Consider the following 106,168-nt stretch of genomic DNA (forward strand, 5'->3'; position numbering starts at 1 on the left):
TCTTCACACACAGTGTGCAGGCCTTCCTTCTTCACCAGGTTCTTGAGCTGGACGAACTCAGGACCCATCTGGACCTTGGCCTTGATCCACTCAGGCTTACGTTCAACCGGGACCGCCGAGTTACGCTGCTCAACGCGCAGCAACTTACGGCCTTCAGGTGCCAGGGTCACTGGAGTGCTCCTTCGTGGGTGGAAATGAGTGCTTCTTCATGCTTGCGGAATTCTTCCACGAAGCGGTCAACGATGTCGGCCGGGTTGATGGTCCGGCCGGCTTCCAGCGACATGGTGGTGACACTGGCGTCGGTAATTCCACAGGCAATGATCTGTGCGTAAGGCGCCAAGTCATTGCTGCAGTTGATGGCGACACCATGCATGGTGACGCCGTCCAGGACGCGGATACCGATAGCGGCAATTTTGCGGTCCGGACCTTTGTCATCGGCAAGCAGCCAGACGCCGGCCCGGCCTTTCACAGTCACGGCGTTGATGCCGTAGTCCGACATCACGGCAATCATGATGGCTTCGAGCCGTTCCACATAGTCGCGGATACCGGCGCGGTTCTTGAGTTTGAGGATGGGATAGGCGATCAGCTGTCCTGGACCATGCCAGGTCAACTTTCCACCGCGGTCCACGGGAACGACGGGCGTCCCGTCAAAGGGTCGTTCGTGATCTTCCGTGAGTTTGCCAGCCGTATAGACGGCAGCGTGCTCCAGGAGCAAAACGGTGCTGTTCTTCTCGCCCGCAACAACTTTGTTGTGGATCTCGCGCTGCAGGTCCCAGCCCTGCATGTAGTCAACGAAATCAGGGGCAAGACCCAGTTGTGAAAACTCAAGAGTCATGGGTTCAAGCTTAGACCCAGCGGCAGACTGTCCATGATTTTGTGGCGAACCTCTCAGTCGCATCACGTGCTGTTGGTGCCAGGGAGTGATCTGTTTGCGACCTGTGGATAACTTCTGCGGAAAATTCCGTATTCCGGTAGATCTTGTCTATGGAAACTCTGGATCCGCCCGCCGCCGTCACGCCGTCCGCTCCGGGCTATGTGACATCCCGCATGTTGGGCCAAGGCAGTACTTCTACTGTATGGCTGGTCACCAGGAGCAGCGATGGGGCGCGGTTCGCTATTAAGTGCGCCAGTCCCGGAGCCCAGATGGCGCAATCCAAGGTTCTTGAGGAAGCCTCGAGGGAGGTCAAGGTCCTGTCCGGCCTGAAACACCAGCACCTGGTTCGGGTTCACGACGTCGTTCCGCTTGAAGGCGACTGCGTGGGGACACTGGGCATCGTCATGGACTACGCGGCGGGCGGCTCGCTGGCCAACCTGATGGCAGGGCGGGGAAGGCTCCATGTAGGCGAAGCTGTCACCATTCTGACCCCTCTTGCCCAGGCCTTGGACTACCTCCATGCCAATGGCACCGTGCATGGTGACGTGGCGCCTGGAAATATCCTCTTCACTGCCGAGGGGAAGCCACTGCTCGCGGACCTGGGCATTGCCTCCGTGGTGGGAGGTGGCCGGCCAAACCTTGAGGCTGGAACACCCGGCTTCACGTCGCCAGGTGGCGCAGTTGCCGGCAGTGGGACCGACGCATTGCAGGAACTCCAGCCGGCGCGTGATGTCTATTCCCTTGCCGCCGTCGGGTGGTACTGCCTGACGGGGGCGGCACCGGAGACCACTCAACACCGGCCGCCGTTGTCTGTGCTGGTTCCGGATGTTCCGAGGTCGTTGGTGGCCGCCTTGGAGGCTGCGCTGGATGTCGATGCGTCGGTGCGGCCTGCTGCCAGGGAACTGGCCATGGCGATCTTCAGGAGCGCGGCGCCGGAGCCGGTGGACTTGTCCGGCGCCGTACATTCCTCCGTCATTCCTGACCTGCTGACCCGCCGCCAGGCCTTGGGGCGTCCCGCACGGCGCATGCCCCGATGGTTTGGATCATGGCGGAGTTTCCTTCCGCTTGGACTACAGCCTGGATTTCGTCCGGAGGGCCGGCGGCCCCAACGTCGTGGCCTCTGGGCCAGGGTCAGGGTCCTTGCGGCCGTACTGACTACCGGGTTGCTGCTCGGCATCGCGGCATGGATACTGTGGCCGCAGAACCCGCAGCATCAAAGCCTGGAGTTATCTGCGCAGCCGCAGCAAGCAGCGGCGGAGACCTTGAATCCGGCCCCAGGGCCAGGAACCACGGTGTCCGCCGCTCTGCCGGAAGAACTGGCCGAAGGACTCCACGCCGAAGATCCGGCAGTGGCCGTTGCCACGCTGGCATCCGTGCGCGACATTGCACTGGGGCAGGGAAGACCTGAGTTATTGGCTTTGGTCAATGCCGCTGGATCACCCGCGGAAGCCTCTGACCAGCTGCTGGCGGACCACCTGCGGAAAACCGGAACGATGTACGCCGGATTCTCGACGACGTTATCCGCGGATGGCGTGTCCGAACCCGGGGAGGCCGGCGACGCCGTGGTCACGGTGACTGTCGCGACATCCGGCTATCAAGAACGTGATGCCTCAGGAGCCAAAGCCCGGCCACAGCCTGCCGGCCCGCCGCAGAAGCTTCGCGTTCACGTCGTTCGCGCTGACGGGCGATGGTGGATTTCAGAAATCCTCGCTCCAAGCACCGGCAAGGAAAGCGACACGCTGGACCACACTGGTCCAGCGACCAATGGCTGACGGCCAACCGCCCGGTCAGCGTGCCCTGTCCTTGGTCAACCAGGCCATGGCGTCAGATAAGGATGGGTGCTCCCACGTGAAACCAGCGTCCGACAGCCGGGCAGGCTCCATTCTCTGGTTGGCTAGAACCAGCTCATCGGCAAGCCGCCCCAGCACCAACCGCAAAGCGGGACGGGGGACACGTAAGAAGGCTGGCCGGTGGAAGGCTTTGGCCAGGGCGGCGACGATCGTGTTGACGTCTGCGCTTTCCGGGGCGCAAACATTCACCGCGCCATCAATGTCAGTTCTCAGAAGATGCGCCAATGCAGCCACTTCATCGGCCAATGTGATCCAAGGCCAGTACTGCCGCCCGTTTCCAAACGGCCCGCCCAGCCCGATCCTCAGCAAAGGGAAGAGGGGTCCAAGCGCGCCCCCTGAGGTGCTGAGTACTACGCCGGTCCGTGGAGTCACTACCCGCACACCAGATGGTGCGGTCCGGGCTGTTCGTTCCCATTCGACGCACAAGTTTCCCAGCACGCCATGGCCGGGCCCCGAATCCTCCCGCAGAAGGCCCTCGCGTGAGGCACCGTAGTATCCGGAGGCGGATTGGCTGATGAAGGTGGCCGGTGGTGTGCCGAGCCTTCCCATGGCGTCGGTCAGGGTCCTGGTAGCTTCGAGCCGGGAATCCCGGAGTTCCTGGATGCGCTTCTTGGTCCACGGGCGGTCCCCGATTCCGGCTCCGGAAAGGTTGATGACGGCCTCGGCCGTGTCCAGGACGGCTTCGTCGAGTTGCCCCGCGGCCGGGTTCCACGTCCATTCACCGGGGTCCTTGGCGGGCCTCCGCACCAACCGGATGACCTCATGGCCGTGGCCGGCCAGGTGCTCCGATAAAGCCGTTCCGATCATTCCTGACGCTCCGGACATCACGATTCTCATGACCCATCTCACCATGGGAAACGTGTATGGCGGAAACGCCTGTCGGTGCCGCTGAGGCTGGGCGCCTCTTGACTATGATCGAACAATGACCTCCTCCAGCTACCTCCGTTTCCCGCATGTGCACGGCGATCTGGTCACTTTCGTGGCCGAAGACGATATCTGGGTGGCCCCCCTTTCCGGCGGGCGTGCCTGGCGGGTTTCGTCCCAGCAACTGCCGGCAAGGAACCCCCGCTTCACTCCGGACGGAAAACGACTCGTGTGGACGGTGATTGTGGGAACGTCTCCGGAGGTTGTCACGGCCAACGTCGACGGCGGTGGCTACAGGCAGCTGACGTACTTCGGCCACAGCACCACTAAAGTCAAGGGCTTCACACCGTCAGGAAACGTGGTGGTGACCAGCGCCTTCCAGCAGTCCGAAAGCCGCCACACGCATGCCTACAGTGTCCCCCTTGACGGGGGTGCCGCCGTCGAACTTCCCTTTGGACCCGTCGAGGCAGTTGCCTTTGGTCCCGAAATCGGTGACGAGAAGCCCGTGGTGTTGGCCAGTGTCCTTTCCCGGGAACCTGCTTGGTGGAAGCGGTACCGGGGCGGCACGGCGGGCAAACTGTGGATCGACGCCGACGGTAACGGTGAGTTCGAGCGCCTGGTTCCGGAGATCGAAGGGAACCTCACTGACCCCCTGTGGGTGAAAGGACGCATCGCCTTCCTTTCGGACCATGAGGGGTACGGCAACCTCTACTCCGTACTTCCGGACGGGTCGGGGCTGCGCCGCCACACCGATCACGAAGACTTCTACGTCCGGCATGCGGGCACCGACGGTGACCGGGTGATCTTTGAATCAGCCGGCGAGCTGTGGATGCTTCCTTCACTCGATGCCGACGCCGAGGCAAGCAAACTGGATATTACGCTGGGTTCGGCCTCGCCGGCCCGCCGTCCAGCGCCCCTAAAAGTCGCTGCGCACCTCGGCGACGTCGCTCCCAACGCGTCGGGTACAGCCAGTGCCGTGGAGTCGCACGGAACGCTCCACTGGCTCCGGCATAAGGACGGACCATCGCGTGTAGTCGAGGCGACACCCGGGGTGCGGGCCCGCCTGCCGCGTCCGCTGACCGGCGGCCGGATTGCCTACGTCGCTGACCATGAGTCCGTTGAAGCCCTGTACATCAAGCGCATCGCCTCGCGATTGTCGGCAGTCGTGGACGTGCCCGACGCGGTTGTTCCGACGCCGGCTCCGGACAATGAATCTGATCCACTGCCCAAACCGGTGTCCGCGTCCAACGTGTTGGGGCAGGCAAGTACTGCGGCGCGGGCAACAGTCCCTGTCACGCCGCCAACCGGCGCGGGATCCGGCACGCCGGCCGAACCGTCCGCTGACACTGTGAGTGCCACGGACGCGCCGCCAGTCCCTGAAACGGCGGAGGACGCGGTGGACGTCCGGATTGAATTCCCGTCGCCGACGCGCACAAGTGCACTCGAGGCGAGCCCGGATGGACGATGGCTCGCAGTGGGGACCTCCTTTGGGGACGTCTACGTTGCAGACACGGCCCAGGGAACGTTGAGCCTTGTTGTCAGCGTGGGTGAGGGGAGCATCGAACAACTGGCGTGGTCCGGGGATTCGCAGTGGCTGGTGTGGTCAGAGCCCGTCACATCTTTCGGTTCGCGGAGTAAGCTCCGCATCACCCGCCCAAGTGACGCTGAGGCGGGCATCATCGATGTCACCGACGGCCGTTTCTGCGACGAATCACCTCGGTTCACCCCTGACGGGAAGTTCCTCGCTTTCCTGTCGAACCGAAGTTTCGACCCCGTCTATGACGGCCACTCCTTCGACCTGTCCTTCCCGAGCCCCATCAAGCCGTATCTTGTGGCCTTGGCTGCGGACACGCCTTCACCTTTTGGCCCGTCCGTTGATGCGCTGGAGGACGGGGCGGCTGCCTCGGTGGAGTCCGACGACGGCGGCGCACCTTCCGTGCGTGTCGACCCGGAGGGACTGGCTCACCGCGTCATCAGTGTGCCCGTGCCGCAAGGGAACTACTCGCAGCTGTCTGTCGCAGACGGTGCCTTGTTGTGGCTTGATACTGAACTCTCCGGCGTGACGGGCGAAGGCAAGGGCACCCTCGCAGATAAGAAGACCGCACCGGCCTTGGTGCGGTACGAGCTCGCAAAGCGCAAAAAAACCACCTTGGTTGCTGCAGTGGACAGCTACAGGTTGTCCGGTGACCTCAAGCGGGTTGTTTACATCCTGGACCAGCAGGTGACCTCGGTACCTTCGGACACCAAGGTGGACGAGGAATCCGGAGACCTGGTGAAGGTGGAGCTGAACAGGATCCGGGTCATTCTTGACCCTGTGGCTGCCTGGGGGCAGGCCTTTGAGGAGGCTTGGCGTCTTCAGCGTGACTTCTTCTGGACCGCAGACATGGCTGGCCAGGATTGGGACTCCGTCTTCAAACGATACCGGCCGATAGTGGACCGTTTGGGCTCGCATGACGACTTGGTGGACCTGCTGTGGGAGATGCACGGTGAGCTGGGAACGTCGCACGCCTACGTCAAGCCTGCCGCTGTGAGCGAGCCAGGGCGTAACGGCCAGGGCCGCCTGGGTGCTGAGCTTCACTTCGGCAGCAAAGGCTGGGAAATCACGCGGATCCTGGCGGGGGAGTCCTCGGACCCGCTGGCGACTTCGCCCTTGACGCGACCGGGTGCCGACGCGAAGGCCGGTGACGTCCTCCTGGCGATTGACGGCGTCGAACTTTCGGCGGCTTTGACGCCAGCAATGCAGTTGGTGGGAGCAGCCGGCCGGACAGTGGAGCTGACCCTGCTGAACGGCGAAGGACACGGTGGGGCCGCCGGGGCTCAACGTCGTGTGGCTGTTGTCCCTGTCCGTGATGAAGAGAGGCTTCGCTACCAGGACTGGGTCAGGGCCAACCGCCGCACCGTGCGGGAGGCCTCGGACGGTAAGTTCGGTTACCTGCACGTCCCGGACATGATGGCCAACGGCTGGGCGCAGCTCCACCGCGATCTGGATACCGAAACCGCCCTGGACGGCCTGATTGTGGACGTACGCCGCAACCGTGGCGGGCACACCTCACAGCTGGTCGCCGAACTCATCGGCCGGAAGGTCACTGGCTGGAGCATGCCGCGCGGGGAGAAGCCGCGGACTTACCCGGACCACGCCCCCCGCGGTCCTGTGATCATCCTCGCCGACGAATTTGCGGGGTCGGATGGCGACATCATCACCCAGGTTTCCAAACTGAGGGGCATTGGCCCTGTGATCGGTACGCGGACATGGGGAGGGGTGGTGGGCATCGACAACCGCTTTGCCCTGGCGGATGGCACCGGCGTGACGCAACCCCGGTACGCCACGTGGTTCAGCGGTGGGATCGGCTGGGATGTTGAAAACCGCGGAGTGGAGCCGGACATCGAAGTACTGTTTCCGCCCCACGCCTATGCCGCCGGTACTGATCCCCAGCTGGAGTACGGCATTGGTGCACTCAAGGAAATGATCCAGGAACTGCCCACGGACAGGCCTCCCCTCCGCGAGGGCTACCGCAAGGTCCGTCCGGAACCGTTGCCCTCACGTCCGCAGAAGGGCTAAGGGCAGAAGGTTCAACAGCGAAGAGCCCCGCCGTTTCCGTGAAGGAACGGCGGGGCTCTTCTTGTGGTTCAGTGGTGCTGTTCAGTACAAGGTGGAGCTAGACGGAGAGCGTGGCATCCAGGGTGATCTCGATGCTGGCCAGTGCACCCGAAACGGGGCAGCCTGTCTTCGCGTCTTCGGAGATCCGGCGGAAGTCCTCTTCGGACAGGCCAGGAACCTTTGCGGTCATGGTCAGGTGGCTCCCGGTGATGCCGGTTCCGGGAACGAAGGTGACATCTGCCTTGGTGTTGACTTCCTCAGCAGTGAAACCTTCACCGGCGAGGGCGTGGCTGAAAGCCATGGAGAAGCATGCGGAGTGGGCCGCGGCGATCAGTTCTTCAGGGCTGGTCTTGCCGCCGGACTGTTCGGTACGTGCCTTCCAGGTGACATCGAACGTGCCCAGGCCTGAGCTGTCCAGCGTCGTGTTGCCGGCGCCCTCGATCAGGTTGCCGTTCCAAACCGTGTGTGCGGTGCGTGTTGCTGCCATTTCCACTCCTTGAAGTCGTTGTGAGTCGGCAACCAGCCTGAGGCAGGTGCCACCGGTTTCCATCCTAGGGATTTGCCCGTGGGACCGCACGGACATTCCGCTGTCAGTGGATTGTGACCCCTTGACTGGCGGGATGAAGACGGGAAAACATACCCCTGCGCGGACAAGCCGGGGCCTTGGAATCGCGTCCATTATGATCAACGCGGTTGACGCTGCCCGGCGTCAGTATGGTGCCGGGTCAGTTCCAGAGCGTGGCGATGGCGATGTTCACCAGGGCAAGGCCGCCCACACCATGAGCCAGCCCGGTGGAGACAGGCTCGCCCTTCTTGACCTTGCGCGAGCCAATGACGGCAAGGACAGCCACAGCGACCCCAATGGCGAACTTAACCCCGAGTTTGAAGTAGTTGGGATCGGCATCAGGCAGCAAGGGGAACAAACCCATCATGGCGATGCCGGTCAGGAGCTGGAGGAAGGCGCCATCGCGCTGGCGCGGGTGGATGGTTGGCTCCTTGATGGTGGCGATCCAGTAGCCCACAATCATGGCCGCGCCGACGATGTGCAAGAACACCAGAATGCTGAAGAGGATACTCATGGACCCAGCTTATCGAGTTGGTTCTACGTCCCGTAGCAAAGCCACGCGGAGCGGATACAGCAAAGGGGCAGGCCACCGGATTTCCGGTGACCTGCCCCTTTTACGTCACAGCAGGACGTTGTGTCGCTAAGCCCTAGAGGCCAAGGTCGGCTTCGAACGCACCTTCCTCAAGGCGGGCCTTGAGGGTCTGCAGGAAGCGGCCGGCGTCTGCGCCGTCCACCAAACGGTGGTCGTACGTCAGGGAAAGGTACATCATGGAGCGGATGGCAATCGAGTCGTCGCCATTTTCGTCAGCAACCACCACGGCACGCTTGACAATCGCACCGGTTCCGAGAATACCCACCTGCGGCTGGTTGATGATCGGCGTGTCGAACAGTGCGCCAACAGAACCGATGTTGGTGATGCTGAACGTACCGCCGGACAGCTCGTCCGGGCCGATCTTGCCGTCGCGGGTGCGGCCTGCGACATCGGCGATCTTGCCAGCGAGGCCCGCAAGGTTCAGGTTGCCGGCGTCGGAGATGACCGGAACCAGAAGGCCCTTGTCGGTGTCGACGGCGATCGCCAGGTGCTCGGCGTTGTGGTAGGTGATTTCCTGCTTGGACTCGTCGTAAGCAGCGTTCAGCTTGGGGTGCTGCTTCAGGGCTTCGGCTACAGCCTTGGCAATGAACGGCAGGAAGGTGAGCTTGACGCCATTCTGGGCCAGGAACTGGTTCTTGGCCTTGAGGCGGAGCTTGGCAATCTTGGTCATGTCGACCTCGTGCACCTGCGTCAGCTGGGTGGAGACCTCAAGGGACTCGCGCATGCGGCGGGCGATGACCTGGCGGATACGTGGTGCCTTTTCCGTGGTGCCGCGCAGGGACGATGCTGCTACCGGAGCAGCGGTCTTGGCAGCGGGGGCTGCGGCTGCGGGAGCCGATGCTGCGGGGGCAGCGGCGGCCTGCTTGGCTTCGGCAGCGGCCAGGACATCCTGCTTGCGGATACGGCCACCGACGCCGGTACCGGAGACGGAAGCAATGTCCACACCGTGCTGGTTGGCAAGTTTGCGGACCAAGGGAGTGACGTAACCGGATTCCGAAGAACCTTCAGCAGCAGGTGCGGCCGGAGCGGCAGCAGGTGCGGCCGGAGCGGCAGCAGGTGCGGCCGGAGCGGCAGCAGGTGCGGCCGGAGCGGCAGCGGGAGCGGCCGGAGCGGCAGGTGCCGCGGGTGCAGCGGCAGGTGCCGCGGGTGCGGGAGCGGCGGCCGGTGCCGCTGCGCCGGAACCGATGACGGCAAGGACGGAGCCAACCTCAGCGGTCTCGTCCTCGTTGACGCGGATTTCCTGCAGGGTGCCCGCAACCGGCGACGGGATTTCGGTGTCGACCTTGTCGGTGGAAACTTCCAGAAGGGGCTCATCCACCTCCACAGTGTCGCCTATAGCCTTGAGCCACCGGGTCACGGTACCTTCGGTAACGCTTTCACCCAACGCGGGGAGGGTTACTTCATGGCCTTCGCCGCCGGAAGCGGCGGGTGCCTCGGCAGCAGGAGCTTCCTCTGCTGCTGGTGCAGCCGGAGCCTCCTGGGCGGCTGCCGGCTGCTCTGCGGGAGCAGCCGGTGCCTCCTCGGCCGGAGCAGCCTCGGCAGCAGGAGCACCTGAGCCGGAGCCGTCGCCGATGCGGACCAAGGGGGCGCCAACTTCAGCGGTCTCGTCTTCAGCGACGAGGATTTCTTCGATGACGCCTGAGATCGGAGAAGGGATTTCGGTGTCTACTTTGTCGGTTGAAACCTCGAGCAGCGGCTCGTCGATCTCTACCCGGTCACCAACCTGCTTGAGCCAGCGGGTGACGGTTCCTTCGGTGACACTCTCACCGAGGGCGGGCAAGTTAACGGATTCAGACATGTCGTCCCCGTTCTCCTTATTGATCTTTGTGCGGATGAATTCTGCTGGTCCGGTTCAGGCGCATGCGGCATTTTCCGCTGCATGCGCCTGAACCGTGGGTCTTGGTAAGACTTAGCCGTGGAGAGCTTTGCCCGCGAGGGCAAGGTGGGCTTCGCCCAGGCTTTCGTTCTGGGTGGGGTGGGCGTGGACCAGCTGGGCCACGTCCTCCGGGTAGGCTTCCCAGTTCACGATCAGCTGGGCCTCACCGATCTGCTCGCCCATACGGGAGCCGATCATGTGGATGCCCACCACGGGGCCGTCCTTCTGGCGTACGAGCTTGACGATGCCACCGGTGCCGAGGATTGAGCTCTTGCCGTTGCCGGCAAGGTTGTACTCCTGGGTCTGCACCTGGTCGTCGCCGAACTTCTCCTTGGCGGCCTTTTCGGTGTAGCCGACCGTGGCGATTTCGGGCTCGCAGTAGGTGACCTTGGGGATGTTGATGTCCTCGACGATTGCCGGGTTCAGGCCGGCGATTTCCTCGGCGACGAAGATGCCCTGCTGGTAGCCGCGGTGTGCGAGCTGGACGCCGGGGACGATGTCGCCCACGGCGTAGATGTTGCCGACGCCGGTGTGGAGACGTTCGTTGGTGATGACGAATCCGCGGTCAATGGTGAGGCCGGCTTCTTCGTAGCCCAGGTTGGCGGTCACAGGACCGCGCCCGACGGCCACGAGCAGGAGGTCGGCTTCGAAGGTCTGGCCGTCCACCAAGGTGACCTTGACGCCGTCGTCGTTCTGTTCGACGCCCTGGAAGAAGATGCCGGTGGTGAACTTGATGCCGCGCTTCTTGAAGGCACGCTCAAGGTTCTTGACGATCGAGGCGTCTTCGTTGGGAACCAGGGAGGGGAGGCCCTCGATGATGGTGACGTCTACGCCGAACGACTTCCATACGGAAGCGAATTCGACGCCGATGACGCCGCCGCCGAGGACGATTGCGCTCTTGGGGATGTAGTCCATGGTCAACGCCTGGTCGGAGGTGATGACCTTGCCGCCGATTTCCAGGCCAGGCAGGGAGCGTGAGTAGGAACCGGTGGCCAGGACAATGTTCTTGCCCGTGTAGGGGGTGCCGTTGACTACTACCGTGTTGTTGCCCTGAAGCTTGCCTTCACCCTCGATGACGGTGATGCCCTTGGACTTGATGAGTCCTTGGAGGCCCTTGTACTTACCGGCGATGATGCCGTCCTTGTAGGCGTTCACGGCCGGCATGTCGATGCTGTCCAGCGTGACATTCACACCATACTTGGCGGAATCGCGTGCATGGTCGGCCAGTTCGGCCGAGTGCAGGAGTGCCTTGGTGGGAATACAACCGTTGTGCAGGCAGGTTCCGCCGAGCTTTGCCTTTTCCACAAGGCCAACGGTGAACCCAAGCTGTACGGCCCGCAGGGCAGTGGCGTAGCCGCCGCTGCCGCCACCGAGTACCAGGATGTCGAATTCTTGCGCAGTTGCCTGATCGGCCACTAAAACGCTCCCTCGCGTGAATGATGACACGGGACTGCGTGCCATCTGGTCTTTGGAACTTGTTCTGCCGTGATTATGCCAGCACCTAAGTTCTCTTGCATTTGTGACTATCGAGTTCACCTTAGCGAACCACCTACCCATGCTCCACCCTCGGCGGGCGTTTTGTGGAGCGCTTGTGTCGAGACTCACGTTCACTTGTGACACAGCGCTACACGCCGCATAATTCCGGGGTTGCGCGGCCCTTGCAGGGTGTCCGGCAAGGGCCGTCGCGGCCCTGATGGGCGGGGGCGTGCCGCTTAGGCAGGAACGGCGAGGAGATCCTCGGCGTAGGCAACCAGGGTGCGGACAGTGCAACCGGTTCCCTGCTTGGGGGTGTAGCCGTAGGGGCTGCCGTTGTTGAACGACGGACCCGCAATATCGACGTGTGCCCAAGGGATCTGCTGGCCGTCGCCGTTCTTGCCGACGAATTCCCGCAGGAAAACGGCTGCGGTCATCATGCCGCCGTTACGCTCACCAATGTTGGCAAGGTCCGCCACCTGGGAATCCAGGCTTGGGCGCAGTTCTTCCGGCAGCGGCATCGGCCAGACCAGTTCGCCTGCCCGGTCTGCCGCCGACTTCAAGGCTGCGGTGACGGAATCGGAGCCCATGACACCAGCCGTGCGCAGTCCCAACGCGATGAGCTGGGCGCCCGTCAGTGTGGCAACGTCAATAATGGCGTCCGGCTTTTCCAGGCTGGCAGCAACGAGCCCGTCGGCCATGACCAGACGCCCTTCGGCGTCGGTGTTGAGGACCTCGACCGTCTTTCCGCCGTAGATGGTGAAGACGTCGGCAGGCCGTGCCGCAGCACCCGAGGGCATATTCTCCGCAATGCAGAGCCACGCGGTCGCCTTGATGTTCAGGCCAAGCGAAGCGATGGCCAAAACGGTATTAAGGACGACGGCGGCGCCCGCCATATCGCTCTTCATGTCGCCCATCCCGAGGGCCGGCTTGATGGAGATACCGCCGGTGTCGAACGTGATGCCCTTGCCCACGAGGGCAATCTTCCTGGTGGCCTTGGCCGGAGCATATTCGACCTTCACCAGGCGTGGCTGTCGGGTTGAACCCTTACCGACGCCAAGGATGCCGCCGAAGCCTTCCTTTTCCAGACGCTTTTCGTCCCAGACAGTGACCTTGACGGGCAGGCCCTTGGCGAGTTCCTTGGCGGACTCGGCGAACGACTCCGGGTAGAGGTGGCTGGGAGGCTGGTTGACCAGGGTCCGGGTGGCGTTGACGGCACGGGCCACAACAACAGCACGGTCCAGTGCCGGTTGGGCATCCTTGGGATCGACATCGGAGAAAATCAGGGCCTTGGCTACAGGGGCTTTCAGTCCGTCCTTGCTGGAACGGTGCTCCGTGTAGGAGTAGGCGCCAAGGGCGGCACCCTCGGCGACGGCCGCGACATCGGTGACGCCGGTGGTCGGGAAGGCCAACGTTACTGACGTGACGCCGGCCAATTGCCGGACGGCAGAGCCCGCGGCGCGGCGCAGGGATTCTTCGGGGAGGCTGCCGGATTCCGACAATTTGCCCACGCCGGCGAGGACCAAAATTCCCGAGCCGGTCTCCGGCAAGCCCGGGAGCCGGTGTGCCTGATCGGCAGCGCCGGTGATCCCCAACAGTTTGAGGGAGCCCGCAACGGACTCGGCTGCCTTTGCGCTCAACGGATTCGGCAGCAGCACTGGCCCATCCGCACCTTGCGCAACTCCAATCACAAGTGCGTCGCTGGGGGACTTTTTCAGGTCCTTGGCGATGATGCCCAGGATGATGTCAGTAGTCTTGACCACGAGGATGTTGCCTCACTTCTCTCTGCATTGCATGGCTGGGCCGCATGTTTGGCGGCCTGCCCCGGTACGCGCCCGACGTCCTCTTCCGACGGCGGCCTTGGTCTTCAGGGGCCAGTGTCGCAAGAGGATACCGGCCCGGTTCGATCGTAGTCTCTTGAACGCTGCGGACAGCAATTAAATGAGAGCTGGGGCACATCCGGTGCAGGAATGCCCGCTGGAGGTGCAGCGTTGTAAGGATTAAAGGAATCCCACCGCTACTACCGACGGCCCCGTTGGCGCCATGTGGCCGGCACCTCCGGGACCTTCCCCTACTTTGTCATTGCGAAAGGAACACGCCGTGTTTGAACGGATATCCGGCTCCCTCCTGGACCCTGAATCGCTGTACGCGCGCAACATCGAGACCTTCCACAGCCCTGAGCTCCGCGGGCTGAACATGGTCATGGGATTCACCGGCTTTGCCGACGCCGGCCAGGTGGTCCGGCAGATCAACGCGGAACTGCTGGACGAGCTCGACGCCGAGGTAGTGGCCATGTTCGATGCCGACCAACTGATCGACTACCGTTCGCGCCGCCCCCACATCAGCTTCGTGGAAGACCACGTACAGGATTACCAGGCCCCCAAGCTTGGTCTGTATAAGTTGACCGACGGCCTCGGTCAACCGTTCCTGTTGCTGGCAGGCTTCGAACCGGACCTCCAGTGGGAGCGTTTCTCAAGGGCCGTCGTCGGGATTGTTGAAGAGCTGGACGTCAACCTGGTCACATGGATCCACTCCATCCCCATGCCTGTCCCGCACACGCGGCCTGTGGGAGTCACCGTTCATGGCAACCGCCCCGATCTCATTGAAGGGATTTCCAGCTGGAAGCCCACTGTGGACGTTCCCGCTGCCATCGGCCACATTCTTGAACTCCGGCTGACGGAAGCGGAACGCAACGTGGTGGGCTATGTCATCCATGTTCCGCATTACTTGTCAGAAGCCGAATATCCTCCGGCGGCTGTAGCCGGCCTGGAGTACCTGGGGGCGGCAACATCGCTGATGCTGCCCACCGACCGGCTCCGTGAGTCAGGCCGGGAAGTTGGTCGCCAGATCGCGGAACAGATTGAGGCCTCGGAAGAGGTCCAAGCGGTGGTCACCAATCTGGAGGCCCGGTACGACGAGAAATCCGAGGGAGTGGTCCGCCGCTCGCTGCTGGCGGACGAGAACGATGAGCTGCCCAATGCCGAGGACATCGGAGCTGCAGTCGAGGCCTATTTGGCCCGTAAGGACTCGCCTCAATAAATCATCTTTCAGGAGGTGACAGGCATAATTGAGGGGTGAATGCACCCCGCGCCTGGCTTATCTGGACGATCGGCGTGTTCGCCTACCTGGTGGCGGTGGCGCAACGAACGTCCTTCGGCGTTGCTGGATTGGAGGCTACTGAGCGGTTCCATGCCAGTGCAGCCGCCATCTCCTTCTTCACCGTGCTTCAACTCCTGGTCTATGCAGGGCTGCAGATTCCGGTCGGCGTCTTGGTGGACAGGTTCGGTTCACGGGCCATGATCGCCGGGGGAGCAGTCCTGATGGGGCTGGGCCAATTGCAGCTCGCGTTCGCGGACAGTGTGCCCGGAGGTGTCCTTGGCAGGGTCCTGGTGGGTGCCGGTGACGCCATGACGTTCATTTCGGTCATCCGTCTGGTGCCGTTGTGGTTCGCTCCCGCCAGGGTTCCCTTGGTTACCCAGCTCACCGGGATGTCCGGCCAGTTGGGGCAGCTCTTCAGTGTGGTTCCGTTTGCGCTTCTCCTTCACACTTCCGGGTGGACCCCCGCGTTCCTCACCCTTGCGGCCATGTCAGTGCTGGCTGTGGTGCTGGTACTCGCGATGCTGCGGGATGCACCTCCCGGGCATCCGCCCAAGGAGTCAGGGCAAGGCCTGAGGGCCACGGGAGTCTCTCTGTCACGCGCTTGGAAACAGCCGGGGACCCGGCTGGGGCTGTGGAGCCACTTCACCGTCCAGTTCAGCGGAAACCTGTTCGCCATGACCTGGGGCTACCCTTTCCTGCTCTCGGCCCAGGGACTTGATGCCGGAACAGTCTCCGCTTTGATGGCGCTCTTTGTGGCAACCGCCATCATTGCGGGTCCGGGCTTTGGCCGTTTCGTCTCCAAACACCCCATGAGACGCTCAGCGATGGTCCTGCTGATCACCTTTGCCACCGCTGTGGCGTGGGCTGCCGTTCTCCTCCTTCCTGACCGCGCTCCGTTGTGGATGCTGGTCGTGCTGGTAGTGGTATTGGCGGTTGGAGGTCCGGGGTCCATGATCGGTTTCGACTTTGCACGGACATTCAACCCCTCGCACCGGATCGGCACGGCAACCGGAATTGTGAACGTGGGTGGCTTCATTGCGGCACTTGTTGCGATTTACCTCATCGGCCTGGTTCTGGACCTCTTGAATGCCAGCGGTTTCTCGGGTGGCGATTTGTACGGACTGGCACCGTTCCGCATCGCACTCAGCGTGCAGTTCCTGCTCCTTGGCCTGGGAACGGTCCTCATCCTGGTGACCCGGCGTAAAGTCCGGCGGCAGATGGCCGCCCAGGGAATCCATGTACAGCCGTTGGTGGCAACCCTGGCCAATCAGCGCCGGGAGCGCGTGGAAAAAAGGCGCGCCTCGCGTGCCACCGCCGCAAAGGATCAGTAGCGCGGCTGCCGCCCTTGCCCCGGCGTGAAACGGACCAGCTTTTCCACATAGGCAAGGTATGGTCTGTTTCTGCCAGCCGGACGTACGCAGGCTGGATGCATGACCACCAAGAGAACACTGAGCATCCACCAACCTGAAGACATTCTTGGCTATATCCCCCACCTGCTGGGCTATTGGCCCGAGGACAGCCTGGTTGCCATCACCATGCAGGGGAAAATGCTGGGAGCCACGCTGCGGGTGGATCTGCCGTCCCGTCGGTCGCCCCGGGCACTTGTCGGTTTCGCTGAACAGATACGCCAATACCTGGTGGCGGACGAAGCCGCCAACGGTGTGGTGCTTGCTGTCTACACCGAATCCGGTTGGGCCGATGGAACCGTCGTCGACCAGGCGATGCCAATGATTGAAGCCTTGCAACTGTCCCTCGACGAGGTTGACTTGTCGGTGCGGGATGCCTGGCTGATCGGAACCAACTATTGGCGCAGCGCCTTCTGTTCGGACAAAAGCTGTTGCCCGGATCCAGGACTTCCGGTGGCCCGCATCAAGGACAGCCGCTTGAACGCTGAGCTCGTTTACCAGGGGAGTGCAGTCGGTCCGTCGCCGAGGAGCGGCACCGGACAACCCTCACTTGCCAGATCAGGACCGTTGGATCCTTCCGTGATGGAAGCGGAGATCCGATGGGGAGAGCGCATCCTCGGCACATGGCGCAGTGGGCGATGCCTGGAATCCGTCCTTGCGGTCTGGCATCACGTCCTCGCCAGAGTCGAGCATGGTGCTCCTTTGCAGCCGGAGACTGACGCGCAACTGATCGGATTCCTCAGGACCACGCTGAAGGTGCCGGCTTGGCGGGATGCCGTGGTGGTGATGGCGGCCGCCGGCATGGACTCTGCAGTATCGGGCGCTGCTGCTTTTGAATTTTTCAGCGACGACGAGTCGTGCGCGCCGCCGTTTGATGTTGGCGAACTCGTCGTAACGGCATCCGCCACCTACCCGCCGGCCACTGCTCCGAGTGGTTCGAATGGGCACGGGGATGTCTTCACTTATGGCGATGTCCTGCTGGGAATGCGCCCCGATACGCCGTGCTGGCCTCGCGTTGATGCGTTGCACCGCGTCCTTGCCGGGCTGTGCGTGGAAGAAGAGTCGGGTGATGTGGCTGCCGCGGCGTTCACGCTTCAGGGGTGGATCACATGGTGCAAGGGCAGCGGTTCAATCGCCCATGCATGCCTTGCTCGGGCCGAAACTGCCCGTCCTGGTTATCGGTTGGCCGAACTGCTGATGGAGGTCCTGGGCCAGGGCGCCGTTTGTCGGTGGGCGAGCCGGCCCGGCTCGGCGTGGAGGGGGCCCAGACAAGCACCTGTGTAGGACGCCTGTACCCACGTGGTGGAACTTCAACAGGCATGGGTTTCGCAAAACCGTGAGACAATGGATGCCGAGACCCGGTTGGGTCCGCGTTTGAATGCCTGCTTGAGCCCGGAAACGGGAACAAATCAGCGTTGTCGGGAGTTCTATCTACAGACTCTGCAGACGGCGATCGCATTTGAAATTGATCGCGGACTTGACAGGGTCATAGTGGTGTTGCCCGTATGGTGATTCCACAGACCGCCGCTAGAAAGGTTTTCTGTGACTCCGTCTTCCGTCGAGAAGGAACCCGCCGCCCAGGCTGAATTGACCGCCGAGGAAAAGAAGGCGGCCACGTCGGCAAAGCGCGCGGCGACACGCGCTGCCAACAAGGCTTCAGAGGGTGACTCTGACAAGCCCGCACCGAAGAAGCGTGGGCCCAAGCCCGGCGCGAAGGCCGCCGCTGAGGCCGCTAACAAGTCCGGCTCCGACTCCGAGGAAGCCACTGCCGAGGACGAAGACTTTGATCCCGCAGCAGCGGAGGAAGTCGAAGTCGGGGAAGATGACACCGAGGATGGCGCAGCCGCCGCCAAGGACAAGCCCGCCCCGTCCGGCTCGGGATTCGTCTACTCCGACGCTGACGACGACGACGCCCCGGTCCAGCAGGTCATGTCCGCGGGCGCAACCGCCGACCCCGTCAAGGACTACCTGAAGCAGATCGGCAAGGTCGCCCTGCTGAACGCAGAGCAGGAAGTGGACCTGGCGCTTCGCATTGAAGCCGGCCTTTTTGCCGAGGAAAAGATCAACGCTGATGACGGATCCATGGATCCCAAACTCAAGCGTGAACTTGAGTTCGTCATTCACGACGGAAAGCGCGCCAAGAACCACCTGCTCGAGGCCAACCTGCGTCTCGTCGTTTCCTTGGCCAAGCGCTACACGGGTCGTGGCATGCTCTTCCTGGACCTGATCCAGGAAGGCAACCTTGGCCTTATTCGTGCAGTGGAGAAGTTCGACTACACCAAGGGCTTCAAGTTCTCCACGTACGCCACCTGGTGGATCCGCCAGGCCATCACGCGCGCCATGGCTGACCAGGCCCGCACCATCCGTATTCCGGTGCACATGGTGGAAGTCATCAACAAGCTGGCACGTGTCCAGCGGCAAATGCTCCAGGACCTTGGCCGCGAACCAACGCCGGAAGAGCTGGCTCTGGAGCTGGATATGACCCCTGAGAAGGTCGTAGAGGTCCAGAAGTACGGACGCGAGCCGATCTCGCTCCACACCCCGCTCGGCGAGGATGGAGACTCCGAATTCGGTGACCTGATTGAGGACTCGGAAGCTGTAGTTCCGGCCGACGCTGTCAGCTTCACGCTCCTGCAGGAGCAGCTTCACTCGGTGCTGGACACCCTGTCTGAGCGCGAAGCCGGCGTGGTGGCCATGCGATTCGGCCTGACGGACGGCCAGCCGAAGACTTTAGACGAAATCGGCAAGGTCTACGGAGTCACGCGTGAGCGCATCCGCCAGATCGAATCGAAGACAATGTCCAAGCTGCGGCACCCGTCCCGCTCGCAGGTCCTCCGGGACTACCTGGACTAAATCTGCCCGCACTGCAAAAGCAGCCCAGTCGGATAACCGACCGGGCCGCTTTTTGTTGATTGCCGTTCAAGGGGCAAATTCCCGGGCACACCCGGGAAGCAACGAGGCCCCTCCCTGATGGGAGGAGCCTCGTTATCTGATCAACACAATACTTGCTGAACAAGGGAGTCCGGCTGTGCGGGCTGCCCTGCCTAGTCGACGGGGACGGGTGCCTTCTCGTTGAGGCGCTCGGTCTCATCGTGCCAGTCCGAAGTCATGGGCCGGAGCGTAGCTTCAACTGCACGTGCGTGGTGGCCGCAGAAAAGCAGCTCACCACCGGAGGACTCGAGTACAACGCGGACATATGCCTGGGCTCCGCAACGATCGCACCGGTCAGCTGCGTTTAGCGTGCGGTCTGCAACTGCTGTTGTCATGTCGGCCTCCTTAGTAGTTCCGTACATCCATATAACCAGCATTCGACGCAGATCCATGGCAAGGATGGGTCACTTTCGCTGTCCGCGTATCACATGTGCGTAACGTAACCACACAGATTGGCCCGTACAGGGAGTGGCAACCAGTGGCACCGGTCGGTCGGGGCTAGCCTAGTATGGGCAGTGTTTGCCCTGAGTTACCAGCGATTACCAGCGCTTACCAGCAGTTACCAGCAATTTCCGGCACTGAGCAGCAACTGGACGGCTGGGAAGCACCCCCAGATTCACCTTGAGATATACCCCGAAGGAGCACACTGCGAGTGGCACCGAGTTCTGAATACAACGCCCGGCACCTGTCTGTCCTTGAAGGCTTGGAAGCCGTCCGCAAACGCCCGGGCATGTACATCGGTTCCACCGACTCCCGTGGCCTTATGCACTGCCTCTGGGAAATCATCGACAACGCCGTTGATGAAGCCCTGGCGGGATTCGGCCACGACATCAAGGTGATCCTGCACGCCGACAACTCGGTGGAAATCCACGACGACGGCCGTGGCATCCCGGTGGACGTTGAACCCAAGACCGGTCTCTCCGGCGTCGAGGTCGTCTTCACCAAGCTGCACGCGGGCGGCAAGTTCGGCGGCGGTTCCTATACGGCATCCGGCGGCCTGCATGGCGTCGGCGCTTCTGTGGTCAATGCTCTGTCCAGCCGCCTGGACGTTCAGGTGGATCGCGGCAGCAAGACCTACCAAATGTCCTTCCGCCGGGGTGAGCCCGGCCGGTTCGTGGATTCGGGTTCGAAGCCTGGCCCCGAGGCTCCCTTTGAGCCGTTCGTTGAGAACTCCGTGCTGGACGTCGTGGGCAAGGCCAAGCGCGGGGTAACGGGAACCCGGGTCCGCTACTGGGCGGACCGGCAGATTTTCACACCTGATGCGAAGTTCTCCTACGATGACCTCGCCGCGAGGGCCCGCCAGACGTCCTTCCTTGTTCCCGGCCTGAAGATCACGGTCCGCGACGAACGCAAGCTCCCCGGGACTCCGGGTGAGAACGGTGCACACGAGGAAGTGTTCCATCATGACGGAGGCATCTCGGAATTCGTTGAGTTCCTGGCCGCAGATGCCGGGGTGACGGATGTTTGGCGACTCCACGGTTCCGGAAAGTTCAAGGAAACGGTCCCGGTGCTGGACGACAAGGGGCACAGCAAGATCGCGGAAGTCGAACGCGATTGTGAGGTCGATATTGCCCTGCGTTGGGGAATCGGCTACGAAACCACCATGCGCAGCTTCGTCAACATCATCGCCACTCCCAAGGGCGGTACCCACCAGTCGGGCTTTGAGGCGGCGTTGCTGAAGACCTTCCGCAAGGCTGTGGAAACGAATGCCCGCAAGCTCAAGGCCGGTAACGACAAAATCGAGAAGGATGACATTCTCGCCGGGCTCACTGCCGTTTTGACTGTCCGGCTTGCGGAGCCGCAGTTCGAGGGCCAGACCAAGGAGATCCTGGGTACGTCGGCGGTACGGGCCATCGTGGCCAAAGTGGTGGAAAAGGAGATCACTGGCCGGTTGAACTCGGCCAACCGTAACGACAAGGCCCAGTCGGCGCTCCTGCTGGAAAAGATGGTCAGCGAAATGAAGTCGCGCATCTCGGCGCGTGTTCATAAGGAAACCCAGCGCCGCAAGAATGCGTTGGAAACCTCCTCGATGCCCACCAAGCTGGCCGATTGCCGCACCGACGATGTTGCCCGTTCAGAGTTGTTCATCGTTGAAGGTGACTCCGCTCTGGGTACAGCCAAGCTCGCCAGGTCTTCCGACTTCCAGGCCCTGCTGCCCATCCGCGGAAAAATCCTGAACGTCCAAAAAGCTTCCGTGGGCGACATGCTCTCCAATGCCGAGTGCGCGGCGCTTATTCAGGTAGTTGGGGCCGGCTCGGGTCGCAGCTTCGATATTGAGGCAGCCCGTTACGGCAAGGTCATTCTCATGACCGACGCCGACGTGGACGGCGCGCATATCCGGACCTTGCTGCTGACCCTGTTCTTCCGCTACATGCGCCCCATGGTGGAAGCAGGCCGAGTGTTTGCGGCAGTTCCGCCCCTTCACCGGGTGGAAGTGATCAACCCCGGCCAGAAGGCCAACGAGATGATCTACACCTACTCCGAGGCGGAGCTTCATGTCCTCCTGGCGAACCTTGCCAAGGAAGGCAAGCGCTACAAAGAGCCCATCCAGCGCTACAAGGGCTTGGGCGAAATGGATGCGCAGCAACTGGCAGAGACCACCATGGATCCACGGCACCGGACTCTGCGGAAGGTTGGCATCGACAGCGCCCAGCGCGCTGAAGAGGTCTTTGACCTTCTCATGGGCTCGGATGTTGCGCCCCGCAAGGAGTTCATCATTGCCGGCGCCGCCACACTGGACCGGGAACGCATCGACGCCTAGCCGGAGGTGGACGGAGCCGCTGGTTCCTTGGTTCCCGGCGCGGCGAATGCCGTCAGCCCCACCAGCAGTGCCAAGGCTCCCAATCCCCAGGGAAGTCCGGCCGCCACGGCGATGCCGCCCACCAGCAACGGACCGCCGGCATCGCCGAGTTCGCGTCCCAGCTCGGCTGAACCCATGGTTCTGCCCAGCCGTTCGGAGGGGGTCGAGTCTGCCAGGTGCGCAAAAGCCAGGGGTGTGGAAATGCCTATCCCTGCGCCGATCAGGACGGCAGCAAGGTAGATCCAAACCGCTCCGGGGAGGAGCCCTGCCATCAGTGTGCCCGCCGCGATGCAGAGCAAGCCTGCCACCATGCCCGGCTTGTCGGCGAGGAAGCCCTGGTCCCGTAGCCTGCCGATGCGAGGTTGTATCAGCGACGACGCAAGGGCCAATACCGTTACAACCGCCACGCTTCCTGCCGTGCCAAGGCCTTCGCGTGCCGCCAAGGCAGGAAGGAAGCCGACGGCTGCGCCCAAGGCCCCGGTGGCTGCAGCCAGGACCAGTGTAGGGCCCAGGAATGACCTCTCGGTGCTCTGGCGCCATACATCCACAATGGTGTACCGGGGGCGGGGTAGTGGCGCCAGACGCGGCACCGCAACCGCTGCCCACATGGCAACAATGAGGCCCAGGGCGGACAGAACGCCGAAGAGGAGAGGGAAGCCGCCGCTGATGATGGCAACAGCTCCCAGCAGCGGTCCTACCGCGTAGCCGAGCCCCTTCCACGAACCGTATCGTCCGAAATACCGTCCGGTGTGCTTTCCCGCGAGGCGTGCCACGCCGGCCGATGATGCCGGTGAGAACGCCGAAGCCGCCATTCCCTGTCCCAGTCGCGCCATAGCGAGCATGGCAGGCTGGTCGGCCCACAACCCGGTAAGTGAGGCCGCGGAGAAGGCCAGGAGCCCACCCACAATGACCGGTTTTGGCCCGATGCGGTCACTCAGGGCGCCAAACACCGGCTTCAGGAACACTTCGGCGATGTCGTACAAGGCCAGCAGTACGCCCAAGGCCAGCAGGCTCAATCCAATGTCCGCGCTTTCGGCCCCCAGGCCGGCAGCGACAGCATGCGCGCCGAAGGCGGTGGTGAATCCCGCAGCGTAGAGCGGCCAGCGCTGATAGGCGTGGACGGGGAAGGCCGCGGCGTCAGTGGGATTCACGCTTCACAATCCCGTTCAGCCCAACAGTCCCGGGACGATCAACAGCGCGGTCGGCACTGCCAGCAGCAAGGCCGATACCACCAGGACAAGGATGCGCAGGCCCTTGGTAAGTGGAGGCTGGGGTGAGAGGAGGCGGCTGACGCGTGACGCCGTCGTGCGTGGTGAGTCCGCCCCTCCGGTGGCACTGACGGCATTGCCTTCGATCACGGCGCCGCCGGCGTTGAGTGCCCCGGTTCCGATGGCGGGCTGGGAGGTTCCGCTGGCGACGATCGCGATGGCCTTGATCAGGGTGCCTTTGCTTTCGGTCCGCAAGGCGACGTCATCGGCAAGCATCTCGATCAGGGAGTTCACCGCGGTCTGGGCCAGCCGCGTGGTGGGGAACCACGGCAGGGCCTGGCGCCAGGCGGCAAAGGCCCACAGCAGGAGGTCGTGGCGCTGGGACAGGTGGGCGTTCTCGTGAATGAGGACGGCCCTGAGTTCAGCCGGCTCCAGGGCTGCCATCAGGCCGTCGGACAAGACCGTGACGGATCGGGCGCCGCCGGGGAGACAGTACGCCACAGGGGAGTCGTGGTTGATGACCACGGTGCCCGGGCCGTCGTCGGACGGTGAGGCGAGCAAGGCCAGCAGTTCGCGGTGCCGCCGCCGTTGGCGCTCGATCTTGTAATAGGTCAGGAGCAGGGTGAAAACCAGGTGCGCGGTCAGGAGCGCTGCCGCGGACAGTGCAAAGAGGTGCCAAAAACCCAGCGCTGTGGTGGGTTCGTTGTTGAAGACCATGCCGGCCAGGCTCTTGAGACCGGCAATGAGGTTGTCGCCGATGGGCTCCAGCCCGTAGACCAGCATGGCGCCGATCATGGACAGTCCACCGGCGAGGGCGATCGCCTGCCACAGGACCATGGCCGTGAAGGGCGAGCGTGCCGGCCACTGGGCGCGGGACAGCAGGACGGGCACCGGCCATGCCAAAATCAATGCCAGGACCGCAAGCAGGTATGAGGTCCAGAACATAGTGGCTAATTGTAGCCGAGCAGTTTGCGCAGGGTAGCGGCTTCACTTTCGGTGACGGAACCAATGAAGCGGGCCAGGACGGCCTCGCGGTCCGGGGCGGAGCCCAGGACTTCATGCATCAGTTCGGCGGTGTGGTCAGCGCGGCTGGAAACAGCTTGGTAGCGGTGCGGACGGGTACCGCGCTCACGCTCCACCAGCCCCTTCTTTTCCAGACGCGACAGCACGGTAAGCACCGTGGTCACGGCCAGATCCTTGCCTTGATGTCCCGCAGTGCCATCTCCGGCCTCGGAATCCTGCGCCAACAGATCGCGCAGGGTATTGGCAGTTGCAGCCTCCTGGCCTGCCCAGAGCAGATCCATGACTGCCCGTTCCAGTTCCCCAAGACTTGCCATCTATACGTCCCTACCTTCCGCTTCCCGGTGCAGGGTAACTGCTGCCGGGAGCGATGATCCAACATTCCACCATAAATCTACCGCTTTTCAGCTCTTCATTCTACGTGAGGTAGAACTATCGGCGCGCCGCGGCCACTGGGGAGCCCTTGCGCGTGGGTTACGCCACTTGAAGAATGGGTTTCGTCGCCCGCCATTTGTTCTACACTGTGTAGAAGACAAGTTTTCTACGCAACGTAGAAGTAACGTCATCGTACTTCGGTCCGCCGTACAAAGGACAGCCATGGACGCCTTGGAAATCGCACGCTGGCAATTCGGTATCACTACCGTCTACCACTTCATGATGGTGCCCCTCACTATCGGCTTGGGACTGGTGGTGGCCATTATGCAGACCATCTGGTACCGCACGGGCAAGCCCGAATACCTGCGGATGACCAAGTTCTGGGGAAAGCTCTTCCTCATCAACTTCATCATGGGCGTGGCCACGGGCATCGTGCAGGAATTCCAGTTCGGCATGGCGTGGAGCGAGTACAGCCGGTTCGTCGGTGATGTGTTCGGCGCGCCGCTTGCCCTCGAGGCCCTGCTGGCCTTCTTTGTTGAATCAACGTTCCTGGGGTTGTGGATCTTCGGGTGGAAGCAACTCAAGCGCGGCGTGCACCTGGCTTGCCTGTGGATTGCCGTCATTGGTTCCGTCTTCTCCGCCTACTTCATCATCGTGGCGAACTCCTGGATGCAGCACCCTGTGGGAGTGGAGATGGTGGACGGACGGCCCGTGATGACCGACGCCTGGGCAGTTTTCACCAACAACACAGCGCTGGTGGCTGTACCGCACACGCTGTTCGGTGCGTTGGCAGTTGCCGGTGCGTTCCTCCTGGGCATCGCCTGGTACCACTTGTGGCGTCGCCGGCATGACGGCATCGACGTCGTGGGCAAGGACGGCAAGCTGGTTCCCGGTGAAGCTGCGATCCCGGGCCGGGACACTTCCGACTACACGGTGTGGATGAAGAGCCTCCGGATCGGTGCCGTGGTTGCCATGATTTCCTTCGCCGGCACCGCCATCACGGGCGACCTTCAGGGCAAGCTGATGTTTGAACAACAGCCCATGAAAATGGCTGCCGCAGAAGCCGCCTGCCACGACGGCACGGGCTTCTCGGTCCTGAGTGTTGGCAACCTCGGCGCCACCAACTGCGATGACATTGTTGCCGTGATCGAAGTACCCGGCATCCTCTCTTTCCTGGCCAAGGGTGACTTCACCACCGAAGTGAAGGGTGTCAACAGCCTGCTGGGCGAGTACAAGGAAAAGTACGGAACCCATCTCCCGGACAACCCGCTGTACGGCGACCGTGCGGGGCAGGAAATCCAGTACGTGCCTGTGATGGAGGTGACCTACTGGGGCTTCCGCATGATGATCGGCTTCGGCGGGATCGCAGCCTTTGCCGCACTGCTGGCTCTCTGGGTGACCCGCAAGGGCGTAGTACCGCAATCGAAGTGGCTCATGCGCCTCGCCGTCTTCGGCATTCTTGCACCCTTCGGAGCCAACGCCGCGGGCTGGATCTTCACCGAAATGGGACGGCAACCGTTCGTGGTGGCGCCCAACCCGGACATGAACGGCATCGACCAGGTCTTCATGTTCACAGCTGCCGCCGTGTCGCCGGGGGTCAGCGCCGGGGAGCTCCTGACCTCGCTGGTGGTCCTCACCGCCATCTACGCAGTATTGCTGGTGGTCGAAGTGAAGCTGCTGGTCAAGTACATCCGGGGCGGCGTGGCCTCCGCGATGCCGGAGCTGGCCCACCCGGCCAAGGACACGGACGACGACGACAAGAACGACGCCGGTGCGGACAAGTCCGGCGACGATGTCCTGGCCTTCGCCTACTAGAGACAGGGGAAACTGACAATGGAACTGTTGCCAACCATCTGGTTTGTTGCCATCGCGGTGCTGTGGACGGGCTACCTCTTCCTGGAGGGCTTTGACCTTGGCGTCGGCATGCTCATGAAGCTGTTTGCCCGCAACAACACGGACCGCCGTGTGCTGCTCAACACCATCGGCCCCGTGTGGGACGGCAACGAGGTATGGCTGCTCACTGCGGCCGGAGCCACTTTCGCAGCCTTCCCGCTCTGGTACGCCTCGCTGTTCTCCGCCCTCTACCTACCACTCCTGGCAGTCCTGGCCGCGCTGATCTTCCGGGCTGTCGCCTTCGAATACCGCGGCAAAGTGGACTCAGAGCGCTGGCGGAACCGCTGGGACTGGGCGATCGCCGTCGGATCCTTTGTCGCAGCCTTCGGCATCGGTGCCGCTTTGGCGCTGACCACCACCGGCCTTCCGTTGAACGCCAACGGAGACCGCAGCGGCGGCCCGATGTCCTGGTTCAGTGGCTATGCGCTGCTGGGCGGTTTCGGTGTGGTGGCGTTCGCCCTGGTCCACGCCCTTGCGTTCCTTGCCCTCAAAACCGACGGCGATGTGCGGCACCGTGCCCGCCGCTGGTTTGTGCGGTTGGTGCCGTTTGCGGTGTTGCCGATGTTCGGCTGGATGGGGTCAGTGCAATTCCTCAGCGGCAAGCCGTGGACCTGGGCCCTGGTGGCGGCCGGAGTCGTAGCTGTCGTCCTGGCCTGGACGCTGGCCAAGGCAGGGGCAGAAGGTCGCGCCTTCGGTGCCCTGGGTGGGTTCATTGTGTGCGCCACCGCTTCGATTTTCGGGGCAGCCTTCCCCGTGGTGATTCCTTCCACCCTTGACCCAGCGTTCAACCTGACCATTTCAAATGCCTCATCCTCGGACTACACACTTGGACTGATGAGCATTGTGGCAGCCGTAGGACTGCCCTTGGTGATCGCGTACCAGTCCTGGACCTACTGGGTATTCCGCCGGCGTGTCAGCGCGGCGCACATCCCTGAAGCGCACGGCTTCCTTCCCGCGATTGCCGCCAAGGTCCTGATCTCCAAGGACAGCCAGCCAACCGACAGCACCAAGGAAGGCTAACCGCCCCATGAAGCCCGTGTTCCCCTCCGGCCCGGCCACCCGATCCGCGCTCTACCTCATTGGGCTCCTGTCCGCCCTCAAGGCGCTGTCCCTGGTGCTCATGGCCCAGGCCGTGGCGGGGATGCTGGCAGGGCTCGCTTCCGGAACGGGGGACTGGAGCAGCGGACTTGTCTGGGGTGCCGTGGGAGCAGTCCTGAGGTCACTCACGGTCTGGGGCCAGGGCATCGCCTCCAGGCGTGCAGCCCTGGGTGTCAAGGAGGAGTTGCGGGCGCAGCTGCTGCGGCGCTCACTGGCCGACCGTGGTTCATCCCCGGTCGAAGGAATGAACGACGGCGGCCTGGCCATCCTGGCGACGCGGGGCCTGGATGCGCTGGACGACTACTACACCCAGTACCTGCCCGCCTTGGTCAATTGCGCCACGGTGCCGCTGTTGATCGGGACCAGGATTCTCTTTGCCGACTGGGTCAGCGCGGTAGTGATCGTCCTGACCGTTCCGCTGGTGCCGTTGTTCATGGTCCTGATCGGCCGGCACACGGAGGACAACGTCAGGGACGCCCAGACAACCCTCCGGAAGCTCTCCGGGCACATCCTGGAACTGGCTAAGGGCCTTCCGGTGCTGGTGGGCCTGGGCCGCGCCACCGAACAACGGGCGGCCTTGGAAGACATTTCGGAGCAGTACCGGAGTCGGACCATGGGAACGCTCCGCACAGCCTTCCTGTCAGCGTTGGCGCTCGAACTCATTGCCACGATCTCCGTTGCCGTTGTTGCCGTGTTCATTGGTGTCAGGCTTGTGGGCGGCGACATGGCGCTGGAAGCCGGCCTCCTGGCCCTCATCCTGGCCCCGGACTGCTACCTGCCGCTTCGGGAGCTTGGTACGGCCCACCACGCCAGCGACGACGGCAGGGCCGCCTTGGAAACCACCCATGCCGTGCTGGATGCCCCCGCGCACCAACCCCTGATGGACAAAGAATCCTCAAACAACACGCCGTCCGGCGTTGTGGTTGACGGGTTGGCGGTGACTTATCACGGGAGGTCCACAGCCGCCGTCGGGCCCCTCAGTTTTACCGCTCCGCGGGGAAGCATTACGGCCCTCGACGGCGACAGCGGCGCCGGGAAGAGCACCGTCCTTGGTGTCCTTGCCGGGCTGATCGGACCAGGGCCGGGAGCCGGCGTGAAGGGAACGGTCACTGGAGCCGGGAAGGGTGCCGTGGCATGGGTGCCCCAACACCCCGCCATGGCAACAGAGACCGTCCAGGAAGAAGTGTCGCTGTATCTTGACGGGTACAACGGAGATGCTGCCCAAGCCGTCACACGAGTTCTGTCGAAAGCAAAGGCTGCGCACCTGGCTGCGAAGAACCCGGCCGAGCTGAGCCCCGGCGAACTACGCCGTGTTGCGCTCGCCCGTGGATTGGCACGGGTGGAAGCAGGGGCCACCGTCCTGCTGCTCGACGAGCCCACCGCACACCTGGACCCTTACTCAGCCAGCGTGGTCCGCGACGCCATCGAGTCACTGCGAGGCAACATGACTGTCATCCTGGTCGCCCACGACGCCGCAACCCGTGCGCTCGCGGACCACGTGGTGCCCGTGGGAAACAAACGCTTCAATACCGCGCCCATGGTTCCGTCCAAGCGCACGGGTGAGACTCTGGAGAAGGCCGCCGGCGAGCAACGCCAGACACCCATGACCGATGGTTTTACCCAGCGCGCCCCACAGGCCGGCAGCCTGAAGCGCCTGATGGGGATCCTCAAGCCCGTGCAGTGGAAGTTTGTCGCAGCCGGCACCGTGGCAGTCCTGGCTGCCCTGTTCGCGGTAGCACTGTCAGGTTTGTCCGGGTGGCTGATCATCAGGGCGAGCGAACAACCGCCCATCCTCTACTTGCTGGGCGCGATCGTGGGTGTCAGATTCTTCGGAATCGGCAGGGCAGTCCTGCGCTACTGTGAGCGGCTCCTGACCCACGACGCCGTATTCGCCGCTATGACCCGCCTCCGCGGAGCACTGTGGGAGACACTGAGCCGCAGGGCACTGTCATTGAGGCGCCTTCTCCAAGGCGGCAATGTTCTTGGCGCAATTGTGGACGACGTCGATACCCTCCGGGATCTCCTGCCACGGGTCGCTCTGCCACCCGTCACCGCAGTGGGGGTGGGAGCAGCGGCGATCGCAGCCACCGCCGTCGTCCTGCCCGCCGCCCTGCCCGCTGTTGTGCTGGCCTCCGTGGTGGGACTTGCAATCGCTCCGCTCCTTGCCGTCCTGGCTGACAGGAACGCTGCCAAGGCCGAACAGCACATGCGCTCCGCGGTCCTTCACGGCGTGGCCGCTGCCCTGGACGCCCGGGCAGAACTGACGGCCAACGCAGTAGCCGGGCCGGTCCTCAAGGATCTGCGAACCAAAGACCGCGAAGCCACCGTCGCTGCCCAGCGCTCGGCATGGGCTGAAGGCCTCGGCCAAGCCGTGATCGTCCTGTCCTGCTCGCTGGCAGCCTTGTGGGCAGGTGTCCTCAGCGCTCCTTCTGTTGCCAACGGTGCAGTCCCGCCCGAACTTGTGGCTGTCATCGTCCTGATGCAGTTGGCCTTGGTGGATGCCTTCAGCGGCATCGTTTCCGCAGTGCGCCAGGCTCCGGCGCTCGCGGACGTGCTGGGCCGGGTTGCTGCGTCCGGGGCTTTGGACGCTCCTGCCACCGATCTTTCCGGGGCAACCCGAACAGAACTCGACGGCGGCCCGCGGCCACTCCCGGACCGCGACGGCTCAGCGGGGCTTGAATTGAAGGGTGCGGCGGCCGCCTGGCCCGGGGGCCCCGATGCCTTCGCCGGGATCACCGCCGAAGCCGGACCCGGCCGTTGGCTCGCGGTGACAGGGCCCTCGGGCGCGGGAAAGACCACGCTGCTGTCCGTGCTGCTGGGCTTCCTGCCGCTTACCCGGGGAACAGCGAAGCTGACGGGCACCGCTGCCTGGTGCCCCCAGGAAGCGCACCTCTTCGACTCGACCATCCGTGGGAATCTCCTGCTCAGCCGACCGGCCGCTGCGAAGCCCAGCGAGGCCGAGATGCACAAGGCACTGGCCGACGTCGGACTTGATGCGGTGGTGGACGCCTTGCCGGACGGGCTCGATGCCAGGATCGGGCCCGGTGGCTCGTTCCTCAGCGGAGGCGAACGGCAGCGGCTGGCAATGGCCAGGACCCTTTTGACCGGGGCCTCGGTACTGCTGCTCGACGAGCCCACCGCCCATCTGGATGCCGGTTCTGCACGGGAAATGATGGCCATTCTCCGCCAGGGCCTCAAAGACGTCACGGTTGTCCTGGTGACGCACAATCCTGACGACATTGATCCGGGGGATGCGCGGCTGGAGCTGCCCGCAGCCCGGCCTGCGGCGAAACAAAGCATGGGCGCGCCGGAACTGGTGGGAAAGCGTACCCCTCAGTAACCTGTTGGCATGCCTTTCAACGCCGCAAGCCCTGCTGTGCCCAATGCCGACATCACCGGCCTGCAGTGGCGGCCTGCCACCATGGAGGATCTTGATAACTGGGCGGCCCTGATAGCCCGGACGGCCGCCGTCGAACATCCCGTTTGGTACGAAAAGCGCGGGGACCTGGCCCACATCCTGGAGTCCAGCAAGAACCCGCCGCAGACGAGCACCCTGCTGGGTTTGGACGCCGCCGGTGCCGCACGCGCCTACGGACGTATTTCCAAGAACCCGGAGGGCGACAAAGCCACCGGAGGGGCTTGTGTTGATCCCGAATGGCAGCAACGCGGGATCGGCTCAGCAGTCCTGGTGTGGCAGGAAGAGCAGGTGCGCAGGCGGTTCGACGCTGATCAGGCTGCCGGGCATACAGAGGCACCGCCGCGGCTCCGCATCCAGACAGAAGAACAGCACGAACACCAGGCCACTCTCCTGATGGGGCATGGGTATGCTGCCGTCCGCTGGTTCAATGAAATGCACCGGCCCCTTTCCCACGAACTGCCCCAAGTGCCACTGGGTGCCGGCCTGGAACTCAGGACGCTGGAACCGACGCTCTTTGAACCCGTACGTCAAGCGCACAACGATGCTTTCAGGGACCACTGGGGGAGCGAACCCCGGGACGAAGAGTCCTGGCGCTTCACCATCGAGGAACCCACGGCGCGGCATGATCTCAGTGCGGTGGTTCTCGACTCAGGGACGGGGGAGGTGGCTGGATACCAGTTGAGCAGCTTCGATCCCGATTCCGCAGCAGACCGCGGTTTCACAGAGGGCTATACGGAGCTCCTGGGAGTTCGGCGCGCCTACAGGGGCCGTGGCATTGCACAAATGCTGCTGGCGGACGCCATGCGCCGGTACACCGATGCCGGGATGCAGGTGGCGTCGCTGGATGTGGATTCAGCCAACCCCACCGGTGCGCTGGAGCTTTACCTCCGGATGGGCTATGCGCCCGTGAACCGCAGCATGACGTGGGAGAAGATGCTCTAGCCCGTCTTAGCCGTCCACGTCATGCAGATGGTGGACAACATCGTGGAGGAAGTACTGGGAGAACGTCAGCACAGTAAACGAGGACCCGTTGCTGCGGGTGCCGGTGCGCTGCCAGTCATTCTCGGTGACCCGGGCAAAGGACTCGGCGATCTCGCTGCCCTCCGCTTCAAGTTCGTCAGCCACGGTTCGGGGGTCGGCCGAACCGTACTCCCCATCGATGGCGGCCTGGTCCTGGTCCCAGTTGTCGAACCGGGCATCATCCTCGGTCAGCATCAGGTTCAGTCGTTGGTCGAACAGGCTGAACACATCGCGGACGTGGCAGGCGTACTCCAGGTTGGACCATGTGTGGTCGTCTGGCCGGACGGCCGCATCTTCCCGACGGAGGACAGCCCTCCACCGGGGGAGCATGTTCAGGACCGACCCTGGCACCGTGGAAGGAGTTACCGTGGCGGGGTCGAAACCACATTCGGGGCAGGGCTGGGAGAGCACCCAGGTCCAGTCTTTTTCGTCAGGGATGATCGGCATGCCGCCAGTCTAAGCCGACCTGCACCACACCCGTTGCGAACCGTGAAATATGGTGTCGTTTTCGCATGACGTGCCCGCCCGCGCAAGAGTAAAGTTCATTCCGGGGGGAGAGCCGGAAAGAGAAAAACATGCTCAAGGATCAGCAGGTTGGTGCCGTCCTACCGGCACAGGACATAGCCCGGGCCCGCGCGTACTACAGCGAAAAACTCGGACTGGAACCCGAAAATCCGGACGCCGACGACAACCTCCAGTACAGGTGCGGCGATGGAACGGGATTCTTCGTTTACCAGACACCCAATGCCGGGTCCGCGAAGAACACCCAGATGGGCTGGACAGTCGATGACGTCAAGGCCACCGTGCAGGAACTGCGCGGCAAGGGTGTCACGTTTGAGGACTACGACTTTCCTGGATTGAAAACTGAGGACGGAATCGCCACGATGCCTGACGGCAGCGCTGCGGCATGGTTCCTGGACAGCGAGGGAAACATCCTCAGCATCAACCAAACCGGCTAGCCCGCGCCGTGGCCCCAGGGCCACGGCACAGCGAAGGCCGGGGTCCATCTCCCCGGCCTTCGCTGTTCCTGACGGCTGTGCTGTTCGTGGCGCGGCTATTCTGCCGCTTCGACCCATGCCATGCTCGGTCCGATCGCCTCAACAGGCTGCGACAACGGCACGCCGGAACCATCCCTGCGGCCATGCTCGTGCGGGAGGGCCCGCGCGACGCCGGCTGCCGAGGACGCTTTGGCGGGGCCATGTCCCGCCCACGCCAGCAGCAGGGTGTCTTCTCCCTTGAGGAAACGGTGGACCCGGACGCCGCCGGTGGCACGGCCCTTGGCCGGGTACTCCTCGAAAGCTGTCACCTTCGCGGTGCCGGGAGCTGTACCCGGCAAGGCGCCATTGGTGCCGGCAATGGTGACGACGACGGCGGCGGGATCGTTGGTGCGTACGGTTCCGAAGTGGATCACTTCATCACCGGCGGCCAGCTTGATGCCGGCCATACCGCCCGCCGTTCGGCCCTGCGGCCGGACGTTGGACGCACTGAACCGGAGCAATTGTGCCTGTCGGGTCACGAAGACGAGATCGACGTCGTCCTCCTGTGCCGGTTCCACAGCGAGGACCGAATCCTTGTCCTTCAGTGCGATGATCTCCCAGTCCTCACGGTTCAACGGATAGTCCGGTTGAACCCGTTTGACGATTCCCTGGACGGTGCCAACAGCGAGGATGGCATCCAAGGGAACGAACGCAACCAGAGTCTCGCCCTTGACCAACGTGATGAAGTCCTTCGCCGGGACACCGCCGGCAAGGTTGGGAAGCCCGGACGTCGGCGGGAGGACGGGCATGTCCATGACCTGCAGGCGCAGCATGCGCCCTTGCGACGTCACCGCGCCGATCTCACCCCGGGCAGTGGTTTTCACCACCGAGCGGAAGACATCGTGCTTGGCCCGGGGTCCCGCTTCGGCCAGCGGCTCCTGGTTGGACGTCCTGGCAATCTGGCCTGAGACGCTGAGCAGGGCCCAGCAGGGGTCATCCGGAATCTCCAAGGGCAACGCCGCAGCCTTGCCCTTGGGGCCGGGAGTGGAAGCTGCGAGGGCTGCAGCCACGGTGGGGGAGACGGCTTCGGACTCCAGCAGCACCGTGCGCCGGGGCGTGCCGTACTTTTCGGCGATGACCCCCAACTCGCCGGAGACGAGGTCGCGGAGCAACTCATCGGAGGCCAGGATGGCCTCAAGTGCCTCGATTTCGCGGCGGAGCTCGTTCTGTTCCTTCTCCAGTTCAAGCCGGGAATACTTGGTCAGCTGCCGCAGGCGCAGTTCCAGGATGTAGTTGGCCTGGATCTCGGTGAGGTCGTAGATGGACATCAACCGCTCGCGGGCGGCAGACGCTTCGTCGGAGGAACGGATGATCTGGATGACTTCGTCGATGTCAACGATCGCGATCAGCAGCCCCTCCACCAAGTGGAGGCGGTCCTTCTTCTTGCCCAAGCGGAAGGACGTACGGCGGCGCACCACAGTCAGCCTGTGCTCAACGTACACCTGCAACAACTGCAGGAGGCCCAGCGTCTGTGGCTGACCGTCCACCAACGTAACGTTGTTGATCCCGAAGGAATCTTCCATGGGTGAATAGCGGTAAAGCTGCTGGAGGACGGCGTTGGGGTTAAAGCCGTTCTTGAGCTCGATGACCAAGCGCAGGCCGTGGTTGCGGTCCGTCAGATCCACCACATCGCTGATGCCTGTCAGCTTCTTGGCGTTGACGGCATCCTTGATCTTCTCGATCACCTTTTCCGGGCCCACCATGTAGGGGAGCTCAGTGACCACCAGGCCGGTCCGTCGGGCGGACAACTGTTCCACCTCAACCTTGGCGCGGGTTTTGAAGGAACCGCGGCCGGTGGCGTAGGCGTCGCGGATTCCGTCCAGCCCAACAATCCGGCCGCCTGTGGGGAGGTCGGGACCCGGGATGAACCTCATGATGTCATCCAGCGTGGCGTCCGGGTTGGCGATCAGGTGGCGTGCGGCGGCGATGACCTCAACGAGGTTGTGTGGAGGCATGTTCGTTGCCATGCCCACCGCGATGCCCGTAGTGCCATTGACCAGCAGGTTGGGGAAAGCGGCTGGGAGGACATCCGGCTGGGTCAGTTGGTTGTCGTAGTTGGGGACGAAGTCGACTACGTCTTCGTCCAAGTGATCCGTCATGGTCAGCGCGGCGGCGGCCAGGCGTGCCTCGGTGTACCGCGGTGCTGCCGGTCCGTCGTCGAGCGATCCGAAGTTGCCGTGGCCATCGATCAGCGGCAGGCGGAGGGAAAAGTCCTGCGCCATGCGCACCATGGCGTCATAGATCGCGGTGTCGCCGTGGGGGTGGAGCTTGCCCATGACCTCGCCCACCACCCGGGCACTTTTGACGTGCCCGCGATCCGGGCGGAGGCCCATATCGGACATCATGTACAGGATGCGCCGTTGAACGGGCTTCAGTCCGTCGCGGGCGTCCGGGAGCGCACGCGAATAAATCACTGAGTAGGCGTACTCCAGGAAGGAGCCTTCCATCTCCGAAGTGACGTCGATGTCCACGATATTTTCGGTGAAATCGCCGAGGGGTTCGGCTGTCCGTGCTGATTTTTGGCTGCGGGCCATGGGGTCGGTGAATCCTTGAAGTTGTACTGCGGATGTTTTAGCTAGGCTAAGCCTATGGTGGATCAGCCCGGCGTCGGCATTTATCCGGAATATTGGGAGGCTGATGTCGTCCTGCGCGACGGCGGAACCGCCCACCTTCGCCCCATCCGGCCCGAGGACGCCGATGCCCTGCAAGCCTTCCATGCGGGCCAATCGCAGGCGTCGATCTACATGCGGTTCTTTTCCTTCAAACCCCGGCTCTCCGGCAAGGAAGTGCGGCGGTTCACCGAAGTGGACCACATCAACCGGGTGGCCTTCGTCATTACCATCGGCGGGGAGATCATGGGCATCGGCCGTTACGACCGGCTGGATGACCCGGACGAGGCTGAAGTCGCCTTCAATATCTCAGATGCCCATCAGGGCCGCGGGATCGGCTCGATCCTCCTGGAGCACCTGGCCGTTGCCGCCCGCGAAAACGGCATCCGGCGTTTCACTGCCGAGGTCCTGCCGGACAACCGGAAGATGCTGATGGTCTTTGCCGACGCCGGCTACGACCTCACCCGGCAATTCGACGATGGCGTGGTGAGCGTCGAGTTCAACATCGACCCCACGGAGAAGTCGCGGGCCGTCATGGAATCCCGTGAGCACCGCGCCGAGGCCCGCAGCGTGCGCGACCTGCTGTCGCCGTCGTCGGTGGCTGTTATCGGCGCCAGCCGCAAGTGGGGGACCATTGGCTACCAATTGCTCGAACACATCATTGAGGGCGGGTTCAAGGGCCCGGTCTACGCGGTGAACCCTGAGGCTTTTGAACTTGCCGGCATGGTCTCCTTCGGCAAGTTGTCGGAAATACCTGGACCTGTGCAGTTGGCCATCATCGCTGTTCCTTACGAAGAAGTACCCAAGGTGGTGGACGATTGCGCTGCTGCCGGCGTCAAGGGCATCGTAGTGGCAACTGCAGGATTTGCCGACGACGGCGAGCGGGGCCTGGCACGCCAGCACGAACTGGTGCGTCGTGCCCGGGCCAACGGGATGCGGGTGATCGGCCCCGAGTCCCTCGGAATACTGAACACCCACCCGGCCGTATCCCTCAACGCGTCCATGGCGCCCACCATGCCGCCCAGGGGAAGTTTGGGCCTGTTCAGCCAATCTGCTGCTGTGGGCGTTGCTGTCTACGCCGCCGCCAGCCGCCGCAGGCTCGGGTTGTCCTCCTTCCTCTCGGCGGGAAACCGTGCCGACGTTTCCGGCAACGATGCCATGCAGTACTGGGAGGACGACGCCGACACCTCCGCAGTGGGCCTGTACTTGGAATCCATCGGCAACCCCCGTAAGTTCTCCCGCCTGGCCCGCCGGTTGTCGCGGAGCAAGCCTGTGATCGTCGCAAAGTCCGATGTGACGGGCCTCAGCCTGCCGCCGGGGCACGAAGTGCGGACCACCCAAGCCCCCGCTGCCGCAGTGGACGCCATGATGCGCCAAGCAGGCGTCATCCGAGTGGAAACCATTGAGCAGCTCATGGACATCGCCCAGATCGTGTCATCCCAGGCGCTGCCACAAGGCCCCGGGGTTGCCGTCTATTCCAATTCCGTGGCCTTGGGCAAAGTAGTTTCCGACACCGCGGGTCCGCTCGGACTGGAGGTGAACCGGCTGGTCACTGACGTTGACCTCGACGCCGGTATGTCGCTTGCGCTCCCGGCACTGCGGACCAGCCTCATGGAAAGTCTGGCCGATCACTCCGTCCACGCTGTGATTGCCGCACTCCTTCCCGCGAGGGGACTCACGGTGGAGGCGTTGGCCGGTGTCCTCGCGGAATGTGCCGCAGAGGCCGGGAAACCCGTTGTTGCCGCGTTCACGGGAATTCTGGACCCCTCGGTCCACGTGGAGGGCATGGTGGGTTCCGCGGGGAAGCCTGTGCTTCCGTGTTTTTCCAATGCGGGCGCCGCCGTGGCTGCCTTGGCGGCCATTGTTGGCTATGCGCAATGGCGCGACAGGGACCAAGGACTGTTCGTTGAACCGGACGGCTGCGACGTGGAGGGCACCCGGGAAACGCTGACGGCGATGCTGGCCGGTGTTACCGGCGAGAAACTCAGGAAGCTCGACGCCGGGGCTGCCGCGGCGCTGCTTGCCGGCTACGGAATCGACGTGGTGCCCACGCTTGGATTCGGGACACCGGACGAAGCCGTGCAGGCGGCCGACGCGGTGGGTTGGCCTGTGGTCCTGAAAACCACCGACCCAGCCCTCCGGCACCGGCTGGATCTGGGCGGGGTGCGGTTGGACATCCAGGACGCGGAATCGCTGCGCCTGAACGTTGCACAAATGCGCCGGGCCTTGGAACCATATGGATCGCCGTCCCTTGAGGTCCAGGCCATGGCTCCGGTGGGACAGGCCTGCACTTTCCGGGCCATTGAGGATCCGTTGCTGGGGCCCGTTCTCTCCTTTGGGTTGGCCGGTGATGCCGTGAACCTGCTGGACGACTGGGCCCACCGGGTACCTCCGCTCTCGGCTGCGGACTTGCATGACGTCATCCGCTCACCGCGCGCCTCAAGGAAACTCTTTGGTTATCAGGGACTGCCTGCGGTGGATGTGGCTTCCCTGGAGGACATAGCGGCCAGGCTTGCGAAGCTGAAGGACGATCACCCGGGAATTGCGCTGGTGGAATTCAACCCCGTCCTGGCCGGTCCCTCGGGCGCCACGATCCTGGGTGCCGAGGTCTGGATTGGCAACGCCGCACAGCGGACTGACAGCGCGCGGCGTGCGATGCGAAGTTAGCCACAGGGTGGACCGCGCGGTTAGGAAGTCATCAACCGATCTGTGAAAATGGGGGAATGAGCACCCAGTCTCCGACGCCTCAATCACGCCCGTCCAACACCGGGCACCACACCGCGCATAACCACAGCTCGCAGGGGCAGAGCCTGGACCAGGCATTGCAGCAGGCGGGGTTTTATCCGCGGCTCGTGGCGGACGTCGTCGATGACGCCCTGGACGGCCGGGAGTGCCTTTCCCATTTGGTGCACTTGGAGACGCACTTTGACCGCGCCGAGGTCCGCAGGCACATCACTGTCCTGGTGCTCACCGAAGACATGCTGGTCATCACCCATGTTGACGACCAGCAGCTTGATGAAGCCGGCGAGCAAATTGTTGCCCAGATCTCTACGGAGTCGGTCCCAGTGGCCCAAATCCGCTCGGTGGTCCTCAGCTACATGTACTCCCAGCCCCAGAACTACAAGCCCTCCGATCCTGTACGGGAGCTCACTGTCTCCATTGCCTGGTCCGGAGGCCAGCGTTTGGACATGGGACCGGCGAGCTGCGGAGACCCCCAGTGCGAGGCAGATCATGGGTACAGCGGCACCATTGCCCAGGAAGACATCGTGCTGCGCATCAGCGCCGAAGCGGATGGTCTGCAGGCCGTCCAGGATGCCAAGCTCTTTGCCCGCGCCCTGCGTGCCGTTAATACAGGAAATCCGGCTCCCGTCCAGCACACGGGCATCCCCGCTCCGCGGCCGCGTTCGGGTGTCTTCAGCAACCGCTTGAGCCGCGGACACCAGCGTTGAGGGACGCCGCGCAGACCTCGTCCCCGGTGACCCACGACGCAGCCGATCTCCCCTCGGCCCCGCTGTTCGGGAGCAAGTCGATCGCGGAAGTCTTCACGAGTTCCGCCGCTGCTCTCGGAGTGCCCGGGTTCACCAACCACTTGCAGGTGCCGGCATCCCAGCGTATCTGCGTGGTCCTCGCCGATGGTTTGGGCCGCAACCTGCTCAAACAGAAGGCCTCCCACACGCCCTTCCTCCGCTCAGTCCTGGCCGAAGGACAGGGTAACGTCCCGCAGTGGATCGACTCAGCATTCCCCAGCACCACGGCAGCCTCCCTGGCGAGCCTGGGCACCGGCTTGCCCGCCGGACAACATGGCATGGTGGGATACGACGTCCTGGATCCAGCGCAGGACAAGGTAGTGAACCTCCTGGGCAACTGGGATTCACAGGTGGATCCTGTGGAGTGGCAGCCCCACTCCACCGTCTTTGAACGACTGGCCGAGGAACTGGACGTGGTGACCGTCAGCCTGCCTCAATTCGGTAACTCGCCCATGACGCAGGCCGCACTGCGGGGGAGCAGGTTTATTGGCGGCACTACGCTGCATGCGCGGACGGCCGCGGCCGCGGAAGCAATGTCCGGTGGCGGACGTTCCCTGATGTACTTCTACCTCAATGAGCTGGACAAAGCGGGCCACCGCCATGGCTGCCAGTCGGACCGTTGGGAGCATCAACTCGAAGAACTGGATTCCGCGGTCAAACGGCTCTCCTCAACTCTCCCGGCAGGTACCACCATCCTGTTGACCGGTGACCACGGCATGGTGGACGTTCCCGAATCCCAGAGACTCGACTACTCCGCCGATGAATCCTTGGTGGCAGGAGTCAGGCACACTGCAGGGGAGCCGCGCATGGTGCACCTGTACCTTGAACCCGATGCCACCGCGGAGCATCGCGAAGCCCTGCTCGCAGCCTGGCGTCATCGCTTCGGTGAGAGGATCTGGGCTTTCACGCGGAACCAGGCCATGGACGCCGGATTGTTCGGTGCTGTCCGCCCCGAGGTTGCGCCGCGCATTGGCGATGTCATGATCGCAGCCCGCGATACCCTGGCACTCTATGACACCCGCCGTGCCCGCCCCGCTTCCCTGGAGGTAGTGGGCCAGCACGGTTCGCTGACCAAAGCCGAGCGCGAAGTTCCCTTGGTGTGCTTCGCTGCTGCCGGCAAGAAGGGCAAACGTGGCTGAACTGGTCTTCTTCTCAGGCACCATGGACTGCGGCAAGTCCACCCTTGCCCTCCAGATGGACCACAACCACCGCGCAAGGGGCCGCGGAGGTGTTCGCTTCAGCTGCAACGACCGCGCCGGATACTCCACCATCTCCAGCAGGTTGGGACTCCACATCGACGCCGTTGAGGTGGAGGGTGACACCGACTTCTGGGACGAAGTTGTGGTCCGCCGCACCAGCGGACTCCGCGTGGACTACCTTATTTGCGATGAAGCGCAGTTCTATACACCCGCCCAAGTGGAGCAGTTGGCACGTGTGGTGGATGAGATGGAGGTGGACGTCTTCGCCTTTGGCATCACCTCGGACTTCCGCACCCGGCTGTTTCCTGGGTCACAGCGCCTCATTGAGCTGGCCGATAAGGTCCAAGTGCTGCAAGTGGAAGCACTGTGCTGGTGCGGGCGCCGGGCAACTCAGAATGCCCGGACGGTGAATGGCATCATGGTGGTGGAAGGCAAGCAGGTGATGGTGGGTGACGTGGCACCAGCCACCGGGGGCGAGCACGTAGAAGGCAGTCCGGAGGCCGGCGTCGAAGGCCGTGAGGCTTCGGTGGGTTACGAGACATTATGCCGCCGCCACTACATGCGGCGCGTCACGGTGCATGGTGCCAACCTGATGGCAGGGGCGGACCAGCCGCTCCCTTTCGACATTGACGCTTGCCTCTGGCCGGGCGCCGGGGAGCTCCGCCACAGCTAGCTTGTGGAATCAGTCTCCGCGAGCTCCAAAGACAATCTCGTCCCAGCTGGGAATGCTGGACCGCTTTGGCCGTGACGGTTGGCGTTCTGCGGGGGCATCGGGGTCCTTGCGGCCCGCGGAGTCCCCGGGGTTCTTGGAATCATCAGCAAGGGTTTCGATGTCCCGATGATCTTCAGGAGATTCCTCCCGCGGAGAGTCCGTGTTTCGGACAGTGCTGTTGCCACCCAGGAGTTCGTCAAGCCCGGCAGGTTTGCGCCCTGTGAGTGAAGTGACGGGTCGCAGCGGGCCGGCTACCACCGTGATCTCCCGCGTTTCCGTGCTGACGCCGTGGTGCAGCTTCAGGGAATCGTCTTCATCTTCGTCGTGGGGTTCAAAGTGCCGCGGAGCCAGGCTCAGCCGCGAGAGCATGGAAGGGCGCCCGTCTTTACGTGCAGGTTCCTCCGCGACGGCCGGAGCCGGTTCGGGATCTGCAGCGTCGTTTTCTTCGAGGTCTTCGTGCTCGCTTCCGGGCCGCGGGTGGGCTGCGGGAACGTTGCTCAGCAGCACCGCCAAGGCGTCGTCTCCGTCTTCGTCCACGCCCAGGCGCTGACCCCGCCGCGAACGCAGCATTTCCAGGAGGCTGTCCGATTCCTTGGCGGACGCGCGGGCGGCTGTCTCAGCATCGGTTTCGAAATCGAAAGGCCGGTCCGAGACGGCAGCGAGCCTGCGCGCCGGGACGGGTCCATCCAGTGGCTCCAGCTCGCTGAGTTGTTGGGCCCAGCGGTTGGCGTTCTGAAGGGACTTGCGCTGCGGGCTGAAGGTCCACATGGCAGGAGGTTCCTCACCGATGCTGCCGTGGGTGCCCGGTACCGTTTCGAAGCGTGCGACGACGGTCCAGGAACCGTCCGTACGGCGCCACGAGTCCCATTCCACCGTGGCCGAATCGATGCCGTGGGCAGCGAGCCTGTGGTCTACCATTTCACCCAGCGTGGCCGGGTTGTCGCCGAAGGCCGAACGGTAGGCGTCGTGCCCGGGGGCAGGGGCAGCAACCTCAATGTTGCGTGCCTGCCTGGCTACGTACTCACGCTCTGCGAGGACAGGGCCTTCGTAGCGTTGGACGTTGGCGAGGGGCAGCCCGGACAGCTCGGCCACTTCGGCCGCGGTGGCCCCACTGCGGATCCTGGATTGGATGTCGCGCGGGGACATGGCAATGGCTGTGTTGGCGGCGCGGGCCGCCACTTGGGCAGGGGTCCGGCTCGCCGCTGACCTCAAGGCCTCGTCGATCGGAAGCTGGAACATCGCACCGCCGGGGCCGCTCAAAAGCAGATGCCCGCCGTCGTCGTGGACGCCTACCAGTCGTAGATCCTGCATAACACCCTCCACCACATGGCATAACTGACATTCGAAACTCTGCCACCCGCCGGGGTCTTTTCCTACTAGGAGGGAGGGCGTGCCGTGATATTCCGGTGAAACCGGCCCTGCGAGGAGTTCTTTCGGTGCTTTTTGGCAACGATTGGGGGCTATGGACATTCGTGGGCGGGAAGAGGACAATCTGGCCGATACCGGGCACAAATCCGAGGCGTGCAGCGTTGCATCCTTACCCCGGTGGCGATGGCCGCCGGACCGGCGAGAACCCACTGCAGACAGGGAGGACTAGGAAGGACCATGGCCACCGATTACGATGCCCCTCGAAAGACCGAGGAAGACGTCAGCGAGGATTCCCTGGAAGAACTCAAGACGCACCAGTCGGGGAAGCAATCTTCCGCCGTGGACGTCGATGAGTCGGACCTTGCCGACGGCTTCGAGTTGCCCGGTGCTGATTTGTCCGGCGAAGAACTCCTGATCCAGGTCATGCCACCCCAACCGGACGAGTTCACCTGCTTCAATTGCTTCCTGGTGAAGCACAAGTCCCAAATCGCCACCGAGCGTGGCGGACATTTGTACTGCACGGAGTGCGAAGGATAGGAACACCAGCGTTCCCAGGGTTCCCGCAGGGACTTGTCAGTCCCGCGGGGTGGTGAGCGCCGAGACCAGTTCGTCAGGCCGGCGGGAAGAGGCGAGCCAGTACGGAGTCCGGTCCGCGGGGTCGGTGATCTCAATCTTGACCACGGGGTCGATCCAGCCACGGAAGCACATGTAAGCGAGTCCGTTGAGCCGGGGACCCCGCTCGGCGGTGGCTTCGCCTTTGGTGAAGGCCTGGACGGATCCCACGAACTTCCGGTCGATGCTGGCCCTGCCTACCCGGACCGTGGTGGGAGTGACCGTAATCGTGGGTGTTGAGAGCACCAACATGATGGTCATGATGGCCAGCAGGACCAAAGCCGCGATGATGCCCGTTGCTGCGCTGATGGGGCCGAACATCAGGATGCCGGCGCCGGACAGGCCCACCACCACAACCCAAATCCACACTGACGGCCACAGTTTCTCGGTGTAGAGAACCTCCGATGACGTCGGGGTGTTCCGGGCAGGCACGGGGGAGGACTGGTCAGGCGTAGGCATGCCTCCAGCTTATCCGGCCCTGCGCTGGTGCTGCGTCCACCCTCAAAGGCAGCGGCCGGCAGGCCGGGTGCGCAGGTTCCTGCTCCCAGTAGAATGGACCACTGTGAGCAATGAGACGGCAGTATTCAGCACAGACACCGCCCCCGGAACCGCCAACGGCAGTGAGACCCCCGCGGCCTACGGAGCCCCCACCTTGGAAGTCCAGCTGAAAATGCTCGACGCCGGGTTGGAAGCGCCGTCGTACGCGCACCCGGGAGATGCCGGAGCCGACCTCCGGGCCCGCGAGGACGTACACCTCGCCCCCGGTGAGCGGAAACTTGTTCCCACGGGCGTTTCGATAGCGCTGCCGAATGGTTTCGTGGCTCTTATCCACCCGCGGTCGGGGCTCGCCACCAAGCATGGGCTGACCGTCGTCAATGCTCCAGGCACTGTTGACGCAGGCTACCGGGGCGAGATCGCGGTGACGCTCCTGAATACCGATCAAGACCACGCCATCGACCTCAAGCGCGGCGATAGAATTGCACAAATGGTGATACAGCGCGTTGAGTACGCGCGGTTCGTGGCTGTAGACCAGCTGTCCGATTCCGTTCGTGGAACCGGCGGCTTCGGTTCCACAGGCGGCTTCAACGCACCGAAGCCCTCAGCAAACCACTGACCTCGCTGCGTCGGAGGCATCGCCTTGGCGTGGTTTTACATGGTTTAACGTGGGTGCGGTTTACTTGGGGATAGACCACTACTAAGGAGAAAACCCAATGCTTTTTGGGCGCGGCAAGAAGTCCAAGGACGAGCGGTCGGACACCGCCGGCACTGTCGAGGAATCCGGTGCTGAGGCACAAAGTCCTCAATCGGGCCAGCTTGGCACCCCCGGTGATTTCCGGCTTGCCAAAGGCCCCTTGGATATAGACGAGATCGAGGACCGTGACGGTTACGTGGACCTCGGGGCGCTGCTGATCGCTCCAGCCGAAGGTCTCCAGTTGAGGCTTGAGGTTGAAGAAGCCACCCAGCGTGTGGTGGCCGTGACCATGGACCTGGACGGTTCCAGCCTGCAGCTTCAGGCGTTTGCGGCTCCACGGTCAGAAGGTTTGTGGGATGAGATCCGGGAACAGATCACCCAGTCCGTGGCCAGTCAGGGCGGGGAAACCGAAGAGGTTTCCGGAGCCTTTGGTACCGAGCTGGTCGCCAAGTTGCCCGCTGAAGCGGCCGATGGCAGCCGTGGTTTCCGTGCCGCGCGTTTCATGGGCGTGGACGGTCCGCGCTGGTTCCTCCGCGGCGTCCTTGGCGGGCAGGCTGCCTTGGAGCGGGACGCTGCAGCAGGGCTGGAAGAACTTTTCCGCCGGGTAGTGGTGGTGCGCGGCGACAACCCGATGCCTCCCCGCGAATTGCTGCAGCTGCGCCTGCCCAAGGACGCTGCCGTGCCGGGACAGGCCGGCGCTCCGCAGGCTGCACCGGCCATGGAACAGCCCGAACGAGGGCCGGAGATCACCCAGATTGGCTGACACTTCGGGCAGAGGAGGAACAGCCGGCCAGCGTCCCCGGACGCAGGGAGTCCGTGATCTTCCTGCCCGGGGGAGGGCGGTGTGCACCGGCTTCATCGAGTCGGTGACGCATCAGCCGCCCAGCGATCAGCCATTCTTTTCCGCTGTTGTCGTCGACGCCCTGGGTCCCGGACCACATCACGCCATCAATGCAGGTGGAATCCGGAAGCCCTACGACCGTCTCCGCGTCATTTGGCTCGGCAGGACACACGTTCCCGGCATCGAGGCCGGTGTGCAGCTTCGCCTGAACGGCATGGTGACCCAGCTTGACGGTTTGCCGGCCATGTTCAATCCACGCTACGAAATACTTTCCCGTCAGGAGCATCTATGACCGTGTCCAATGGATCAGAACCCAAGGACACCGGGGGCGCTGTTCCCGATCAAAGGATGTCACCGCCGGATGATGCCCTCAAGCCGACGGCAGAAGCCCCCAGCGTGTCCGATCTCGCTGCCGGCTACGCCGAAAAAGCCGGCCTCCACCGGAACAGCGCTGGGCATGTGGACATGCTGAAGTCCGCAGGTGGATGGCAGGGAATCGCTGAGAGCATTCTTCCGGGACTGGTGTTCCTGGTGGTTTTCACCGTGACCCGTGATCTGACCCCGGCGTTGGTGGCGGCTTTGGCCGCCGCCGCGGTTTTCACCGTGGTCCGGTTGATCCAACGGCGTCCCCTGACCCAGGCGCTGGCCGGTGTGGTGGGCGTCGGTATTTCCGCGTGGTTGGCCAATACCACGGGCAAGGCAGAGGACTTCTACGTCCTGGGCTTCTTCACCAATATCGCCTACATCGCCGCCATGGTGCTCTCCATTGTCCTCAAATGGCCGGTGGCGGGCCTTCTTTTTGGTTTCGTCCGCAATGAGGGCCTCGAGTGGCGGAAGGATCCCGAACGGCTCAGGGCTTACAAACTGGGAACGTGGATTGTGGTTGCGGTTCTTGCACTGCGCCTTGTGGTGCAGGTGCCGTTGTACTTCATGGGTGAGGCCGGCCTGACAGCGTTGGCGACCACCAGGCTCCTGATGGGCGCCCCGCTGTACATCCTGGGTCTCTGGGTGGCCTGGCTGCTCACCAAGCCTGCACCTCAGCCGTCGAAGCCGTCGTCCTCAGAGGACTGATCCGCGGCCGAAGACGTTTCCCCACGAGGTTCGCCGCCGTCGTCGGAACCTGGCGACAACAGTGACCGGAGGCCGTCTTCGGCTGCGATGGTGGTGACGAAGAACAGCTCGTCGCCGCCATCCAGGACATCGTCCCGGGTAGGAGTGATCGGCGCTTGGTCGCGAAGGATGGCTACCAGTGTTGCGTCCTCCGGCCAGTCGATCCCTCCGACCGTGCTGCCGATGACATGGGAGTCATGCGGGACGGTGAATTCGACGATCGAGGCCACACCGGTCTGGAGCGTCAGGAGGCGGACAATGTCGCCGATTTCCACGGCTTCTTCCACCAATGCCGTCATGAGCTGCGGGGTGTTCACCGCGACGTCGACGCCCCAGGAATCATTGAACATCCAGTCATTCTTGGGGTTGTTCACACGGCCCACAGTGCGTCCCACGCCAAACTCGGTCTTGGCCAGCAGGGACACCACAAGGTTGACTTTGTCGTCGCCCGTGGCTGACACCACGACGTCGGCATCCTCAAGTTTTGCGTCCTGCAGGGTGCTGAGTTCACAGGCGTCTCCCACCAACCAGCGGGCGCCCCGCAGTCCGCTGCGGCCAATGACCTCGGGCTTGAGGTCGATCAGCAGTATCTGGTGCTTGTGGGCCAGAAGTTCGCGGGCAATGGACGAGCCGACGCTTCCTGCGCCAACAATGACAACTTTCACTAAGACTCCTTGGCGGGTGCTTTGGCGAGGATCCGGCTGATCTCGGACGTTCTGTCCAGGCTCAGCATCGCGTGGACCGTATCGCCTTCCTGGTAAGCCGTGCCGGCCTGGGGGAGCACGCCCTCACCAAACCGGGTGAGGAAGGCGATGCGGATTCCCGAGGCCGCCTCGATCGAAGCGAGGCTGTGCCCAATCCAATCCTCGTGCAGCTCCACTTCGGCCAGCACGAGCCGGCCTGAAGGCTCACGGTAGTCTCCGGCCAAATGCTGCTCCGGAAGAATGCGGCGAAGGACCTGGTCGGCGCTCCAGCGGACGGCTGCCACCGTGGGGATGCCCAGTCGCTGGTAGATTTCGGCGCGGCCGGGATCGTAGATCCGTGCCACGACGTGGGCAACGTGGAAGGTCTCGCGGGCCACCCGGGTGGCCAGGATGTTCGAGTTGTCGCCACTGGAGACGGCGGCGAAGGCGTAGGCCTCTTCCACGCCGGCCTGCTTAAGGGTGTCCCGGTCGAAACCCACCCCGGTGACCTTGCGGCCGGTAAAGGTGTTGCGCAACCGGCGGAAGGCCCGCTCGTCCTGGTCGATGATGGCGACCGAATGGCCGGCATCCTCCAAAGTGTGTGCCAGGGTTGCGCCAACACGGCCGCAACCCATGATCACGAAGTGAGCCACCATGTCTCCTTTATCTGTGCTGTCCGTCCCGCTCGGTATGACTTTACCGGTGCCGCGTGGCTGCGCCTGCGAACGACCGTCATGACATCGATGGGGATTCAGAGTAGCTTTGCGGAGTGCTGACAATTTTGAATGCTGCGAAGCGGGTGTTGGTGGGCCGGCCAGTCAGGAACGACCGCCTGTCCCACACCTTGTTGCCCAAACGCATCGCTTTGCCGATCTTCGCCTCGGATGCGCTGTCTTCGGTTGCCTATGCCCCTGACGAAATCCTGCTGACACTCGCCCTGGCCGGAGTCAGCGCAGTGGCCTTCTCTCCACTTGTCGGCCTCGCGGTCATGGTGGTTTTGCTCACAGTGGTGGCGTCCTACCGGCAAAATGTCCACGCCTATCCATCCGGCGGCGGCGACTACGAAATCGCCAGCGTCAACCTGGGCAAGTATGCCGGGCTCACGGTGGCGTCGGCCCTGCTGGTGGACTACGTGCTGACAGTGGCGGTGTCCATGTCCTCGGCGGCCACCTACCTCACTACGGCCATTCCCTCGCTGCACGGCCAACAGGCACTCATCGCCACCATCGGCGTGGTCATCCTTGCGTTGGTCAACCTCCGCGGGGTCAGGGAAGCCGGGACGCTCTTCGCTGTCCCCACCTATATCTTCATGGCGTCCATCCTCGGCATGACCGCGGTCGGCATCTTCCAAGCAGCTACCGGGACACTGGGTGAGGCACCCTCCGCCAACTTCACCATCGTCCCGGAGCCAGGCTTCGACGAGGGATTGGTGGGCCTTGCCGGAGCTTTCCTGCTGCTGCGGGCCTTTTCCTCCGGGGCCGCGGCGCTCACAGGTGTCGAGGCCATCAGCAACGGCGTTCCCAATTTCAGGAAACCAAAGAGCAAGAATGCGGCCAGCACCCTGTTGCTGTTGGGCGTCATAGCGGCCTCCATGCTGGCCGGAATCCTCTACCTTGCCAACGCCACCAAGGTGCACATTGTCCTGGACCCCGCGCGCGAGTTCCTAGTGGATGGCAAACCCCTGCCGGAGGGCTACATCCAGACGCCTGCCATCAGCCAGATCGCGGACACCATCTTTGGCTCGGGCTCCATCCTTTTCTATGTCGTGGTGGCTGCCACGGGTGTGATCCTGGTGTTCGCCTCCAACACCGCCTTCAACGGCTTTCCCGTGCTTGGCTCCATCCTGGCCCAGGACGGTTACCTTCCCCGCCAGCTCCGAACCAGGGGTGACCGCCTTGCCTTCAGCAACGGCGTTCTCGCCCTGGCGGCCGGCGCCCTGGTGCTCATCCTTGCGTTCAATGCCGATGTCACCAAGCTGATTCAGCTTTATATCGTGGGTGTCTTCATCTCGTTCACGGCCAGCCAGCTCGGGATGATCCGCCACTGGGGCCGGGAGCTGAAGCTTGCAAGGGACAAGGCTGTCCGCCGCCGCATCTTCAAGTCGCGAACCATCAACATGCTGGGCTTTGGCATGACCGCATTGGTCCTGGTGATCGTCTTGATCACCAAGTTCGAGCAAGGTGCCTGGATCGCTTTGCTTGCGATGTTTGTCCTCTTCCTCATCATGTGGAGCATCCGGGCCCACTATGACAATGTGGCCCGTGAACTGGCCGTTGACGAGGACTCGTCCCCGCGTGCGTTGCCCACCCGTGTCCACGCGGTACTGCTTGTCTCGCACGTACGCAAGCCTGTCCTGAGGGCACTGGCCTATGCCAGGGCGTCGAGGCCTTCACGCCTTGACGCAATTACCGTGGACATCAATACCGAGGAGACCGAACACACCGTCCGGGATTGGGAGAAACTGGAAATTCCGGTTCCCCTGACCGTCCTGGCCAGCCCGTACCGCGAGACCGTGACACCCATCATGGATTACATCAAGAACATGCGCCGTGATTCGCCGCGGGACTTGATCGTGGTTTACATCCCCGAATATGTCGTGGGCAAATGGTGGGAACAACTGGTCCATAACCAGACAGCACTCAGAATCAAGACGAGGCTCCACTTTGAACCTGGAGTCATGGTTGCCAGCGTTCCGTGGCAGCTGAAATCCTCCGAAGAAGCAAAGGCACTGCAGGATACCTAAATGACCTCCCACAGCAATTCCTCCCACACCGATCACCCCGCCAATGACCACCAAGGGGCATCCGGTACTGAACTGGTCGTTGACATTGGTCCCATAGCCCACGGAGGGCACTTCGTCGCGCGGCACGAAGGGCGCGTCATCTTCGTCCGGCACGCCATCCCGGGGGAGAAGGTCCGTATCCGGTTGACTGACTCCGGTGACTCGTCGCGCTTCTGGCGGGCCGACGTCGTCGAAGTCCTTGACGCTTCGCCCCACCGGGTCCCGCACTTTTGGAGGGCAGCGGATTCCCAGGCCTCCTGGCGCCGTGGCGGGCCGCCGGTTGGCGGCGCCGAGCTCGGGCATATTTCGCTGGAGCACCAGCGTGCCCTGAAAGCCGAGGTGCTGGCTGAACAACTCAAACGGCTTGCCGGGCTTGACCTCGCCACAGAGGTGGAAGCCGTGGGGGACCATAACGACGACGGCCTCGGCTGGCGCACACGCGCCGGCTTTGCCGTGACCTCCAAGGGGCGGTTGGGCATGCACGCCCACCGCTCGGACGTGGTGCTTCCCATCAAGGAGATGCCGTTGGCGCTCCCGGGACTGAACGACCTGAAGCTGTGGGACCTTGACCTCTCGGGCATCGCCCGCGTCGAGGTTGCGGTCCCGGCCAATGGATCCAGGCCCCTGATACTGCTGGCGCCGGAGGAGGGGACGAGCCCCAAGAGGGTGCACAGCATTCTGTTGCAGTTGCCGCATGACGTGTCGGTCGCCAGCTTCGACCCCAGCAAGGGAGAGGTCCTGCAGCTCCGGGGGAGAACCTGGGTGCAGGAGACCGCGGCCGGCCACGAGTACCGGGTCACCGGCGAGGGTTTCTGGCAGATCCACAAGAATGCACCGGAAACGCTCGTGGGCGCTGTGACGGACTATCTTTCGCATGGCGGGTACTTGCAGCCGGGCGCCGCAGTTGCCGACCTCTACGCCGGTGCCGGGCTGTTCACGGCACCGCTGGCCGACGCCGTGGGTGTCACTGGATCGGTGCTCTCGGTGGAGGGTGCCCCCGGCGCGAGCCGCGACGCACGTAAGAACCTGCACGGTGAGCCGCAGGTGGAAATCGTCCAAGGGCGGGTGGAACGCGTGCTGCACCAGAGTGCCCGGAGCTTCGATTCCGTGGTGCTGGATCCACCGCGGGCCGGAGCCGGAAAGGCTGTGGTCAAGCAATTGATGGCCACTGGTCCCCGCGCAATCGCCTATGTGTCCTGCGATCCTGCTTCCTTTGCGCGTGATCTGGGTTACTTCCATCAGGGAGGTTGGCGCCTGGAGTCACTGCGGGCCTTCGATCTCTACCCCCATACCCACCACCTCGAAACAGTGGGCTTGATCGTCCCTTCCGCCTAGCCGGAGTGTCGCCCGCCCGCCGCAGTGCGGCGGGCGGCGCCGGGTTTGGGTGGCGACATGCCACTCTTGGGGCGGATGCCACTACGATGGGCGTAGTAGCCCCGCTTCGCTGGAATCATCGCCGCGGACCGGGGTGACCACGAGAGATGCCGCCCGGCTAAGTAAGGTGCGCCTAACTGGCTAGCGGCCAACCACGCGACAAAGATGAAACTGTTGCGAGAGGAGTCCTGCCATGAGCACTGTGGACAGCTTCGGTTCCAAAGGCGTACTGAATGTAGCCGGCACCGATTATGAAATTTTCCGGTTGAACTCCGTAGAGGGCGCAGACAGCCTTCCGTTCAGCCTTAAGGTATTGCTTGAAAACCTCCTGCGGACTGAGGATGGCGCCAATATTACGGCGGACCATGTCCGCGCCCTGGCCGGTTGGGATCCCAATGCGGAGCCCGATACGGAAATCCAGTTCACCCCGGCACGTGTCATCATGCAGGACTTCACTGGTGTTCCCTGCGTCGTTGACCTCGCCACCATGCGCGAAGCAGTCAAGGAACTCGGCGGCGATCCCAAGCGCGTCAACCCCTTGGCGCCTGCAGAAATGGTCATCGACCACTCCGTCCAGATCGACGCCTTCGGTAACTCCGGCGCACTGGAGCGCAACATGGAGATCGAATACCAGCGCAATGGTGAGCGCTACCAGTTCCTTCGCTGGGGCCAGACCGCGTTCGACGACTTCAAAGTTGTCCCGCCGGGAACCGGTATTGTCCACCAGGTCAACATCGAGTACCTGGCACGCACCGTGATGACCCGCGAGGTAGACGGCGTTCTTCGTGCCTACCCCGACACCTGTGTGGGCACTGACTCGCACACCACCATGGTCAACGGCCTGGGCATCCTGGGTTGGGGCGTCGGCGGCATCGAAGCCGAGGCAGCAATGCTTGGCCAGCCCGTTTCCATGCTGATCCCCCGCGTAGTGGGCTTCAAGCTCAAGGGCAGCATCCCGGCCGGCGCTACCGCCACCGACGTCGTCCTGACCATCACCGAAATGCTGCGCAAGCACGGTGTTGTTGGCAAGTTCGTTGAGTTCTACGGTGAAGGCGTTGCCGCTGTGCCGTTGGCCAACCGCGCCACCATCGGCAACATGAGCCCGGAATTCGGTTCCACGGCTGCCATGTTCCCCATCGACGACGTCACCCTGGAGTACCTGCGCCTGACCGGCCGTTCCGAAGCAAACGTCGCCCTCGTGGAGGCGTACAGCAAGGAACAGGGCCTCTGGCACGATCCCTCCCGCGAACTGCGCTTCTCCGAGTTCCTTGAGTTGGACCTGTCCACGGTTGTTCCTTCCATTTCCGGCCCCAAGCGTCCCCAGGACCGCATTGAGCTCACGGACGCCAAGGAGCAGTTCCGTAAGGACATCCACAACTACGTGGCCATCGAAGACGGCAGCGTTGACGAGTCGCTGGACGAGTCCTTCCCGGCGTCGGACGCGCCGTCGTTCACTCATGCTGACTCGCACACCACGGAGACGGAGCGCGTTTACTCCGCCGCCAACGGTGCGCATGGCCGCCCGTCGTCGCCGGTCAAGGTCAAGACTGCCGACGGACGCGAATTCGAGCTGGACCATGGTGCAGTGTCGATCGCATCGATCACGTCCTGCACCAACACGTCCAACCCGTCTGTGATGCTTGCTGCTGCCCTCCTGGCACGCAACGCCGTGGACAAGGGGCTGACGTCCAAGCCGTGGGTCAAGACCTCTGTTGCCCCCGGCTCCAAGGTGGTCACTGACTACTACGAAAAGTCCGGCCTCACGCCGTACCTGGAGAAGCTCGGCTTCTACATCGTCGGTTACGGTTGCGCCACCTGTATCGGTAACTCCGGTCCGCTGGAGCCTGAAATCTCCGAGGCTATCCAGGCCAACGATCTTTCCGTCACCGCAGTCCTCTCCGGCAACCGCAACTTCGAAGGCCGCATCAACCCGGACGTGAAGATGAACTACCTGGCGTCGCCGCCGCTGGTCATCGCCTACGCCCTGGCCGGTTCCATGGACTTCGATTTCGACACCGATGCCCTGGGCACCGACTCGGAAGGCAACGCGGTCTTCCTGAAGGACATCTGGCCGAACCCCACGGAGGTGCAGGAAGTCATCGACTCCTCCATCGACGAGGCCATGTTCGCCAAGGGTTACGAAGGCGTCTTCGACGGCGACGACCGTTGGAAGGCCCTCGATACCCCTGCAGGCGACACCTTCGCATGGGCCGAGGACTCCACCTACGTGCGGAAGCCCCCATACTTCGAGGGCATGAAGGCACAGCCGGACCCCGTCAAGGACATCGAGGGCGCCCGCGTCCTCCTGAAGCTCGGCGACTCCGTCACCACGGACCACATCTCCCCGGCTGGCTCGTTCAAGTCGGACACCCCTGCAGGCCAGTACCTCCTGGCCAACGGCGTGGAGCGCAAGGACTTCAACTCCTACGGTTCGCGCCGTGGCAACCACGAAGTCATGATCCGCGGCACGTTCGCCAACATCCGCATCAAGAACCAGCTCCTGGACGGTGTCGAGGGTGGCTTCACCCGCGACTTCAGCCAGGAAGGTGCTCCGCAGGCGTACGTGTACGACGCCGCCCAGAACTACCAGGCAGCGGGAACGCCGCTGGTGGTGCTGGCAGGCAAGGAATACGGTTCGGGTTCTTCCCGTGACTGGGCTGCAAAGGGCACCGCGCTCCTGGGCGTCAAGGCCGTCATCGCCGAGAGCTACGAGCGTATCCACCGCTCCAACCTGATCGGCATGGGCGTCCTCCCGCTGCAGTACCCCGCAGGCGAGTCGGCAGCAACCCTGGGCCTGACCGGTACGGAAACGTTCGCAGTTGAAGGCGTCACCGAGCTGAACAACGGCACCACGCCGAAGACGCTCAAAGTGACGGCTACGGCAGAGGACGGTACCGTCAAGTCCTTCGACGCGGTTCTGCGCATCGATACCCCGGGTGAAGCGGACTACTACCGCAACGGCGGCATCCTGCAGTACGTGCTGCGCCAGATCTCCGCATAGCCAGTCGGCCGGTTTCCGGCTGATCCTGATGCCAGACAGCCCCGGCTGGTCGCCTGACCAGCCGGGGCTGTTGGCGTCCTGGTCCCGCCGCGATGCGGATCGTCGCGGTGGGAAACGCGCAGGCCCGGGCACGCGCTAAAGTTAACAAGCACGTCATTCACCCTAAGGAGGGCCGTTGGGACTTTTGGAAACCGTCAAGGATCCACAGGACCTGGCCAAACTGTCCGGCACCGAGCTGGAACAACTGGCCGGCGAAATCAGGGAATTCCTGATCACCAACGTAGCCGCGACAGGCGGACACCTGGGCCCAAACCTTGGTGTCGTTGAACTCACCCTGGCCGTCCACCGGATTTTCGAGTCCCCGCGGGACAGCATTGTCTTCGACACCGGGCATCAGTCCTACGTGCACAAGCTGCTTACCGGCCGCCAGGATTTCAGCACCCTCCGCCAGCAGGGTGGGCTCTCCGGTTATCCGGAGCGCGCTGAATCAGAGCACGACATTGTGGAGAGCTCCCACGCCTCGTCCTCCCTGTCCTGGGCCGACGGCATTTCACGGGCCCGGCAGCTGACCGGCGAAGGTGACCGGTTCGTCGTCGCGGTGGTGGGCGATGGCGCACTCACCGGTGGCATGACATGGGAAGCCATCAATAACATTGCCGCTGACAAACGGCGGCGTGTGGTCATTGTGGTCAATGACAACGGCCGTTCCTACGCACCCACTGTTGGCGGCTTTGCCGACTACCTCGCTTCACTGCGCCCCACCATCGACTCCCTGCGCACCACTCCGGCGTACGAGCGGATGCTGGACTGGTGGAAGAAAAAGCTCCAGAACGGCGGTCCCGCCGGGCAATTCACCTACAAGAGCCTGCACGCCATGAAGAAGGGCATCAAGGACTGGTGGGCTCCCCAAGGCATGTTCGAGGACCTGGGCATGAAGTACATCGGTCCGGTGGACGGGCACAGTCTCCAGGCCATGGAGAATGCGCTGAACACCGCCAAGGCCTACGGAGGCCCGGTGATCGTGCACGCGATGACCGAGAAGGGCCACGGTTATGCCCCGGCCCTGGCCAACGAGGCAGACCAATTCCACGCCGTGGGAATCATCGACCCCGAAACGGGCGAGTCCACGGAGATGCCTGGCGCGAGGTCATGGACCTCGGTGTTCGCTGAGGAGATCGCGGACATCGCTGATGAGCGCGAGGACATCGTGGGCATTACAGGCGCCATGCTGATCCCCGTGGGCCTGCACAAATTTGCTGAGCGGCACCCGGAACGCGTCATCGACGTCGGCATCGCTGAGCAGCACGCCCTCACGTCGGCTGCAGGCATGGCCTTCGGCGGCCTGCATCCCGTGGTGGCGGTCTATGCCACCTTCCTGAACCGGGCCTTTGACCAGCTCCTCATGGATGTGGCCCTGCATAAGGCCGGCGTCACGATTGTCCTGGACCGGGCCGGCGTCACCGGCCCGGACGGCCCCAGCCACCACGGCATGTGGGACATGGCGATGGTCCAGATCGTGCCGGGACTCCATTTGGCCGCACCCCGCGATGCCACCAGGCTCCGGGAAGAATTGCGGGAGGCTGTGGCGGTTGACGACGCCCCCACGGTGGTGCGGTTCTCCAAAGGCAGCGTCGGTTCCGAAGTTGAAGCGATTGAACGGCTTCACGACGGCGTTGACATCCTTGCCCGCCGACCCGAGGGATCCACCGAAAACGATGTCCTCATCGTCAGCGTCGGCGCCATGTCTGAGCTCGCGCTGGATGTGGCCGGCCGGCTGGGTGCCCAAGGCATCAGTTCCACGGTAGTGGACCCCCGTTGGGTCCTTCCCGTCCGTAAATCGATCATTGCTCTCGCTGCCCGCCATCGCTTGGTCATCTGCATTGAAGACGGCGTGCGTGCCGGTGGTGTTGGCTCCCGCATCCGGCAGGAGATGCGTGCTGCGGGGGTGGATACGGCCCTTAATGAAGTCGGTTTGCCTGTGGAGTTCCTGGTCCACGGCTCCCGGAGCCAGGTCCTGGAACGCGTTGGACTCACCGCCCAGAAGATAACGCACGACGTCGTAGCCCAGGTTCTGGGGACCAAGGTCCCCTTCGCGAGGCCCCTCCCAGGCCAGGAACACCCGACCACCGGCAGTCTGCCCACGTTGTGATGGATAACCCCGGACCGGGCGCACTGCAGCCCGGTGACCTCGTTGTGTCGAGGAACAGGAAATGGAACGGCAAAGCCCATTGGGTGGTGCCTGGCCGGTATCTTGGCGAAGACCTTCACGGCTGGTGGATTTTCCAGGGCGCGGGGGAGTTCTGTTCCCGTCCAGGGGCAGCCTTCTACACTGCTTCGGACGCTGTCCTGCTGGTCCCGAGGACCGGCGAGTTTGTGGCGACCTTTTACGACGATACGTACCCGGGCGACTTCCGCATTTACGTTGACCTCGCCACGTCCCACGACTGGAACACCATCAGGCCCGGCGTCACGGAGTTCCACATGATCGACATGGACTTGGACGTGATCCGTTCCACCCGGCACGGTGTGTTTGTTGACGATGAAGACGAGTTTGAGCAGCACCGGGTGGCCATGGGCTATCCGCACGACACAGTGGCCGCTATGCGCACGGAATGCGCCGCCCTCTTGGAGGCTGTAGCGGCCATGAAAGCACCGTTCGACCTCACTGGTGCCAGCACCAGCGCCGAATGGTTCAGAAAAGGACGGGCATGAGCGGCATTATTCGCACGTACAAGCGGGACGATGAGGGAGTACTTCACTTCCGGGAAGCCTGGTACGACGACGAGGACCAGCAGTTCGTGATTAATCACGGCGTGGTGGGTCATCAGAGCAAAACCGACGAAACCGGCGTGGAGGACGAATCCTCGGTGGAGGGCCTGATGTCGGCATTCGCTGCGCAGTGCGAGGAAGACGGATACGCGGAGATTCCAGAGTCGGAGCAGTTCTGGGTTGTTGCCCAGATTGCCCTCAAGACCAAGGACGGCACCGAGCGGGACCGTCATCTTGAACGGAAAGCCAAGGCCGCCCTGACAGGGGAACTGGCATGGCGCGGGTTGGGCATCGTGGACCGGTCCGAAATAGGCAATGGCCACTTGAACATCTTCTGCCTCTGCCCGGACGTCAACAAGGCCGTGAATGCCATCAAGATCTGTGTTCGTGGTGAGGACCTTGACTTCACCAAACTCACTATCGCTGCGGCGCCCCACAGCGAGCCCGACGCCTTCCGGCTGAAGCACTCGCCCAAGCAGGGCGTGGGCTTTACTCTCTAAGTAGCACCCCAACGCACCAGGAGGGACTTCCATGGCGTCCAAGAGCAACTGGCCCGGACATACACCACTGCCCAAGGGCCTCGCTGCACCGGCGAGACGGGCTTTGGCGCACGAAGGAATTGAGACCCTGGAGCAGTTGGCGGAATTCGGAGAGGTGAAAATCTCCAAGCTCCACGGCATGGGGCCGGTGGCCATCGCCCAGCTTGAGGATGCCATGGAGGAATCGGGAATCTCCTACAGCGGCGGCTAGGCTGATTTCATGACTGAATACCGACGCCTTGGCCATTCCGGATTGACTGTCTCAGCTGTTGGGCTGGGCTGCAACAATCTTGGACGCGCCAATACACCCACCGAGTCCCAGGAGGGCACGGACGACGTTGTCCATGCCGCGCTTGATGCCGGAGTGACCTTCTTTGACGTTGCCGATGTCTACGGCCGCGAGCCGGGACTGAGCGAGGCCATGTTGGGCAAGGCGCTCAAGGGCCGGCGTGACGACGTAGTCATCGGCACCAAGTTAGGCATGGACATGCGTGGAGTCAACGGCAACGACTTCGACGCCCGCGGTTCGCGCCGCTACATTGTGAGGGCCGTGGAAGCATCGCTCCGCCGCTTGGACACAGAGTGGATCGATCTCTACCAGTTCCATACCCCGGACGCGCGGACGCCCATCGAGGAGACCCTGGCCGCCTTGGATGACCTGGTGTCCAGCGGCAAGGTGCGGTACATCGGCCATTCCAACTTTGCCGGCTGGCAGATCGCTGAAGCGGAGTACGTCGGGCGCCAGCTTGGGGGCGCGCGCTTCATCTCGACGCAAAATCATTACAACCTCCTGGACCGGCGCGCAGAACTCGAGGTGCTTCCCGCGGCGGGAGCCTTTTCCTTGGGCGTCCTTCCTTACTTCCCCTTGGCCAACGGGCTGCTCACCGGAAAGTACTCTGCGGGCAAGGCCCCTGAAGGTTCCCGCTTGAGCCACACCCGCACCAACCTGGTGGACGACGCCGATTGGGACCAGCTGGGTCGCTTCGGCCAGTTCGCCAAGGAGCGGGACATCAGTGAATTGCAGCTGGCCTTCTCCTGGCTTGCCGCGCAGCCCGGTGTCGGCAGCGTGATCGCGGGCGCCACGCGTCCGGAGCAGATCCGCGAAAACGCCGAAGCTGTGTGCTGGGTACCTACCCAGGAAGACTGCGCGGAGCTGGATGAGATCTTCCCGCGGACGCCGAAGGTTGCACTCTTCTAGCCCGCTAGCACATCCCGCCCCCCGTCAGGCGTCCCTCTCGCAGAAAACAGACCCTAAAACGGAACGCTCTCCCACCTCGGTGAGAGAGCGTTCCGGTTTGGGCCGCGGGATGTGAGAGAGCGATCGGTTTAAGGGCCCGGGATGTGAGAGAGGGACGGATCAGGCAGGGGCTGATGCAACGCCGGGGGCGAGGAACCTCTTGCCGTTGACCCGCTCCGAAGCGCCCACGCGATCCAGGTACGGTGTGATGCCTCCGAGGAACATCGGCCAGCCGGCGCCCAAGATGACGCAAAGGTCGATGTCTTCCGGTCCGGAGACCACGCCCTCGGCGAGCATGAGCCCGATTTCCTCGGCCAGGGCATCCTGCGTGCGTCGAAGGACGTCCTCGCCGGTGGACGGGGTGTCGCCGAAGGACATAATGGCCAAAGTCTCATCCGGGATAACAGGAGTCCCATCGGGGCCTGGGACCCATAGTGACTTTACTCCGTTGTCGATGAGCTTCTGCAGGTTCTGCGAGACGGGGAACCGGTCGCCGAACGCTGTGTGCAGGGACTCCTGCACATGCTGGGCGACCGGCAGGCCAACCATGGCAGCCAGGGTGAACGGCGACATCGGCAGCCCCATGGGACGCAGGGCGTTGTCAGCGACGTCGGCAGGTGTTCCTTCGTCGAACGCTGCGATGACTTCACCCATGAGGCGGAGCAGGATGCGGTTGACCACAAAGGCTGCGGCATCCTTGACCAGCACCGCGGTCTTCTTGAGACCCTTGGCGAGTTCGAAGGCGGTGGCCAGCACGGCGTCGTCCGTCTTGGGTGCCCGCACAATCTCCAGGAGGGGCATGACAGCTACCGGGTTGAAGAAGTGGAAGCCCACCAGGCGTTCCGGGTGCTTCAGGTCCTCGGCCATGGCAGTGACAGACAGCGAAGACGTGTTGGTGGCCAGGATGCATTCGGGAGAAACAATTGCTTCAACCTCCGCGAAGACCTGCTTCTTGATGTGCAGTTCTTCGAAAACGGCCTCGATGACGAAGTCGGCGTCGGCGAAGGCTTCCTTGGAGACGGAACCCGTAATGAGCGCCTTGGTCCTGTTGGCGGCGTCGGGCTTGATCCGCTTCTTGGCCAGCATCTTGTCCACTTCGGCATGGACGTAAGCAACGCCCTTGTCCACCCTCGCCTGATCGATGTCGGTCATCACTACAGGGACTTTCAGCTGGCGGGCGAACAGCAAGGCCAGCTGGCTTGCCATGAGCCCTGCGCCTACCACGCCGACCTTGGTGACCGGGCGGGCAAGCTTGCGGTCAGGGGCCCCTGCAGGACGCTTTGAGCGCTTCTGGACAAGGTCCAGGAAAGCGTACACAGTGGAGCGGAACTCGTCCGTTTGCATGAGCCCTGCGAGGGTCTCACACTCGAGCTCTGCCGATTCCGCCTGTGTCATGGTGCGGTTGGCTTCCATGACGTCCAGGACCTTTGCCGGGGCAGGGGAGGCATTGGAGGTCTTGGACTCCACAAAAGCCCGTCCAGCGGTGACTGCGGCTGCCCACCGCCCAGCGACTGCGTCGTCCGCGGCATCTACGGAGTTCTTCCGCTCAGGTGTGACGTCGCCTGAAATAACCTTTGCCGCCCATGCGAGCGACTGTTCCACGAAGTCGGCAGGCTCGAAGATGGCGTCGGCCACCCCCAGCTCGAATGCCTGCGGTCCGGTGAGTGTCCGGTTGTTGCTCAGGGGATTCTCGATCATCACCTTGACGGCGTTCTCGGGACCGATGAGGCGCGGCAGGATATAGACGCCACCCCACCCCGGCACGAGGCCGATGAACGCTTCGGGGAGGGCCAAGGCGCCGGCACCGGTGGAGACGGTCCGGTACGTCGACTGCAGGGCGATTTCGAGTCCGCCGCCCAGGGCAAGGCCGTTGATGAAGGCGAAGCTTGGCACGCCAAGATTTGCCAGGGTGCTGTAGACGGCGTGGCCAAGCTGTGCCATCCAGAGGCCGTGCTCGCGCTCCTTGAGCGTTTTGACGGCCGACAGGTCGGCGCCGGCCACCAGGAAGTACGGCTTGCCCGTGACACCGACACCCACGATGTCACCCCGTGAAGCGCGTTCCTTGAGTTGGTCCAGGACCCCGCCCAGTTCAACCAGCGTGTTGGGGCCCAACGTGGTGGGCTTGGAGTGGTCCAAGCCATTGTCCAGGGTGATCAGCGCGAAGGTTCCTGCGCCACCTGGCAGCTGAATGTCCTGCACGTAGGAGTGGGTGACCACTTCGTCAGGGAAGAGGGCGGCGAGCTTCTGGAATTCGGCGGCGCTCATGCGGCGGCTCCTTCGGTGGTGGCGGTGTCAGCGGTGGAGGAAGCGTAGTCGGGGTGGTGCGGGTTCTCCCAGATCACTGTTGCACCCATGCCCAGGCCGATGCACATAGTGGTGATGCCGTAGCGCACTGTGGGATCCTCCTCGAATTGCCGGGCCAGCTGGTTCATCAGGCGGACGCCGGAGGAAGCAAGCGGATGTCCGACGGCGATCGCACCGCCATAGCGGTTGACGCGGGGGTCATTGTCGGCGATGCCGAAGTGGTCCAGGAAGCTCAGTACCTGGACCGCGAAGGCTTCATTGATCTCGAAGAGCCCGATGTCTTCTATTCCCAGTCCGGCGTTCTTGAGCGCCTTTTCCGTCGCCGGAACGGGGCCAATGCCCATGACCTCCGGTTCGACGCCCGCGAAGGCGTAGGAGACAAGGCGCATCTTGACGGAGAGTCCCAGCTCCTCGGCGGCTTCGGCCGACGCGAGAACGGCCGCCGTCGCGCCGTCATTCAGGCCAGCGGCGTTTCCGGCAGTGACGCGGCCGTGGGCACGGAAAGGGGTGCGAAGTTCGGCGAGGTCGGCCACCGTGGTTCCGGGGCGAGGGGGTTCGTCCGTGGTGTGGAGCGCCCAGCCCTGGCCCGGCTTCATGGTGGCCACGGGGACGAGGTCGTGCTGTATTTGTTCGTTGGAGTACGCTGCGGCGAGCTTGGCTTGCGAAGCAGCGGCATAGGCATCCGTGCGGTCCTTGGTGATGGCCGGGAACCGGTCGTGCAGGTTTTCTGCCGTGTTGCCCATGTTCAGGGCAGCCGGGTCCACCAGCCGCTCGGACATGAACCGCGGATTGGGGTCGGCTCCGGCGCCCATGGGGTGGTTGCCCATATGTTCCACTCCGCCGGCGATGACGACGTCGTAGGCGCCAAAGCCGATGCCACTCGCCGTCGTGGTGACCGCCGTCATGGCGCCTGCGCACATGCGGTCGATGGCGAAGCCGGGAACGGTGCGCGGGAGGCCGGCCAGCAACGCGGCGGTGCGGCCGATGGTGAGGCCCTGGTCTCCGGTCTGCGTGGTGGCGGCAATGGCTACCTCGTCCACGCGGTCTGCCGGCAGGGACGGATTGCGCCGCATCAGTTCGCGGATGCACTTCACCACGAGGTCATCGGCCCTGGTGCCCGCGTAGATTCCCTTGTCGCCGGCTTTGCCGAACGGGGTGCGGACTCCGTCCACGAAAACGACATCGCGGACATTCCTTTGGGCACTGCGTGATGGACTCATGTATTAACTCCTCGTTGAGACATGGTGCCGGCCCGCGTCGCGGGTGCTCCGGTTGGCATTAACGCAATGTTACTCGCCGGTAACTTACGGTGCAAGGTGTGTCGACCTCCTGCCGAGTGACCCTGGAGACGCGAAAGGCCCGCCGCCGCGAACCGTAGTTCGGGTGACGGGCCTGGCAGTCTGGACAGACTCAGGCGGAGTCCGATGACTGTTGGGTTTCCTGTGCCTGCCGGCTGTCCTTCGTTTTGGATTCTTTGGCCGGCAGGGGTTTGGGGTTCAAGCAGGCGTCGGTGAGGATTGGTGCGGCGAAGGAGACCTGCCATTCGCGGGCACCCAGCTCCCGCAATTCAGCAGATACCGTTTCCAGGGATATGTCCGACGGTGGCCGCCAGGTGATCCGCCTCAGGAAGTCCGGTGTCAGCAGGTTCTCCACCGGCAGGTTGAGTTCGTCAGCCTTGGCCTGCAGCGCGGGCCGGGCGGTGGCCAGGCGTGCTGCAGCCTCCGGGTCGCGATCCACCCACACCCGCGGCGGCGGTGGAGCGTTGGTGGGCAGATGCAAGGGCGGAAGATCAGTCAGGGTGCGGGCGATGGTGATGCATCGCAGCCAGCGCGGTGCCTCCCGTTGGGCAGAGCGGCCGTGGAATCCCTTGGTGGCCAGTAGTTGGGGGACAGTGGTGGGCATGGCTTTCGCGGCTGCCACCAAGGCCGAATCAGGAATCAGGCGCCCCGGCGCCACATCGCGTTTACGTGCCAGCTGATCGCGCTCCTGCCAGAGTTCGCGGACTGCTGCCAACTGACGGCGGTCCCGGATCTGGTGCAACCCGGACGTTTTCCGCCAGGGATCGACGCGGGGCGGTGAAATACCGGCGGCAAGGATGCCGGCGAATTCCTGTTCGGCGTACTCCAGCTTGCCGTCCGCCTCCAGCAACTCGATGAGCTCTTCGCGCAATTCCGCAAGAACTTCGACGTCGAGCGCTGCATACCGGAGCCAAGGCTCGGGCAGTGGGCGGGTGGACCAGTCGGCTGCAGAATGTTCTTTTGCCAGGCCGAATCCGAGGAGTTGCTCGATGACGGCCGCCAGGCCTACGCGGGGAAGGCCGGCAAGGCGGGCGGCAAGTTCGGTGTCGAACAGTTTGTCGGGCCACATGCCGAGTTCGGACAGGCAGGGAAGGTCCTGGGTGGCTGCATGCAGGATCCATTCGACGCCTCGGAGAGCCTCGTTGATGATGTCCAGGTTGTCGAAAGGCTCGGGGTCGATCAGCCAGGTTCCCGCTCCATCGCGGCGGATCTGCACCAGGAAGGCGCGTTGGCCGTAACGGAAGCCGGAGGCGCGCTCTGCGTCCACGCCGGCCGGTCCTGTTCCGGCGGCGATGGCGGCGGCGCATCGTTCAAGTCCGGCCGGAGTGTCGATGACCAGGGGGACGCCTTCGCGTGGCGTATCGAGATCGATGACTTCGGGGACGTGGCTGTCAAAGCCGTCTACCTTGATGTGGGTGGTGGGATCAGCAACCGGATCGCCGGCTGTGGTTTTATCCAGATTTTCAGGGGTCATGGTGGCTTAAGCTTACCGATTCACGCCGGGTTCTCGCCGGGACGCGGTGCTGACCGTGTATTGGCCGCCGTGGGCGACGTGTCAACAGTGGTCAATTCAGCCTCCTGTTGGGAAGTCCAGTGACGCCCGGCGGAAGGGGAGGAAGCCCGGCGAAAGTACAGACCATGTCAGACCAGGCCTCCAAGTGCGCCTGGACGTCAGCGCCGGCAGGGGTCCATGAAGCGCGAAGTTCAATGTCTATGGTGTCCGGGCGTTCGGCCAGTGTGCCAAAGCTCTCGGAAAGGATCCTTGTTGCCGTGCCGCCAGCCGCGCGATACGGGGCTGCGTGGTTCTCCAGGGCGTCCACCAACCACGTCCAGGCGACGGAGCCCAGCATGGAGTCGTTGCCCATCTCAGCGTCCATTTGGGCCCGGATGTAGGTGACAATACGGAATTCACCTTCCCACACCGGTGAACCATCGGGATCGTAGAGGAGGATGAACCGGCCCGTGGCCAGTTCGTCGTCGTCCTCGCTCGCCGGCGTGTTCGCCTGGCTCGCTGCGAAGGCCTTGGCCGCCGGCCCGTGGACGGGAACGCGGCGCGTAGCCGCAGTGGGGCTGAAAACTTCCGCACCCAAAGCCACCGCGTACGGGGCCAGCCGGGCGGGCGCAGGGATCTCATCAAGCCGCAATTCGCTGCGGCATTGGGCTTTTCGAAGTGTTCCCAAGGCGAGGAGAAAGTCCGAGGGAACCTGTGCGAGGGCGTTCACCCTCGCAGGTTATGCTTCCGGGGCGGCGATTCCCAGCAGGCTCGCCGCCCCGGATGCGCGGGGTTACCGGGAGGCCAGCTCCCGCTTGATGCCAGCAACGAAGGCGTCGATGTCTTCCTCTGTGGTGTCAAAGGAGCACATCCACCGGACCTCACCTCTGGCGGCGTCCCAATCGTAGAAGGCGAAGCTCTTGCGCAGGCGGTCGGCAACGCCGGCCGGGAGGATGGCGAAGACGCCGTTGGACTGCGTCGCCTGGGTGGGCTCCACGCCGTCGATCGCTTCAACGGCCGTCCGCAGGCGGGAGGCCATGGCGTTGGCGTGGGCGGCCGAACGCAACCACAGTCCATCCTCCAGCAGGGCAATGAACTGGGCAGAGATGAAGCGCATCTTCGAGGCGAGCTGCATGTTCATCTTGCGAAGGAACTTCAGGCCATCAGCCGCCTCCGGGTTGAGTGCCACTACGACTTCGCCAAAAAGGAGTCCGTTCTTGGTGCCGCCGAAGGACAGGATGTCCACGCCGGCGTCGCGCGTGAAGGCCCGGAGGGGAACATCAAGGTGAGCGGCTGCGTTCGCCAGCCTGGCGCCATCCATGTGAAGCTTCATGCCCTTGGAATGGGCGTGGTCCGCGATGGCCCGCACTTCTTCCGGGGTGTAGCAGGTACCCAGTTCAGTGGTCTGGGTTATGGAGACCACCAAAGGCTGGGCCCGGTGCTCGTCACCCCAGCCCCACGCTTCGCGATCAATCAGCTCGGGGGTGAGTTTGCCGTCCTCGGTGGGAACCTGGAGGAGCTTGATCCCGCCCACCCGTTCAGGTGCACCGTTCTCATCCATGTTGATGTGCGCGGTGGAGGCACAGATCACCGCTCCCCACCGGGGAAGGAGGGATTGCAGGGCAAGGACGTTGGCGCCGGTGCCGTTGAAGACCGGGAAGGTCTCGATGCCCGGCCCGAATTGCTGCTCCAGCACCTCCTGCAGCCGTGCGGTGTACACATCCTCGCCGTAAGAGACCTGGTGCCCGCCATTGGCGGTTGCCAGTGCTGCGAGGATCTCCGGGTGCACGCCGGAGTAGTTATCGGAGGCAAATCCACGAACCGATGGGTCATGGAGCTGGCTGTTCCCAACCATCGTGTTGGCGCTGTTGGCGCGGTGGATGGCCTCTGTTGTGCTCGTCACTTGTTCATTCACGCTTTCAAGTCTATTTGGCCAGCAGGATGCGCTGGCCGTTGAGGTTTGCGGCCGGTTCTTCGAACAGTCCGACGACGGCGGCCGCCAGGTCCTCGACGTCCGTATAGCCGGGGAACCGCCTGTCCGGATGCGCGGCACGCATTGCGGAATCGACCAGGGCTTTGACCACGAAGATGACGGCTGCGCTGTGTTGGCCTTCTGGCTGCTGCTGGCTGTCCGGCCGGCCGTCCGCCTGCGCGCGGCGGAACCCGTCAGCCACTGCAAGGGTCCAGGCTTCAGCGGCAGCCTTTGCCGCGGCGTAACTGGCGGCAGCGGCAGTAGGGGCTGACGCGGAGGTGGAGGAGATCATCGCCAACCGGCCCTGCGGGGATGCCTCGAGCTGGCTGTAGAACACCCGGGAGACGTTGCGCAGGGTAGTGATCGCGCCCCGTTCCAGGGCATCCCAATCCTCATCGGATTGGTCTTCGATGCCTTTCGCACCACGCCAACCGCCCACCAAGTGGATGACTCCATCCACCTTTTCAACGCCGTGGCCGGAGAGCCCGTCCGCGAGGTCGCGAACAGCCTCATACGAAGCGAGATCGCACACCAGGGGGACCACTCCATGGCCGGCTTCATTCGCCGCTTCCTGGATGCGAACGTCGTCCGAGCCCACAGTGAAGACCCGGTGACCGGCGGCCCCCAAAGCCCGCGCGGCAGCAATGCCGGACGCGCTGCTGCCGCCGGTCACAAGGATGGTCAGTGTGGGCATCAGGCCGCCGTCGCGCCGGTGATGCCCGTAGTGGATTCGATCACGGGACGCATCTTCTTCTCCAGTGCTTCGTAGAACATGGACAGCGGGAACTCGTCGTCAAGGACCTGGTCGGTGAGCCCGCGGGGAGGACCGTCCAGCGGCAGGGCATCCGGTCCCTTGGCCCACACAGACGCCGGGTGGGCAGTCACCGTGCCGGAAATGAGTTCGTACGCAGCCAACCAGTGGGCGGCCTTCGGCCGGTCAATGGAACGCCAGTAGAGTTCTTCGATTCTGGCACCGAGTTCAACCACTACTGCAGCAGCATCCTCCCAGTCAATGGAGAGCTTGCTGTCCGTCCAGTGAAGGACGTGGTGCTGGTGCATCCACGCGAACAGCAGTTGACCGCCAAGTCCGTCATAGTTGCGGACACGGCTGCCGGTGATCGCGAAGCGGAAGATCCGGTCAAAAATCACCGCGTACTGAACAAGTTTTGCGTGCTTCCTGGCGTCAGGATCGGCGTTCTCATCCTTCTCGATGCGGACTGACTCGCGGAAGGCGGTCAAATCGCATCGCAACTCTTCCAACGAGTAGAGGAAGAACGGCATGCGCTGCTTGATCATGAACGGATCAAAAGGCAGATCACCCCGCATGTGGGTGCGGTCATGGATGAGGTCCCACATGACGAACGTGCGCTGGGTGAGTTCCTGGTCCTCGATCAACTGGGCTGCATCTGCTGGAAGTTCCAAAGACGTGGTTGCTGCTGCTGCCTTGAGGACGCGGCGGAAGCGTGCGGCTTCACGGTCGGCGAAGATGGCGCCCCAGGTGAAGGTGGGAGTCTCGCGCACAGCAACGGTTTCGGGGAAGAGCACCGCGGAGTTGGTGTCGTACCCGGGAGTGAAATCGATGAAGCGGATGGGGACGAACAGCTTGTTGGAGTACTCGCCCGCTTCAAGCCCGCCAATGAACTCAGGCCAGATGACCTCGATCAATACGGCTTCGACCAGCCTGTTGGTGCTGCCGTTCTGCGTGTACATGGGGAAGACCACCAGGTGTTGGAGGCCGTCAACGCGCAGTTCCTGGGGCTGGAACGCCTGCAGGGAATCCAGGAAGTCCGGTACGCCGAAGCCGCCCTGTACCCACCGGCCAAAGTCCTCCACCAGCAACTCCAGGTAGCGGGCGTCGTGGGGGAACAGGGGAGCCAAAGATGTGACGGCGTCGCAGATCGTTGCTACGAGGGTTGTTGCCTCGCCGTGGACCGAGGGATCGGCGATGGAGCCGTCCTGTTCCTGGTGTGCTTGGAGTGCTGTGGCCGCGGCCTTCAGCGTTGTCCACTCGGCGTTGTCAGCGGTGACACGCGGGAGGGTGGAGGTGGCGATGGTTGTCATGGAGCTCGGCCCTTTCCGAAGTAGTGGTTGCTTCTGGGCCGAGCGTAGCAAGCGAAAAGCATTGCTAATTGAAAAAAGCCCCGAGGATAAGCAACTCTTGCCCTTTGGGTGTTCCTGCACAGTTCGAGATCCAGCGCCCCGCACTCCTGCAGGACAACAGCTCCGGACGGACCGAACCCATGGCCGGCCCGTCCGGACCCGTCAGCTCTCTTCCGGGTTGACCAGGCGGAGCGAGATGGAGTTGATGCAGAACCGCTGGTCCGTAGGGGTGCCGTAGCCCTCGCCCTCGAAGACGTGCCCCAAATGCGAATCACAGGTGGCGCAACGGACCTCCACCCGGTCCATGCCCATGGTGCGGTCATGAAGATAGCGGACCGTGCCTTCAGCCAAGGGAGCCCAGAACGACGGCCAGCCGCAATGGGAATCGAACTTCTCCTTGCTGGTAAACAGCTGGCTGCCACAAGCACGACACTGATAGACGCCCTCTGTGTGGGTGTCCCAGTACTCGCCGGTGTACGGCCGCTCCGTTCCCGCCTGCCGCAGAACGCGGTATTCCTCGGGGGTCAACTCCTCGCGCCACTGGGCATCAGTTTTCTCCGCAGGCGCAGAAGTTGTCTTGCTGGTGTTCTCAGGAGTGTTCATGTCTTGTGCAACGCTCACGAGTCGCCGATAAATCCCGAACCCGCGTACAGATGGAGGACAGGAAGTCCCAATTGATCCTGCGCTTTGTTGGCCCAGTCGGTGTGGAACGTATCGGCGATGGCATGGGGGCGCGTGACCACTACGGCCTGCGCTGCATCGAGCGCACGCACTTTGGACACCAAGCCGGCCACGGCACCGCCGTCGACGACTTCACCCGTGACGCCGCCACCCAAACCGGCCAACGCCGCCAGGGAGGCCGACAACGTCTCCGACGCTTCAGCACGCTCCGCCGCCGGATCCGGTGACTGCGCTGTAAGTTCGCGGAACGCCTTGGCGATCTCCAGCAACGAAAGATTCTCCAGGAAGTCCACCAGGAGATGTCGCTCGGTGTTGGCGGGAACCAGGACAACAAGGGGCGCGTCGCTGCCATCCACCAGTTTGGCGATGTTAACGCGGTCGTCGGGGCCAAGGGGCTCTTCAGTCAAGATGACTATGGGATCACTCATGGCTACAGCGTAGTCCCGCATAACCTGAGTCCGCAGGCTTTGGTACCGAATCAGGGTGCAGGTGCGCCGCGCGGCCCGCACCTGCACCCGGCGTGGCCAGGAAGCGGCAACAATGGAGGCATGGCATCGACACACGGGTCAGCGGGCGACGCTGCAGAGAACAAAATGTCCCTCCGTACCAAATGGGCCATAGGCGGCTTCCTCGCGGGCGGCACCCTCGCAGGCCTGCTCGGCGCCGGGTCCTCTGCGCTCGCCGTCTACTTTGCACGGCGCGTCATCACCCCGGCGGCCCGCCATGAGGACCAGGAGGTCCTGGCAGTCATCCGGGACGACAAGGGGCTCCAGGTCATCCTCGCGGCTACCCCGGACACCACCATCGACGGCGTGTTCAGCCTCTTCTTCGCCGGCGGTCAAGGACACGCGCGGATTGGCCGGATCGTGTCCTACTCCCCGGCCGAGCAGACTGTCCTCCGCGAGGTTGAAGAGGTCTACAGTGGCAATCTGGCAGAGGCCCGCCGTGGCTGGTGGAGCGGCGCTACCTACCCGGACCCGGCGTCGATCGGCCTTGCGGCCGAGGATGTGGAGATAAAGGTCGACGGCGGGCTGGCGCCGGCATGGTTGATCCGCGCTGATGCTTCCGCGGCAGCGCCGGTCTGGGCAATTATGGTGCACGGGCGTGGCGCCACGCGGCTTGAGGGCCTCCGGGCTGTGCGTACGGCGCGGAGCCTGGGGCTGGACAGCCTGCTCATCTCCTACCGCAACGACGGCCTGGCCCCTTCAGCCCTCGATGGGCGCTACGGCCTGGGATCCACTGAATGGCGGGACGTGGAGGCTGCCATTGATTACGCCTTGGAGCATGGGGCCGGGGAGGTCGTGCTGTTCGGGTGGTCCATGGGCGGAGCGATCAGCCTGCAGACAGCCGATCTCTCCAGGCACCGCCACCTCATCCGGGCCTTGGTGCTGGATGCCCCCGTCATCAACTGGGTCAATGTCATGGCCCACCATGCCCAAATGAACAGGATTCCCTACACCGTGGGGCGTTATGGGCAGTTGATGCTGGGTCATCCGCTGGGGCGCAGGCTGACCGGCCTCGCGGCTCCCGTTGACCTCAAGGCCATGGATTGGGAAGCCCGCGCCATTGAGCTGCGGACCCCCACGCTGTTGATCCACAGCGTCGACGACGACTACGTTCCGTTCGGCCCGTCCGCCAGCCTCGCCGAGAAGAACCCGGAAATGGTGACCTTTGAGCCCTTCAACGGGGCGCGGCACACCAAGGAATGGAACGTGGACCCGGAACGGTGGGAACGCGTAGTGCACGCATGGCTGCAGCGGGAATTGGCTCCACGGAACAACCCGGGACAGCCGGTGGCTGCAGGTCCGGAGGATGGTGCAGGCTCAGTGGGTGGTGCAGGACTGACTGGCGCTTCTGGCCAGACTGGCTAAGGCCGACGCCTGGTATCAGCTGGCGGAGAGGTGCCGATGGCCGCAACGGCGGCCTGTGTCAACCGGATGAGGTCCGCGGGAGCGAGTTCGATGTCCAGTCCGCGGCGGCCACCGGAGACCAGGATGGCGTCAAAGCCCAGCGCTGATTCGTCCAGGACCGTGGGGGAGGGCTGGCGCTGTCCCACGGGCGATATCCCGCCCAGCACGTAACCGGTGCGGCGCTCAGCGGCCTTGGGATCGGCCATGGCCGCTTTCTTCGCTCCCAACGCCGCCGCAACCGACTTCAGGTCCAGGTTTCCGGACACAGGGACAACGGCTACCGCCAGGCGGCCTTCGACCTCCACCATGAGTGTCTTGAAGACCCTCTCCGGCTCGATGCCCAGGACCTCCGCGGCTTCCATGCCGTAGCTGGGCGCGGCTGGATCATGGGCGTACGGGTGAAGCACAAAAGAAACGCCGGCCGCAGCAAGAGCTGCAGTAGCCGGCGTTCCCTGTGAAGCCATTTTCTTGGCCATACCGTCTGGTGGCGCCTTTCGGTGTCCTGGCGGGCTCAGTGCTCCAGCCGGCTGGCGGCTGCAACTTTGCGCTTGATGCGGCCGAGCATGGCCGTCATTCCCCGCATACGCAGGGGAGTAATGGCCCGCGTCAGGCCCAGCAGTTCGGGCATGTCGTCCGGAACAGCAAGGATCTCTTCGGCGGTAAGTCCGTCGAGTCCCTCGTGCAGGACACCGGCGAAGCCGCGGGTGGTCGGCGCCTCCTGGGGAGCCTTGAAGAAGAGCCGGTACTTGCGGGCACCGTCAGGATTCTTCTCCGACTCGATCGTGAGGAACAGCGGGGACTGGCATTCCACAACCTGCTCCAGCAACTCAGGGTGGTCCTTCAGGCGCTCTGGAAGCTCCGGAAGGCCCCTGGAGAACTCAAGCAGGAGCTGCAGACGGTCAGGCTCCGTCAGTGCCTGGAAGTCATCGACGATTTCCGCCAGCGCGGTGGGCAAAGTGTACGTACTCATCTCTTCCAGCTTACGCACAACCGCGGCGATTGCGCTCTGTATGCCGCAACACTACGGGCCTCCGGACGGTGGCGGATTCACGCGACGACTAGTTGCGTGCGAAGGCGGCTGGAACGGAACCGCGCTCTGCACCCTTGACGATGGGAACACGAACGGCATTGCCCCACTCTGTCCAGGAGCCGTCATAGTTGCGCACGGTATCGAAGCCCAGCAGGTACTTGAGCGCAAACCAGGTGTGGCTTGAGCGTTCGCCGATCCGGCAGTAGGCCACGACGTCGTCGCCGGCCGCCAGCCCGGCCTCACCCAGGTACAGGGCTTCGAGTTCTTCGCGGCTGCGGTAGGTGCCGTCCTCTGCAGCGGCCCGGGCCCAGGGAATGGATGCGGCCGTAGGGATGTGGCCGCCACGGAGTGCGCCCTCTTCGGGGTAGGCAGGCATGTGGGTGCGCTGTCCCGTGTATTCCTCGGGGGAGCGGACGTCGATCAGGGGGTTTCCCAGGTGTGCGAGGACATCTTCCTTGAAAGCGCGGATGGGAGCGTCGTTGCGCTCTACTTCCGGGTAGTCGCCGACTACGGGCTGTGAAGTTTCGGTGGTCAGTTCGCGGCCTTCGGCGATCCATTTGTCGCGGCCGCCATCCAGGAGGCGGACGTCTTCGTGGCCGAAGAGAGTGAAAACCCAGAGGGCGTAGGCAGCCCACCAGTTGGACTTGTCGCCGTAGATGACAACCGTGCTGTCGCGGGAGATTCCCTTTGATGATGCGAGGGCAGCGAAAGCAGCGCCGTCGACGTAGTCGCGGGTGACCTCATCGTTCAAATCGGTGTGCCAGTCGATCTTTACGGCTCCCGGGATGTGGCCGGTCTCGTACAGGAGGACGTCCTCATCGGACTCAACCACTACCAGTTTGCCGTCGGCAACAGCGCCGTCGGCAAGCGCGGATGCGAGCCATTCGGTGGAAACAAGGCGTTCGGGGTTCGCGTACGACGCGAACTTTTCGTTCTGTTCAACGGGGTAGGACATGGTGATGGCCTTTCACTGACAACGGACGGAAGCCTGGCCGTGGGGAGTGGTGCAGGTGCCGGCCCGGCTGCTTCCAACACTAACCACGGGGCGGCAGGAATGCTTCCCTGCGGTCACACGGTGAAACATGGGCTTGGTCACGTGTCCCGCCGGGGCCGCCGGAAGCCGGTATTCTTGCTGGGGACGTAATACCGAAGGAACGGACCACCGTGGTACAGATCGAACAACTGGCTGCCCGCACGCCGGCAGTCTCCGTGGAGGAGCTCCTCAAGGGCTTCTACCCCTCTCCGCGATTCGGAGAGGTATCGTTCGACAGCTACCGTCCCGACCCCTCGCAGCCGAGCCAGGCCAATGCCGTGAAGCTCCTCTCGGCCTTCGCCGACGGAGTGGCATCCGAAGACAACGGCGGCTTGTTCAAGAAGCTCTTCGCCAAGAAGGCGCCGGCCACCAGAGCAGGAATCTACCTTGACGGCGGCTTTGGCGTCGGCAAGACCCACCTCCTGGCCTCGTTGTGGCACAGGTCGCCCGGACCCAAGGCCTTCGGTACGTTCGTTGAATACACCAACCTGGTGGGTGCGCTTTCATTCCGCAAGACCGTGGAGGCGCTGAGCAGCTACAAGCTGGTCTGCATCGACGAATTTGAACTGGATGACCCCGGCGATACCGTGTTGATGTCCCGCCTGATGCGTGAACTGGCCGACGCCGGCGTCAAGCTCGCGGCCACGTCCAACACCCTGCCCGGCTCGCTGGGCGAGGGCCGCTTTGCCGCCGTCGATTTCCAACGCGAGATCCAGGTTCTCGCGGACCAGTTCGATGTTGTCAGGATCGACGGCGAGGACTTCCGGCACCGTGGATTGCCCGCTGCTCCGGCGCCGCTGAAGACCGAAGAGCTCAAACACCGTATGAAGGCCGAATTCGCCGGCAGGACCGTGGCGGTGGATGACTTCCGCACGCTGGTCAATCACCTGGCTGCGGTTCACCCCAGCCGTTACCGTCAACTCATCTCCGGCGTTGAAGCCGTGGTGTGGAGCGACGTCGAAACCATCACGGAGCAGGCAGTAGCCCTTCGCTTCGTAGTGCTGGCGGACAGGCTTTATGACAAAGATGTGCCCATCCTGGCCAGCGGCGTCCCCTTCGACAAACTCTTTACCGAAGAGATGATGACCGGCGGTTACACCAAGAAGTACTTCCGGGCTGTCTCCCGGCTGACCGCTCTTGCCCGTGAGGCGCAAAACCACGAACCCGCCTGATTCACGCTTTCTGAACAGGCTCGCGGCTCTTGAGCATCCAGCGCACCAGGATGCCTCCGGCAAGCGCCCAGAACGCAGCGCCAACCCCGGCAAAGCTGAGGCCAGACGCTGCCAACAGGAAAGTGATGCAAGCCGGAATGCGTTCCTCCGCTACAGCCAGCGCTGAGGAAATGGAGGCGGCCAGGGTCCCCAGGAGTGCCAGGCCGGCGACGGCTTCCAGGAGTCCTGGCGGGGCTGCGGCCACCAACGTCACCAGCGCCGCGGACGCCGCGGCCAGGACAAGGTAGGCCAGTCCGGAAACGAACGCTGCGATCCAACGCCTGCCATGGTCCTTGCCTGCTTCCTCTCCCGCCGCCAGCGCTGCGCTGAGCGCCGCGAGGTTTATCGCGTGTCCGCCGAAGGGTGCACCGGCAAGAGTGCCCGCGCCGGTGACCAGCATCGAGGGGCGCCATGGAGTGGTGTACCCGAACGACTTCAGGACTGCGACGCCTGGAATGTTTTGCGATGCCATGGTGACGATGAACAAGGGTAATGCCAGCCCTACGGCAGCCTCTAGGGAGAAGGCCGGAGTTGTCCACTCAAGCCTTGGCACGAGGCTGTGAAGGGGTACCTGGACTCCGTTGGAGACTATGTGGATCCCGATGACGGCGAGGGCAACCAGCAACGATGCAGGGACAGACCAACGCGGTGCGAACTTCATCAGCACAACCCAGCACAAGATCACCGGAGCAACGAGGAGCGGTGCCGAGCCCAACGACTTGAAGGGCGCCAGGCACAGGGGAAGCAGGACCCCGGCAAGCATGGCTTGCGCCAGCGCAGTAGGGATCCTGGCCATGAGGCGCCCCAACACCGGCAACAATCCCGTCAGGACGATCAGTACCCCGACCATCAGGAACGCGCCCACGGCAGCCGGCCAGCCGCCGTCGACCGTTCCAGCGGAGGCGAGCAGCGCTGCCCCGGGTGTTGACCACGCGAGCGTGACCGGCATCCTGGACCGCCAGGACAGCCACAGGATCCCGAGGCCGAAGGTCAGGGTGAGTGCCAGTAAACCGCTGGATGCCTGGGCCTGATTGGCCCCCACAGCTTGAAGACCTGCCAGGACTACTGCGAACGATGAAGTAAAGCCAACCAACGCTGTCACAATGCCGGCGGTGATCGGCGGGCCCAGTGTGTCCCGGCTGACATGGTTATGAGTGGTGGGCGGGGAGACAGAACGCATGAAGTCCAACGTACCCGAACAGCGGTCGGACGCCCTGTCGGTTAAACGCCAAGGGCACCGGTGGCGCCTCTCGGCGGGACCGGTGCCCCCTTGACGTATCTGGTACGGCGGCTCAGGCAGCTACGGCTGCTTCGGCTCATCCGTGACGGGAGCCTGTCCAGGCTTTCCGTCGTTCTTGGCCACGAAGTCGGAAGCGGCATTCTGGACCTTGTCGACGTGGCCGGCATACTTGCCGCCCGTCTTATTGTCCACAAAATCCCCGGCCTTTTCGATGCCATTCTTGATGGCTTCTTCGTTGCCTTGAATGAGACCCTGAGCCTTGCCCTTCAGGTCGTCAATTAAACCCACGGGCACCTCCCTTCCATCGCGGAGCCAGTTCGCTCCTCCGCGTCCGACCCTAACACCACTTGACAGGGGTGCCAAGGGTTGCGGATGACGCTGTGGACAAACTACGCCAATGGCTTACTTTCCACCTTGTGGCGCGGGCTGTCCGGGTTCATCAGTGAGTGCCTGCGACCGTACGCGAAGTAGATCACCAGGCCGATGACCAGCCACACTCCAAACCGGGCCCAGGTTTCCCAATGCAGTTGGAACATCAGGAACGCGGAGGCCAGGACGCCGAAGGCAGGGACGATCGGCATGAGCGGCAACCGGAACGTCCTCGGAGCATTTGGCTTGGTGTATCGGAAAACAATTACTGAAACGCAGACCACCACGAAGGCGGCCAGGATGCCGATGTTGGTGAGGTCGGCTACTTCCTTGATGGGGAAAACGCCGGCGAGGAAGGCCGAAGCAACGCCGGCGATCCACGTCACGCGCTGTGGCGTGCCGTGCCGGTCAGTCTTGGCGAACCAACCGGGCAGCAGGCCGTCGCGGCTCATGGAGAACCACACGCGCGTGACGCCCAACAGGAAGGTCAGCATGACGGTCAGGATGGAAAGCACCGCGAACACCGAGATGATGGTGGCAATGACGGGCAGTCCAACCCCCTGGAACGCCGACGCGAAGCCGGCCGTGGGGTTGATGTCCTTGTAGTTCTGCATACCGGTCAGGACCAGCGTGGCAGCTACGTACAAAAGCATGGCGATGATCAAGGACAAGATAATGGCCTTGGGCATGTGCTTCTTGCCGTCCTTCGCCTCTTCGGCCGCCGTGCTCATGGCGTCATAGCCGAAGACTGCGAAGAAGACGGTTGCGGCGCCGGCGATAACCGGACCGAAGCCGCTGGGCATGAACGGGTTGTAGTTCTCGGCGTTGACGTAGAAAATACCGAGTCCGATGATGAACAGGATCAGGATGACCTTGATGGCCACCGCTACCAGTTCGAACCGGCCAAAGGCCTTGGTTCCACGGCTCAGGATCCACGTGACCAACAGGCAGACCAGGATCGCCGGGAGGTTGATGAGGCCGCCCTTGCCCTCGTCGGCAGTGGACGTCATCCACGTTGGCATGTGGATTCCGATGCCGGAGAGGAACGCATCGAAGTAACCGGAGATGCCGATGGCCACCACAGCCACGATCGCGATGTATTCCAGCAGCAGATCCCAGCCGATGAACCAGCCAATGATCTCGCCGAGGGCCACGTAGCCGTAGGTGTAAGCCGAGCCGGCGCGGGGGATCATTCCAGCGAATTCGGCGTAGGACAGCGCGGCGGCGCCGGATGCCAAGCCGGCGATCAGGAAGGAAATCAGAACTGCGGGGCCTACGCCCGGAGTTCCCTCGCTCCCGTGGGCTACAAGGCCGGCGAGGGAGAAGATCCCGACGCCGATAATTCCGCCGACGCCGATGGCCGTCAGCTGCCAGAGGCCCAGACTTTTGAATAGTCCGCTGTGCTTGTTTTCTTCCTCAATGTCGTCGATCGGCTTGCGCCTCAGGACGGACTTGGAAGCCGTCTGTTGATTCATGGGGGTACTCCTGCCAGTTGGCGTGGAACGGTGATGAGCTCGCAGTACATTATGCGAGCCTAATCACATTAGATAAAGCGACTTCTTCTGAGGGGTATCGGTTACTTCAAGTAATGAATCGATTATTTGCTGAAGTTGGGTACAAAAAAAGCAGCTCCGGGGGAGCTGCTTTTCTTTCTGGAGCGGACGACGAGATTCGAACTCGCGACATCCACCTTGGCAAGGTGGTGCTCTACCAGCTGAGCTACGTCCGCACATGTTGTCTGCCGGGCTGATGCCTGGCCGTCAACAACAAACAAGTTGCCTTGTTCTGGTGGGCGATACTGGGATCGAACCAGTGACCTCTTCCGTGTCAGGGAAGCGCGCTACCGCTGCGCCAATCGCCCATGCATCCAGCCAACTGCTGGAAGACATGGTTTTCACCGAGGTGGGTACGGGATTCGAACCCGTGTATACGGCTTTGCAGGCCGCTGCCTCGCCTCTCGGCCAACCCACCGTGTAAGCCGAATTCCGGGAAATTCCTGCTTTGACAGTGCCTTGCGAGCGGACGACGAGATTCGAACTCGCGACATCCACCTTGGCAAGGTGGTGCTCTACCAGCTGAGCTACGTCCGCAGTGTCGTTTCGACGGACAACCCTTCAGGCTTTCCGTCGCTTTCCGACGAGTAAAAACTCTATAGGAGGTTGTTGCAAACTCCAAATCGAGGGTGGGGATTTGGTTTCGCAGGTGGCTGGATCCTTGAATCTGCGCGGAATCCCCTGAGTTTCACCCATGTAATTCCACCGCTGTAGTTCCGTTGTCAATGAAGGCGCTGATCGGTTTTGCAATCAGGCCGTGGTCGGTTAGTGTTTTCTATGCACCCGGGCGATTGGCGCAGTGGTAGCGCGCTTCGTTCACACCGAAGAGGTCACTGGTTCGAACCCAGTATCGCCCACCAAGAGAAGCCCCCGGAATTCCGGGGGCTTTTGGGTTTCTGAGGCATTTTCCTCCACTCCCTGGTACCTGCGTGGGACTCGCGAGCGAGGTCCATGAATCCTGCTCGGCAGGATGATGGCTACCTACTGTCCCAAGTACCACGGGGACACCACACCGGTACTACCCAGTCCCACCACCAAGGTGTCTCGGTTTCAGTAATTGCCACGGTTGATCGCATTCCCCCTCTTGTCCTGGTGTCATTAAATGGCAATCAACCAGCAGGGCACGCACTCACCGTGGCGACGAGAACTGCGCCCCCGAGGCTTATCAGTACCTGCCGGCGGCCAACCTGGGATTCCTGCAGCTCAACCCTCGCAGGAACGAAGTTGCCAATCTTCATTGATCTTTGCCTCTCTCACATGGGGATTCGGTTCAACGCCAAGGCGCCGATGAAGGATCCCATACCGGACGCTGGTTAGTGCTAGTCGGGTTCTCCTGCGCTTGTGAGGATCGCGGCCACCACGTCCGCTTTTTGCCTGGTGTAAGCACTCCAGTCCTTGGTGCTGACGGCGGCCTCGCGCTTGACGGGGCAGTAATTGCACGGCATTCGCCAACACCGATGGGTATTTCGCGTCACGAAACGCTTCATCGGAGCACTTTGTCAACATGCGTGCTGACGATGAACCTGATGTGCCCTGGACCCCTCCTGACCCTGGGCTGTCCACTTCGGAACTGGCGGAGACGGCTCCCATCCTTGCGGCGAAGCTGGCCCGGCTGCCGCCGGAGCAACTCGCAATGATCTTCCCGCCGGAGAATTCTGTCGGCCCTGTATGACACAGTCTTTATATGACTGCTCCACTGCTTGCCCACGCTACTGACTACGGCCGGATGTATGCCCGCTCTACCACGGAGCAATTTTCGGTTCCCTCCATCACCACGGTGATCGGACAACAGGCCCACTCGCTGGACGGTTGGTTCAGCTACATGGGTGCGAGCAGTCTCGCTGCGGACCCGGAGCTTCCGGCGATTCTTGGAAGCCCGGCCAAAACCCGCCAAGCGATTAACAAGGCGGCCAAAGCTGCTGAGGTGTATAGGGACGCGGCAGCAGCACGAGGCGACCGCGTGCACACGTACTGCGAGCAGGTTGCCTTGCGTGCTCTGGGACGTCCGCACCGCATGCAGGAATGCAGGGACGACCTCGCAGCCCATGGTGAGGAGGCGTTTGCCGCCCGCTTCGATGAATGGTGGGAACTGTACCGTGTGGAGCCGCTGGCCCCGGAGATCACCGTGTGGAACAAGACTGTGGGCTATGCCGGGACACTTGACCTTGTAGCCCGGATCAATGGGCGTATCTGTTTGATCGACTACAAGACCAAAGGCACCACGCGGGATGGAACGGTCAAGGCCCTCGATGACAAAGTGGTCATGCAACTCGCGGCCGGAATGAAGGCGGAGGAAAGCCTGGTCGATCCCGTTGCCGGAGTATGGGAGCCATGGAAATACGGAGACAACCCCATGCTGCTCGCTGTAGCCATCGGAGAGACCGAAGTCCGGCCGATGCGGGCCAACCCGGAAATCCTCAAGCACCACTGGTGGAAGTTCTGCGCGCTTCGGCGCGTCTGGGAAATGTCGGCAGACGTCTCTGCAGCGGGACAAGCGCTGTTGCCCATTGCTCCGCCGGTGTTCGCAGCGGTTGGCGCCGGAGCGGCAAACAGCGCCAGCGGTGATTGACCTCAACTAAACTGGCTTAGGCTCCGCAACACCCGGAGCCGGGTTTGACGATAGTGAGGACTGACAGCACATGGCAATTTTGAGTATCCGAATCATCGGGGATCCGGTGTTGCGCACCGTAGCGGACCCCGTCACCGATTTCGGTCCGGAGCTCGCCAAGCTGGTAGCTGACATGACGGAAACCATGGAGGACGTGGAAGGTGCGGGCCTCGCCGCACCTCAGATCGGCGTCAGCCAGCGCGTTTTTACTTACCGCATTGGTGGAGTGGAAGGCCACATCATCAACCCTGTCCTGGAAAACAGCGATGACTTCCAGCCGGATGAAGTAGAGGGTTGCCTCTCGATCCCCGGCCTGGGCTTCCCGGTCCGCCGTTTCCGGACAACCAGGGCCACCGGCGTTGATTTGAACGGCAACCCGGTCTCGGTGGAAGCAGAGGGCATGCTTGCCCGGTGTTTCCAGCACGAAACGGACCACCTTGACGGCATCTTGTACACGGACAGGTTGGAAGGGGAGGACCGTAAGGCAGCCCTCCGCGCCATCCGGAACGCCAACTACCATGCCATCACGGAGAAGACCACGTCACAGCGCGCCGCCAGCGTGGGATCCAGTTTTGGTGGCGGCAGTTTCGGGGCACCCGAGTGAGGGTCCTTTTCGCAGGAACCCCCGCGGTGGCCGTCCCATCGTTGGACGCTCTGGTTAAGGCGGGATTCGACGTCGTCGCGGTCCTGACGCGCCCGGACGCGCCGGTAGGCAGGAAGCGTGTACTGACACCTTCGCCCGTCGCAGCGCGGGCCATGGAACTGGGTATCGACGTCATCCGCGCGGCCAAGGTCGATGCGGAAACCACCGCCCGGATCTCGGACTTCGCCCCGGATGTCGCTGCCATAGTTGCCTACGGTGGAATTGTTCCTAAGGCAGCCTTGGGAGTTCCGAGGCATGGGTGGGTCAATCTGCATTTCTCGCTCCTCCCTGCTTGGCGGGGCGCTGCCCCCGTCCAGCGATCAATCATCGCGGGGGACGAAATCACCGGTGCCGTAACGTTCCAGCTCGAAGAAGGCCTCGATACCGGCCCCGTGTTCGGTACCCTCACTGAAGCTGTGCGGCCGGACGACACCTCCGGGGACCTCCTCAAGCGCCTCTCCATCAGCGGAGCCGTGCTTCTCAGCCAGACGCTTTCCGCGATCGACGCCGGTCAGGCTGCCCCGCAACCCCAAACCGGAGAAGTCTCCCTCGCTCCCAAATTGATGCTGGAGGACGGCCGCCTTGACTGGCAGCTGCCTGCCCTTGCCGTCAGTCGCCGGGCCCGTGGTGTGACACCCGAGCCGGGGGCATGGACAACGCTGGAAGGCCAGCGGATCAAACTTGAACCACTGGCACTCCGTCCTGAGATCAAGGACCTGGCTCCGGGCGCCATCAGGGTGGATGGCAAGTCTGTGCTGGTGGGCACCGGATCCCACGCCGTTGAGCTCGGCAGGATCCAGCCGGCAGGTAAGAAAATGATGTCGTCGGCTGACTGGGCCCGCGGCTTGGCAACACCCGAGAGAGTGGTATTCGAATGAGTGAGTCCGGCCGGCGAGGCCCCAACAACAGCGGGAACCGGGACGGCGCCGGACAAGGCAACCGGGGTGCACGTGGCGAAAGCCGGCGTGACGCCCAGGGCCGGGAGCGAAACCGTGGCCCTCAACGGGGCTTCACGAACAATGCTCCATCGCAGCGTACGCGCCGCGCTGACCCAGCCCGTCTTGTGGCCTTCGAAGTGCTCCGTGCTGTTGCTTCCGAGGATGCCTACGCCAACCTGGTGCTCCCAGCCCGCATCCGGGAACACCGGCTGGATCGCCGGGATGCCGGCTTCGCCACGGAGCTGAGCTATGGCGCTTTGCGGGGCCAAGGCACCTATGACGCCATCCTCGCCCGCTGCGTGGACCGCCCCCTAGAGCAGTTGGATCCTGCCATCCTGGATGCCCTGCGGATCGGCGCCCATCAGTTGCTTTCCATGCGTGTTCCTGCGCATGCAGCGTTGGACCAGACCGTTGGCTTGGCGCGAGCCGTCATCGGCGCAGGTCCGTCAGCCCTGATCAACGCAGTCCTGCGCAAGGTCACTGCCCACAGCATGGGCGGGTGGCTGGACATCCTGCTGGCCAACGAAACCGATGAAACCCGGATTGCCTCGCTCCGGCATGCCCACCCTGAATGGATTGTCCGCGCATTGCGCCAATCGCTTGTCAACCACGGACGTCCGAAGTCGGAAATTGATGACCTGCTGGAGGCGGACAACGCCGCGCCCGTGGTCAATCTGGTGGCGCTGCCGGGTTTGGGAAGCCTGGACGAGGCTTTCGACAATGGGGCCACGGCAGGCGAACTGGTGGAAGATTCTGCCTTGTCCGCCGGTGGAGACCTCGGCCGCCTCGAGACGGTCCGTCGCGGAACCACCCGTGTCCAGGATGTCGGATCCCAGCTGGTTGCCCGGGCTCTAGCTGGCGTGGACCTTGGCGGAGTGTCCTCGGGAAGTGAACGCTGGCTTGACTTGTGCGCAGGTCCGGGAGGGAAGGCCGCCCTTTTGGCTGCCCTGGCGCACCGGGACGGCGCTACGTTGTTGGCCAATGAGCCCGCGCCACACAGGGCGAAGCTCGTTCAGCAGGCACTGTCGGCTGTTCCGGAGGACACGTGGTCGGTGCGGACCGGTGACGGGCGCGACGTTGGTTCGGAGCAGGCCGAAGCTTTCGACCGCGTCCTGGTTGATGTCCCCTGCAGCGGGCTGGGAGCTTTGCGCAGGCGGCCCGAATCGCGCTGGCGGCGCTCACCCAAGGACATTGGCGACCTCGGTCCGTTGCAACGTGACCTCTTGAAGTCTGCAATTGATGCAGTAAAGCCCGGCGGCGTGGTTGCCTATGTGACATGCTCGCCGCACCCGGCCGAAACCACTGCGGTTGTCAGCGACGTCATGGCCAAGCGTGCGGACCTGGAACTGCTCAACGCCGGGCAGGCTCTTGACGATGTCAGCCTCACCGGACACTTGGGCGCAGGTCACGAACAAACAGCCCAGTTGTGGCCGCACGTCCACCAGACCGATGCCATGTTCATGGCCATCATCCGTAAAAAGCCGTAACTGCCGGAACCCGGCTTTCCATTTCCACCGACCCAGAGGGGCTGCTTTGTCTCAGTGCTGTATCAATCCGAGCATCCTGTCTGCCGATTTCGTCAACCTTGAGGCGGAACTGCAGCGGATCAGCAATGCCGATGCCGTTCACGTCGACGTCATGGACAACCACTTTGTCCCCAACCTGACGCTGGGCCTTCCGGTCGTGCAGCGGATCCAGGCGGTCAGTCCGGTACCGTTGGACGCCCACCTGATGATTTCCGACGCCGACCGCTGGGCGCCTGCCTACGCGGACGCAGGCGTTGCTTCGGTGACGTTCCATGCGGAAGCCGCCATGGCCCCCGTCAAGCTGGCACGCGAACTGCGTGCGCGGGGATCCAAAGCTGGAATGGCCCTTCGTCCGGCTACGCCGGTTGAGCCCTACCTGGACATGCTCAGCGAGTTGGACATGCTGTTGATCATGACGGTGGAGCCCGGATTTGGTGGGCAGTCCTTCCTGGACATCACCCTGCCCAAAATCCGACGTGCGCGGGCTGCGGTAGAGGGCTCCGGCATCGGCGTGGCCATCCAAGTGGATGGGGGAATTACTGAGGAAACCATCATCAGGGCCGCAGAAGCCGGTGCCAATGTGTTCGTGGCAGGCTCGGCGGTCTATGGGCACCAGGACCCCGCAGCTGCGATCGATCGGCTCCGTGCAGCGGGCCAGGCTGTGACGGCGACGTTCGCCTGACGATCGTCACCACATGTTACGAAGATGGCTGGGAATAGCCCGGCCGTCTTGGTAGTTGTGGCAGAATAACAACACACATACGTGCTCCGGGGTCGGTGTAAGTCCGAACCGGCGGTTATAGTCCGCGACCCGCGAGCCATCGGATTCCAAGTGATTGGACCTTCGATGGCAGACGGTTGAACTGGTGAAATTCCGGTACCGACAGTTAAAGTCTGGATGGGAGAAGCACGTACAGTCATGCCGTGGGCGTTCCTTTAGCGACGCCCGGCATTGCGCTGTCGTACACCCCCGGAGTCATCGCGGCTTACTGGGAAGGAACGGCATGGACTTTCTGCGATGGCTCTTCGAAGCACAGATCCCCGTTGGAGGATCTGCTCTTGTCTTACGCGAAGTGCTTGGAAACATTTTTGGGCTCCTCAGCGCCCTCGGCGGTATGCGCCGCAAAGTCTGGGCTTGGCCGATCGGCATAATCGGCAACATCCTCCTGCTCACGGTCTTTCTGGGTAACGTCTTTGGTGCAGCTGCGCCGGCTACCCTGTGGGGGCAGGCAGCACGGCAGGTGATGTTCATCGCCGTCGCCATTTACGGCTGGTACCGGTGGCAGCAAGGCCGTCAATCGAGCAGCCAAGGGCGCGCCATTGTGCCTGGCTGGGCCAGCAACAAGGTCCGCATCGCCCTGGTTGGCGCCATGGTGGCCGGCACGGCAGCGCTGACGCCCTTGTTTGATGCCCTCGGTTCCTACCCGCCGGTCTGGGCCGACGCCTGGACCTTCATGGGGTCACTTCTGGCGACGTACGGCATGGCCCGTGGATGGACTGAGTTCTGGCTGATCTGGGTTGCCGTGGACATTGTAGGTGTGCCGTTGCTGTTCAGCGCCGGCTACTACGCCAGCGCGGTCATGTACCTGTTCTACGGCTTCTTCACCCTCACCGGGTTCTTCGTCTGGTGGCGGGCCGAAAAGCGCGAACGCACCGGTCGTGATGCCGGCACACCGGACCTTGCACTACCGGCGGGAGTTGCACGATGACGGCCGATACAGCCCTCTACACTCCGGCGGAGCGCGCGGCCATGGATGCCGCACTCGCCGCAGCCCTTGCCGGTCCCCGCGGAGCCAACCCGTTGGTTGGGGCAGTCATCCTCAGTCCCGGGGGCCAGCAATTGGCGACGGGATACCATCGGGGTGCCGGCACGGCCCATGCCGAAGCAGACGCGATCTCCGAAGCCCGCAAGCAAGGCATCGACACCGTGGGAACAACCATGGTGGTGACCCTGGAACCGTGCAACCATGTGGGCCGCACGGGACCCTGTGCGCAGGCAATCATGGCGGCGGGAATCTCAAAGGTGATTTACGCCGTCGACGATCCCCACGACCCCGCTGCGGGCGGTGCCCGTACGCTCCGTTCCGCCGGCGTGGAGGTCCGTTCCGGGCTGGCCCTGGAGCGGGCGTTCGACCTCAATCGCGATTGGTTCGACGCCGTTGCCGCCAAGCGCCCCTTCGTCACCTTGCACATCGCCCAGACGTTGGACAGCCGCATTGCGGCCGAGGACGGCACCAGTCAATGGATTTCCAGTCCGGAGTCGCTCGCTGACAACCATGGGCTGCGGGGACTCATCGACGCCATCCTGGTGGGCACGGGGACGGTCCTGATCGACAACCCCAGGCTGACTGCGAGGGACGCGGAGGGAGAACTCTCCAACCGGCAGCCGGTCCGCGCCGTAATGGGTTTACGGGAGGTCCCTGAGGATGCGGCAGTCCGGGGGACCGACGGGCGCTTTGTGCACCTGCCAACACGGGATCCGGCAGAGGCTTTGGGCATGCTGTTCGACCAGGGAGTCAGGCACGTCATGGTGGAAGGCGGCTCGTCCATCCTGAGCACATTCCTTGGCGCGCATCTCGTGGACGAGCTGATCGTCTACATGGCTCCGACGTTGCTGGGATCCGGAACTCCCGCCCTGCACGACCTCGGAATCACCACGCTGGCGGACGCCCAGCACTGGTCCTGGGACGACGCCGGTGGCGGAGCGGTCCGGACGCTCGGCAACGACCTTCGGCTGCACCTGCGGTCCCCAAGGGGCACCGCCGCCAATATCAAGAATTTGGTTCCACACAAGAGTTTGGTTCCGCGCGGTGAAGCTGCGGAACATGTCACAGGAGGACACTGATGTTTACGGGAATCGTTGCAGAACAAGGCACCGTGCTGGGCATTGAGCATGACGGCGACGCCAGCGCCACGCTGCGGCTGAAAGCACCCACCACCACCGATGGCTTGGCCTTGGGTGGTTCCATCGCCGTCAACGGAGTGTGCCTGACCGCCACACAAATTGACGGGCAGGACTTCAGCGTTGATGTCATGGGTGAAACCCTCGTCCGGACCACCATCGGCGGGTTGGCCTCGGGGGACACCGTGAACCTTGAACGCTGTGTTCCAGCGGGGGGACGGCTGGACGGCCATGTGGTGCAGGGGCACGTGGACGGTGTGGGGGAGTTGCTGGAACGCGAGGCCCTCGGAAATTGGGACCGGCTGCGGTTTGGTGTCCCGGCCCCGTTGGCACGCTACATCGCGGAGAAAGGTTCGATCGCCGTCGACGGTGTCTCGCTGACAGTGACCGCCGTCAGCGCTGCTGCCGAACCGGCGCCGTGGTTTGAGGTGGGGCTGATCCCCACAACGCTGGAAGAAACCGGGCTGGGAGCCAAGTCAGTGGGTGGCCACGTCAACCTGGAAGTGGACGTGTTGGCCAAGTACACCGAACGCCTCCTGTCCTTCGCGCCGCAGGCAGGGAGCACACGATGAGCGCCCCTGCAAAGACCTCACCGGCCGGAACTCCCCGTATAGCACTGGATCCCGTGGAAACGGCCATTGAGGCGATGGCCGCGGGCCGGGCAGTGATCGTGGTGGACAACGAGGACCGTGAGAACGAAGGTGACATTATTTTCGCGGCCCAGCATGCCACGCCCGCACTCATGGGATGGACCATCCGGTATTCATCCGGCGTCATCTGCGTCCCTTTGGACGGCGAACGTGCGGATGCACTGGTGCTGCCTCCCATGGTGGAGATCAACGAGGACGCCAAGGGGACCGCATACACCGTTTCCTGTGATGCAGCGATCGGCGTCAGTACAGGTATATCGGCTACGGACCGGGCCCTGACGGCCCGTATTCTGGCAGATCCGGGCAGCACCCCGGCCTCCATAACCCGTCCCGGGCATATTTTCCCGTTGCGTGCGGTTAAAGGGGGAGTGCGTGAACGTCCGGGTCACACGGAAGCTGCCGTAGACCTGTGTCGTCTTGCCGGGTTGGCCCCGGTGGGTGTGATCGCAGAGTTGGTACATGATGATGGTGAAATGATGCGCTTGGACAGCCTGCGCGACTTCGCCGCCGACCATGGATGCCCCCTCATCTCCATAGAGGACCTGGTGTCGTATGTTGAGGCGGTAGAGTCCCAGACGGCACCCATTTCACAGGAGGACGAGGAGAAGCGATGACCGCATCGACCACGCGCAGCAGCGACCACACCGGCCCTGCGCCCCACCCCGTCAGCGGTGGCCCGATCGTGCAGTTGCCCACGGCTTTCGGCGACTTTGTGGCTCAGGCCTGGACGGACCACGTGACCGGCGTTGAACACCTCGCCGTCAGTTCGCCCAATCCGCCGAAGGATGGCCGTGCGCCGCTGGTACGGCTGCACTCCGAGTGCCTGACCGGCGATGTTTTCGGTTCATACCGCTGCGACTGCGGAGAACAGCTGGCTTTTGCCTTGGAACTCATCCACGCCGAAGGCGGAACGCTGCTCTACCTGCGCGGCCAGGAGGGCCGCGGCATCGGGCTGGCCAACAAGATCAAGGCCTACGCCTTGCAGGAAGCCGGTTTCGACACAGTGGAAGCCAATGAGCAGCTGGGCTTGCCGGTTGATGCACGTTCGTACAGCGCGGCAGGACAGATCCTCGCCGAGATGGGACTTCATGAAGTCCGGCTTCTGAGCAATAATCCCGACAAGCAGCACCGGCTCGACAAGGCCGGAGTGACTGTGGTGGAAATGGTCCCCACCGAGGTGCCTTCACGCGAACAGAACCTGCGCTACCTGCAAACCAAGAAGGACCGGATGGACCACCGGCTGACGCTCGATGTCGAGCCCGTCAGCAATGGCAAGACGCCTTCGAACCACACCTTTGACAACAACCAAGACTGAACGGATCCACACCACACCATGAGCGGACACGGCGCCCCCACTATCGACCTCACCACCCTTAACCCTGAGGAAACCTCGCAGCTCAAGCTGGCCATTGTGGCAGCAAGCTGGCACACACAGATCATGGACGGGCTGGTGGATGGCGCACTTCGCGCCGCCAAGGAAGCCGGGATCGCCGAGCCCACACTCCTGCGGGTTCCGGGCAGCTTTGAGCTTCCTGTCGCCGCCGCCAGGCTCGCACCGCACTTTGACGCAGTGGTGGCACTTGGCGTGGTCATCCGCGGCGGGACACCGCACTTTGACTACGTATGCCAGGCCGCGACATCCGGACTCACCGATGTCAGTGTCCGCACCGGCGTGCCTGTGGGCTTCGGTGTCCTCACCTGTGACACCGAGCAGCAGGGCCTGGACCGCGCAGGCCTGCCCGGTTCCAAAGAAGATAAAGGCCACGAAGCTGTCACCGCAGCCCTCGCCACGGCAGTGACGTTGAAGCAGTTCAGCTAAAGCCCTTGCCTGCGGGCACTCAAGGGGATGTGGGTGTGTCTTCACTCACATCCCCTTCGTCATGCAACGCCCCAACAAGCGGTGTCCGCCCCGGAGCAAGTAGTCTGGAGGGCGTGAAGAATTTCGAGACGCTGTTCGCAGAACTGAGTGAGAAAGCAGCGACCCGCCCGGCAGGCTCGCGCACGGTTGCCGAACTGGACTCCGGAATCCACGGCATCGGCAAGAAGGTGGTCGAAGAGGCCGCCGAAGTCTGGATGGCCGCGGAGTACGAATCGGACGAAGCCGCCGCTGAGGAAATCTCCCAGCTGCTCTACCACCTGCAGGTCCTCATGCTCGCCAAGGGCCTCACTCTGGAGGACGTTTACAAGCATCTCTAGCCACGCCACTCCGCTCGCCTGTAGCGGAGCCCCTGCGTGGCCAAGGTGCCTGAAAACTCCCTTCCAACAAGAAAGTCTCCCCATGCTCCGTGTAGCAGTCCCCAATAAGGGATCCCTGTCCGAAGCCGCCTCGGCCATGTTGTCCGAGGCCGGTTACCGCCAACGTCGCGATACCCGCGAGCTGGTCATGGTGGACCCCGACAACGACATTGAGTTCTTCTTCCTCCGTCCCCGTGACATCGCTGTTTACGTGGGCCAGGGAACGCTGGATGTCGGCATCACCGGCAGGGACCTCCTGCTCGATGCGAAGGTCGAAGCCGAGGAAATTCTTCCCCTGGGCTTTGCGCCGTCAACCTTCCGGTTTGCCGGTCCTGTAGGTGACTTCGCCGGCGTCGAACAGCTTGAAGGGAAGCGCCTGGCCACCAGCTATGACGGCCTCCTGCGCGACTATCTCGCCGGGCGCGGCGTGAACGCCACAGTGGTCCGCCTCGATGGTGCTGTGGAGTCCTCCGTACGCCTCGGCGTGGCGGACGCCATTGCCGACGTCGTCGAAACCGGAAACACCCTCAAGGCTGCCGGCATGGAGATCTTTGGCGATCCCATCCTGAAGTCCGAGGCCGTGCTCATCCGCCGCTCCGGTTCAGGTGGAGCAGCCAACGGTACAGCCAAGGAAATCGAGATCCTCATCCGCCGGCTCCAGGGCGTCCTGGTGGCCCGCCAGTACGTGCTGATGGACTACGACATCCGCAAGGACCTGGTGGAAGACGCCGCTGCGCTGACTCCCGGCCTTGAATCGCCCACCGTGTCGCCCCTGCGTGATTCGGAATGGGTTGCCGTGCGGTCAATGGTTCCCAAAAAAGAAACCAACCGCATCATGGACGAGCTCTACGACCTCGGTGCGCGCGCCATCCTGGTCAGCAGCATCCACGCCTGCCGCATCTAACCCACGCAGTGATCGAGTAGAGCCCAGCAGAACTGAGGAGCAGCACATGGCTGTAGCCGTCCGCGTCATACCCTGCCTTGATGTCGACGCAGGCCGCGTCGTCAAAGGCGTCAACTTTGAAGGCCTCCGCGACGCCGGTGATCCGGTGGAACTTGCGCACCGTTACGACAATGGCGGGGCCGATGAACTGACGTTCCTGGACGTCACTGCCTCATCCGGCAACCGCGAAACCACGTTCGACGTCGTTCGCCGCACGGCTGAGGAAGTCTTCATTCCCCTCACCGTGGGTGGTGGTGTCCGTGGCGTGGCAGAGGTGGACAAGCTCCTGCGCTTCGGTGCGGACAAGGCGTCCATCAATACCGCCGCTGTTGCCCGTCCGGAGGTCATTGACGAAATCACCCGTCACTTCGGCTCGCAGGTCCTGGTGCTCTCCGTGGATGCGCGCCGTACCCGCGAAGGTGACGTCCCGACGTCGTCCGGTTTTGAAGTGACCACCCACGGTGGCCGCACCGGAACCGGCATCGACGCCATCGCCTGGGCCAAGGAAGCAGCGGACCGGGGCGTGGGCGAAATCCTGCTCAACTCGATCGACGCCGACGGTACGAAGGACGGCTTCGACCTTGAATTGATCCGCTTGGTCCGCGCTGCAGTGAACATTCCGATCATTGCCTCGGGCGGAGCCGGGGAACCGGCCCACTTCCCGCCCGCCGTAGAAGCAGGAGCTGATGCCGTACTGGCCGCTTCGGTGTTCCACTTTGGTCCGGACGACATGATCGCCCAGGTCAAGGCCGCCATCCGGGAGGCCGGCTTCGAAGTCCGTTGATCGGCAGTGATTAAAAGCAAGGGAGGGTCACCACGCAGTGACCCTCCCTTGGTTTGTTTAGAGGCCGATATCGGCAGACTGCAACAACGCGACGGCGTCCGGCTGGCCTTCGAAGGTGACCAAAGCCTGGCTGGTGCGGCCGTGCGCATGCATGAGCAATTCGCCCGGTTCGCCAACAATGGCGACGGAAACGGGGGCGCGCTTGGCGACATGCCGCGGCCCGGTGGGACGTACCAGGACGATGCCGAGGTCTACGCCGCGGTACAGGAAGGCAGCCCGCTTGATGAGGTCGTCCCACAGGGCATCCGAATATGCTTCGTCGAGTGCGCGGGGGGCCCAACGGTCGCCCGCGCGGCGGACGTCCTCAGTGTGAACAAAGTACTCAATGAGGTTGGACGTCTCATCCAGGGCTTTGATCTTCAAGGGGGAGAGGGCCGGTGGGCCGGCGCGGAACGTTTTGATGAGGTCCGCGTAGGCGTCAGGGCTCTTGAGCTTGGCTGCAAGTTTGGAAGTGGCCTTTTCCGAGGCCTTGCCCAGGCTGGGAATCAGAAGGCCCAAACCCACTGCGATCTTCCGTTCGCGCAGATACAAATGAGCAGCAAGATCCCGCGTCTGCCACCCTTCGCAGAGCGTGGGGGAGTCAGGTCCGGCCGCCAGCAGGGTTTCGGCCAGTACTTCTCGGGAAGGATCGACGAAATGCATCACTTGTGAAACTAGCACGATCGGAGCCCTCATGCGCAGTGGAACCGCCGCAGAATCCGGCTCCCGCCAAAGGCACTAGACTTGATCTGATGTCAGAGCAGTCCGCCCCCAGCCACTCTCCCGCCGTGGAGCTCTCCAGCGACCCCGCAGGCCCCTTGCCGCAGGAGATCGCCAGCGCCCTCAAGCGTGATTCATCCGGACTCGTTGCCGCTATCGTGCAGCAGCATGACACCAACGAGGTCCTCATGCTTGGTTGGATGGATGACGAGGCTCTCCACCGCACCATGACCACGGGACGTGTGACGTTCTACTCGCGCTCCCGCCAGGAGTACTGGCGCAAGGGCGACACCTCCGGACACGTACAGTTCGTGAAGTCTGTCGCCCTTGACTGCGACGGCGATGCCCTCCTGATCCGCGTGGACCAGATCGGCGCAGCCTGCCACACCGGTACCCGGACCTGCTTCGATGGTCGCGACTTCGCAGTTGTTACGGGCCACCGCGACTAAGGCACCCACTACTTTCCACTGACGCACCACCTCAGACAAAAGGCGGAGAACATAGCCATGCAGGACCTTGGAATCATCAGCCCGGGCCTGGAAGAGTTCCGCGAACTCGCCGTCCACAGCCGTGTCATCCCTGTCCGACTCAAGGTCCTGGCAGACGCCGAGACTCCTATCGGCTTGTACCGAAAGCTGGCCAAGGGCCAACCTGGAACATTCCTCTTGGAATCCGCGGCAGTTGGCGGCGCGTGGTCGCGTTACTCCTTCATCGGATCCAAGTCCCGTGCCACGCTGACCACCAAAGACGGACAGGCCCACTGGATTGGTGAGCCGCCCGTGGGGGTTCCCGTCTCGGGTAACCCTGTTGACGCAGTGCGGGACACCATCGCGGCACTCCAAACAGACCGCTTTGATGGATTGCCGCCGTTCACGTCCGGTTTGGTGGGCTTCCTCGGGTGGGAAGCCGTCCGTCACTGGGAGCGGCTGACGTCTCCACCCGAAGACGACCTGCACCTGCCTGAGATGGCCCTCAACCTGGTCACCGACATGGCTGTTCATGACAATGTGGACGGCACCGTCCTCCTGATTGCCAACGCCATCAACTTCGACGACAGCTCCGAGCGCGTGGACGACGCCTGGCACGACGCCGTCGCCCGGGTGAAGGGTTTGCTGGACCAGATCAGCACCCCCGTGGCCCAGCCGGTCTCTGTGCTGGAAACCGCTGCCCTGGACTTTGCTTCCAGCGTCCAGGAGCGGTGGGATGAAGCCAAGTACCTTGAGGCGATCGACCGCGGCAAGGAAGCCATTGTTGACGGCGAGGTTTTCCAAGTGGTGATTTCCCGGCGCTTCGAGATGGAATGCGCTGCGGATCCCCTGGATGTTTACCGCGTCCTGCGCAATACCAACCCGAGCCCGTACATGTATCTCTTCAGCCTGGAGGATGCGGACGGCCGCGGGTACTCGATTGTGGGCTCGTCACCGGAAGCGCTTGTGACTGTGACCGGCGAGGAAGTCATCACCCACCCCATCGCCGGTTCGCGCCCCCGTGGGAAGACCGTTGAGGCGGACAAAGCACTGGCGACAGAACTGCTGGCCGACCAGAAGGAGCGGGCCGAGCACCTGATGTTGGTGGACCTGTCCCGCAACGATCTGTCGAAGGTCTGTGTGGCAGGAACGGTGGATGTCACGCAGTTCATGGAAGTGGAGCGGTTCAGCCACATCATGCACCTGGTGTCCACCGTGGTGGGGAAGCTCGCTCCCCAGGCCAAGGCCTACGACGTCCTCAAAGCGACGTTCCCGGCGGGCACGCTGTCCGGCGCTCCCAAGCCGCGCGCGCTGCGACTGCTGGACGAACTGGAACCCCACCGGCGTGGCATCTACGGCGGCGTGGTGGGTTACCTGGACTTCGCCGGTGACATGGACATGGCGATTGCCATCCGGTCAGCCCTGCTCCGTGAGGGCCGCGCCTATGTCCAGGCCGGCGGTGGAATCGTGGCCGATTCGCACAAGCCATCCGAAGCGCTGGAGACGGTGAACAAAGCGGCCGCGCCCCTTCGGGCCGTTCACACCGCGGGATCGCTGCAGAACATTTCCGCTGAAACGGTAGGGACTGCGGACATCCACGACGACGGGACTTCCGCGTCATGAGCACCGCACCCTCAGCATCTCCCGTCAGGCAGCCGCCGCGCTGGGCACGCAAATCCACTGTGGTTCTCGCCACCACCATCCTTGCCCTGGCGGTATTCGGTGCCACCACGCAGACCTGGATCGAGGTCAGCCTGGATCCCACCGGAGCGTCCAACAGCGACCTCCACGTCCAAGGCAGCAAGGCAGCCACGGCAGTTACTGCCCTTGCGGTGGTCGCCTTGGCCGGCGGACTGGCAGCGTCCATTGCCGGAAAAATCGCGCGCTGGATCATCGCGGTCCTCATCGTTCTGTCGGCGGCCGGGATCATTCTTGCCGCAATCACTGTCCTGCTTGACCCGTTGGGTGCCGCCCAAGGTGCCATTGCTGCCGCAACAGGCGTGTCCGGCGGACAGGCTGACGCTGCGTCCACGGCGTTCCCGGTGGCAGCCATTGTGGCGGGTGCCCTGCTGGCCCTTTGCGCTGTTGCCTTGCCGCTGGCCGGACGTCATTGGACCTCCCGGACCAAGTACGACGCCGGCGCACGGGGCCGGAAGAGCAGCAACGAACCGGTGGACGAGATTGACAGCTGGGACAGCCTGTCGCGTGGTGAGGACCCTACGTAGGCAGCCACAGTGGGCTTCCGGGCAGGTGTGGCGCAACAAAAGCCCACACGCCTGTCGTGACGTCGGACGATGTCCCGGGCGCCGCCAATAAATGGCAGAATGTAAGCAGTATTCATCCTGAGGAGATTTCACATGAGCAAAACAACAGTGTCCGCAAACCAAGCTGAATCCACCATGGCCAGCCACGCTGACGCCATTGGCCACGGAAACAGCCCGGCTGCCTGGACCTGCGTACTTGTGATGCTGGTCGGTGCCCTGATTTCCTCCATCGCGTTCGTCATTGCCAGTACCCCGATCTTCATTGGCGGACTGGTTGTCATGGTCATCGGCCTGATCGTAGGCTTCGTCATGCGCAAGGCGGGCTACGGAGTGGGCGGCAGCAAGCTGCAGAACAACGGCCACTAATCGTGACCGTTCTTGATGACATCATTGTTGGCGTCAAGGAGGAGATGGAGACACGCAGCCGTCTCGTTTCCCTTGCGGAGCTGAAGGACCGCGCCGCAGGTGCCGCCCCGGCACACGATGCATGGGCCGCCCTGGGTGGTCCCTCATCCGTCCGCAACGACCTCAAGGTCATCGCAGAAATCAAGCGTCGCAGCCCGTCCAAGGGCGACCTCGCGCCCATCGCGGATCCCGCTTCCCTTGCGGTTCAGTATGCCGACGGCGGGGCTTCCGTCATCAGCGTCCTGACCGAACAGCGCCGTTTCGGCGGCTCGCTGGCCGACCTCGATGCCGTCCGCGCCGCCGTCGATATTCCCTTGCTGCGCAAGGACTTCACGGTGGACGAGTACCAGATCTGGGAAGCCCGTGCCCACGGCGCCGACCTCATCCTGCTTATTGTCGCGGCACTGTCGGACTCGGAGTTGGCGGAGTTCAGCGCGCTGAGCCACGAGCTCGGCATGAACGTGCTCGTGGAAACCCACACCGAGGAAGAGATCGAGCGCGCCGTCGCGGCCCAGGCCAAGATCATCGGCATCAATGTCCGCAACCTCAAGACCCTCGACGTCGACCGCTCGGTTTTCGGTTCCCTGGCTGGATTGATTCCTGCCGAGGCCGTCATCGTCGCCGAGTCGGGTGTGCGGGGCGTGGACGACGTCTCGCATTACGCCGCGGGCGGCGCCAACGCCATCCTGGTGGGGGAGGCGCTTGTCAGCGACTCCACGCCGCGCGAACGCATCACCGAATTCAAGGCAGCTGGAGCTGCCGCCATCGCCGTCAGGAACTGAGGCAGTCACTGAATCACGGCGAACTGTCGCAAGGCAGCCCGGGCTTGAGCCTGCGGCTGCCTTGCGGCACGTGGAACTACCCAATGAACTAACTGGAACAGGACGGTGAGACTGATGGTCAACGCGCCAACAGCCGGCTCAGAAGAGAATGCGGCTGACGCATTCCTGCAAGGTGGCCCTTCGCTGCGCAACGCCTCCGGGCCCTACTTCGGCAACTACGGCGGACGCTGGATGCCCGAGTCCCTCATCGCCGCCCTCGACGAAGTCCAGGACACCTTCGAGAAAGCCAAAGCTGACCCCGAGTTCATCGCTCAGCTCAAGGACCTCAACAAAAACTACTCCGGCCGGCCTTCCCTCCTCACCGAAGCCAAACGCTTCTCCCAGCACGCCGGCGGAGCACGCATCTTCCTCAAGCGCGAAGACCTGAACCACACCGGGTCCCACAAGATCAACAACGTCCTGGGCCAGGCCCTCCTCGCCAAGCGCATGGGCAAGACACGGGTGATCGCGGAAACCGGCGCCGGACAGCACGGCGTGGCCAGTGCCACGGCGGCAGCTTTGCTTGGCCTGGAATGTGTGGTCTACATGGGTGCCGAGGATTGCCGGCGCCAGGCCCTGAACGTTGCCCGCATGCAGCTGCTCGGTGCCACCGTGGTACCCGTGACCAACGGCTCCCAGACACTCAAGGACGCCATCAACGACGCCCTGCGCGACTGGGTCTCGAACGTCGAACACACCCACTACCTTCTGGGTACTGCGGCCGGGGCACATCCATTCCCTGCCATGGTCCGCTATTTCCATGAAGTCATTGGCGAGGAAGCCCGCAGCCAGATCCTGGAGCAAACAGGCAAGCTCCCCGATGCCATTGCCGCATGTATCGGTGGTGGGTCCAACGCGATCGGCCTGTTCCACGCTTTCCTTGACGACGCATCCGTCAAGATCTATGGCTTTGAAGCAGGCGGAGAAGGTGTCGAGACCGGTCGCCACGCGGCTGCGATCTCCCTGGGCCGTCCCGGTGTCCTGCACGGCGCCCGTTCCTACCTCATGCAGGACGAAGACGGCCAGACCATCGAGTCCCACTCCATCTCTGCGGGTCTGGACTACCCCAGCGTGGGTCCGGAGCACTCATACCTGGCCGACATTGGGCGCGTCACGTATGAGGCGGTCACGGATACCGAAGCGATGGATGCCTTCAGCCTCCTGTGCCGGACCGAGGGCATCATTCCCGCCATCGAGTCCTCGCACGCCTTGGCCGGCGCCATCAAGATCGGCCATCGGTTGACCGAAGGCAAGGAGAACCCTTCTGACGTCACGGTGATCGTGAACCTGTCCGGTCGTGGAGACAAGGACGTGGAGACAGCCGCGGCCTGGTTCAACATGTTGGATGAAGAAGGCCACGTCAAGGGCACTACGTTATCTACCCGTAAGCCCAAGGGCCCCACCGAGCGCACGTCCGATGCCGGGGATGTCAACGAGGACCAGAACTGATGACTGAAGAATTCGCCAGCAAATCCGCTGCCGCCATCGATCGTGCCAAGGCAGAAGGCCGTGCCGCGCTGGTGGGCTACCTCCCCGCGGGGTACCCCACCGTCCAGGAAAGCATAGAGGCGGGCATCGCCTTGGCCCGCAATGGCGCTGACCTCATCGAGATCGGCATCCCGTACTCCGATCCTGTGATGGACGGCCCGGTCATCCAGGCTGCAACCACCGAGGCGATCGCCAACGGATTCCGTGTCAGCAACGTTTTCGACGTTGTTGCCGGCATCACCGCCGCTACGGATGCGGCCGTGCTGGTCATGACCTACTGGAACCCGGTCATGCGCATGGGTGTCGATGAATTCTCCCGGCGCCTGGCCGAAGCCGGGGGAGCCGGGCTCATCACCCCCGACTTGGTCCCTGACGAGGCTCATGAGTGGTTCGAGGCCTCGGATAAGTACGGCTTGGACCGGGTGTTCCTCGTGGCACCTTCGTCCACCCCGGAGCGACTTGATATGACCGTCAAGGCAAGTCGTGGATTCGTCTACGCTGTCTCAATCATGGGCGTCACCGGAACGCGCACCTCTGTCAGCAGCAGTGCTGAAGACGTGGTGGCCCGTGCCCACGCTGCCGGAGCCGGGCGCGTGTGCGTCGGTTTGGGCGTGTCCAACCCGGACCACGTCCGTGAAATTGCCGGCTATGCTGACGGCGTGATCGTTGGAACCGCCCTGGTGGCGGCTCTCCGCGATGGCGGCGTGGACGCTGTCGGGCAACTCACCAAGAACCTCAGCGCCGGCTTGGGCCGCGCAGCTGCAGAAGCCTAGAAAAGGAAACAGCGAAGCGAATGCAGACCGTCCTCCACGCAGCGGCAATGGTCCCCATGAGTATCCCGAGCCCATCGTGGTCCGGTTTCGACATTCCGCTACCGTGGGGGACGCTGCGTATCCACGCTTACGCCCTCTGCATCCTGGCGGGCATCATCGTTGGCCTGTGGCTGACGTCGGCCCGATGGAAGCGCCGTGGCGCTCCTGAAGGCAGCCTGTGGGACATTGCCATCTGGGCAATTCCTTTCGGCATCATCGGCGGCCGGCTCTACCATGTGTTCTCCTCGCCTGACGCTTACTTCGGTCCGGGCTTTGACGGTACCGGGGACCTGTCCCTGATTCCGCAGATTCAGCGAGGCGGACTCGGCATTTGGGGTGCCGTCATCCTGGGTGCCGTGGGCGCTTGGATTGGTTGCCGCCGGGCAGGCGTCAAACTGACGGCTTTCCTGGACGCAGCTGCGCCGGGACTCCTGCTGGCCCAGGCGATCGGCCGTTTGGGGAACTGGTTCAACCAGGAACTCTTCGGTGCGCCGACCACCTTGCCTTGGGGATTGGAGATTGATCCAGCCAACGCGAACTTCCCGCCGGATATGGCGGCAGGCACGCTGTTCCACCCCACGTTCCTCTACGAGATGCTGTGGAACCTGCTGGGCGTGGCCATCCTTCTGCTGCTGGACAAGAAGTTCAACTACCGGTGGGGACGGCTCTTCTGGCTCTACGCGGTGTACTACACCCTGGGCCGGGTGTGGATCGAGGCGTTGCGCATCGATGATGCTGAACAGATCAATCTGTTTGGCATTACCACCAGGCTCAATGTGTGGACCAGCATCTTTGTCTTCATTGCTGCGCTGGCCATCTTCTTCATCCTCGGCCGCCGGGGACGGCCTGTACCCGACACTCCTTACTTGGCGGGGCGCGAGCCGGAAGAGAAGGCCGGAAAAGAGCCCATTCCGGTGACGAGCGTCACCAGTCATGATGTGGACGCATCTGTCTCAGATACTGGTTCGCGTGGTAATCTCCCTGATAACCAAAGCGATTCGGGCCACGTTGACGAGCCGCAGAAAACAGCAGGGAAGCCGGAAAAGGACACCACGTCCGCCCCGGAATCCACATCTGCTGCAACTGCCGCAAGGAAGGCCCCCGGATCCACGCCGAAGGCTGACGACACCAAGTAGTCACGTTCGGTCAAGGGGCAACAGAGTCACCGCTCGTAGGGCCCAGTCCACAGCGTCGTGGCACCCCGGAAACCGGACCGCAGCATACCGATGTTCACTGGTCAAGCCGGGGCCAGAGGTCTGCGTAACTGTTCGTTGCGCTGGATCGGCTGGCCTACAATTCCAATTACTAGCGCTTTGTTGTGCCCGTCACAGGGCAGGCAAGGTGGGGCCAACGTTGTCCCTTCCATACGCACGATCTCGAGGAAGGACGTCTCCCATGACCCATCTTCATAACCCCGGTTGGTCCGAAAATATCGAACCTCAGGGTGCCATGTCTCCATTCAAGCGCTTTGCCGCGCTCCCGGAGGCCCAGGGTCTTTACAACCCTGATACGGAGAAGGACGCCTGCGGCCTGGCTATTATTGCCACGCTCCGCGGGGAACCGGGATACGACATCGTGGAAGCGGCTCTGACCGCCCTCCGCAATCTCGAACACCGCGGCGCCGTGGGCGCCGACGAAGGTACCGGCGACGGTGCGGGCCTGCTTATGCAGGTACCGGACGAGTTCTTCCGGGCCGTCACCGAATTCGAACTGCCCGCCCCTGGCCAGTACGTGGTGGGCACAGCTTTCCTTCCCGCCGAGTCCCGCGAAGCAGAAACCGCGAAGGCCGGCATTGAAGCGCTTGCAGCCGACGAAGGCCTGACGGTCCTCGGCTGGCGTGAAGTTCCAGTGGTCGCCGATCTGGTCGGCGCCATGGCACGGGCCTGTATGCCGTACTTCTCGCAGCCGTTCTTTGCCTCAGCCACCGGTGAGCAGCTTGAGCACAATGAGCTGGACTCCCGCGCTTGGCGCATCCGCAAGCGTGCCCAGAACAAGTTCGGCGTGTACTTCCCGTCGCTGTCCTCGCGCACCGTCGTTTACAAGGGCATGCTGACCACAGCCCAGTTGGAGCCGTTCTACCCGGACCTTTCGGATAAGCGCTTCAAGACGAAGCTCGCCATTGTCCACTCGCGCTTCTCTACCAACACGTTCCCGTCATGGCCTTTGGCGCAGCCTTTCCGCACCATCGCGCACAACGGTGAAATCAACACGGTCAAGGGCAACCGCAACTGGATGCGTGCGCGTCAGTCGCAGCTGGCGAGCCCGCTGCTGGGTTCCGTTCCCGAAGAGCTGTACCCGATCTGCACCCCCGGTGCCTCGGACTCCGCTTCCTTCGACGAGGTTGCCGAGCTCCTGTGGCTGTCCGGCCGCCCCATCACGCACTCCATCATGATGATGATCCCGGAAGCGTGGGAGAACCACGCCACCATGGATCCCGCCCGCCGTGCTTTCTATGAGTACCACTCACTGCTCATGGAGCCGTGGGACGGTCCGGCCGCTGTTTCCTTTACCGACGGCAACCTCGTTGGTGCAACCCTGGACCGCAACGGCCTGCGCCCGGGACGCTACTGGATCACCGAAGACGGCCTCATCATCTTTGCCTCCGAAGTTGGGGTGATCGAGGTAGAGCCTTCCAACGTGGTCAAGAAGGGCCGCGTCGCCCCCGGCAAGATGTTCCTGGTGGACACCGAAGCCGGACGCATCATTGACGACGCCGAGGTCAAGGCCGAGGTTGCTGCTGCCAATCCGTGGGCTGAATGGCTCAAGGACAACCTGATCGACATCAACGAGCTCCCTGAGCGCGAGCACGTGGTCCACACCGCGGCGTCGGTCAACATCCGCCAGCGCACGTTCGGGTACACCACCGAAGAGCTCAAGATCCTGCTCGGCCCGATGGCCCGCACGGGTGCCGAGCCCCTGGGTGCCATGGGTTCGGATACTCCTGTCGCCGTGCTTTCCAAGCGCCCACGCCTGCTGTTCGACTACTTTGTGCAGTCCTTCGCCCAGGTCACCAACCCGCCACTGGACGCCATCCGCGAGGAACTGGTCACTTCACTGAAGTGTGCCATCGGCCCCAACGGCAACCTCCTGGACGGCAAGCAGGTCCGCCAGCCGCAGATCTCCCTGCCGTTCCCGGTCATCAACAACGACCAGCTCGCCAAGATCGCGAACATCGAGACGCCCGACGGCGACCGCATCGCCATGAAGGTCCGCGGCCTTTACCGCCCCGAGGGTGGGGAAGCGGCACTTCGTGCACGCCTGACCGAAATCTGCGAACAGGTTTCCGGCGCGATCAACCGCGGTGTGCAGTACGTGGTGCTGTCCGACCGTGACTCAAACGCACAGTGGGCGCCGATTCCCTCGCTCCTGCTGGTCAGCGCCGTTCACCACCACCTGCTCCGCAGCGCCAACCGCACCAAGACCGCGCTGGTGGTTGAGGCCGGCGATGTCCGCGAGACGCACCACGTTGCCGTGCTCATTGGCTACGGCGCATCCGCAGTCAACCCATACCTGGCCATGGAATCGGTGGAACAGCTGATTTCCAACGGTGACGTCACTGGCGTCACCGCTGAAGACGGCGTCTACAACCTGATCAAGGGCCTCGGCAAGGGTGTCCTGAAGATCATGTCCAAGATGGGTATTTCCACCGTGGCTTCCTACACGGGCGCCCAGACCTTTGAGGCGCTGGGCCTGTCCCAGGAGCTCGTGGACGAATTCTTCTCCGGCACGCATTCCCAGCTGGGTGGCGTCGGCTTGGACGTCATCGCTGCCGAAGTTTCGGCGCGCCACCAGATGGCCTACCCCGAAGGTGGCATCGAGCACCCGCACCAGCCGCTTCTTGGCGGTGGCGAGTACCAGTGGCGCCGCGACGGTGAACCGCACCTCTTCAACCCTGAGACTGTGTTCCGCCTGCAGCACGCTACCCGCGAACGCCGGTACGACATTTTCAAGGCCTACACCAAGGGCATCGACGACCAGTCCGAGAACCTGATGACCCTGCGTGGGCTCCTGAAGTTCAAGGACGGTGTACGCCCTGCGGTTCCGCTCGAGGAAGTGGAACCGGTCTCCAGCATCGTCAAGCGGTTCTCTACCGGTGCCATGAGCTACGGCTCCATTTCCAAGGAAGCGCACGAGACCCTGGCCATTGCCATGAACCGTTTGGGCGCCAAATCCAATACGGGTGAAGGTGGCGAGGACGTTGACCGCCTGCTGGATCCGGAGCGCCGCTCTGCCATCAAGCAGATCGCTTCCGGCCGCTTCGGCGTCACCAGCCTGTACTTGACCAACGCCGACGACATCCAGATCAAGATGGCCCAGGGTGCCAAGCCCGGCGAAGGTGGCCAGCTGATGGCCCAGAAGGTCTACCCCTGGGTAGCCCGGACGCGTCACTCGACTCCCGGAGTCGGACTCATTTCCCCGCCCCCGCACCACGACATCTACTCGATCGAAGACCTCGCACAGCTCATTTACGATGCCAAGCGCGCCAACCCTTCGGCCCGTGTCCACGTGAAGCTGGTTTCGGAAGTCGGGATCGGCACGGTGGCGTCCGGCGTCACCAAGGCGAAGGCCGACGTCGTACTTGTTTCAGGTCACGACGGCGGTACCGGCGCCTCGCCGCTGAACTCGCTCAAGCACGCGGGCGTGCCGTGGGAACTCGGCCTGGCCGAGACCCAGCAGACCCTCATGCTCAACGGTCTCCGCGACCGCGTGGTGGTTCAGGTGGATGGCCAGCTCAAGACCGGCCGCGACGTTGTTATTGCTGCCCTGCTGGGTGGCGAGGAATACGGTTTCGCGACTGCTCCGCTGGTGGTTTCAGGCTGCATCATGATGCGCGTCTGCCACCTGGACACCTGTCCCGTTGGTGTTGCCACACAGAACCCCGAGCTCCGCTCCCGCTTCAACGGCAAGCCCGAGTTCGTGGTCAACTTCTTCGAGTTCCTCGCAGAAGAAGTCCGCGAAATCCTTGCAGAGCTCGGTTTCCGCAGCCTGGAAGAAGCCATCGGTCACGCCGAGGTGCTGGACACCCGCGAAGCGATCAACCACTGGAAGGCCGAAGGGCTGGACCTCGATCCCATCCTGCACGGGCTGGAGTTCGACGACGACGTGCCGCTGCGCAACATGACCGGCCAGAACCACGAGCTGGACAAGCACTTTGACCAGCGGCTCATCACCATGGCCCAGGAAGCACTCAGCGACCGCATGCCCGTCAAGATCACCCTCGACGTCATTAACACAGACCGGTCCGTGGGTACGATGCTGGGCCACGTGGTGACCAAAACCTTCGGCATCGATGTCCTGGCGACCGACACCATCGACGTCACGCTCAACGGCACCGCAGGCCAGTCGCTCGGAGCGTTCCTGCCCGCGGGCATTACGCTGCGGATGTTCGGCGATTCCAACGACTACGTCGGCAAGGGTCTCTCCGGCGGCCGCATCATCGTCCGCCCGGACCGCACCAACGTGTTCCAGGCAGAGCGCAATGTCATTGCAGGCAACGTCATCGGCTACGGTGCCACCAGCGGCGAGATGTTCCTGCGTGGCCAGGTTGGCGAACGCTTCCTGGTCCGCAACTCCGGTGCGACCGCCGTCGTCGAAGGTATTGGCGATCACGGGTGCGAATACATGACCGGTGGCCAGACCTTGATCATCGGGCGCACCGGCCGCAACTTCGGTGCCGGCATGTCCGGTGGTACCGCCTATGTGCTGGACCTGCAGCCCGAGCGTGTCAACAAGATGGCCCTCGACACCGGCGAACTCCAGCTCCTGGAGCTCGATGCCGAGGACCGCGACATCGTTCACGGCCTCCTCACCAAGCACCTTGAGGAAACCGAATCCGTCCTGGCCGGCCGTCTGCTCGAAAACTTCGACGACACCGCCGCCCGCATCACCAAAGTACTGCCCCGCGACTACGCAGCAGTCCTGCAAACCCGTCTCGACGCCATTGAAGAGGGTTTGGACCCCGATGGCGAAGAAGTATGGTCTCGAATCCTGGAGGTAACCGGTGGCTGATCCACGCGGATTTCTGAAAGTCCGGCAGCGCGAAACGCAGCCACGCCGTCCTGTTCCCGTCCGCATCATGGACTGGAAAGAGGTGTACGAAGCACAGGAAAAGGGTGTCCTGAAGAGCCAGGCCGGCCGCTGCATGGACTGTGGCGTTCCGTTCTGCCACCAGGGCTGCCCGCTGGGCAACCTGATTCCTGAGTGGAACGACCTCGTGTGGCGGGATAAGGGTGAAGAAGCGATTGAGCGACTTCATGCCACGAATAACTTCCCGGAATTCACGGGCCGTCTGTGCCCTGCACCTTGCGAAGCGTCCTGCGTGCTGGGTATCAACCAGCCTGCAGTGACCATCAAGCAGGTCGAGGTTTCGATCATCGACCAGGCCTTCGACAACGACTGGGTCCAGCCGCTGCCGCCGACGCGCCTCACTGGCAAGACAGTGGCCGTGGTGGGATCCGGACCGGCAGGCCTGGCCGTGGCACAGCAGCTGACCCGTGTTGGCCACACCGTGGCCGTCTACGAACGCGACGACAAGATTGGCGGACTGCTCCGCTATGGCATCCCCGACTTCAAAATGGAGAAGGAACAGGTTGACCGCCGCCTGGAGCAGATGAAGGCCGAAGGCACCCGCTTCCGGACCGGAGTCGCCGTTGGTACAGACGTGACCTGGGAGCAGCTGCGTCGCCGTTACGATGCCGTCGTAGTCGCCACCGGTGCTACCGTGCCGCGTGACCTGCCCATCCCGGGCCGCGACCTTGAGGGCGTCCACTTCGCCATGGATTACCTGGTTCCTTCGAACCGTATGGTGGCAGGGGAGAACCCCGAAAACCACATTGATGCCCGCGGCAAGCACGTTGTCATCCTCGGTGGTGGCGATACCGGTGCTGACTGCATCGGCACCGCCCACCGCCATCAGGCCGCTTCGGTGACCACGCTCGCGATCGGCAAGCAGCCGCCGTCGGAACGTGCAGGACACCAGCCGTGGCCGACGTTCCCCACCCTCTTCGAGGTCGCAAGCGCCCACGAAGAAGGCGGCGAGCGTACCTACCTTGCGTCCACCGTTGAGTTCGTTGGAGAAAACGGCAAACTCACCGGCGTCAAAGTTGCTGAAACCGAGTTCGTGGACGGCAAACGCCTGCCCAAGGCCGGTACAGAACGGATCATCCCAGCTGACCTTGTCTTCCTGAGCCTTGGCTTTACCGGCGCTGAGCCGGCAGGAATCACGGAGCAGGTCAGCGCAGAGTTCGACGGTCGGGGCAACGTTGCCCGCGACGGCTACTACATGACGAACACCGAGGGCGTGTTTGTTGCCGGCGATGCCGGACGTGGCCAGTCACTGATTGTGTGGGCCATTGCGGAAGGCCGTGCATGTGCGGCCGCAGTGGACAAGTTCCTGATGGGAAGCACCATTCTCCCGGCACCGGTCGCCCCCACCGACCGGGCAATAGCGGTCTTATAGCGCCGGCAGGAACGTTTCTTTTACTCAATCAGCATGAACTACTTAGGGTAGGTATATGAGACGCGCGAAAATTGTGGCAACTTTCGGCCCGGCTATCTCCAGCTTCGACAACACCCTCGCGGTGCTGGAGGCCGGCGTCGACGTTGCTCGCATGAACATGAGCCACGGCGACTACTCCGTGCATGACATCACCTACGAAAACGTCCGCAAGGCTGCGGCGCAGCTGGGCAAGCCTGTTGCGATCATGGCTGACCTCCAGGGACCCAAGATCCGTCTTGGCCGTTTTGTTGACGGACCCCACGAGCTGGCCGTCGGCGACACCTTCACCATCACCACCGAAGATGTACCCGGCACCAAGGACATCTGCTCCACCACGCTCAAGAGCCTCACTGAAGACGTCAACGTGGGCGATGCCCTGCTGATCGACGACGGCAAGGTGGCCATGCGTGCCATCGAGGTTGACGACGTCAAGGTAGTCGCCACCGTTACTGTTGGCGGCAAGGTTTCCAACAACAAGGGCATCAACCTGCCCGGTGTTGCCGTCAACGTCCCCGCCTTGAGCGAAAAGGACGAGGACGACCTCCGTTGGGCCCTCAAGCGCGGCGCCGACCTCATCGCCCTCTCGTTCGTGCGTGATGCCTCAGACATCAAGCGCGTCCACGAGATCATGGACGAAGAAGGCCGCCGTGTTCCGGTGATCGCCAAGATCGAAAAGCCGCAGGCAGTGGAGCAGCTCCACGAAATCATCGACGCCTTCGACGCCATCATGGTTGCCCGTGGCGATCTCGGTGTCGAGCTGCCGCTCGAAGAGGTGCCGATCGTCCAGAAGCGTGCCATTGAACTGGCGCGTCGCTGGGCCAAGCCGGTCATCGTGGCCACCCAGGTCCTGGAATCCATGATCGACAACCCGCGTCCGACGCGTGCCGAGGCTTCAGACTGCGCCAACGCAGTTCTCGACGGCGCCGATGCAGTCATGCTCTCCGGCGAAACCTCTGTGGGCCAGTACCCCATCGAAACCGTCAAGGTCATGGCCCGGATCATCGAGTCCACCGAAGTTCACGGCCTCGAGCGCGTCCCCCCGCTGGGTACCAAGCCCAAGACGCGCGGTGGCGCCATCACCCGTGCCGCCGTCGAAATCGCCGACCAGCTGGACGCAAAGTACATCTGTACTTTCACCCAGTCCGGTGACTCGGCACGCCGCCTTTCGCGCCTCCGCCCCGTCAAGCCGGTCTTCGCGTTCACGCCGGTGGAGCACGTCTGGAACCAGCTTGCCCTCACCTGGGGCATCCAGCCGGTGCTGGTTCCCTCCGTGGGCCACACCGATGAGATGACCGCACAAGTGGACAAGAGCCTGCTGGAAATGGATCTTGTGGACGAAGGCGACCTGGTTGTCATCGCCGCCGGTTCCCCGCCAGGACAGGCCGGTTCCACGAACTCACTGAAGGTCCACAAGGTGGGTGACCTCGCCGATACCTCCAAGGTTGACGACGGTTCACGCAAAGAACCTGTTGGCCCGTGGCCTGAAAAGAAGTCCAAGACCAAGAGCTAGTTCTTCGGTTGTTGAATGCGGGCCCCGCCTTATGGCGGGGCCCGCATTCTCGTTTGTGGGTGATGAGTACGACGGCGGCCGCCCACCTCGCAGGGCCGGTTCTAGCGGTCGTTGCAACACCCAGAATTTTTGGGAGTTGCAACGACCGTGTCGTCTTTAAAGAAGGTACC

Annotated in this window: 89 protein-coding genes, 5 tRNA genes, 1 pseudogene and 1 riboswitch; of the genes and pseudogenes, 57 read left to right on the top strand and 38 right to left on the bottom strand. The window is 63.2% G+C overall.

Annotation, left to right across the window (positions count from 1 at the left end; genetic code table 11):
- Positions 1–170: pseudogene (locus tag WBN73_RS17355) on the bottom strand (lipoyl synthase); the annotation flags it as partial.
- Positions 167–898 carry a lipoyl(octanoyl) transferase LipB gene (gene lipB, locus WBN73_RS17360; protein ID WP_337340949.1) on the bottom strand — a complete coding sequence of 244 codons (732 nt, stop codon included), beginning with the start codon at positions 896–898 and terminating at the stop codon, positions 167–169. The pseudogene WBN73_RS17355 and the gene lipB, both read right to left, overlap by 4 nt.
- A gap of 86 nt (positions 899–984) precedes the next feature.
- Here lipB and WBN73_RS17365 point away from each other — a divergent pair, with 86 nt between their 5' ends.
- Positions 985–2,646 carry a serine/threonine-protein kinase gene (locus WBN73_RS17365; protein ID WP_337340948.1) on the top strand — a complete coding sequence of 554 codons (1,662 nt, stop codon included), beginning with the start codon at positions 985–987 and terminating at the stop codon, positions 2,644–2,646.
- 15 nt (positions 2,647–2,661) lie between these two features.
- Here WBN73_RS17365 and WBN73_RS17370 read toward each other — a convergent pair whose 3' ends face one another.
- Entirely contained in the window at positions 2,662–3,561 is a 900-nt protein-coding gene (locus WBN73_RS17370) for a TIGR01777 family oxidoreductase (RefSeq protein ID WP_337340947.1), read from the bottom strand.
- A gap of 85 nt (positions 3,562–3,646) precedes the next feature.
- Between WBN73_RS17370 and WBN73_RS17375 the strand changes: the two genes are divergently transcribed.
- Positions 3,647–7,147, top strand: coding sequence for a S41 family peptidase (locus WBN73_RS17375; RefSeq protein ID WP_337340946.1), 3,501 nt, complete (start codon positions 3,647–3,649; stop codon positions 7,145–7,147).
- A gap of 97 nt (positions 7,148–7,244) precedes the next feature.
- On the opposite strand, the gene WBN73_RS17380 is transcribed toward WBN73_RS17375, so the two are convergent.
- The 5 genes from WBN73_RS17380 to WBN73_RS17400 form a co-directional block, all read right to left on the bottom strand.
- Positions 7,245–7,673: an OsmC family protein gene (locus WBN73_RS17380; protein ID WP_089594529.1), complete on the bottom strand. Its 429-nt coding sequence runs from the start codon at positions 7,671–7,673 to the stop codon at positions 7,245–7,247.
- A gap of 238 nt (positions 7,674–7,911) precedes the next feature.
- On the bottom strand, positions 7,912–8,265 hold the full coding sequence (locus tag WBN73_RS17385) for a hypothetical protein (protein WP_207597150.1): 354 nt from the start codon (positions 8,263–8,265) through the stop codon (positions 7,912–7,914).
- Positions 8,266–8,398: 133 nt separating this feature from the next.
- Complete coding sequence (sucB, locus tag WBN73_RS17390) at positions 8,399–10,141, bottom strand: 2-oxoglutarate dehydrogenase, E2 component, dihydrolipoamide succinyltransferase (protein ID WP_337340945.1); 1,743 nt, start codon at positions 10,139–10,141, stop codon at positions 8,399–8,401.
- Between the two features lie 111 nt (positions 10,142–10,252).
- Positions 10,253–11,635, bottom strand: a complete 1,383-nt coding sequence (gene lpdA, locus WBN73_RS17395; protein WP_207597152.1) for a dihydrolipoyl dehydrogenase — start codon at positions 11,633–11,635, stop codon at positions 10,253–10,255.
- A gap of 296 nt (positions 11,636–11,931) precedes the next feature.
- Positions 11,932–13,455, bottom strand: coding sequence for a leucyl aminopeptidase (locus WBN73_RS17400; RefSeq protein ID WP_337340944.1), 1,524 nt, complete (start codon positions 13,453–13,455; stop codon positions 11,932–11,934).
- A gap of 337 nt (positions 13,456–13,792) precedes the next feature.
- Between WBN73_RS17400 and WBN73_RS17405 the strand changes: the two genes are divergently transcribed.
- From WBN73_RS17405 to WBN73_RS17420, 4 genes are all read left to right on the top strand, one after another.
- Positions 13,793–14,731, top strand: coding sequence for a proteasome assembly chaperone family protein (locus tag WBN73_RS17405; RefSeq protein ID WP_337340943.1), 939 nt, complete (start codon positions 13,793–13,795; stop codon positions 14,729–14,731).
- A gap of 35 nt (positions 14,732–14,766) precedes the next feature.
- The gene (locus WBN73_RS17410; RefSeq protein ID WP_337340942.1) at positions 14,767–16,122 is read left to right on the top strand and encodes an MFS transporter; all 1,356 of its coding nucleotides are present in this window, start codon (positions 14,767–14,769) and stop codon (positions 16,120–16,122) included.
- A 99-nt stretch (positions 16,123–16,221) separates the two neighbouring features.
- Entirely contained in the window at positions 16,222–17,481 is a 1,260-nt protein-coding gene (locus tag WBN73_RS17415) for a DUF4192 domain-containing protein (RefSeq protein WP_337340941.1), read from the top strand.
- Positions 17,482–17,739: 258 nt separating this feature from the next.
- On the top strand, positions 17,740–19,050 hold the full coding sequence (locus WBN73_RS17420; protein ID WP_089594537.1) for an RNA polymerase sigma factor: 1,311 nt from the start codon (positions 17,740–17,742) through the stop codon (positions 19,048–19,050).
- A 191-nt stretch (positions 19,051–19,241) separates the two neighbouring features.
- Here the strand turns inward: WBN73_RS17420 and WBN73_RS17425 are convergent, their stop codons facing one another.
- On the bottom strand, positions 19,242–19,463 hold the full coding sequence (locus WBN73_RS17425; protein WP_018778705.1) for a DUF7455 domain-containing protein: 222 nt from the start codon (positions 19,461–19,463) through the stop codon (positions 19,242–19,244).
- Between the two features lie 317 nt (positions 19,464–19,780).
- On the opposite strand from WBN73_RS17425, the gene WBN73_RS17430 reads away from it, so the two are divergent.
- Entirely contained in the window at positions 19,781–21,889 is a 2,109-nt protein-coding gene (locus WBN73_RS17430; protein ID WP_207597157.1) for a DNA gyrase/topoisomerase IV subunit B, read from the top strand.
- Here WBN73_RS17430 and WBN73_RS17435 read toward each other — a convergent pair.
- The 3 genes from WBN73_RS17435 to WBN73_RS17445 are packed head-to-tail and all read right to left on the bottom strand — an operon-like array spanning position 21,886 to position 24,473.
- The gene (locus WBN73_RS17435) at positions 21,886–23,079 is read right to left on the bottom strand and encodes an MFS transporter (protein WP_280627738.1); all 1,194 of its coding nucleotides are present in this window, start codon (positions 23,077–23,079) and stop codon (positions 21,886–21,888) included. The two genes, WBN73_RS17430 and WBN73_RS17435, sit on opposite strands and share 4 nt — an antisense overlap.
- Positions 23,080–23,094: 15 nt before the next feature.
- Positions 23,095–24,081: a M56 family metallopeptidase gene (locus WBN73_RS17440; protein ID WP_280627739.1), complete on the bottom strand. Its 987-nt coding sequence runs from the start codon at positions 24,079–24,081 to the stop codon at positions 23,095–23,097.
- A gap of 5 nt (positions 24,082–24,086) precedes the next feature.
- Complete coding sequence (locus WBN73_RS17445; RefSeq protein ID WP_011774471.1) at positions 24,087–24,473, bottom strand: BlaI/MecI/CopY family transcriptional regulator; 387 nt, start codon at positions 24,471–24,473, stop codon at positions 24,087–24,089.
- Positions 24,474–24,753: 280 nt separating this feature from the next.
- On the opposite strand from WBN73_RS17445, the gene WBN73_RS17450 reads away from it, so the two are divergent.
- Genes WBN73_RS17450 through WBN73_RS17465 form a run of 4 tightly spaced genes read left to right on the top strand, consistent with a single transcriptional unit; the run spans position 24,754 to position 31,882 of the window.
- Complete coding sequence (locus WBN73_RS17450; RefSeq protein WP_337340940.1) at positions 24,754–26,346, top strand: cytochrome ubiquinol oxidase subunit I; 1,593 nt, start codon at positions 24,754–24,756, stop codon at positions 26,344–26,346.
- An 18-nt stretch (positions 26,347–26,364) separates the two neighbouring features.
- Complete coding sequence (gene cydB / locus WBN73_RS17455) at positions 26,365–27,444, top strand: cytochrome d ubiquinol oxidase subunit II (RefSeq protein ID WP_337340939.1); 1,080 nt, start codon at positions 26,365–26,367, stop codon at positions 27,442–27,444.
- Between the two features lie 7 nt (positions 27,445–27,451).
- Positions 27,452–30,862, top strand: coding sequence for a thiol reductant ABC exporter subunit CydD (cydD, locus tag WBN73_RS17460; protein WP_337340938.1), 3,411 nt, complete (start codon positions 27,452–27,454; stop codon positions 30,860–30,862).
- Positions 30,863–30,871: 9 nt separating this feature from the next.
- Positions 30,872–31,882 (top strand): GNAT family N-acetyltransferase, encoded by a 1,011-nt coding sequence (locus WBN73_RS17465; protein ID WP_337340937.1) that lies wholly within the window; start codon positions 30,872–30,874, stop codon positions 31,880–31,882.
- Between the two features lie 6 nt (positions 31,883–31,888).
- On the opposite strand, the gene WBN73_RS17470 is transcribed toward WBN73_RS17465, so the two are convergent.
- Positions 31,889–32,407: a DinB family protein gene (locus tag WBN73_RS17470; protein ID WP_280627744.1), complete on the bottom strand. Its 519-nt coding sequence runs from the start codon at positions 32,405–32,407 to the stop codon at positions 31,889–31,891.
- Positions 32,408–32,535: 128 nt separating this feature from the next.
- Between WBN73_RS17470 and WBN73_RS17475 the strand changes: the two genes are divergently transcribed.
- Positions 32,536–32,919, top strand: coding sequence for a VOC family protein (locus tag WBN73_RS17475; RefSeq protein ID WP_337340936.1), 384 nt, complete (start codon positions 32,536–32,538; stop codon positions 32,917–32,919).
- A gap of 95 nt (positions 32,920–33,014) precedes the next feature.
- On the opposite strand, the gene WBN73_RS17480 is transcribed toward WBN73_RS17475, so the two are convergent.
- Positions 33,015–35,531, bottom strand: a complete 2,517-nt coding sequence (locus tag WBN73_RS17480; protein ID WP_337340935.1) for a DNA gyrase/topoisomerase IV subunit A — start codon at positions 35,529–35,531, stop codon at positions 33,015–33,017.
- A gap of 54 nt (positions 35,532–35,585) precedes the next feature.
- Here WBN73_RS17480 and WBN73_RS17485 point away from each other — a divergent pair, with 54 nt between their 5' ends.
- From WBN73_RS17485 to WBN73_RS17500, 4 genes are read left to right on the top strand one after another with little or no spacing between them, the layout of a single operon-like run.
- The gene (locus WBN73_RS17485) at positions 35,586–38,273 is read left to right on the top strand and encodes a bifunctional acetate--CoA ligase family protein/GNAT family N-acetyltransferase (protein ID WP_337340934.1); all 2,688 of its coding nucleotides are present in this window, start codon (positions 35,586–35,588) and stop codon (positions 38,271–38,273) included.
- A gap of 56 nt (positions 38,274–38,329) precedes the next feature.
- Positions 38,330–39,055 carry a DUF5998 family protein gene (locus tag WBN73_RS17490; RefSeq protein WP_207597168.1) on the top strand — a complete coding sequence of 242 codons (726 nt, stop codon included), beginning with the start codon at positions 38,330–38,332 and terminating at the stop codon, positions 39,053–39,055.
- A gap of 26 nt (positions 39,056–39,081) precedes the next feature.
- Positions 39,082–40,272 (top strand): alkaline phosphatase family protein, encoded by a 1,191-nt coding sequence (locus tag WBN73_RS17495; protein WP_207597169.1) that lies wholly within the window; start codon positions 39,082–39,084, stop codon positions 40,270–40,272.
- On the top strand, positions 40,265–41,005 hold the full coding sequence (locus WBN73_RS17500) for a thymidine kinase (protein ID WP_207597170.1): 741 nt from the start codon (positions 40,265–40,267) through the stop codon (positions 41,003–41,005). Before WBN73_RS17495 ends, WBN73_RS17500 begins: the two co-directional genes overlap by 8 nt.
- A 9-nt stretch (positions 41,006–41,014) precedes the next feature.
- On the opposite strand, the gene sepH is transcribed toward WBN73_RS17500, so the two are convergent.
- Positions 41,015–42,355 (bottom strand): septation protein SepH, encoded by a 1,341-nt coding sequence (sepH, locus tag WBN73_RS17505; RefSeq protein ID WP_337340933.1) that lies wholly within the window; start codon positions 42,353–42,355, stop codon positions 41,015–41,017.
- A gap of 294 nt (positions 42,356–42,649) precedes the next feature.
- Between sepH and WBN73_RS17510 the strand changes: the two genes are divergently transcribed.
- On the top strand, positions 42,650–42,949 hold the full coding sequence (locus WBN73_RS17510) for a DUF4193 domain-containing protein (RefSeq protein WP_207597172.1): 300 nt from the start codon (positions 42,650–42,652) through the stop codon (positions 42,947–42,949).
- A gap of 36 nt (positions 42,950–42,985) precedes the next feature.
- Here the strand turns inward: WBN73_RS17510 and WBN73_RS17515 are convergent, their stop codons facing one another.
- Positions 42,986–43,483: a DUF3093 domain-containing protein gene (locus WBN73_RS17515; protein ID WP_198318398.1), complete on the bottom strand. Its 498-nt coding sequence runs from the start codon at positions 43,481–43,483 to the stop codon at positions 42,986–42,988.
- 103 nt (positions 43,484–43,586) lie between these two features.
- On the opposite strand from WBN73_RS17515, the gene dut reads away from it, so the two are divergent.
- The 4 genes from dut (at position 43,587) to WBN73_RS17535 (ending at position 46,128) form a co-directional block, all read left to right on the top strand.
- Entirely contained in the window at positions 43,587–44,138 is a 552-nt protein-coding gene (dut, locus tag WBN73_RS17520; RefSeq protein WP_207597173.1) for a dUTP diphosphatase, read from the top strand.
- A 97-nt stretch (positions 44,139–44,235) separates the two neighbouring features.
- Positions 44,236–44,979, top strand: a complete 744-nt coding sequence (locus tag WBN73_RS17525) for a DUF3710 domain-containing protein (protein ID WP_207597174.1) — start codon at positions 44,236–44,238, stop codon at positions 44,977–44,979.
- Positions 44,972–45,349: a hypothetical protein gene (locus WBN73_RS17530; protein ID WP_242703577.1), complete on the top strand. Its 378-nt coding sequence runs from the start codon at positions 44,972–44,974 to the stop codon at positions 45,347–45,349. Before WBN73_RS17525 ends, WBN73_RS17530 begins: the two co-directional genes overlap by 8 nt.
- Positions 45,346–46,128: a DUF3159 domain-containing protein gene (locus WBN73_RS17535; protein ID WP_207597175.1), complete on the top strand. Its 783-nt coding sequence runs from the start codon at positions 45,346–45,348 to the stop codon at positions 46,126–46,128. Before WBN73_RS17530 ends, WBN73_RS17535 begins: the two co-directional genes overlap by 4 nt.
- Here the strand turns inward: WBN73_RS17535 and WBN73_RS17540 are convergent.
- Together WBN73_RS17540 and WBN73_RS17545 are read right to left on the bottom strand one after the other, a co-directional pair.
- On the bottom strand, positions 46,095–46,832 hold the full coding sequence (locus WBN73_RS17540) for a potassium channel family protein (protein ID WP_207597176.1): 738 nt from the start codon (positions 46,830–46,832) through the stop codon (positions 46,095–46,097). The genes WBN73_RS17535 and WBN73_RS17540 overlap by 34 nt on opposite strands.
- Complete coding sequence (locus tag WBN73_RS17545; RefSeq protein WP_207597534.1) at positions 46,832–47,503, bottom strand: potassium channel family protein; 672 nt, start codon at positions 47,501–47,503, stop codon at positions 46,832–46,834. The genes WBN73_RS17540 and WBN73_RS17545 overlap by 1 nt, the downstream gene beginning before the upstream one ends.
- A 116-nt stretch (positions 47,504–47,619) precedes the next feature.
- On the opposite strand from WBN73_RS17545, the gene WBN73_RS17550 reads away from it, so the two are divergent.
- The 8 genes from WBN73_RS17550 (at position 47,620) to WBN73_RS17585 (ending at position 58,513) form a co-directional block, all read left to right on the top strand.
- The gene (locus tag WBN73_RS17550) at positions 47,620–49,593 is read left to right on the top strand and encodes an APC family permease (protein ID WP_207597177.1); all 1,974 of its coding nucleotides are present in this window, start codon (positions 47,620–47,622) and stop codon (positions 49,591–49,593) included.
- A complete protein-coding gene (locus WBN73_RS17555) occupies positions 49,594–50,967 on the top strand; it encodes a class I SAM-dependent RNA methyltransferase (protein ID WP_337340932.1) in 1,374 nt (457 codons plus the stop codon).
- A 232-nt stretch (positions 50,968–51,199) separates the two neighbouring features.
- Positions 51,200–54,007 (top strand): aconitate hydratase AcnA, encoded by a 2,808-nt coding sequence (gene acnA / locus WBN73_RS17560; protein ID WP_337340931.1) that lies wholly within the window; start codon positions 51,200–51,202, stop codon positions 54,005–54,007.
- A gap of 175 nt (positions 54,008–54,182) precedes the next feature.
- Positions 54,183–56,156, top strand: a complete 1,974-nt coding sequence (dxs, locus tag WBN73_RS17565) for a 1-deoxy-D-xylulose-5-phosphate synthase (protein WP_207597180.1) — start codon at positions 54,183–54,185, stop codon at positions 56,154–56,156.
- Positions 56,156–56,719, top strand: coding sequence for a DUF402 domain-containing protein (locus WBN73_RS17570; protein ID WP_337340930.1), 564 nt, complete (start codon positions 56,156–56,158; stop codon positions 56,717–56,719). Before dxs ends, WBN73_RS17570 begins: the two co-directional genes overlap by 1 nt.
- Positions 56,716–57,276, top strand: a complete 561-nt coding sequence (locus WBN73_RS17575; protein WP_207597182.1) for a hypothetical protein — start codon at positions 56,716–56,718, stop codon at positions 57,274–57,276. The genes WBN73_RS17570 and WBN73_RS17575 overlap by 4 nt, the downstream gene beginning before the upstream one ends.
- A 31-nt stretch (positions 57,277–57,307) precedes the next feature.
- A complete protein-coding gene (locus WBN73_RS17580) occupies positions 57,308–57,526 on the top strand; it encodes a hypothetical protein (protein ID WP_207597183.1) in 219 nt (72 codons plus the stop codon).
- Positions 57,527–57,535: 9 nt separating this feature from the next.
- Positions 57,536–58,513 carry an aldo/keto reductase gene (locus WBN73_RS17585; protein ID WP_337340929.1) on the top strand — a complete coding sequence of 326 codons (978 nt, stop codon included), beginning with the start codon at positions 57,536–57,538 and terminating at the stop codon, positions 58,511–58,513.
- A 159-nt stretch (positions 58,514–58,672) separates the two neighbouring features.
- Here the strand turns inward: WBN73_RS17585 and WBN73_RS17590 are convergent, their stop codons facing one another.
- The 9 genes from WBN73_RS17590 to WBN73_RS17630 form a co-directional block, all read right to left on the bottom strand.
- Complete coding sequence (locus tag WBN73_RS17590) at positions 58,673–60,817, bottom strand: 3-hydroxyacyl-CoA dehydrogenase NAD-binding domain-containing protein (protein WP_337340928.1); 2,145 nt, start codon at positions 60,815–60,817, stop codon at positions 58,673–58,675.
- On the bottom strand, positions 60,814–62,076 hold the full coding sequence (locus WBN73_RS17595; RefSeq protein ID WP_337340927.1) for a thiolase family protein: 1,263 nt from the start codon (positions 62,074–62,076) through the stop codon (positions 60,814–60,816). The genes WBN73_RS17590 and WBN73_RS17595 overlap by 4 nt, the downstream gene beginning before the upstream one ends.
- A gap of 190 nt (positions 62,077–62,266) precedes the next feature.
- Positions 62,267–63,628 carry an HRDC domain-containing protein gene (locus WBN73_RS17600; protein WP_207597187.1) on the bottom strand — a complete coding sequence of 454 codons (1,362 nt, stop codon included), beginning with the start codon at positions 63,626–63,628 and terminating at the stop codon, positions 62,267–62,269.
- A gap of 91 nt (positions 63,629–63,719) precedes the next feature.
- On the bottom strand, positions 63,720–64,376 hold the full coding sequence (locus WBN73_RS17605) for a DUF3000 domain-containing protein (RefSeq protein WP_337340926.1): 657 nt from the start codon (positions 64,374–64,376) through the stop codon (positions 63,720–63,722).
- A 63-nt stretch (positions 64,377–64,439) separates the two neighbouring features.
- Positions 64,440–65,501 carry a threonine aldolase family protein gene (locus WBN73_RS17610; protein WP_207597535.1) on the bottom strand — a complete coding sequence of 354 codons (1,062 nt, stop codon included), beginning with the start codon at positions 65,499–65,501 and terminating at the stop codon, positions 64,440–64,442.
- 70 nt (positions 65,502–65,571) lie between these two features.
- Positions 65,572–66,312 carry an SDR family NAD(P)-dependent oxidoreductase gene (locus WBN73_RS17615; RefSeq protein WP_337340925.1) on the bottom strand — a complete coding sequence of 247 codons (741 nt, stop codon included), beginning with the start codon at positions 66,310–66,312 and terminating at the stop codon, positions 65,572–65,574.
- Positions 66,312–67,679 (bottom strand): DUF6421 family protein, encoded by a 1,368-nt coding sequence (locus tag WBN73_RS17620; RefSeq protein ID WP_207597190.1) that lies wholly within the window; start codon positions 67,677–67,679, stop codon positions 66,312–66,314. The genes WBN73_RS17615 and WBN73_RS17620 overlap by 1 nt, the downstream gene beginning before the upstream one ends.
- Positions 67,680–67,880: 201 nt before the next feature.
- Positions 67,881–68,321: a peptide-methionine (R)-S-oxide reductase MsrB gene (gene msrB / locus WBN73_RS17625; RefSeq protein WP_207597536.1), complete on the bottom strand. Its 441-nt coding sequence runs from the start codon at positions 68,319–68,321 to the stop codon at positions 67,881–67,883.
- A gap of 14 nt (positions 68,322–68,335) precedes the next feature.
- Positions 68,336–68,827 (bottom strand): hypothetical protein, encoded by a 492-nt coding sequence (locus WBN73_RS17630; RefSeq protein WP_280627761.1) that lies wholly within the window; start codon positions 68,825–68,827, stop codon positions 68,336–68,338.
- A 120-nt stretch (positions 68,828–68,947) separates the two neighbouring features.
- Here WBN73_RS17630 and WBN73_RS17635 point away from each other — a divergent pair, with 120 nt between their 5' ends.
- Complete coding sequence (locus tag WBN73_RS17635) at positions 68,948–70,270, top strand: alpha/beta hydrolase family protein (RefSeq protein ID WP_242703578.1); 1,323 nt, start codon at positions 68,948–68,950, stop codon at positions 70,268–70,270.
- Here the strand turns inward: WBN73_RS17635 and ybaK are convergent.
- The 3 genes from ybaK to WBN73_RS17650 all read right to left on the bottom strand — a co-directional run bounded on the left by ybaK (position 70,267) and on the right by WBN73_RS17650 (position 72,294).
- Positions 70,267–70,785: a Cys-tRNA(Pro) deacylase gene (ybaK, locus tag WBN73_RS17640; protein WP_207597192.1), complete on the bottom strand. Its 519-nt coding sequence runs from the start codon at positions 70,783–70,785 to the stop codon at positions 70,267–70,269. The two genes, WBN73_RS17635 and ybaK, sit on opposite strands and share 4 nt — an antisense overlap.
- Positions 70,786–70,820: 35 nt before the next feature.
- The gene (locus tag WBN73_RS17645; RefSeq protein ID WP_198318399.1) at positions 70,821–71,279 is read right to left on the bottom strand and encodes a SufE family protein; all 459 of its coding nucleotides are present in this window, start codon (positions 71,277–71,279) and stop codon (positions 70,821–70,823) included.
- Between the two features lie 88 nt (positions 71,280–71,367).
- Positions 71,368–72,294, bottom strand: coding sequence for a sulfurtransferase (locus tag WBN73_RS17650; RefSeq protein ID WP_207597193.1), 927 nt, complete (start codon positions 72,292–72,294; stop codon positions 71,368–71,370).
- A gap of 209 nt (positions 72,295–72,503) precedes the next feature.
- Here WBN73_RS17650 and zapE point away from each other — a divergent pair, with 209 nt between their 5' ends.
- Entirely contained in the window at positions 72,504–73,544 is a 1,041-nt protein-coding gene (zapE, locus tag WBN73_RS17655) for a cell division protein ZapE (protein ID WP_207597194.1), read from the top strand.
- A 1-nt stretch (position 73,545) separates the two neighbouring features.
- On the opposite strand, the gene WBN73_RS17660 is transcribed toward zapE, so the two are convergent.
- The 7 genes from WBN73_RS17660 to WBN73_RS17690 form a co-directional block, all read right to left on the bottom strand.
- The gene (locus WBN73_RS17660; protein ID WP_207597195.1) at positions 73,546–74,763 is read right to left on the bottom strand and encodes a benzoate/H(+) symporter BenE family transporter; all 1,218 of its coding nucleotides are present in this window, start codon (positions 74,761–74,763) and stop codon (positions 73,546–73,548) included.
- A gap of 120 nt (positions 74,764–74,883) precedes the next feature.
- Positions 74,884–75,117 (bottom strand): antitoxin, encoded by a 234-nt coding sequence (locus WBN73_RS17665; RefSeq protein ID WP_207597196.1) that lies wholly within the window; start codon positions 75,115–75,117, stop codon positions 74,884–74,886.
- A 95-nt stretch (positions 75,118–75,212) separates the two neighbouring features.
- On the bottom strand, positions 75,213–76,667 hold the full coding sequence (locus WBN73_RS17670; RefSeq protein WP_207597197.1) for an amino acid permease: 1,455 nt from the start codon (positions 76,665–76,667) through the stop codon (positions 75,213–75,215).
- Positions 76,668–76,845: 178 nt separating this feature from the next.
- A tRNA-Gly gene (locus WBN73_RS17675) sits at positions 76,846–76,921 on the bottom strand.
- Positions 76,922–76,978: 57 nt separating this feature from the next.
- Positions 76,979–77,053 (bottom strand) — tRNA-Val (locus tag WBN73_RS17680).
- Positions 77,054–77,092: 39 nt separating this feature from the next.
- Positions 77,093–77,163: transfer RNA gene (locus WBN73_RS17685), tRNA-Cys, on the bottom strand.
- Positions 77,164–77,209: 46 nt separating this feature from the next.
- Positions 77,210–77,282, bottom strand: a tRNA-Gly gene (locus tag WBN73_RS17690).
- Positions 77,283–77,530: 248 nt separating this feature from the next.
- Between WBN73_RS17690 and WBN73_RS17695 the strand changes: the two genes are divergently transcribed.
- The 15 genes from WBN73_RS17695 (at position 77,531) to hisF (ending at position 89,974) form a co-directional block, all read left to right on the top strand.
- Positions 77,531–77,605: transfer RNA gene (locus WBN73_RS17695), tRNA-Val, on the top strand.
- Positions 77,606–78,429: 824 nt separating this feature from the next.
- On the top strand, positions 78,430–79,314 hold the full coding sequence (locus WBN73_RS17700) for a cytochrome (RefSeq protein ID WP_207597198.1): 885 nt from the start codon (positions 78,430–78,432) through the stop codon (positions 79,312–79,314).
- Between the two features lie 70 nt (positions 79,315–79,384).
- Positions 79,385–79,957, top strand: coding sequence for a peptide deformylase (def, locus tag WBN73_RS17705; protein ID WP_207597199.1), 573 nt, complete (start codon positions 79,385–79,387; stop codon positions 79,955–79,957).
- Entirely contained in the window at positions 79,954–80,874 is a 921-nt protein-coding gene (fmt, locus tag WBN73_RS17710; RefSeq protein ID WP_207597200.1) for a methionyl-tRNA formyltransferase, read from the top strand. Before def ends, fmt begins: the two co-directional genes overlap by 4 nt.
- Positions 80,871–82,421, top strand: a complete 1,551-nt coding sequence (locus WBN73_RS17715; RefSeq protein ID WP_337340924.1) for an RsmB/NOP family class I SAM-dependent RNA methyltransferase — start codon at positions 80,871–80,873, stop codon at positions 82,419–82,421. The genes fmt and WBN73_RS17715 overlap by 4 nt, the downstream gene beginning before the upstream one ends.
- A 46-nt stretch (positions 82,422–82,467) precedes the next feature.
- Entirely contained in the window at positions 82,468–83,142 is a 675-nt protein-coding gene (rpe, locus tag WBN73_RS17720; RefSeq protein WP_172323889.1) for a ribulose-phosphate 3-epimerase, read from the top strand.
- 77 nt (positions 83,143–83,219) lie between these two features.
- Positions 83,220–83,375: riboswitch (FMN riboswitch) on the top strand.
- 89 nt (positions 83,376–83,464) lie between these two features.
- Positions 83,465–84,169 (top strand): nicotinamide riboside transporter PnuC, encoded by a 705-nt coding sequence (pnuC, locus tag WBN73_RS17725; protein ID WP_207597202.1) that lies wholly within the window; start codon positions 83,465–83,467, stop codon positions 84,167–84,169.
- Positions 84,166–85,305, top strand: coding sequence for a bifunctional diaminohydroxyphosphoribosylaminopyrimidine deaminase/5-amino-6-(5-phosphoribosylamino)uracil reductase RibD (ribD, locus tag WBN73_RS17730; RefSeq protein WP_207597203.1), 1,140 nt, complete (start codon positions 84,166–84,168; stop codon positions 85,303–85,305). The genes pnuC and ribD overlap by 4 nt, the downstream gene beginning before the upstream one ends.
- On the top strand, positions 85,305–85,934 hold the full coding sequence (locus WBN73_RS17735; RefSeq protein ID WP_337340923.1) for a riboflavin synthase: 630 nt from the start codon (positions 85,305–85,307) through the stop codon (positions 85,932–85,934). The genes ribD and WBN73_RS17735 overlap by 1 nt, the downstream gene beginning before the upstream one ends.
- A complete protein-coding gene (ribB, locus tag WBN73_RS17740) occupies positions 85,931–86,626 on the top strand; it encodes a 3,4-dihydroxy-2-butanone-4-phosphate synthase (RefSeq protein WP_207597205.1) in 696 nt (231 codons plus the stop codon). The genes WBN73_RS17735 and ribB overlap by 4 nt, the downstream gene beginning before the upstream one ends.
- The gene (gene ribA, locus WBN73_RS17745) at positions 86,623–87,327 is read left to right on the top strand and encodes a GTP cyclohydrolase II (protein ID WP_207597206.1); all 705 of its coding nucleotides are present in this window, start codon (positions 86,623–86,625) and stop codon (positions 87,325–87,327) included. The genes ribB and ribA overlap by 4 nt, the downstream gene beginning before the upstream one ends.
- Before the next feature lie 18 nt (positions 87,328–87,345).
- The gene (gene ribH, locus WBN73_RS17750) at positions 87,346–87,831 is read left to right on the top strand and encodes a 6,7-dimethyl-8-ribityllumazine synthase (RefSeq protein WP_207597207.1); all 486 of its coding nucleotides are present in this window, start codon (positions 87,346–87,348) and stop codon (positions 87,829–87,831) included.
- A 113-nt stretch (positions 87,832–87,944) separates the two neighbouring features.
- Positions 87,945–88,208 carry a phosphoribosyl-ATP diphosphatase gene (locus tag WBN73_RS17755; protein WP_024820576.1) on the top strand — a complete coding sequence of 88 codons (264 nt, stop codon included), beginning with the start codon at positions 87,945–87,947 and terminating at the stop codon, positions 88,206–88,208.
- 82 nt (positions 88,209–88,290) lie between these two features.
- Positions 88,291–89,151 carry an ATP phosphoribosyltransferase gene (hisG, locus tag WBN73_RS17760; RefSeq protein WP_207597208.1) on the top strand — a complete coding sequence of 287 codons (861 nt, stop codon included), beginning with the start codon at positions 88,291–88,293 and terminating at the stop codon, positions 89,149–89,151.
- A gap of 46 nt (positions 89,152–89,197) precedes the next feature.
- Positions 89,198–89,974 carry an imidazole glycerol phosphate synthase subunit HisF gene (hisF, locus tag WBN73_RS17765; RefSeq protein WP_089594622.1) on the top strand — a complete coding sequence of 259 codons (777 nt, stop codon included), beginning with the start codon at positions 89,198–89,200 and terminating at the stop codon, positions 89,972–89,974.
- A gap of 57 nt (positions 89,975–90,031) precedes the next feature.
- On the opposite strand, the gene WBN73_RS17770 is transcribed toward hisF, so the two are convergent.
- On the bottom strand, positions 90,032–90,676 hold the full coding sequence (locus WBN73_RS17770; protein ID WP_207597537.1) for a TIGR03085 family metal-binding protein: 645 nt from the start codon (positions 90,674–90,676) through the stop codon (positions 90,032–90,034).
- Positions 90,677–90,765: 89 nt separating this feature from the next.
- On the opposite strand from WBN73_RS17770, the gene hisI reads away from it, so the two are divergent.
- The 11 genes from hisI to pyk all read left to right on the top strand — a co-directional run bounded on the left by hisI (position 90,766) and on the right by pyk (position 105,998).
- Positions 90,766–91,182 (top strand): phosphoribosyl-AMP cyclohydrolase, encoded by a 417-nt coding sequence (gene hisI / locus WBN73_RS17775; RefSeq protein ID WP_337340922.1) that lies wholly within the window; start codon positions 90,766–90,768, stop codon positions 91,180–91,182.
- A gap of 57 nt (positions 91,183–91,239) precedes the next feature.
- The gene (locus WBN73_RS17780) at positions 91,240–92,823 is read left to right on the top strand and encodes an anthranilate synthase component I (RefSeq protein ID WP_337340921.1); all 1,584 of its coding nucleotides are present in this window, start codon (positions 91,240–91,242) and stop codon (positions 92,821–92,823) included.
- Positions 92,820–93,425, top strand: coding sequence for a Trp biosynthesis-associated membrane protein (locus tag WBN73_RS17785; protein WP_337340920.1), 606 nt, complete (start codon positions 92,820–92,822; stop codon positions 93,423–93,425). The genes WBN73_RS17780 and WBN73_RS17785 overlap by 4 nt, the downstream gene beginning before the upstream one ends.
- 132 nt (positions 93,426–93,557) lie before the next feature.
- Positions 93,558–93,830, top strand: coding sequence for an HGxxPAAW family protein (locus WBN73_RS17790; RefSeq protein WP_207597212.1), 273 nt, complete (start codon positions 93,558–93,560; stop codon positions 93,828–93,830).
- Between the two features lie 2 nt (positions 93,831–93,832).
- Positions 93,833–94,651 (top strand): indole-3-glycerol phosphate synthase TrpC, encoded by an 819-nt coding sequence (gene trpC, locus WBN73_RS17795; RefSeq protein WP_337340919.1) that lies wholly within the window; start codon positions 93,833–93,835, stop codon positions 94,649–94,651.
- A gap of 114 nt (positions 94,652–94,765) precedes the next feature.
- On the top strand, positions 94,766–96,139 hold the full coding sequence (gene trpB / locus WBN73_RS17800; protein ID WP_337340918.1) for a tryptophan synthase subunit beta: 1,374 nt from the start codon (positions 94,766–94,768) through the stop codon (positions 96,137–96,139).
- Positions 96,139–96,951, top strand: coding sequence for a tryptophan synthase subunit alpha (trpA, locus tag WBN73_RS17805; RefSeq protein WP_207597215.1), 813 nt, complete (start codon positions 96,139–96,141; stop codon positions 96,949–96,951). The genes trpB and trpA overlap by 1 nt, the downstream gene beginning before the upstream one ends.
- Positions 96,952–96,971: 20 nt before the next feature.
- Complete coding sequence (gene lgt / locus WBN73_RS17810) at positions 96,972–98,126, top strand: prolipoprotein diacylglyceryl transferase (protein WP_337340917.1); 1,155 nt, start codon at positions 96,972–96,974, stop codon at positions 98,124–98,126.
- A 259-nt stretch (positions 98,127–98,385) separates the two neighbouring features.
- The gene (gene gltB / locus WBN73_RS17815) at positions 98,386–102,999 is read left to right on the top strand and encodes a glutamate synthase large subunit (RefSeq protein WP_280627785.1); all 4,614 of its coding nucleotides are present in this window, start codon (positions 98,386–98,388) and stop codon (positions 102,997–102,999) included.
- Positions 102,992–104,449: a glutamate synthase subunit beta gene (locus WBN73_RS17820; RefSeq protein WP_207597218.1), complete on the top strand. Its 1,458-nt coding sequence runs from the start codon at positions 102,992–102,994 to the stop codon at positions 104,447–104,449. Before gltB ends, WBN73_RS17820 begins: the two co-directional genes overlap by 8 nt.
- 55 nt (positions 104,450–104,504) lie before the next feature.
- Entirely contained in the window at positions 104,505–105,998 is a 1,494-nt protein-coding gene (gene pyk / locus WBN73_RS17825; protein WP_089594632.1) for a pyruvate kinase, read from the top strand.
- Positions 105,999–106,168 lie beyond the last annotated feature (170 nt).

The sequence above is a fragment of the Paenarthrobacter sp. CCNWLY172 genome, from assembly GCF_037402035.1.
GTDB lineage: Bacteria > Actinomycetota > Actinomycetes > Actinomycetales > Micrococcaceae > Arthrobacter.

Bases quoted from the DNA above. Each gene is read 5' to 3' on its own strand.
- sucB (WP_337340945.1), bottom strand. From the start codon at position 10,141: ATGTCTGAATCCGTTAACTTGCCCGCCCTCGGTGAGAGTGTCACCGAA.
- ribH (WP_207597207.1), top strand. From the start codon at position 87,346: ATGAGCGGACACGGCGCCCCCACTATCGACCTCACCACCCTTAACCCT.
- WBN73_RS17490 (WP_207597168.1), top strand. From the start codon at position 38,330: ATGAGCACCCAGTCTCCGACGCCTCAATCACGCCCGTCCAACACCGGG.
- WBN73_RS17365 (WP_337340948.1), top strand. From the start codon at position 985: ATGGAAACTCTGGATCCGCCCGCCGCCGTCACGCCGTCCGCTCCGGGC.
- WBN73_RS17790 (WP_207597212.1), top strand. From the start codon at position 93,558: ATGAGCAAAACAACAGTGTCCGCAAACCAAGCTGAATCCACCATGGCC.
- ribD (WP_207597203.1), top strand. From the start codon at position 84,166: ATGACGGCCGATACAGCCCTCTACACTCCGGCGGAGCGCGCGGCCATG.
- WBN73_RS17645 (WP_198318399.1), bottom strand. From the start codon at position 71,279: ATGAGTACGTACACTTTGCCCACCGCGCTGGCGGAAATCGTCGATGAC.
- WBN73_RS17570 (WP_337340930.1), top strand. From the start codon at position 56,156: ATGGATAACCCCGGACCGGGCGCACTGCAGCCCGGTGACCTCGTTGTG.
- WBN73_RS17425 (WP_018778705.1), bottom strand. From the start codon at position 19,463: ATGACAACAGCAGTTGCAGACCGCACGCTAAACGCAGCTGACCGGTGC.
- trpA (WP_207597215.1), top strand. From the start codon at position 96,139: ATGACTGAAGAATTCGCCAGCAAATCCGCTGCCGCCATCGATCGTGCC.
- pnuC (WP_207597202.1), top strand. From the start codon at position 83,465: ATGGACTTTCTGCGATGGCTCTTCGAAGCACAGATCCCCGTTGGAGGA.
- WBN73_RS17590 (WP_337340928.1), bottom strand. From the start codon at position 60,817: ATGAGCGCCGCCGAATTCCAGAAGCTCGCCGCCCTCTTCCCTGACGAA.
- WBN73_RS17370 (WP_337340947.1), bottom strand. From the start codon at position 3,561: ATGAGAATCGTGATGTCCGGAGCGTCAGGAATGATCGGAACGGCTTTA.
- WBN73_RS17450 (WP_337340940.1), top strand. From the start codon at position 24,754: ATGGACGCCTTGGAAATCGCACGCTGGCAATTCGGTATCACTACCGTC.
- ybaK (WP_207597192.1), bottom strand. From the start codon at position 70,785: ATGGCCAAGAAAATGGCTTCACAGGGAACGCCGGCTACTGCAGCTCTT.
- ribB (WP_207597205.1), top strand. From the start codon at position 85,931: ATGAGCGCCCCTGCAAAGACCTCACCGGCCGGAACTCCCCGTATAGCA.
- sepH (WP_337340933.1), bottom strand. From the start codon at position 42,355: ATGCAGGATCTACGACTGGTAGGCGTCCACGACGACGGCGGGCATCTG.
- WBN73_RS17525 (WP_207597174.1), top strand. From the start codon at position 44,236: ATGCTTTTTGGGCGCGGCAAGAAGTCCAAGGACGAGCGGTCGGACACC.
- WBN73_RS17650 (WP_207597193.1), bottom strand. From the start codon at position 72,294: ATGTCCTACCCCGTTGAACAGAACGAAAAGTTCGCGTCGTACGCGAAC.
- WBN73_RS17470 (WP_280627744.1), bottom strand. From the start codon at position 32,407: ATGCCGATCATCCCTGACGAAAAAGACTGGACCTGGGTGCTCTCCCAG.
- WBN73_RS17785 (WP_337340920.1), top strand. From the start codon at position 92,820: ATGAGCACCGCACCCTCAGCATCTCCCGTCAGGCAGCCGCCGCGCTGG.
- msrB (WP_207597536.1), bottom strand. From the start codon at position 68,321: ATGAACACTCCTGAGAACACCAGCAAGACAACTTCTGCGCCTGCGGAG.
- ribA (WP_207597206.1), top strand. From the start codon at position 86,623: ATGACCGCATCGACCACGCGCAGCAGCGACCACACCGGCCCTGCGCCC.
- WBN73_RS17595 (WP_337340927.1), bottom strand. From the start codon at position 62,076: ATGAGTCCATCACGCAGTGCCCAAAGGAATGTCCGCGATGTCGTTTTC.
- WBN73_RS17375 (WP_337340946.1), top strand. From the start codon at position 3,647: ATGACCTCCTCCAGCTACCTCCGTTTCCCGCATGTGCACGGCGATCTG.
- WBN73_RS17700 (WP_207597198.1), top strand. From the start codon at position 78,430: ATGACTGCTCCACTGCTTGCCCACGCTACTGACTACGGCCGGATGTAT.
- WBN73_RS17485 (WP_337340934.1), top strand. From the start codon at position 35,586: ATGGTGGATCAGCCCGGCGTCGGCATTTATCCGGAATATTGGGAGGCT.
- WBN73_RS17515 (WP_198318398.1), bottom strand. From the start codon at position 43,483: ATGCCTACGCCTGACCAGTCCTCCCCCGTGCCTGCCCGGAACACCCCG.
- WBN73_RS17770 (WP_207597537.1), bottom strand. From the start codon at position 90,676: ATGCATTTCGTCGATCCTTCCCGAGAAGTACTGGCCGAAACCCTGCTG.
- WBN73_RS17600 (WP_207597187.1), bottom strand. From the start codon at position 63,628: ATGACCCCTGAAAATCTGGATAAAACCACAGCCGGCGATCCGGTTGCT.
- WBN73_RS17380 (WP_089594529.1), bottom strand. From the start codon at position 7,673: ATGGCAGCAACACGCACCGCACACACGGTTTGGAACGGCAACCTGATC.
- WBN73_RS17385 (WP_207597150.1), bottom strand. From the start codon at position 8,265: ATGAGTATCCTCTTCAGCATTCTGGTGTTCTTGCACATCGTCGGCGCG.
- WBN73_RS17585 (WP_337340929.1), top strand. From the start codon at position 57,536: ATGACTGAATACCGACGCCTTGGCCATTCCGGATTGACTGTCTCAGCT.
- WBN73_RS17440 (WP_280627739.1), bottom strand. From the start codon at position 24,081: ATGTTCTGGACCTCATACCTGCTTGCGGTCCTGGCATTGATTTTGGCA.
- WBN73_RS17610 (WP_207597535.1), bottom strand. From the start codon at position 65,501: ATGGTTGGGAACAGCCAGCTCCATGACCCATCGGTTCGTGGATTTGCC.
- lipB (WP_337340949.1), bottom strand. From the start codon at position 898: ATGCGACTGAGAGGTTCGCCACAAAATCATGGACAGTCTGCCGCTGGG.
- WBN73_RS17555 (WP_337340932.1), top strand. From the start codon at position 49,594: ATGACCTCCCACAGCAATTCCTCCCACACCGATCACCCCGCCAATGAC.
- WBN73_RS17630 (WP_280627761.1), bottom strand. From the start codon at position 68,827: ATGAGTGATCCCATAGTCATCTTGACTGAAGAGCCCCTTGGCCCCGAC.
- cydD (WP_337340938.1), top strand. From the start codon at position 27,452: ATGAAGCCCGTGTTCCCCTCCGGCCCGGCCACCCGATCCGCGCTCTAC.
- lgt (WP_337340917.1), top strand. From the start codon at position 96,972: ATGCAGACCGTCCTCCACGCAGCGGCAATGGTCCCCATGAGTATCCCG.
- WBN73_RS17620 (WP_207597190.1), bottom strand. From the start codon at position 67,679: ATGACAACCATCGCCACCTCCACCCTCCCGCGTGTCACCGCTGACAAC.
- trpB (WP_337340918.1), top strand. From the start codon at position 94,766: ATGGTCAACGCGCCAACAGCCGGCTCAGAAGAGAATGCGGCTGACGCA.
- WBN73_RS17615 (WP_337340925.1), bottom strand. From the start codon at position 66,312: ATGCCCACACTGACCATCCTTGTGACCGGCGGCAGCAGCGCGTCCGGC.
- WBN73_RS17635 (WP_242703578.1), top strand. From the start codon at position 68,948: ATGGCATCGACACACGGGTCAGCGGGCGACGCTGCAGAGAACAAAATG.
- WBN73_RS17480 (WP_337340935.1), bottom strand. From the start codon at position 35,531: ATGGCCCGCAGCCAAAAATCAGCACGGACAGCCGAACCCCTCGGCGAT.
- WBN73_RS17445 (WP_011774471.1), bottom strand. From the start codon at position 24,473: ATGGCAAGTCTTGGGGAACTGGAACGGGCAGTCATGGATCTGCTCTGG.
- pyk (WP_089594632.1), top strand. From the start codon at position 104,505: ATGAGACGCGCGAAAATTGTGGCAACTTTCGGCCCGGCTATCTCCAGC.
- WBN73_RS17670 (WP_207597197.1), bottom strand. From the start codon at position 76,667: ATGAATCAACAGACGGCTTCCAAGTCCGTCCTGAGGCGCAAGCCGATC.
- WBN73_RS17475 (WP_337340936.1), top strand. From the start codon at position 32,536: ATGCTCAAGGATCAGCAGGTTGGTGCCGTCCTACCGGCACAGGACATA.
- def (WP_207597199.1), top strand. From the start codon at position 79,385: ATGGCAATTTTGAGTATCCGAATCATCGGGGATCCGGTGTTGCGCACC.
- acnA (WP_337340931.1), top strand. From the start codon at position 51,200: ATGAGCACTGTGGACAGCTTCGGTTCCAAAGGCGTACTGAATGTAGCC.
- hisI (WP_337340922.1), top strand. From the start codon at position 90,766: ATGTCAGAGCAGTCCGCCCCCAGCCACTCTCCCGCCGTGGAGCTCTCC.
- WBN73_RS17510 (WP_207597172.1), top strand. From the start codon at position 42,650: ATGGCCACCGATTACGATGCCCCTCGAAAGACCGAGGAAGACGTCAGC.
- WBN73_RS17735 (WP_337340923.1), top strand. From the start codon at position 85,305: ATGTTTACGGGAATCGTTGCAGAACAAGGCACCGTGCTGGGCATTGAG.
- WBN73_RS17780 (WP_337340921.1), top strand. From the start codon at position 91,240: ATGCAGGACCTTGGAATCATCAGCCCGGGCCTGGAAGAGTTCCGCGAA.
- WBN73_RS17660 (WP_207597195.1), bottom strand. From the start codon at position 74,763: ATGCGTTCTGTCTCCCCGCCCACCACTCATAACCATGTCAGCCGGGAC.
- cydB (WP_337340939.1), top strand. From the start codon at position 26,365: ATGGAACTGTTGCCAACCATCTGGTTTGTTGCCATCGCGGTGCTGTGG.
- gltB (WP_280627785.1), top strand. From the start codon at position 98,386: ATGACCCATCTTCATAACCCCGGTTGGTCCGAAAATATCGAACCTCAG.
- WBN73_RS17465 (WP_337340937.1), top strand. From the start codon at position 30,872: ATGCCTTTCAACGCCGCAAGCCCTGCTGTGCCCAATGCCGACATCACC.
- hisF (WP_089594622.1), top strand. From the start codon at position 89,198: ATGGCTGTAGCCGTCCGCGTCATACCCTGCCTTGATGTCGACGCAGGC.
- WBN73_RS17575 (WP_207597182.1), top strand. From the start codon at position 56,716: ATGAGCGGCATTATTCGCACGTACAAGCGGGACGATGAGGGAGTACTT.
- WBN73_RS17715 (WP_337340924.1), top strand. From the start codon at position 80,871: ATGAGTGAGTCCGGCCGGCGAGGCCCCAACAACAGCGGGAACCGGGAC.
- WBN73_RS17580 (WP_207597183.1), top strand. From the start codon at position 57,308: ATGGCGTCCAAGAGCAACTGGCCCGGACATACACCACTGCCCAAGGGC.
- WBN73_RS17415 (WP_337340941.1), top strand. From the start codon at position 16,222: ATGACCACCAAGAGAACACTGAGCATCCACCAACCTGAAGACATTCTT.
- WBN73_RS17535 (WP_207597175.1), top strand. From the start codon at position 45,346: ATGACCGTGTCCAATGGATCAGAACCCAAGGACACCGGGGGCGCTGTT.
- hisG (WP_207597208.1), top strand. From the start codon at position 88,291: ATGCTCCGTGTAGCAGTCCCCAATAAGGGATCCCTGTCCGAAGCCGCC.